This is a genomic window from Afipia sp. P52-10, from assembly GCF_000516555.1.
Lineage (GTDB): Bacteria > Pseudomonadota > Alphaproteobacteria > Rhizobiales > Xanthobacteraceae > P52-10.
This window is the reverse complement of sequence record NZ_AZSJ01000003.1, coordinates 634,388-747,502: the sequence shown is the minus strand read 5'-3', so window position 1 is coordinate 747,502 and position 113,115 is coordinate 634,388. Positions and strand designations below refer to the sequence as shown.

Sequence of the window (113,115 nt, the reverse complement as noted above, 5' to 3'; positions counted from 1 at the left end):
CATCGACTTTTCCAGATATTATCTGCGTTTTCGGCGGTGTCGCAAAATCATCAAAAAGATCGCTTCTGGCCCTTTCCAAAGCGGATCATGATTGCTACACACGCGCCGCAACGCGAACTGCGGTTCGCAAACGCCATTGGCGCGGGGTGGAGCAGCCCGGTAGCTCGTCAGGCTCATAACCTGAAGGTCATAGGTTCAAATCCTATCCCCGCAACCAACGTTCTCGATAATCCCGTGGCCGGCGCTGCGGGATTTTTGATTTCTGTAGTCTTTTCAGAGCCTTCAATCTTGCAGCGGCTGGACCGTGGTCCTGCGACGATCCATCTGCAATCGCCGCAGGCTGAGCGAGGTCACGTACAGGTTGCGCGTCAGGTCGGCGTCAAGCCGAGGCCTGCGGTCAATTCGGTCCACACCGGTCCTTCCTCGCGCACCCAGCGTTTGAATTCGGCGCGGCCGATCGATCGTTGCTCCGCGCCGGCGGTCATGAACTTCTGCCAGGTGGCTTCATCCTGGCCGGCCTCGACCGACAGCGTGGAGATGGTGTCGAGGATCTGATCCGGCACACCGACCGGTGCCAGGATTCCGGTGACGCTCATCAGCGACAGCCCCGGATCCGTTCCGCCGAGTTCGAGGAACGTCGGCACATCCGGAAAATTGAGGAGACGGTTGCGGCCCTGGATGGCGACGGCCTTTCCCTTGCCCATGTTGACGACGTTCAAGCCGCCGGCGCCGCCGCCGAGCCCGCCATGCAGCGAGCCCGCGGCGAGATCGGCCCACATCAAGCCGCTGCCGCGATAATGGACCGGCGTGAACGGCACCTTGTAGAATTTCTCCATCGCGGCGATGCCGACATGCGCCAGCGATCCCGCGCCATAGGTGCCGATGTTGGTGGGATTCTTGCGGGCGTAATCGATGAACTGCTCGAGAGTTTTGGCGCCGACCGACGGATTGGTGACGAGCGGCAAGCCGGCGACCGGCTGCGCCGCCACCGGCTCGAAGTCCTTCACCGGATCGTAGGGCAGGTTCTTGTGCAGAAGCTTCTGCGTCATCAGCGCAGAGCCCACCATGTAAAGGAAGGTGTAGCCGTCTGGCGCTGCATTCTTGAGTTCGGTGGCTGCGACCACACCGTTGGCGCCCGGCCGGTTGTCGGCCACCACCGTCTGTCCAAGTTTCTTCGTCAGATACTCGACAAACACGCGGCTCACCTGGTCGGTGCCGCCGCCGGCTGCGTCGCCGATGATCATGCGGATCGGTTTCGAGGGCCAGCTCTGCGCAATCGCCGGCGCCGCAAGCAGCGAGGCGCTGGCCGCGCCCGCGGCTGAGACAAGAAGATCGCGACGGGTGAGGCGATGGTGCATCCGTGTATCCTCCCAAACTTCGTTGGTATTTTATTCTTATGGCGCGAGCCTATCTGAAGTTTGCGGAATGTACACGCCGTTTGAAAGCCGCCTTGCCGACAACGGGCTTGGCTTGCGCGGGGAGAATTGCATCGCAAGCAGCACCGTCGCGGAAAGGAACGTCGCGACACGGAACGCACCGCCAACAGGGCTTCAGATCGTCTGTTCGGTGCGGTGGCGCACCACGCTTGGTCTTCGCTTCACAGATGCGCTGAACGGCGCCTGCGCGCTCGGCTGGTCAACCCACGAGAATGCGAGGCGACGATCGGTGCTTGAACGTCTGCTTGCCGACGAAAAAAACGCCTGCCTGCCCACGAAGAAGCCGCCGAACCGGCTGGTTCGGCGGCTGCGCGGTCATCGATGATTGCTTACCCGATGATCGCTCACCAATAGGGGCGGAAGTGGAAGGGCGGCCAGGCGAGATCGCCCGGATCGGGGCCCCATCCGAAGTCCGGTCCGTAGCCGTACCGGTAACGCGGGCCATAGCCGTAATGATAGCCGTAACTGCGCCGATAGGGACGCTCCTCATAATAACGATAGGGCCGAGCGTGCCGGTGGCGGTAGTGGCGATGGTGTCTGGCGGCCTTGCGCTGACTTGTGTGCGCCTTGCGTGCTGAATTCGATTTGGCGCTCTTTGCCGTGGTGGAGGCTGCCTTCGCGTTGCCGCTCTTGGCGCCAGCGCTCTTGCTATCAGCGCTCTTGGCATCGGTACCCTTGGCATCTGTGCTCGGCGCAGCCGGGTTTTTCGCATCAGTGCCCTTGGCAGCGGACTCTGCAGGCGTGGGTGCCGCCTTCGAGTCGGTGCTCTCGCTCTTGGCGTCAGGGCCTTTCTTGGCATCGGTCCCGGCCTTGGTGTCCGGGGTCGCTGGCGTCGGTGCTGCGGCTGGCGGCTGGGGCGTGGTCGCAGGCTGCTGTGCCCCGGCCTGCCCTACGGTGAAAAGGATCGCGGCACTTGCGAGCGCCACTGCGAACGGTCTCATGATCAAAGTCTCCTGCGCACATAATACTGCGGCAGTTTAATCCTCGGCTGCGCGAAACGTTCCGCAACGTGGGCGCCAATGGCGCTCACTTTTCCGTAGGCGAGAGCGTGCTTTTGCGTCGGCGATGGCAAGCTGATAAGGCGTTTGCCGCATGCGCTAGAGCATCTTGATGGAGAGAAACGTGGCCGAGGGGATTGAAACAGGACTTGAGCTTCGCTCGTTGGTGACGAAGGGAGGGCAGCTCCAGGTGTCCTTGGAGCCGGTGCCGGTGCCGGAGCCTGCCGCCGACGAGGTGATCGTCCGCATCGAGGCCTCACCGATCAATCCGTCCGATCTCGGGCTGCTGCTCGGCGGCGCCGACATGACCGCGGCGTCCGTTTCCGGACCGCAGGATCGACCGGTGCTGACGGCACCGGTGTCGCAGGCCGCGCTGCAGGCGATGGCGGGCCGTCTCGACCGATCGATGCCGGTCGGCAACGAGGGCGCGGGCACGGTCATCAAGGCCGGGAGCTCCGAGGCCGCGCAGGCGCTGCTCGGCAAGATGGTGGGCATGTTTGGCGGCGCGATGTACGCGCAGTATCGCCGCATCAAGGCCGCCGACTGCCTGGCGCTGCCGGCGGGCACCACGGCTGCGGAAGGCGCGTCCTGCTTCGTCAATCCGCTGACGGCGCTCGGCATGACCGAGACCATGCGCCGGGAGGGGCACACGGCGCTGGTGCATACCGCAGCCGCCTCCAACCTCGGCCAGATGCTGAACCGGATCTGCCTCAAGGATGGCATCGGCCTCGTCAACATCGTGCGCAGCCCGCAGCAGGTGGAGCTGTTGCGCAAGGCCGGCGCCAAACACGTCTGCGACTCGTCGTCGGCGACCTTCCTGGCCGATTTGACCAAGGCGCTGGAAGCGACCGGCGCCACGATCGCGTTCGATGCGGTGGGCGGCGGCAACCTCGCCGACCAGATCCTCACCTGCATGGAGCGGGTCGCCAGCGCCAGTGCCGCGAACTACAGCCGCTACGGCTCGACCGTGTTCAAGCAGGTCTATTCCTATGGGCGGCTGAACACCGCGCCGACGGTGCTGAACCGCAGCAACTACGGCAGTGCCTGGAGTCTCAGCGGTTGGCTGCTGATGCCGTTTCTCGACAAGATCGGCCCCGCCGACGCCCAGCGGCTGCGCGACCGCGTGGCGGCGGAGATCAAGACCACGTTCGCGAGCCACTACACGCAGGTCGTCTCACTGTCCGAAATGCTGCAGCTCGACGTGGTGGCCGCCTACAACAAGCGCGCGACCGGCGAGAAATTCCTGATCGCTCCTCACAAGGCCTGAGGCTCGCGCTGCGGGCGGCGATCAACATCGCCGCCCGCCACGCCGCGCGCTGATTGTCGGCGGTGGTCTCGTCGTCAGTCCTGGAAGCGTGTTTCCGGCAGGCCCGTGACCCCCAGGCCGGTGAGGGCGAACACCTTGCCGGCGTTCTCGTGCTTGGACACCATCCGCCCGGTGCCGGAGTCGCGGATCGAGGTGACGAACAGCGTATCCATGTTCGCGCCGCCGAACGCCGGGCAGGAGGGATAATCGACCGGCAGGTCGATGATCGCCGCCACCTTGCCGTCCGGAGCGACGCGCGCGATCTGCCCGGTCCGCACCAGCGCCACCCAGAGATTGCCGTCGCTATCCACCGTAGCGCCGTCCGGTGCCGAGTTCAGCGGCTTGATGTCGAGGAACAGGCGTGGCTCGCCGACCGCCGTTCCGTCGCCATCGTAGTCGCGCACCACGATCGCCTGCGCCATGCTGTCGGCGAAGTACAGGCGGTCGCCCTTCGGGCTGAAGCAGATCGCATTGGAAATGCGAATGCCGTCGGCGAGCGGCTCGAGTGCGGCCGGTGCGGTCAGGCGATACAGCACGCCGATCGGATCGGCATGCAGACCCATGCTGCCGCAGATGTAGCGGCCCTGGCGATCCATCTTGCCGTCATTCAGCCGGGCGCGCGGATCGACCGTCGGCAGCCGCGCGATCAGTTCGATCGCCGACGATGGCAGGTGCAGCCGGTAGAAGCCATCCTGCAGCGCGAGGATCAGGCTGTCGTTCGGCGCGAGCCCGATCGAGCCGATGTGGCTCGGCGCCGTCCACGCCTGCTCCTTGCCGGTGGCGGGATCGAGCGCCCGCACGGTGCTGTTGACCACGTCGACCCAGAACAGCCGCTGGCTCTGCGCATCCCACAGCGGGCTCTCACCGAGCATGTCGGGGATGGTGTCAAGGATATCGATCTTCACGGGCTATCCCTTGTCGTTGGGCATTGTCGGTCGGGCCGCAGTGTGCGGGCTGCACTCGCGTTTCGCAACCGGCGAACCTTGCGCGTCGGCCGCGCCGACGAGATTTACGGATGTAAAATGCGCGCGGACGAGGCGGCAAGCCGCGCGCCCGGAGATTGCGTTGCAGGAGGCGCGAGCCGCCTGAATCGTTTCCAGCCGCGCCATTTCTCGCGATCGCCATGCGTGCATCGGCGTTGTCGGCATGATGGAGGCTGACTAATGTGCCGGCAAAATCGAACAACCCAAGGAGCAGGTTCATGTCGTCGCGGTTCAGGCGTTCTATTCTCGGAGCGATGGCGGGTCTGCTGCCGTTGTGCGGTACAGTACCGTCCAGCCCGGTGTTGGCACAGGATTTTCCGGCTCGCCCGGTCACGCTGATCGTGCCCTGGCCCGCGGGCGGGCCGACCGATGTGGCGATGCGCGCCATCGCCGAAGCGGCGCAGAAGCATCTCGGCCAGCCGATCATCATCGACAACAAGGCCGGTGGCTCGGGCACCGTCGGCATCGCGGTGATGGGCGCGAGCGCCAAGCCGGATGGCTACACCATCGGCCAGATCACGGTGCCGATCTTCCGGCTGCCCTACATGCAGAAGACCTCGTGGAGCGCCGACGACTTCACCTACATCGTGCATCTGACCGGCTACGTGTTCGGCATGTACGCAAGCACGGCGGCGCCGTTCAAGACCTGGCAGGAGTTCATCGATTACGCCAAGGCCAATCCCGGCAAGGTGACATATGGTTCGCCGGGTGCGGGCGGCTCGCTGCATCTCGGCGTCGAGCAGATCGCCGAGAAGATCGGCGTCAAGCTGACGCACGTTCCCTTCAAGGGCACGGCCGAGGTGGTGGCTGCGGTCGCCGGCGGGCATGTGATGCTCGGGGCGGGCAGCATCGCCGCCGCCAAGCCGTTGGTCGACACCGGCAAGGCACGCTACCTCAACGTCTGGACGTCGGAGCCGCGCAAGGCGTTCCCCGGCGTGCCGACGCTGAAGGAGCTTGGCTACGGTCTCGTGATCGAATCGCCATGGGGTGTCGGCGGGCCGAAGGGGATGGACCCCAAGGTCGTCGCCAAGATCCACGACGCCTTCGCCAAGGCGATCCATGAGCCTGCGGTGCTGGAAGCGCTCGACCGCTACGAGATGACGCCGAACTATCTGAACACGGCGGATTATGGAAAGTTCGTCGCCGAGCAGATGAAGGTCGAGAAGGCGCTGATCGAGCGGCTGGGGCTCGCCAGGAAAGACTGAGGGCGCGATCGCGCCGCGCGGCCGTGCAGGGCCGCGCGCCACCAGTTGCCTTCGCCGGAAAATCGTTCGGCCTCCGCCGGGAAGAGGCGTTGCGGCGGAGGCGGATCAGGAAACGGGTGGCTGCTTGCGCCAGTCCTGCGTTAGGTCTCGTGTCTTGATCACGGGACTTCAGGCATGGGCGCGACAGCAAGCAGCAAACAGGCCGCACCGGAGCGCATGCTCCGCGCGGACGCGATCGACTGGACGCAGGTGACTGCGCATCTCGATCAATCCGGCTGGGCGCCGCTCGGGCGGCTGCTGTCGGTGCAGGCGTGCCGCGATCTCGCCGGGCTCTACGACCGGGATGGGCTCTTCCGCAGCACCGTCATCATGGCGCGCCATGGGTTCGGCAAAGGCGAGTACAAGTACTTCGCCTATCCGCTGCCGGAGCTGATCGCGGCGCTGCGTCCTGCGCTCTATGCGGGGCTCGCGCCCGCCGCCAATGCCTGGAACGAAACCATGGGAATTGCGGCGCGCTATCCGGCGGCCCATGCCGACTACATCCGACAGTGCCACAAGGCCGGCCAGGCGCGGCCGACGCCGCTGCTGCTGCGCTATCGCGAAGGCGATTACAATTGCCTGCATCAGGACATCTATGGCGAACATGTGTTTCCGCTGCAGGTGGTGATCCTGCTGTCGGAGCCGGGCCGCGATTTCGAAGGCGGGGAATTCGTGCTCACCGAGCAGCGGCCGCGTATGCAGTCACGCGCCGAGGTGGTGCCGCTGCGTCAGGGGGAGGCGGCGGTGTTCGCCGTGCATCATCGCCCTGTGCGGGGCACGCGCGGCAGCTATCGCGTCAACCTGCGCCACGGCGTCAGCCGGGTGCGCGCCGGACAGCGCCACACCCTCGGCATCATCTTTCATGACGCGATGTAAGCTGATGCCCGTGTGGCGATGCGCAGCAATCCAAGATGCGCAGCTATCACGCAGGAAGCAGCGCGTTATTTCGCGCTCTTCTTCTTGGCACCGGGGGCATCGGAGACTTTCCGCCACGTCTCGGCGCCGCACAGGGCGCCCATGCAGCCTTGCACCTCGAGCACGTTTGCCGACTGCAGCGTCAGATTGGCGGCGTAAGTCTGACCATCGTCGGCGTTGTAGATGCGGCCGCTCCAGCGGTTGGCTGCGGTCGGCTGCATGGTCGAGAAGATGGTCATGCCCATCACCGGGCGGCGGGCGAGGGCCGGGTTGGGATTCTTGTCGTCGATCTGCGGCCGGCCGGTATTTTTGTCGATCGGATCACGCAGCCAGACGATCTTACCGCAAATGCCGCCGCCACACTGATGCACATGCACCTGTGCGTCACCCGCTTGCGTGAGCCAGATGCCTGACGGATCGCTCTGGCTTCGCGCGGTGGATGTTCCCAGCACCATCGCCGCAACCAACGTCATTGCGAAACCTGTAAGTGCAGGCAGTCTCACCGGAGCCCCCATCTGTTTTCAGCTAAGCCGGACATCCTGCCGGCAGCATTCGCGCGACGGCGCGTGCTCGTTCTCTTCGCATCAACAAGGTGACGGTTCTAGGGCGACGCGCGGCTCGATTCAGGTTTGCTGAATCAAATCTCTCGCTGTGTTGCAAACTTGTCTATTCATCGCTCAGGCGGCCGTAACGTCTGCCTCTTTCTGCGTGGCGCTCAGCATGATGGTCGGCACATTGCCGGTCCGCTCGCGCACCGTCAGCACCTGGCTGCCTGGCCTACGGCCGGCCTTGGCCTCCGACGTGTTGATGCCGGCCTGCTGCAAGCGCTGCTGTGTCCGCGCCGCATCGTCGACACGCCAGGCAAGCCCCCACAGCGAGTCCGGCTTGTCGGAGACGCCCTTCGCGAGCGCATGGCCGATCTCCACCCGCACGCCGCCCGACCAGAAGAACAGCAGCCGCGAACCCCAATCCGCATTGGTGCGGTCGAGCGCGAAGTCGAGGCCGAGCCGTCCGCCGTAGAGTGCGACCGCGCGCTCGGGATTAGGACTGCGGATCACCACATGGTCGAGGCCGCTGACGCTGGATGTCATGTGAGGGGTCGGTTCGCTCAGCGTCTCGACCAGCGAGAAGCGCACGCCGTGCGTCGAGGCCGGATCGATCTCCGCGTGGTGCCGGGCGATGGCGTGGGACGGGCTCTTGAAGGTCTGGTCGGTGATCGCTCCGATCGCGAGACCGCGGCGCTGCAGCTTGTGCACGGTGCTCTTGATGTCACCGACTTCGAAGCCGAGTCCGGTCAGGCCTTCGGCGCGACCGTTTGCCGCGGATATCTCCAGAGCGACGTTGGCGAGTTGAAAGCGGCAGAACGGCGAGCCGTCGGCGGCATGGTAACGCTCGGCCTTGCGATCCAGCACGATCTCGTAGTCGGAGGCGACCGCCTCGACATCGTGTGCGGCAAAGGCGAGGTGGTTGACGGCGGTGATCATCGCAAGGGACTCCGACGGGCGAGAAAAGCGAAAAGCCAGGTGAGCATCAGGCTTGAGCACCAGGCTCGAGGATCAGGCTTCGGTGCAGCGGCCAATTTGCAGCGCGGCTGCGACGGCGGCGTCGAGCACGGTCTGCGACGTGGCGCTGTCGCTGATGGCGCGGGAAATCTGCAGGGCGCCGACCAGGATCGAGAAGATCGCACAGGCGCGCTCCTTGCGGTTCGGTACGCGGTCCGGCAGCGTGCCGGCGATGATGCCGAACGTCTTCTCCAGCCCTTCGGTGAAGGCTTCACGGGTCTTGCGCGGATGGCGGGCAATCTCGGAGCCCAGCGCGGCGACGCAGCAGCCGCGCTCGGGGCGGTCGCGATGGCCGATCGTCAGGTAGGAGCGCACGATCGCCTCCAGCGGATCGCGGCCTGTGGCCCGCGCTTCGTCGATCTGCATCTGCAGATGCGCGCGGCTCTTGATCGAGGCCGCCACCAGCGCTTCCTTGACCAGGGTCTCCTTCGAGGCGAAGTGCGCATAGAAGCCGCCATGGGTGAGACCGGCGTCCGCCATCAGATCGACCACGCCGGTCGAGCCGATGCCATCCTTGCGAAAGCGCCGCGCCGCCGCTTCCACCACACGCTTATGCGTTTCTTCCTTGTGATCCTTGCCGTAACGCATCGCCAAGCTCTCTCCCGAAGCTCGCTCTCCTCAAGGCTACGCCGGTTTCGATACCGGACGGGCCGGTCCCCATGACGTGAGCCAGACTGACAGGGCTGCGAGGCCACCGTACACCACCATCGACGCTGCCGCGAGCAGGAACAGGCACCAGCCCGGCGCGTCGAGGGCCAGCAGCGCGAGCCCGCCGACGACGACAACCACCAGCCGTCCGCTCTGCGCCAGCACCGGGCCGACGATCTTGCCGGAGCCCTGCGAGGCGAAATAGAGGCTCAGCGCGAGGCCGAGGAAGCCGAAGCCGGGACCGGCCATGTGGAAGTATTGCCGCGCCGAGGCGAGCACCTCGGTGTTGTCGGTGAAGCGCGCCGCCCACAGGTCCGGCGCGATCGCCAGCACGAGGCCGATCGCGCCGATGATGCCGCCGGAGAGCAGGCCTGCGGCCCAGGCGACCTTGCGTGCGCGCTCGACGTTGCCGGCGCCGACATTCATGCCGACGATCGGCAGCGAGGCTTGTCCGATCGAGGCGGCGATCGGCACCAGCATGAATTCAAGCCGCGCGCCGATGCCATAACCGGCGAGCGTGATCGTTCCGTAGCGTGAGAGCAGGCGGGTGAAGATCAGCACCGTCGCCACCGATTGCAGCGGCGACAGGCAGGCCACCGCGCCGACCTTCAGGATGTCGGCAAACATCGCGCGGTCGGGGCGGAAGGCGCGCCAATTCAGCTTCAGCCGGCTGCGGCCGCTGAACAGCATGAACAACAGGAACGCCGCGCCGCCGGTGTAGGCGATCAAATGGCCGGACGCGACGCCGGGCATGCCGAGCTGCGGCAGACCGAACAGGCCGAGGCCGAACGTGCCGCCGATGGCGATCTGGCAGGCGGCAATCGTCAGCAGCGTTGCCGACGGCAGCCGCATGTTGCCGGTGCCGCGCAGGATCGACGCGCAGGTGTTCGACAGCCACATGCCGATGGCGCCGATGAACAGCACGTTGGCATAGGCGGTCGCTTCGTCGAGCACGCGGCCCTTGCCGCCGAGGGCGGCAAAGAATGTCGGTCCGAACACGAGCATCACGGTCAAGAACAGCAGGCCGCCACCCAGGCCGATGATCAGCGCATGCAGCGCGAGCGTCGAGGCGCGCGTCAGGTCGCCGGCACCAAGCGCGCGGCTGACCGCGGACGACACGCCGCCACCCATCGCGCCCCCCGACATCATTCCCATCAGGATGACGAACGGAAACACCAAGGCGATCGCGGCCAGCGGCTCGAGGCCGAGGAGGCCGATGTAGCTCGTCTCAGCGATGACAACGAGGGTTGCTGCGCTCACCGATGCCATGTTCGGCAGTGCGAACCGCAGCAGGATCGACAAGATCGGTCCTTCGAACACCGGGTTGGGCTTCGTCGGCTCGTTGGCGTTCGCAGCGATCCCCTTGGTTGGGGCGGGCTGGCGCGGCGCGGTGGCCAGGCGGGACGTCGCGTCGATCGTATCGTCGGTCATTTTTGTTGTTCCTGCGCCCCGGGTGGCGACGTCCGAAATATTATTATCATCATATCAAAAAAGAAGGCGGCCGCGGCTCATGATTTGTCATGGCTGCGATGCGGCGTACCCTCGCGGGCGCCGATGGGTGGGTTCAGGGCTTGCGCGGCGGGTGCCGTGGCGTCCACGGCGTCAGCCAGACCACCAGCGCGCAGAAGCCGCCGAGCAGCACCATCGAACTCGCGGTCAGGATGAAATAGGTGGTGGGCGATGCATCGATGGTGGCGAGCCACAGGCCGCCGAGGCCGATGAAGGCGAGCCGCAGCGTCTGCGAGAACACCGGGCCGATGATCTTCGCCGCGCCTTGCGATGAGAAATAGAGCGACATGTTGAGGCCGATGAAGGCGAACATCGGGCCCGCGATCGACAGGTAGCGATGGCTCGCCGCGCGCACGCCAGGATCGTCGGTGAACAGGTTCACCCACAGATGCGGGAAGATCGAGATGAAGGTGCCGACCGAGCCGACCGCGATGAAGGAAACGAGACCGGCGGTCCAGGCGACGCGGCGGGCACGGGTGACGTTGCCGGCGCCGATCGCCATGCCGACCATCGGCGTCGATGCCGCGCCGACTGCAAACGCGATCGAGGTCAGCATGAATTCGAGCCTTGTGCCGATGCCGTAGCCGGCGAGGACCTCGGTGCCGAAGCGCGCCAGCAGGTGGGTGAAGATGGTCGCGGCCAGCACCACCTGCAGCGGCGAGAACATCGCCACCGCACCGACTTTCAGGATGTCGAAGAACATCTCGCGCTGGAAGCGGAACGCCTTGACGCGCAGCTTCACCCGGCTGCGGCCGGACAAAAGATAGAGCGCCATGCTGGTGACGGCGACGGAAAACGCGATCAGCGTTCCGGTGGCGACGCCGCGCATGCCGAGCTGCGGAAACGGGCCGAGGCCGAGCGCGAGCGAGCCGCCGAGCACGATCTGGATCGCCGCCGAACTCAGTTGCATCGCCGACGGCAGCTTCATGTTGCCGGTGCCGCGCAGGATCGACGACAGCGTCTGCATCAGCCAGGGGATCACCACGCCGGCGAAGAAGATGCGGACATAGCTCACCGCCTCTTCCAGCACCCGGCCACGGCCGCCGAGCAGCGCCAGCAGGTCGCGCCCGAACACCTGCATGACGATGGTGAAGGTCAGGCCGAAGCAGACTGCGATGAGCAGCGCGTGCAACGCGAGCGCGGACGCGCGGTCATCGTCATCGGCGCCGAGCGCACGGGCGACCGCCGAGGACACGCCGCCGCCGACCGCGCCGCCGGACATGGTCATGGTCAGGATGACGAACGGGAACACCAACGCCATCGCCGCTAGCGGCTCGGTGCCGAGCCGGCCGATGTAGGAGGTTTCCGCCACCACCACGCCGATGCCGGCGGTGAGGGCGAGCACGTTCGGTCCCGCGAGCTTCAACAGCCGCGGCAGGATCGGATCGTCGAGCAGCGGATTGGGCAGCGGCGCGCGCGGCGGCGGCGGTTCGCTCGGGCTTGTGGTGCGCGCAACGTGGGCGTTTGCCATCAGTCTTCCGGATGCGGCCATGGACGTTCTCGCATCCCCGCACCGGCCTTTAGGGCACGTCGGCGGGTGGGTGGGAAGCGAGTTTTCGGAATGGACCTGGGCGCGGCGCACATGAGGCGCAGACGCCTTGCGCCGCGCGCGGTGCACCCATGCAACTCAAGCCTCATGAGGCTTGAGGGGTGGGCCGCAATTCGGTGCCCCAGGAGGTGAGGCGGACGGTTGCGGCGGTGAACAGTCCGAACGAAGCCATCGCCGCACCCGCCAGCACGAAGAACCAGATGTAGCCCGCGTCGGTCTTCATCAGCCACAGTCCGCCGAGGATCACCACCGCGAGCCGCACCGACTGCGCCAGCACCGAGCCCAGCACCTTCGCCGCGCCCTGCGAGGAGAAGTAGAGCGAGATGCCGACGCCGAGCAGCGAGAACATCGGGCCGGCGATCAGCAGGTATTGGCCGGCCGCCTTGCGCACGGTCGGGTTTTCGGTGAACAGGCCGGTCCATAGATCCGGGAACAGCGCCAGCGGGGCGACCAGCGCGCCGACGCCGACAGCGGAGATCACGGCGCCGGTCCAGGCGACCCGGCGGGCGCGGCGAATCCGTCCGGCGCCCACCGCCATGCCGACCATCGGCACCGAGGCGACGCCGCAGGAGAACGCGATCGAGGTGAGGAAGAATTCCAGCCGCGCGCCGATGCCGTAGGCCGCCAGCACTTCGGGGCCGAAATGCGCGAGCATCGAGGTCAGCACACCGGCGGTCAGCACCGACTGCACCGGATAGAAGCAGGCGAGGGCGCCGACCTTGAGGATGTCGGTGAACATCTCGCGATGAAACTGAAAATTGGGCACGCGCAGCGAGACGCGGCTGCGGCCGGAGAGAATGTACCAGCCCATCACCGCGACACCGATGGCGACGCCGGAGAGCTGGCCGACGGCGATGCCGCGGATGCCGAATTGCGGCACGCCGAACAGGCCGAGGCTTAGCGTGCCGCCGAGAATGATCTGGCAGGCGGCCGACGAGAACACGATCATCGACGGCAGCGCCATGTTGCCGGTGCCGCGCAGGATCGCCACCAGCGTATTCATCACCCAGATCAGCACCACACCGGAAAAGTAGATCTGCGAGAACGCCTTCGCCTCGCGCAGCACATCGTTGCGGCCGCCCATCCAGATCAGCAGTTGCTCGCCGAACACCAAGAGCAGCACGCTGAAGGTGGCGCCGACGGCGATGCCGATGGTCAGCGCGTGCAGCGCCAGCGTCGAGGCGCGATGGGTGTCGCCGGCGCCCATTGCGCGCGCGATCGCCGAGGCGACGCCGCCGCCCATTGCCCCGCCGGACATGGTCATCATCAGGATGATCAGCGGAAACATCAGCGCGATGGCGGCGAGCGGCGCGATGCCGAGCAGGCCGATATAGGTGGTTTCGGCGATCAGCACGCTGATGCCGGCCCCCATCGCCAGGATGTTCGGTGTCGCGAGACGGAGCAGCGTCGACGTGATCGGCCCTTCGAGGATGTAGTTCTGCGGCCGGCCGGTGGCAGGTGCCGCGGGCGGCTCAGGCTGAGTCGCAGCAACCTCCGTCTGTCCGAGATCGGCCATGGTTTCCCCCGGGAATGCGCTGCGTTTTGGTGTGCAGCGCTCTGGTTCTGGCCGTCAAACAGGGCAGTCGGCGCAAGACGTCAAATATAGCATTTTGCCGCCGCCGCTCGCGCGCGAAACGCGCATGTCACCATGGCAGTCCGCGCAGGTCGATTGTGCCGTCGCGCGGGGCAAGCTGCAGACCATAGACGAAAGTCGCCATCACCGCGAAGCGAATGCGTCCCTGCGGCTGCTCGCAGAACACCGCGCCGCCGAATTCATGCCAGCCGAGGTTGCGATAGAAGGCATGGTTGTGCGGTTCGCAGAACAGAACGGCGAAATCCTTTCCCTCGCGCGCAAAGCAGGCGGTCGCCTGCTTCATGGCCGCCGATGCGAGGCCCGATCTCTGCCGGTCCGGCCGGGTGGCGACGCCGCCGATGCCGCCGAGCGTCACCGGCCTGTCATTCCACAGCGCCTGACGTTCGAACAGACCGACATGACACACCACGTCATGCGGCGGAGCATCGTCCCGGATGAGGACACGCCGGCTCGCGTGCGACCAAACGACATCCTTCCAGGCAAGGATTTCCCGGACGTGCGGCGGTTTCGAGAAGCGGTTCCACCGCTTCCCATGTCGGGTCTCCGGGGCTAATGTCGATCCGCATGCTGACCTACGATGTGTGGCGAAACCAGTTCCGCGATGCAGCGTTAGTCAGGACCTCCCACCAGAGCGGACTATATCCATGACCTTCACGCTTCCGAATTTGCCCTACGCTTATGAAGCGCTCCAGCCCTATATGTCGAAGGAAACGCTGGAATATCACCACGACAAGCATCACCAGGCCTATGTCACCAATGGCAACAACCTGCTGAAAGGCACGGAATTCGAGGGCAAGTCGCTGGAGGAAATCGTCAAGGGCTCGTTCGGCAAGAACGCCGCGCTCTTCAACAATGCTGGCCAGCACTACAACCACCTGCATTTCTGGAACTGGATGAAGCCGAATGGCGGCGGCGACAAGCTGCCGGGCAAGCTCGCCAAGAAGATCGACGAGGATCTCGGCGGCTTTGCCAAGTTCAAGGAAGACTTCATCGCCGCAGGCGTCGGTCAGTTCGGCTCGGGCTGGTGCTGGCTCGCCGTGAAGAACGGCAAGCTCGAAATCTCCAAGACCGCGAACGGCGAGAGCCCGCTGGTGCATGGCGCGACGCCGATCCTTGGCTGCGACGTGTGGGAGCACTCCTACTACATCGACTATCGCAACCGTCGCCCGGATTATCTGAAGGCGTTCGTCGAGAACCTGGTGAACTGGGAATACGTCGAGGGCCTGTTCTCGAAGGCGGCGTGATTGCCGCGCACACGCATCTGAAACGAACGGGGGCCGCAGCGATGCGGCCCCCGTTTTCGTGATGCGCAGGATCGTCGTGCCCGTCATGCACATCGTTATGCACATAGCCGCGACACGCGTGGTCGCCACCATGGCATGACGCTTGATTGCATGACGCTTGAGTTGCGGTCGTTTTTCACCATCATCAGGGCCTCGGTTGGGATTCCTCACGGTCTCGGGACGTCATGAACTATCTTCTGGTGTTTCTGGGCGGCGGCATCGGTTCGATGCTGCGCCACATGGTGAACGTGCTGTGTGCGCGCGCGTTCGGCATCGGCTTTCCGTTCGGCACGCTGACCGTGAACATCACCGGCTCGATCGTGATGGGGCTGTTCGCCGGCTACTTCGCCTTCAAGGGCGATGCGGCGCAGAGCTGGCGGCTGTTCCTGATGACCGGCATCCTCGGCGGCTACACCACCTTCTCCGCCTTCTCGCTGGACACCATGTTGCTGTATGAGCGCGGCGAGCTCGGCCTGGCGCTCGGCTATGTCGCGGTGTCGGTGGCGGTGTCCGTGCTCGGCCTGTTCGCGGGCCTGATGCTGATGCGCCAGTTCGCCTGACCGTCCGACGCTTGGTAAACGCCGGTTAACCGACAAAGCCCTTGATCGCCAAAGGTTTGAAGTTCTGGACAGTGTAGATGTTATATTATAACATTAAGTCCATGTCCTCGCACGACCATTCCCACGCGCACGATCACTATGGTCATGACCATGCGCAAGGCCACCATCACGGCCACGCGCATCACGCCCATGCGGACACCGCGCCGCATCCGCCGGCGGCGCTGTCGCTGTCGTTCATGCGGCTGTCGGTCGGGGTTCGGCTGCTGGTGGCAGCCCTTGCCAGCGCCGCCCTGTGGGGCGCCGTCGTCCTGTCGATGACATGAGGCGGCCCATGAGCATGCTCGCATTTCGCGACGTCACCCTCGGCTACGATCGGCATCCGGCCGTGCATCATCTCAGCGGCGACGTGCAGCCCGGTGCGCTGGTCGCCGTCGTCGGGCCGAACGGCGCCGGCAAATCCACCCTGTTCCGCGGCGTCGTCGGCATGCTGAAGCCGCTGTCGGGCAGCATCGCGCTCGGCGGCTTACGCCCGCGCGAGGTCGCCTACCTGCCGCAGATCGCCGACATCGACCGCACGTTTCCGATTGCGGTGTTCGATTTCGTCAGCATGGGCCTATGGCGCCAGACCGGCCTGTTCGGCAGCATCGGGCGGCGCGAGCACGACCGGATCGAGCATGCGCTGCAGATGGTGGGATTGACGGGATTCGAGGCGCGCGCCATCGGCACGCTGTCGGGCGGGCAGATGCAGCGCATGCTGTTCGCGCGGCTGCTCTTGCAGGATGCGCGGCTGATCGTCCTCGACGAGCCGTTCAACGCCATCGATGCGAAGACCTCCGCCGACCTGCTGGCGCTGGTGCAGCGCTGGCATGGCGAGGGCCGCACGGTGCTGGCGGCGCTGCACGACATCGACCTGGTGCGGGCGAGTTTTCCGGAGACGCTGCTGTTGGCGCGCGAGCCGGTGGCCTGGGGCAACACCGCCGAGGTGCTGACCGCAGACAATCTCGCGATCGCGCGGCGCATGTGCGAAGCATTCGACGAGCATGCGGCGGCGTGCGCGGCCGATGCGCCGTCACCGGCCCGGGCAGCCTGATCGTCCATGCTGTACGACGTCCTGATCGGTCCCTTCGTCGAGTTCGAGTTCATGCGCCGGGCGCTGGCCGGCATGCTGACGCTGGCGCTGGGCGGCGCGCCGATCGGCGTATTCCTGATGCTTCGGCGGATGAGCCTGGTCGGCGATGCGATGGCCCATGCGATCCTGCCGGGGGCTGCGATCGGCTTCCTGCTGTCGGGGCTCAACCTGATCGCGATGACTGTCGGCGGGCTGATCGCGGGCTTCACGGTGGCGTTGCTGGCGGGCCTCGTCGCCCGCGTCACCGAATTGAAGGAAGACGCGTCGCTCGCGGCGTTCTATCTGTTCTCGCTCGCGCTCGGCGTTGCCATCGTCTCGATTCGCGGCACCAACATCGATCTGCTGCACGTTCTGTTCGGCAACGTGCTGGCGCTGGACGACCAGACGCTGCTCGCCATCGCCATCAATGCCACGGTGACGCTGGTCGTTCTGGCGCTGATCTGGCGGCCGCTGGTGATGGAGTGCGTCGATCCCCTGTTCCTGCGCTCGGTCAGCCGCGCCGGGGCGCCGGCGCATCTCGCCTTTCTCGCGCTGGTGGTGATCAACCTCGTCAACGGCTTCCACGCGCTCGGCACGCTGCTCGCGGTCGGGCTGATGGTGCTGCCCGCGGGCATCGCCCGCTTCTGGGCGCGCGATCTGTCGATGATGATCGTGATCGCGGTCGCGTCCGCGATCGTCTCCGGTTATGCCGGGCTGGTGCTGTCGTTCTTTACCAAGGTGCCGCCGGGACCGGCGATTATTCTCGTCACGGCGCTGGTCTATCTTGTGTCGCTGCTGTTCGGCCCGGTCAGCGGCCTGTTGCGGCAGCTGTTTCCGGGGCGCCATCTCGAAGCATGAGGCTGTCATGATCCGTCGTGCGTTGCTGCAAGCCTGCTGTCTCGCCGTGATGGCTGCGCTGGGTGTGAAAGCCGCGCCCGCGCAGGAGACGCAGGACAAGCTGAAGGTGATCGCCAGCTTCTCGATCCTGGCGGACTTCGCCAGGAACGTCGGCGGCGATCGCGTCGAGGTGTCGATGCTGGTGGGGCCCGGTGGCGATGCCCATGTCTACACGCCGACGCCGGCGGATGCGCGCAATGTGGCTGCGTCCAAGCTCGTCATCGTCAACGGGCTCGGCTTCGAGGGCTGGCTCGCGCGGCTGGTCAAGGCGGCTGGCAACAAGGCTGCGGTCGTCGTTGCGACCAAGGGCATCACGCCGCGCAAGGCCAAGGCCGACGACCATACCCATGCGCACGGGCATCACCACGACGACGAGACCGATCCGCATGCGTGGCAGTCGGTGCCCAATGCCAAGATCTACGTCGCCAACATCCGCGATGCGTTGATCGGTGCCGACGCGGCGGGGGCGGAGACCTATCGCGCCAACGCCGAACGCTACCTCAAGGCGCTCGACGACCTGGAACGCGAGGTGCGGCAGGCCGTCGAGACCATCCCGGCCGACCGGCGCAAGCTGATCGCCACCCACGACGCGTTCGGCTATCTGGCCGACACCTACGGCATCGCCTTCATCGCTCCGCAGGGCGTGTCCACGGAATCGGAGGCCACCGCGAAGGATGTCGCCCGCATCGTCACCCAGATCAAGGCGCAGAAGATTCCGGCCGTGTTTCTGGAAAATGTGAGCGATCCTCGGCTGATGCGGCGGATCGCGCAGGAATCCGGCGCCAAGCTCGGCGGCACGCTGTTCTCCGACAGCCTGACCAATGAAAAGGGCGATGCGGCCACTTACATTGACATGATCAGACACAATATAAGGACCCTGGCTAACGCGCTGGCGGGCTGACGCCATCCTTTTCCCATCGCCATGAGCAGGGCAGGGGTCGCCTCGAACGCCGGAGTGCGCTAGACAGCCGTCCGTTCTCCGCTGTCCGGGGAGCCATCCAAGCAGTTCGAGCGTCTTGCCATGTCCGATGCGAAATCCGCGACCTCCGAGAAAATCCCCGTCACCGTGCTCACCGGCTATCTCGGCGCCGGCAAGACCACGCTGTTGAACCGCATCCTGTCGGAACAGCACGGCAAGAAGTACGCGGTGATCGTCAACGAGTTCGGCGAGATCGGCATCGACAACGACCTCGTGATCGGTGCCGACGAGGAAGTGTTCGAGATGAACAACGGCTGCATCTGCTGCACCGTGCGCGGCGATCTGGTGCGCATCCTCGACGGGCTGATGAAGCGCAAGGGCAAGTTCGACGCGATCATCGTCGAGACCACCGGGCTTGCCGATCCGGCGCCGGTGGCGCAGACCTTCTTCGTCGACGAGGATGTGCAGAGCAATGCCCGGCTCGACGCGGTGGTGACGGTGGCCGACGCGAAGTGGCTGAGCGAGCGGCTGAAGGATGCGCCGGAGGCGAAGAACCAGATCGCGTTCGCCGACGTGATCGTGCTGAACAAGACCGACCTCGTCTCGAAGCCGGAACTCGCCGAGGTCGAGGCGCGGATCCGCGCCATCAATCCCTACGCCAAGCTGCATCGCACCGAACGCTGCCAGGTCAAGCTGGAGGACGTGCTGGAGCGCGGCGCGTTCGATCTCGACCGGATTCTGGAAATCGAGCCCGAGTTCCTCGAAGCTGGCGACGACCACGATCACGATCATCACCATCATGATCATGGCCACGATCATCACCACCATCACGATCATGCGCATGGCGGGCTGAAGCATTATCACGACGAGGATATGCAATCGATTTCGATCCGCACTGCCAAGCCGCTCGATCCGGACAAGTTCATGCCCTGGCTGCAGACGCTGGTGCAGCGCGACGGCCAGAAGATTCTCCGCTCCAAGGGCATCCTCGCCTTCAAGGACGATGACGACCGCTACGTCTTCCAGGGCGTGCACATGATGCTGGAAGGCGATCATCAGCGGAAATGGAAGGACGGCGAGCCGCGCGAGAGCCGCGTCGTCTTCATCGGTCGCGAGTTGCCGGAACAGGCGATCCGCGACGGCTTCGAGAGCTGCATCGCATCGTGAGCGCCGGTTTCGATTCCTCGGGCCCGCAGGCCTCCGTCACCTCGATCACCGATCGCGCCCGCAAGATCGATCTCGGCGGTCCGGTGTCGGCCGCCTACTTTCTCGGCCAGCATGCGGTGTTCGTCGGCGCGGAGGAGCAGGTCGCGCTGGTCGGAGCCGATGACGCGGTCTCTCGCGTCGCTGTGGGTGCTGGCGGCATCCTCTGCTCGGCGTCGGATGGCAAGCGTACCGTGCTCGGCTGCGACGACGGCAAGCTGGTGTCGGTTGATGCCAAGGGCGAGGTCAAGGTGCTCGCCACCGATGCGAAGCGGCGCTGGATCGATAACGTTGCGCTGCATACGGATGGCACGGTCGCCTGGTCCGCGGGCAAGACCGCGTTCGTGCAGCCGCCGAAGGGTGAATTACGCTCGCATGATGTGAGCTCGACCGTCGGCGGGTTGGCGTTCGCGCCGAAGGGCTTTCGCCTGGCGATCGCGCACTACAACGGCGTCACCCTGTGGTTCCCGAACATGGCGCAGGCGGCGCCGGAATTCCTGGAGTGGAAGGGCTCACATCTCGGCGTTACCTTCAGTCCGGATGGCCGCTTCCTCGTCACCACCATGCACGAGTCGGCGCTGCACGGATGGCGCCTGGCCGATGCCAAGCATATGCGCATGACCGGCTATCCGAGCCGCGTGCGTTCGATGTCGTGGAGCGTCGGCGGCAAGGGGCTTGCAACCTCGGGAGCGGACTGCGTCATCATCTGGCCTTTCGTCGCCAAGGACGGGCCAATGGGCAAGGAGCCCGGCATGCTGGCGCCGCTGCCCGGCAAGGTCACCATGGTCGCCTGTCATCCGAAGAGCGACATCATGGCGGCGGGCTATAGCGACGGCACGGTGATGCTGGTGCGCCTCAACGATGGTGCGGAGATTCTCGCGCGCGCCAAGGATGGCGCCGCGGTATCGGCGCTGGCGTGGGATGCCAAGGGTGCGACGCTTGCGTTCGCGACCGAACACGGCGCTGCCGGCCTGCTGACGCTCTGATCCTTCCTGCACAGCCGGTTCGCTACCGGCTGGTTCCGCTACAACACTCCCAGAGAAACGCTGTCGAAGGCGGCCTCGCGTTCGCAACAGGTGTTGCGCGTGGGAACCCTGCTGCCTCTTGAATCGTTATCGCTGAGTTGAAGTGTGCAACGGCTGGGAATCTTGGCATGACGGAGCAGGTCAACGAGCAGAAGCGGCGAGCGTTCTGGCAGGACGGCCTGTTCGGCAGCGCGATGCTGGTGGCGGGTTTGCTGCTGATCGGCGGTGCGCTGTATCAAATGCGGCCGCAACCGACATTGCAGGCGCAAGCCCCGCAGAGTGAAAGCGCACCGGCTGCGCCGGCCGAATCCACCCCAGGCGGAACGCGTCCGACCACGCCGCCGCCAGAGCCGGCGCGGCCGCAAGGCCGCGACGACAATGATGGCCGCGCGCCGACCACCGGCGCGTCGCCGCCGGCGTCATCGGATCGGCCCCCGGTCACCGGCACGCCGTTGCCGCAGGCTCCGGCTGAAAAGAGCGCGCCGCCGATCGACCGCAAATAGCGCAACGCAATTGAACAAAAATCCCTCCCCGCCGGAAGGCGGGGAGGGATTTCCTTTTCATTCGCAAGAATACGGAGCGATCACCGCACCAGGATGTTCCTGAACTGCCATGGATCGCTGGTGTCGATATCCTCCGGGAACAGGCCGGGGCGATTTTCCAGCGGGGTCCAGTCGGTGTAGTAGCCCTTCACCGGACCGAGATACGGCGACTGGATTTCCAGGCAGCGGCGGAAGTCGAGCTCATCGGCCTCGACGATGCCGGCGGTCGGATTCTCCAGCGCCCACACCATGCCGGCGAGCACCGCCGAGGACACCTGCAGGCCGGTGGCGTTCTGATACGGCGCGATGCGGCGCGTCTCTTCGATCGAGAGCTGCGAGCCGTACCAGTAGGCGTTCTTGGCATGGCCGTAGAGCAGCACGCCGAGCTCGTCGATGCCGTCCTCGATCTCGTTCTCGTCGAGGATGTGCCACGCGGGCTGCATCTTGCCTTCGGCGCCGAACATCTCGTGCAGCGACAGCACCGCGTCGTTGGCCGGATGATAGGCGTAATGGCAGGTCGGGCGATAGACGACGCGCTGGCCGTCATGCACCGTCAGGTAATCGGCGATCGAGATCGACTCGTTGTGGGTGACGAGAAAGCCGTATTGCGGCCCCGGCGTTGGACACCACGAGCGGACGCGCGTGTTGGCGCCGGGCTGCAGCAGATAGATCGCGGCCTTGCAGCCGAAGTCGTGCTCGCGGCCGTTCTCCGGCATCCATTTTTCGTGCGTGCCCCAGCCGAGTTCGGCAGGCTGCAAGCCTTCCGAAACGAAGCCCTCCACCGACCAGGTGTTGACGAAGACCTCGCGCGGCTTCGGCTTCTTCGAGCGCTGCGTGTCGCGCTCGGCGATGTGGATGCCCTTGACGCCGAGCTTCATCGCCAGTTCGCCCCAGCCTTCGCGGCTCTTCGGCTCGTTGACGCTGAGGCCGGTGTCCTTCGCGAGATTGATCAGCGCCTGCTTGACGAACCACGACACCATGCCGGGATTCGCGCCGCAGGTGGACACCGCGGTCGGGCCACCCGGGCTCTTGTGCTTGGCGGCGAGCAGCGTCTCACGCAGCGCGTAGTTGGAGCGCTTCTCGGGGCCTGCGTTCTTGTCGAAGTAGAAGCCGAGCCACGGCTCGACCACCGTGTCGACGTAGAGCGCGCCGATCTCGCGGCACAGCGTCATGATGTCGACCGACCCGGTATCGACCGAGAGATTGACGCAGAAGCCCTGGCCGCCGCCCTGCGTGAGCAGCGGAACCAGCAGCTCGCGATAATTGTCCTTCGTCACGCCCTGTTTGATGAAGCGCACACCATGCTTCTTGGCGAGCTCGCCGTCTTCGTGCGGATCGACGATGACAAAACGCGACTTGTCGTAGTCGAAGTGCTTTTCGATCAGCGGCAGGGTGCCTTTGCCGATCGAACCAAAGCCGATCATCACGATGGGGCCGGTAATTTTCGCATGGATCTGCGAGGCGGACGTGGTCATCTGCACAGTACTCCGGAAAAACGGCGGAAGTGGCGGATCTTTGCCGCGCGAATGCCGTCGCGCGGCTTCAAAGCCGAAACGGCCGGTGAAATCAAGCGGAACTATTGCGTACGCAACCGCGCGTGCGCGGCGACACGGCTAAAAATCCCAGTGACGCGTCGCCAGCGCAAGATCGACGAAGGTTCGGACTTTCGCAGACAACAAGCGCGATGCCGGATAGACGAATTGGATCGGCTGGGCCGGCCGTTCGTAGTTCTGCAGGACGATGGTCAATCGCTTCTCCCTGATCGCATCCGCGGCTTGATAGGCGAGCACCTGCGCAAGGCCGCCGCCATCGGCCGCGTACCGGATCGCGCTGTCCGCACTGTTGGTGGCGTACCGTGACGCCACTGTGACACGGTGATCGATACCATTCGCGGCGAAACGCCAGCCGGTGCTGTCGCCGAGCCCGCGGAAGCTGATCGTATCAAAAGCGTGCAGATCGTCCGGCGTTTGCGGCGTGCCACGGCGCTTCAGGTAGGATGGAGCAGCGACGACGATGCGTCGCGTTGCGCCGATGCGGCGGGCGACCAGGCTCGAGTCCGCGAGAAAGCCGATCCGCAGCGCGAGATCGTAGCCTTCCTCCACCAGGTTGACGAAGCGATCCGACAGCATCAGTTCGCCCGACACGTCCGGATGCTGCTTCAGATAATCCGCCATCAGCGGCGCGACATGCATGCGGCCGAAGCTCACCGGCGCCGAAACGATCAGCCGCCCGGAGGGCGCAAGCCTTTCGGCCTGCGCCGAGCTTTCCGCTTCGGCGACTTCGCTCAAAATTCTTCGCGCCCGTTCGAGGTAGCGCGCGCCTGCGTCCGTCAGCGTCATCGAGCGCGTGGTTCGTCGCAGCAGCGTGATGCCGAGGTGCTCCTCCAGCGCGGCCACCAGCCGCGTCACGCCGGATGGCGACAAGCCGAGCCGCCGCGCGGCTGGCGCGAAGCCGTTGTGATCGACCACCGCCACGAAGGCGGACATGGCTTCGAACCGGTCCATGAATTATTCTATGAATTGCAATAATAAATTGTCAAATAGCGTGATTATCCCGGAATTCGGGACGCCCTATCTTTGGCGGGTCGTCGCGAGGATTTGCCGCCATGGAGAGCCAGAACGCAGCCGGGCCGGAGGCTGGAGACAAGAAGACCTATGCCAGCGACGTGGCCTTTACGCCGTCGGTGAAAGCCGTGCAGGCGCGCAAGGGATCGCGCGCCGCCTATCACAAGGCTGAAGAGCGGGGCTGGCGCACCACCGTCACCGAGGATCTTGCCGCCTTCATCGCCGCGCAGACGAGTTTTCTTCTCGCCACAGCCACAGCCGACGGCCAGCCCTACATCCAGCATCGCGGCGGCCCGCCGGGCTTCCTGCATGTGCTGGACGAGCGGACGCTCGCCTTCGCCGACTTCACCGGCAATCGCCAGTACATCACCGCCGGAAACCTCGCCGAGAATCCGAAGGCGTATCTGTTCCTGATCGATTATCTCAATCGCCGCCGGATCAAGATCTGGGGCACGGCGCGCCTGATCGAGGACGATCCGGCGCTGCTGCAAAGCCTGATGCCGAAGGACTATGCAGCGCGGCCCGAGCAGGTGATCGTATTCACGATCGCCGCATGGGATTCCAACTGTCCGCAGCATATTCCGCAGAAGCTCGACATCGCCGATGTCATTCCCGTCGTCGCCGAGCGCGACCGGCGCATTGCCGAACTGGAAGCCCAAGTCGCGCGGCTGAAGGCCGGACGCTAACCGCGCAACCAAGGCAGGCGTGGTGCCGCATCAGCCGACGGCGGCGACCGACGGCGGCGCAGTGGCCGGCTCGGTGCTGCCGATGTCGTTGTCCCCCATGCGTCGCCCGCGCGCGGTCATCGTCCGCACCGCCTGTTCGGCGACGCGGGCGATGTCCTTGCGGTCGGCGTTCATGTCGTAGGAGACCGGCTCGCCCCAGGTGACGGTGACATCGATCGCGCCGCTGGCGCAGACGCCGAGCAGATGCGGAATAAGGTCGGCATCGCCGTACCAGGCGACGCGGTTGCGCAGCGTGCGGCCCATCGGCAGGCCGTTGAGATTGACATAGGCGAGCGACAGCGGCTGCACGGTGACGCGCTCGTGGTGCGTCGAGGTGCCGATCGCATGATGCACCGCGCCGATCAGGGCGGAACGGAAGGGGAGGATGCGGTTGCCGTCGCTGGAGGTGCCTTCCGCGAACAGCACCACCGCGTCGCCGCCGAGCAGCCGCTCGGCGATCTCCTGGGTCGCGGCGCCGGTCCGATGTCGCCGCTCGCGATCGATGAACACGGTGCGCTGCAGCCTGGCGAGCCAGCCGAACACCGGCCAGCTTGCGACCTCCTTCTTGGCGACGAACACCGCCGGCGTCAGCGCGGTGATGACGACGATGTCGAGCCAGGAGGCATGGTTGGCGAGGATCAGCAGCGGGAAGTCCGGCGAGCGCTTGCCGATCTCGCGAATCCGCACGCCCATCAGCGCGCACAGCATGCGATGATAGAAATAGGGGATGCTCCGCTGGATCGGCAGCTTGAAGACCATGCCGATCAGCTGGAACGGCAGCAGCACCAGCGTCAGGGCCACGAAGCTGAGGGCAACGAAAAAGCAGCGGATCATCGGCTCAAAAGTTTGCGGGGCATCGGCGCGGGCGGCAGGCTCTGGATTCAGCTTTGTGGAATCAGAGTCAAGCATCTGCATGGCGTGGACATTGCATGAAATATCCGCACGCAGCGGTTCTGTCGGCTGCGAGTGGCGCCGATCGGCGGTTCCGCGGTCAGGGGAAAAAAATGCGATCCCTGTCAGACGCGGCGACTGACAGGGACCGCTTTGGGGGTGCCGGATCTGGACGGGGATCGATCCGCGCACGCTACGGTTAGGGCCGCCGTGTTACATGGCGATGACGCGAAAGTTATCCACAGCCGCTCCTGGCGCTCGCCAAGCGGCGTTTTGTCGCCGAAAAGCTGTGTGCAAGGACCGTAACCGTACAAGGATCGCCATGCCCGCGTCGCTTCCCGCATCTGTCACGCCATTCCTCTTGCCGGTTTTGATGCTGCTGGCCTCCAACGTGTTCATGACCTTCGCCTGGTATGGCCACCTCAAGTTCAAGCAGTCCTGGCTGCCGCTCGTCATTCTGGTGAGCTGGGGCATCGCCCTCGTCGAATATTGCCTGGCGGTGCCGGCCAATCGCTGGGGCAGCGAGGTCTATTCGGCGGCGCAGTTGAAGACGATCCAGGAGGTGGTGACGCTGCTCGTGTTCGCCGCCTTCTCGGTGCTGTACCTGAAGGAGCCGCTCGGCTGGAATCATGCCGCGGGCTTTGCGCTGATCGCTGCGGGCGCGTTCTTCATCTTCCACAAGTGGTGAGGCTGCCGGCTGCGTCGGCTACTTCTTGGCCGGTGAGACGCGCAGGACGCGCCCGGCCGGGCTGTCGGTCAGCAGCCAGAGCGCGCCGTCCGGCCCCTGTCGCACGTCGCGGATGCGCTCGCTCAGGTTCTGCAGCAGCCGCTCCTCGCCGGTGACCTTTTCCCCGTCGAGGGAGAGCCGCACCAGCATGGCGCCGGCGAGCGCGCCGGTGAACAGGCTGCCGCGCCAGGCCGGGAACAGGTTGCCGGTGTAGAAAGCCATGCCCGACGGGGCGATCGAGGGCACCCAGTATTTGACCGGCTGCTCCATGCCGTCCTTGGCCGTGCCCTGGTGGATCTTCGCGCCCGAGTAATCGACGCCGTAGCCGATCACCGGCCAGCCGTAGTTCTTGCCCTTCTCGACCACGTTGACCTCGTCACCGCCGCGCGGACCATGCTCGATCTCCCACAGCCTGCCGGTGACGGGATGCAGCGCCAGCGCCTGCACGTTGCGATGGCCGTAGCTCCAGATCTCCGGCTTCGCGTCATTGCGTCCGACGAACGGATTGTCCTTCGGCACGGCGCCGTCGGGGGCGATGCGGACGATCTTGCCGAGGTGGTTGGCGAGGTTCTGCGCCTCGTCGCGCGGGCCGAAGTGATCGCCGAGCGCGACGAACAGGTTGCCGTCCGCGCCTTGCGCGAAGCGGCAGCCGAAGTGGTTGCCCGAGGAGAGCGGGCCCTCCTGGCGGAAGATCACCTTCGTATTGGTCAGCCGCGGCTGGGCCTCGTCGTTGAAGGTCGCGCGCGTCACCGCGGTCCGGCCGCCGCCGGAGGTGCGCTCCGCATAGCAGAGATAGATCGCCGCGTTGCCCGCGAAATCCTTGTCGAGCGCGACGTCGAGCAGGCCGCCTTGGCCCGAAGCCCAGACCCCGGGCACGCCCGCGACCGGCGGCGAGATCTGGCCGTTGCGGGCGACGACGCGCAGCCGGCCCGGCCGTTCCGTCACCAGCATGCGGCCGTCGGGCAGGAAGGCGAGGCCCCAGGGATGGACGAGGCCGCTTGCCGCCGTCTCTACCTCGAGCGGACCTGCCGAGGATTCGAACGTCGCGTTGGCGCCGCGCGTGGCGGTGACGATCAGCAGCGATGCCGTCACGGCGATCGCCGCGCTCAGCGTCGCGGTTACGATGACGAGAGGCGTCTTCATGGCGTCCGACTCCGGTCGGTCGTCGTTGCTATTAAGTGCTGTGGATTAAAGCGTCGCAGCCTTCACGACTTCCAGCGATACGGTTGCGACAACGATCAGCGTCGCCAGCGTCAGCGCGCCGGCCATCAATACGGTGGCCAGGGCGTTCGCATACCGCCGTGCGGAGGCGTGCGGCACACTGGTCTGAAAGCCCTTTGCCTCGAGGGCGGGCCGGTTCATGGGTCAAAGTCCTTGATGAATTCAATGCGCGCGAATCAGCGCGTCTTGAAACATGGCCAAGAATCCTGTCGCTCCGTTGTCGGGATTTCTCGCGCGCCGCGTCGAAACGATGGCGGGATTGTGGCACACCCGCCGATGCCTCCGGGACGGTTCTGCCTGCGGGTGGGCGAAGGCTCGCGCGCAGATGTCAGCCGGCGACGGCCTGCTTGTGGCGCTCGTCCGCCTGATCGGGCTGCCAGTCCATCGCCACGTAGCCCGGCTGCCGCGCCACCCGGTCGAGCCAGCGGCGGATGGCGGGAAACGCGCCGAGGTCGAAATCGCATTGTTCGGCGACATGGGTGTAGGCGTAGAGCGCGATGTCGGCCACGGTCAGCCGGCCGGCGGCAAAGTAGTCGTGGGTCTTCAGGTGATTGTCCATCACCTGCAGCGCGCGATAGCCGCGCTCCATCCAGTCCTCCAGCGAATGCGAGTGCAACTCGCGGCCGCCGCGCACCAGCGCGAGCCAGAAGTAGGCGGCGCCGATGTTCGGCTCCAGCGCATGCTGCTCGAAGAACATCCACTGCAGCGCCTCGGCCCGATCGATGCGGTCGTCGGGCGCGAGCGGCGAGCCGCCGGCGAGATACCACAGGATGGCGTTGGATTCGGCGAGGTAGCGGTTGGGGGCGACCTCGAGCAGCGGCACCTGGCCGCTCGGATTCTTTTTCAGGAAATCGGGCGTGCGGCTTTCGCCGCGCAGGATGTCGACCTCGACCAGTTGGTACGGTGTCGAGAGCAACGCCAATGCCAGCCGGGCCTTGTAGCTGTTGCCCGACCGTTGCATCGAATAAAGCGTATACATCCCGACGACCCTTCAACGCATGCGTCCGCGAGGCTCCACGCCTCGGTCCGCGTCCCCCGCGGTCATAGGATGGGGGGCGCTGTGCCGCGTTGCAAGGGCGCGCAGTTGGAATGGATTGAAATCACCGCGCTTTGCTGCTTCGCAGCATAACGCACCTCTCACGCGGGCTTGAAAGCGATCAAGCGTTTGCGAGTTGGGCGGCCTGATGTGTACTCATGCGCACATCCTGCAAGGCCCGACGCAGCGTCAGTCCATAGAGCGTCAGCAGCACGATCAAGCCGAGCGGCACGCCGGTCGCGCTCATCACCGTGCGGGCGATCAGCGGCATGATCCAGGCGAGCGCGAGCAGCGTGATCTCGTAGCCACGGAAGCCATGAGCGGCGCCATGCCGGACCAGGAAGGCGATCGCCACCGCCATCGCTGCAAAGTCGTAGTCGAGCACGTAGGGCGTGGCGAGCAGGCAGGCGAGCGCGAGTGCGGCCGCCTTCAGCTCATAGGCTGCACGGCTGCGCCAGAGCCAGACGAGGCTCGCCGCGAGCGCGAGCATCAGCATGCCCTGGGCCGCATAGGCGATATGAACGGAGCCGCCGAGCGCGCGCACGGCGGAGAACAACGACTGGATTTTCTCCCAGCCGGTCGCGCCGGCTTCCAGCACGACGACGCGGCTGTACTCGGCGGAAGCAGCGAAGGCGTGCCACACGCCCATGCCGAGCAGCGCAGTGCTGACGAGCGCGAGCGCTGCGATGGTCGCCGTCGCCGCTGCGATCACGCGCCAGCGCCACGTCACCAGCAGCACCAGCGGGATCAGCACGCCGAATTGCGGCTTGTAGGCGAGCAGACCGATCAGCACGCCGGCGATGATCGGCCTGCGATCCAGCAGCACCAGCGCGCCGCCGAGCAGAGCGGTGGTGAGGAAACCGTTCTGGCCGTGACCGAGATTGACGAACACGGCGGGAAACGCCGCGGCGACGAGCAGGATGTCGCGCAGGCGGAACGAGGAGGGAAAGGTTGTGCCGGTACAGATCGCGCGGAGGCTCGCGAGGTAGAGCGGAATGGTCAGCGCCATCCAGGCGAACAGCGCGAGCGCATAGGGCAGCGTCGCCAGTGCTGCGGCGGCGAGCAGGAAGAACGGCGGATAGTGCCAGCCGAAGAAGGGGACGTCGTCGCGGCCGAACACCTGCTTCTCGGCCGCGTGCTGCAGCTGCGGGTCGTAGGCGCCGGCGGCCTTGCCATCCAGCGTCAGCACGCCTGCGGCGTAGACGTTGGAGAAGTCGGTGCCGATCGGCTTGCCGTTGCGGTCGATCAGCCCGTCCGCCATCGCGATCCAGCCGGTCAGGCCGAGGGTGCCGATGACCAGCAGGATGATGCTGTAGCCGCGGATGCGCTCGGCGGTCAGCCAGTCGCCGCTGCGGAGATGCTGAAGGAAGCCGGCCATTGCGCGTGCCACGGTTGCGATCGTCGACGGCCACCGTAACGGCGCGATTTTAACGTTTCGTTATGAATCGGGTGATGCACAACACTTGGCGGCAACGTCCGCCACCGGGCCGCAGCAGGCCTGCACCTGCTGTTGTTCGAGCCAGCGGTCGCGCGGCTTGCAGCTTGCCGGCCGCCGCGACAGCGCGATGCGGATATGTGTGTCGTCGGCAGCGATGCTGTCTGCGCGGAAAAGCTGGATCGCGCCAATCCCGTCGCTGACCTCGAACGTCAGCCGCGCATCGCTATCGAACGGCACATGCTCCTGCACCTTATGCATGATCGCGGAGAACTTGGCTGCCGGCATGTGTGTGCGGCCGTCTTCAGACGGCACATCCCAGAGCTGGATGAAGGTCTCGCGCCAAGCCTCCGGATTGGCGCCGCAATCGAGGCCGGAGAACTGTCCGTCCTTGACCTCGGTGACATGATAGCCGGGCAGAACGTCCCGTCCGTCATAGGAAAAGATCAGACGCTTGGCGTTGTGGCGGGCGAGTTCCGCCAGCAATGCGCGGGTGGAAATTTCGCCCTCGGGCGGCGGCGAAAGCGGAATGGCCTTGGCGGGGACGGACATCGGCGCTATACCTCGTTTCAACGATTCTATATTTCAAGGATTATTGAATCATGCGAGAGAGTCAAGCGCGCGAGTGCTTCGCGGCGCTGTCGCAGGAGACACGGCTCGGCATCGTCCGGCTTCTGGTCAGGGCAGGCACAGAGGGTATGGCGGCGGGGGCTGTCGCCGAGCAGGTCGGCGTATCGGCGTCCAATGTGTCGTTTCATCTGAAGGAGCTGGAACGGGCAGGCTTGATCACGCAGCGGCGTGAGTCGCGCTCGATCATCTACGCTGCCGACTATGCTGTGCTGGGCGATCTGATCGGCTTCCTGATGAAGGACTGCTGCGCTGGTAAGCCGGAGATTTGCGAGCCGGTTTTAGCGTCGGCAACTTGCAAGCCTGTAACGACAAGGAAGCGTGCTCATGCCTGAGATCGCCGCTGTTCGTGTCTACAACGTTCTGTTCTTGTGCACCGGCAATTCGGCGCGCTCGATTCTGGCCGAGTCGATTTTGCGCAAGGACGGTGCGGGGCGGTTTCACTCCTTCTCCGCCGGCAGTGCGCCGAGGGGCGAGGTCAATCCGCTCGCACTGAAGACGTTGCGCGATCTTGGCTATCCGGCCGATGGCTTCCGTTCCAAGAGCTGGCTGGAATTCGCGCAGGCTGGCGCTCCATCGATGGATTTCGTCTTCACGGTCTGCGACAGCGCGGCGGGGGAAGCCTGTCCCGTCTGGCCGGGCCGGCCGATGACGGCGCACTGGGGTATCGAGGATCCCGCGACGGTCGAGGGCAGCAACCTCGCAAAGGAGGCAGCCTTTGTCGAAGCGTTCCGTTACCTGGAGAACCGGATTGCGGCGTTCACGGCTCTGCCGCTTGCCGGGATCGATGCCATGGCGCTCGGCATCCGGTTGCGTGAGATAGGCCGCCTCGAGGGGGCGACGCGACAGCGGCCGGAAGCGGGATGACCGCGATGGCCGATCTGCCGCGCAGGCTCGCCGCGGAAGCCATCGGCACCATGCTGCTGGTCGTAACGGTGGTCGGTTCCGGCATCATGGCCGAGCGGCTGACAGGCGATGCTGCGCTCATGTTGCTTGCGAATACGCTGGCGACGGCGGCGATCCTCGTCGTGCTGATCACGATCCTCGGCCCCGTCTCCGGCGCGCATTTCAACCCGTCAGTCTCGCTGGTCCTTGCGATGCGGCGCAGGATGTCATGGCGCGACGCATGTCTTTACGGCGTTGCGCAGATCGCAGCCGGTGTGTTCGGCACCATGCTGGCGCATGCGATGTTCGCGCTGCCATGGCTCCAGACGTCGCTCAAGGCGCGCAGCGGTGACGGGCAGTACCTGTCGGAGGGCGTTGCGACCTTCGGCCTCTTGCTGACGGTGATGGCCGGCAGGCGCGTTGCATCGGCGTCGGTCGGGTGGCTGGTCGGGCTCTACATGGCCGCCGCCTATTGGTTCACGGCATCCACGTCGTTCGCCAACCCTGCCGTTTCGATCGCGCGAGCGTTCACGAATACGTTCGCCGGGATCAGGCCGGCCGATCTCGGCGGGTTCATTGCTGCGCAGGTTGTGGGCGCGCTGGCTGCTCTGGCCCTGGCGCAGTGGCTGCTTGAGGGGCGGCGTATTGCGGTTCCGGCGGTCCCGGAGGCCGGCGCGGCGTCGAGGCCACAGACCAACCCCTAATTGCGGAATTCATGGAAAGCAGGCCGGCTCTGCGGCCTTATTTCTTGCAGTGCAGCGCGACGGCCCTTAGTGTGCGGCCGCCTCTGAAAGCGGCAGAATCGCCGTTTTCGTGGCAAATCGTCCCAATCGACGAACCCATTCCCAATCAGGCCGTTCAGGAGACCATGATGCCGTTCCTTGCTGCTTCGCTCGCCCGCGTGAAGCCGTCCGCGACGATCGCGGTGACGGACAAAGCGCGCATGCTGAAAGCGGAAGGCCGCAACGTGATCGGCCTTGGCGCCGGCGAGCCGGACTTCGATACCCCCGCCAACATCAAGCTGGCGGCGATCCATGCGATCGAGGCCGGCAAGACCAAGTACACCAACGTCGATGGCATCCCGGAACTGAAGGATGCCATCATCGCCAAGTTCAAGCGCGAGAACGGGCTCGACTACAAGCCGAACCAGATCATCATCTGCACCGGCGGCAAGCAGGTCCTGTACAACGCGCTGATGGCGACCATCAACCCCGGCGACGAGGTGATCATCCCGGCGCCGTATTGGGTCAGCTATCCGGAGATGGTGGCGCTCGCCGGCGGCGAGTCGGTGCCGATCGTCTGCCCGGCGGAGAACGGCTTCAAGCTGCGCGCCGCCGATCTCGAAAAGGCGATCACGCCGAAGACCAAGTGGATCATCCTCAACTCGCCGTCGAACCCGACCGGTGCGGCCTATACCGAGGCCGAGCTGCGGGCGATCACCGACGTCTTGGTGAAGCATCCGCAGGTCTGGGTGATGACCGACGACATGTACGAGCATCTCGTCTATGATGACTTCAAGTTCACGACGCCGGCGCAGATCGAGCCGAAGCTGTACGACCGCACGCTGACGGTGAACGGCGTGTCGAAAGCCTACTGCATGACCGGCTGGCGCATCGGCTATGCCGGCGGTCCGGTGGAATTGATCAAGGCGATGACCACGATCCAGTCGCAGTCGACTTCGAACCCGTCGTCGATCGCGCAGTGGGCGGCGGTCGAGGCGCTGAACGGTCCGCAGGCGTTCATCCCGGAGCATAACAAGGTGTTCAAGGAGCGGCGCGATCTCGTGGTGGCGATGCTGAACCAGGCGAGCGGCATCACCTGCCCGCGGCCGGAAGGCGCGTTCTACGTCTATCCGTCCTGTGCCGGCACCATCGGCAAGACCACGCCGTCGGGCAAAAAGATCACCAACGACGAGGATTTCGTCACCGAGCTGCTCGAGGCCGAGGGCGTTGCCGTCGTGCAGGGCTCGGCGTTCGGGCTCGGGCCTGCATTCCGCATCTCCTATGCGACCAAGACCGCCGACCTCGAGGACGCCTGCCGCCGCATCCAGCGCTTCTGCGGCAGTTTGAAATAGCGGCGCTGCCGCGAACTGGCGGCTCGCGTCGTTCTGTGCGATGATTCGGGCGTACATGCTGCAAGGCATGTGCGCCCGTGCTGTTCTTGCCTGCGTCTTCTCTCGCCTGCATCACGTCGTTTGCACCGTCTGCCGGAGAACCCCATGCGCCGCTTGATCGCTTCGTTCGTTCGTCGCCGTCTGCACGGCATTGCTCTGCTCGCCACGGCCGCTCTGGTCGCGACCGCCATCCCGTCGCTGGTGGCGGCGCAGTCGCGGGTGAAGACCGGCGTGCTCGAATGCCGGGGCGGTCCGAGCGTCGGTCTCGTGGTCGGTTCGGCGACGACGATGGACTGCGTCTATCGCGGCGACGACCGGTTCGAGGACCGCTACATCGGCACGATCCGCAAGGTCGGGCTCGACATCGGCATCACCCAGGAGACCGGCCTCGCCTGGGCAGTGTTCGCGCCGACCGGCCGGATCGGACCGGGCGATCTGTCGGGCAATTATGGCGGCGTCTCCGGCAGCGCGGCGGTTGGCGTCGGCCTCGGCGCCAATGCGCTGGTCGGCGGCTCGAACAATTCGCTCGCGTTGCAGCCGCTGAGCCTGCAGGGCCAGGTCGGCCTCAATGTGCAGGCCGGCTTACAGGGACTTGAGCTGCGGCCGGCGCGCTGACGACGGCCGCTACGGCCCCTACGGACTGCTCCCGTGGTTTCTTCCGGCCTGTCCGCTGAGGAGCTTGCGAAGAAGCTCGCCCTAGCGCGATGTGCCGTGCATGGGCTGCGCCTGCGTTCGGTACCGGTCGGAGCGTGACGCGCTCCGGTTGTGAACCGCCCGTCCCGCGCTGCTGTGGGGCGCGCGCGTGAGCGGTGACTGCAACTTATCATCCCGCACGGCGTTCTATCGGCGACTGCACTTGAGAGTGCTGCCGCCGGTCGAGTGCAGGTCAGCATTGTTCATGGAGACCAACCGCGCGGCACAATTCATTCGGAGATCAAGATCATGCGTTGTGTTTCCGCCCTGTTGACCGCAACCGTCCTTGCCGCAGCGACACCGGCCGCCGCGCAAGAGCCGCTGGGGCCTGGTGTTCGCATCGGCATCCTCGAATGCACCGGCGGTCCGAGCCCGGGCCTGATCGTCGGTTCGGTGACGGAGTTGAACTGCATGCTGACGACGCGCAACGGCCGCAGGGCCGAGCCGTATGCGGCGCGGATCAACCGGCTCGGCGTTGACCTCGGCGTCACCGAACGCTGGGCGCTGGCGTGGGATGTGTACGGCCCATCGCGGCGGCTGCCGCGCGGCGCTCTGGCCGGCGAGTATGCCGGCGCCGGCGCCAGCGCATCGATCGGTCCGGGTGCGGCATCGAACCAGCTCCTCGGCGGCCCTGGTGACTCGATCGCGCTGATCCCGCGGGAGGTTGCCGGCCAGCAGGGGCTCAACCTCGCCTTCGGGTTCGAAGGGATGGAAATCCGCCCCGGTCCGCTGTGATTGTTTCGCAGTTTTATCTCAATTGAGCGGCGGCCCGGTTCCAAAACCGGGCTTTCGCTTGTTGTCCAAAGTGTTGATCACGCGCGGCGTGATCAACAAGACCGATCGCGAGATGAGTCCTGGCGTGATTGTTGCGAAGCGCAAACGATCTTGCTTGCCAAAGCGAGAGGACGCTGAGACGATGGTCGTCGCCGACCCGCAGGAGCGCATCTCGCAAGACGTGGGTGGAGCATGGTCCCGAAAGGCGGCGTCCGGTTTTCGGATCATCATGCTCAACAGGGACGCATGATCGAAGCGGATCATGCTGCGCGGCTTGATGAACGGAACATGCGCTCCGGATCTTGAAAGCGCGGGCCGAGCTCCAGATGGAGGCGGCAGATGGGACACGATGCCAGAAGTCCCCGCGGTCCACGGTGCATAGCGCTGGTTGGACCATTCCAAAGCGGCAAGACCACCCTACTCGAAGCGATCCTCGCGCGCACAGGCGCAATCCCCAAACAAGGCACGGTTGAAGACGGCACTACGATCGGCGACGCCGGTGCCGAGGCGCGCGCTCACAAGATGAGCACCGGGCTCACCGCGGTCACCACCAGTTTCATGGGCGAGAGCTACACCTTCCTGGATTGTCCGGGTTCGGTCGAGTTCATTCACGACATGCGTGCGGCACTGCCAGCGGTGGACGCTGCCGTCGTCGTCTGCGAGGCGGATGAGCGCAAGCTGCCGCAGCTGCAATTGATCCTGCGCGAGCTGGAAGACCTGCGCATTCCGCGCATCCTGTTTCTGAACAAGATCGACAAGGCCGAGGAGCGCGTGCGCGACACGCTCGCGACGTTGCAGCCGGCCTCGCGCGTGCCGCTGGTGCTGCGCCAGATCCCGATCTGGAAGGGCGACCTGATCGCCGGCTTCGTCGATCTGGCGCTGGAGCGCGCCTTCGTCTACCGCGAGCATCTGCCGTCGGAAGTGGTCGATATCGACAGCGGCGACCTGCAGCGCGAGAAGGATGCGCGCTTCTCGATGCTGGAAAAGCTCGCCGACCACGACGATGCGTTGATGGAGCAGTTGCTGGAGGACATCCCGCCGCCGCGTGACGCGGTGTTCGACGATCTCGCGCGCGAATTACGCGAGGGCGTGATCTGCCCGGTGCTGCTCGGCTCGGCGACCCGTGCGAACGGCGTGCTGCGGCTGATGAAGGCGTTGCGGCACGAGGTGCCGGATATCGGCGATACGGCGAAGCGGCTCGGCATCGAGGAGGGCGCGGGCACGCTCGCCTATGTGATGAAGACCATGCATGTGCCGCACGGCGGCAAGATCTCGCTGGTGCGGGTGCTGACCGGCCAGATCATGGACGGCGCGACGCTGCTGTCGCACCGCGGTGACGGCGATCGCTTCTCCAGCATCGCAGCGCTCGGCGTCGGCCAGGACAACAAGCGCGGTGTGGCGAAAGCCGGCGAGGTGATCGCACTCGGCAAGCTCGATCATGCGCGCACCGGCGATACGCTCACCGCGGCGAAGGTGCCGCATCGCGCACTGACGGACGTTCCGGTGCGTCCGCCGGTGCTGGCCTTGGCGATCGCCGCCAACGATCGCAAGGACGACGTTAAGCTCGGCCAGTCGCTGCTGCGGCTCGGCGAGGAAGATCCGTCGCTCTCGATCGTGCATCATCCGGAAACCCATGAAGTGGTGCTGAGCGGGCAGGGCGAGATGCATCTGCGCGTCGTGCTCGAGCGCCTGCGGGGACGCTTCGGCGTGGCCGTCAACCAGCGCAATCCGGCGGTGGGCTACCGCGAGACCATCCGCAAGCCCACAACCCAGCGCGGCCGCCACAAGAAGCAGTCCGGTGGGCACGGCCAGTTCGGCGATGTCGTGCTGGATATCAAGCCGCTGCAGCGCGGCGACGGCTTCAAGTTCGACGAGCAGGTGGTCGGCGGCGCGGTACCGCGCAACTACATCCCAGCGGTGGAGGAAGGCGTGCGCGACGCCCTGCTGCATGGGCCGCTCGGCTTTCCCGTCGTCGATATTGCGGTGACGCTGACCGACGGCTCCTACCACACGGTGGATTCGTCCGATCTCGCCTTCCGCACGGCCGCGCGCATCGGCGTCAGCGAGGCGCTGCCCGGGTGCCAGCCGGTGCTGCTGGAGCCGATCCACACCGTCGAGATCGTCTGTCCGACGGACGCGACCGCGCGCATCAACGCGATTCTGTCCGGCCGGCGCGGCCAGATTCTGTCGTTCGACACGCGCGAGGGCTGGGACGGCTGGGACGTGGTGCGGGCGATGCTGCCGGAGGCGGAGATCGGCGATCTGATCGTCGAGGTCCGCTCGGCGACCACCGGCGCCGGCAGCTTCACCACCGCGTTCGATCATATGGCGGAGGTCACGGGGCGGACGGCGGACCAGATCGTCGCGGCACACAGCGCGGCCGCGTGATCGTGGTCCGGCAGCGGCGCCCTTGTCGCTGTCGGTCACGTACGGCCGCAGGGCGTGTGTCGCTGTCGGCATGTGTTGCCGTCGCTCATGTGTCGTGCCTGTAAGAAAAGTTGAAGCTTGGGCCCGGTTCAGTCTTGCTGAATCGGGCTCGCGCCTGCCCGCGATCGCCTTGCCAATATGGCGTCCGAGTTCCTATCAATAGGCCCGCCGGACTCACGCCGATACGGGCACGTTGATGGCTGACACAGAATGACAAGCTTGAGCGATGCCTCCCTCTCTGCACGATCGGTTTCGTTCGGTGCGCTGTTCACGCCGAAGCTCGTCACCATCCTGCGCGAAGGCTATGGCCTCGCCGACCTGAAGGCCGACGCATTTGCCGGGCTGACGGTTGCGATCGTCGCGCTGCCGTTGTCGATGGCGATCGCGATCGCCTCGGGCGCGGCCCCGGTGCAAGGTCTCTACACCGCGATCGTCGCCGGCTTCCTGATTTCGGCGCTCGGCGGCAGCCGCTTCCAGATCGGCGGCCCGGCCGGGGCGTTCATCGTGCTGGTTGCGGCAACGGTGCAGCGGCACGGCATGGACGGGCTGTTCCTCGCGACCATCATCTCCGGCGTGCTGATGATGATCGCCGGGCTCCTGCGGCTCGGCACCTACATCAAGTTCATTCCGTTTCCGGTCACAGTCGGCTTTACGGCGGGCATCGCCGTCATCATCGCCGCGAGCCAGATCAAAGATCTGTTCGGGCTCACCCTGTCTGGGCACGAGCCGGGCGAGTTTCTGCCGAAACTGCGGGCGCTCGCCGGCGCGATCGACACCATCAATCCGGTCGCGCTCGCCATCGCGGTGCTGACCGTCGGCATCATCGTCGTGTTCCGTATCTATCGCCCGACCTGGCCCGGCTTCCTGATTGCCGTTGCCGTGGCCGCCGCGCTGACGTGGCTGTTCGGCCTGCCGGTGGAGACGATCGGCAGCCGCTTCGGCGAGCTGCCGCGGACCTTGCCGTGGCCAACGCTGCCGCCGCTGAGCTTGGAAAAGGTGCAGGCGGTGCTGCCGGATGCGTTTGCCTTCGCGCTGCTCGGCGCGATCGAGTCGCTGTTGTCCGCGGTCGTCGCCGACGGCATGACCGGCCGCCGCCATCGTTCCAACTGCGAACTGGTCGCACAGGGTGTCGCCAATATCGCCTCCGGCCTGTTCGGCGGCATCTGCGCCACCGGCACCATCGCCCGCACCGCGACCAACGTCCGCGCCGGTGCGCGGGGGCCCGTGTCGGGCATGCTGCACGCGCTGTTCGTGCTCTTGATGCTGGTGTTCGCCGCGCCGCTCGCCAGCATGATCCCGCTCGCGGCGCTCGCCGGCATCCTGATCGTCGTCGCCTGGAACATGGCGGAGAAGCACGCGCTGATGTCGCTGCTGCGCTCGTCGTGGGGCGATGCGATCGTGCTGCTCGTCACGCTGCTGCTGACGATCTTCCGCGACTTGACCGAAGGCATTCTGGTCGGCTTCGGTCTCGGCACGCTGTTGTTCCTGCATCGCATGTCGGAGGCGATCCGGATCGAGGGCGGCACGCCGCTGGCGAGCGAGGACAAGGCCGACACCGCCAACGGCCAGCGCAAGCCCTATGATGTGTCGCTCGCCACCAATCCCGACATCCTGGTGTACCGGATCGCCGGGGCGTTCTTCTTCGGTGCGGCGGCGACCGTGGGTGCGGCCCTCGACGGCATCGTCGGACGGCCGAAGCTGCTGGTGTTGGATTTCGCCGACGTGCCGCTCCTGGATTCCACCGCCGCGCATGCGATTGAGGCTGCGGTCGCCAAGGCGCGGCACAACGGCGTGCGGGTGGTCCTCACCGGCACCTCCCATGCGGTCCGGCGCGTGTTGTGGGCGAGCGGCGTGCATCCGCCAGACGTCCGCTTTAAGCGTTCGGTCGAGGATGTGCTTGCGTCGAGCGCCAACGCGCATTGACAGCCCTGCCGCCGCCGTGATTGTGAGGCGGGAGCGGCTGTCGCGGCTGCTGCATCCCTCGAACGCTTTGGGCCATGACCACACATTTGCGCGCTGCATGTCTGATCGGGTGGCCGGCGGCGCATTCGCGCTCGCCGATCATCCACAAATACTGGCTGAAGTCGTTCGGCATTGACGGCGATTACCGCATCGAGGCGGTGCAGCCGGAGGATTTTGCCACCTTCATCGCCAGTCTCGCTGCGCGCGGCTATACCGGCGCCAACGTCACGATCCCGCACAAGGAGCAGGCGCTGGCGTTGAGCGATGCCGATGCGCGCGCGCGCGCCGTCGGCGCCGCCAACACGCTCTGGCTCGATGGTGGCACGCTGCGCGCGACCAACACCGACGTCGAGGGTTTCATCAACAATCTCGACGCGGCCGCGCCCGGCTGGGACGCGCGGACGAATGAGGCGCTGGTGCTGGGCGCGGGCGGTTCCGCGCGCGCGGTCCTGTTCGGTCTGATCGAGCGCGGTGTGAAGACGATCCATCTCGTCAACCGCACGCTGCCGCGCGCGCAAGACCTCGCGCAGCAGTTCGGTGCGTGCATCAAGCCCGCGACCTGGGACGCGGTGGCCGGCCTGCTGCCGCGCGCGAAGCTGCTGGTGAACACCACCTCGCTCGGCATGAAGGGCCAGCCGCCGTTGACGCTCGACGTCGGCCGGTTGCCGGCGGGCGCGGTGGTCGCGGACAACGTTTATGTTCCGTTCGATACGGATCTGCTGAACGCGGCGCGCCAGCGTGGTCTCGTCACCGCCGATGGCCTTGGCATGCTGCTGCATCAGGCGGTGCGGGGATTCGCGCTCTGGTTCGGCCGGACGCCGCAGGTGACGGACGAGCTCCGCGCGCTGGTCGTGGCTGATCTGACGGCGTAGTCCTCACGCGATCCTGATTGGAATAGCGGCGCAGGAGGCGAGATTGATGCGGGGCCTCAACCGCGTTCGGAGTTCGTCATGCCTGCATCGGCCCGTCTGTCTTCCCTTGTGCTTGCCGCCGGCCTCGTCGGGGTCTTCGCCGTCCACGCGGTCGCGCAACCGGCGCAGAACCGCCGCATCCGCGGCATCATCGAGAAGCTCGACGGCCATGTGCTGACGGTGAAGGCGCGCGACGGTGCCGATGTGACGATCAAGCTCGCGGACAATTACGCAGTGACCGCCTACACCAAGGCGCAGCTCGCCGACATCAAAGTGGGTTCGTATATCGGCGTCGCCGGCACGCCGCAGCCGGACGGCCGCCAGAAGGCGATTTCGATCACCATTTTCCCGGAAAGCGCGCGCGGGCTTGGCGATGGGTTCCGTCCGTGGGATCTGCCGAACAGCACCATGACCAATGCCGCGGTGGCCGAGGCGGTGGCGAGCCCGGACGGGCAGACGTTGAAGGTCAAGTACAAGGACGGCGAGAAGACCATTCTGGTGCCGCCGGCAACGCCGATCGGTCAGTTCAGTCCGGGTGAGCGCACGGAACTGAAGGTCGGTGCGGCGGTTGCCGTGCCCGCGGTGACCAAGCCCGACGGCTCGCTGGAATCGAGCCGCGTCGGCGTCGGCCGTGACGGGTTCGTGCCGAATTGAGGCGGCCGGTCCACGTCCGGTGAGGCCTCATGGTGTGAGGAGCGGTGCGCGCATGATCCCGAAAGGCGCGCAGCGGTTTTCGTATCGGACCATGCTCAATAAGCATCGCGCTCGAACCATGAGGACGTGGATGTGGGCACAACCGGGCCTCATCCTTCGAGACGCGCGTGCCGCGCTCCTCAGGATGAGGAGCTGACGTTGTGTCATATCGACGATGGGTTGTGTCGATTAGGGCGCCGTCGGCAAGCGGGGCGGGATCACGTCCTTGAAGCGGTCGGACTGCTTCCACGTCGGCTCGATCGGCGGCTTGCCCTTCGCCGGCGTGTAGGGAGAAGGCTCAGTCAGCGTCAGCGTCGGAATGTAGCGCGGGCAGTTCGGAAAGATCGCCCGCGCCTGGAGACGGACGATCAACTGGGCGCCGGGAATCTCCTGCAGCAGCGGATCACCGCGCACGATGCGCGCCTCGCCGTTGATGCGCAACCGCCGTGGCGTGCCGTGCATGGCGATGAACAAGAGCCCGACATGCGGGTTCACGTCGAGGTTGCCGAGGCTCTTGTACATGCCGTTGCCGTCGTAGTCCGGGAACGCCAGCTCCGCCGGTCCGGTGACGCGAACGAAGCCTTCGGGGCTGCCCTTGAACGAACAGTCGGGACGGCCTTGGGCGTCGGCGGTCGCGAGAAAGAAGTAGATCGCGCTCTCGATGAACGTCTTGTCGTCCGGCGTGAACGCCGTGCGCACGATCTTTTCTTCCATCCGCTCGGCCAGCGCCGTGGAGCCGAACTCATCCTGCAGCGCGCGATTGCCGTCGTGATAGAGCAGGCTGGTCATCGCCGCCTCCGCCGTTCGCGTCAGATCGTCAGATCACTGATAGCCCTGCAGCACATGCGGGCCGATGTCGTCGATCTTGTTGACGCCGCACAGGCCCATGGTGACGCTGAGTTCGCTGCCGATCAAGTCCAGCGCCTTGGTGACGCCCGCCTGGCCGCCGGCGCCGAGACCATAGATGTACGAGCGGCCGATCATGCAGGCCTTGGCGCCGAGCGCCAGCGCCCGCATCACGTCCTGGCCGGAGCGGATGCCGCCGTCGAACAGGATTTCCGTCTGCGTGCCGACCGCATCGACGATCTTCGGCAGCATTGAGATCGACGACGGCGCGCCGTCGAGCTGGCGGCCGCCGTGGTTGGAGACGACCATCGCCTCGGCGCCGATCTTCACCGCCTCGCGCGCGTCCTCCACGTCGAGGATGCCCTTCAGCACCAGCTTGCCGGGCCAGATCGAGCGGATCCACTCGATGTCCTTCCAGTTCAGCGTCGGATCGAACTGGGAGGATACCCGCGTCGCCGTGGAGTTGAGGTCCTTGGCGCCCTTCAGATGGCCGACGATGTTGCCGAAGTCGCGCCGCTTGGCGCGGGCGATGCCGTAGAGCCAGCGCGGCTTGCTGGCGAAGTCGAGGATGTTTTTCAGCCGCATCAGGTTCGGCGGCACCGACAGGCCGTTCTTGATGTCCATGTGCCGCTGGCCGAGAATCTGCAGATCGACCGTCAGCACCAGCGCCGAGCACTTCGCGGCGACGGCGCGCTCGATCAGCTCCTTGCAGAAGCCGCGGTCGCGCATCACGTAGAGCTGAAACCAGAACGGCTTGTCGACATTGGCCGCGACGTCCTCGATCGAGCAGATCGACATGGTGGAGAGCGTGTAGGGCACGCCGGCGGCCTGAGCCGCGCGGCAGGCATGAATTTCGCCGTCGCCATACTGCATGCCGGTGGAGCCGACCGGCGCGAGGATCAGCGGCATCTTCGCCGGCTCGCCGAGGATTTTTGTGGTCTGATCGCGCACCGAGATGTCGACCAGGATGCGCTGGCGGAATTTCAGCGCTTCGAGGTCGGCGCGGTTGGCGCGCAGCGTCTGCTCGGCATAGGAGCCGTGATCGACATAGTCGAAGAACGCTTTCGGCACCTTGCGCCGGTGCAGCTCGCGCAGGTCTTCGATGCAGGTGATGTCTTTCACGTTTCCTCTCCGCCGCGTCCGTTGTCTCGGAAGTCGGTTCCGCTTCCGCTGTTCTGCTGTAGCACGCCCGATTGTTCCGCCAAACGGCGAGGCCGATCGCCGCTGCCGGGCATGGAACCGGTCCGTGATCGCCGCCGTTATCCTCCGACACTCAGGCAGAGGACGGTCATCATGAGCAAGTTTGATCCGGCGCCCAAAGATGTCCACAAGGAGGATGTCCACAAGGCTACCCACAAGCCGGCGCCGGCTGGCGAGGACAGCCGCGCCGCGCGCGAGAAGAAGCGGCGAGCCGAAGAATCCCTGGAATCCGGCCTGGAAGGCACATTTCCGGCCTCCGATCCGGTTAATGTGACCCAACCCCCGCCCACCAAATACGACCGGGCCAAGGGCAAAAAGGGTGATGCCGAGGCCTCCCGTTGAGGGAGGCCTTTTTCACGGACCCTACCTAATTCGTTAACCGCCTGATCCTTTTAGAGAATATTGCCCCCGGGCGCGATCGGCGGTAACTTTCTTTCATATATTTTGAGTTCAAGTGCGAAGCCTAGCGATTATAAGCCCCTGACGTATCAAGGGGAGCCTGCGTCGTTCTGCCAGGCGCAGGTATTGGGGTTCGTCAATGGTTCGAAAACATTTTGGAACGGATGGAATTCGTGGCCGCGCCAATGGCGTCATCACGCCGGAACTGGCGCTGCGCGTCGGTCAGGCCGCGGGGCTCGTGTTTCTGCGTGGCGATCATCGCCACCGCGTCGTCATCGGCAAGGATACGCGCCTGTCCGGCTACATGATCGAAGCCGCATTGCAGGCAGGCTTCACCTCGGTCGGCATGGACGTGCTGCAGCTCGGGCCGATGCCGACGCCTGCGGTGGCGATGCTCACGCGCTCGATGCGCGCCGATCTCGGCGTGATGATCTCCGCCTCGCACAATCCGTTCGACGACAACGGCATCAAGCTGTTCGGCCCGGACGGCTTCAAGCTTTCCGACGAGGTCGAGATGAAGATCGAGCAACTGCTCGACGAGGATCTGACCCGCAAGCTCGCCGGCTCGACCAGCATCGGCCGCGCCCGCCGCATCGACGGCGTCCATGATCGCTACATCGAATTCGCCAAGCGCACCCTGCCGCGCACGCTGAGCCTGGAAGGTCTGCGCATCGTCGTCGATTGCGCCCACGGCGCCGCCTACAAGGTCGTGCCGGAAGCGCTCTGGGAGCTCGGCGCCGACGTGATCGCGATGGGCGTCGAGCCGGACGGCTTCAACATCAACAAGGAATGCGGCTCGACCTCGCCGGAGGCGTTGAGCCGCAAGGTGCGCGAGATGCGCGCGGACATCGGCATCGCGCTGGACGGCGACGCCGATCGCGTCATCATCACCGACGAGCGCGGACATATCGTCGACGGCGACCAGCTGCTGGCGGTGATCGCCGAGAGCTGGAAGGACGACGGCCGGCTGTCGCAGCCGGCGGTGGTGGCGACGGTGATGTCCAATCTCGGCCTCGAGCGCTATCTCGCGGATATCGGCCTGAAGCTGATCCGCACCCAGGTCGGCGACCGTTACGTGCTGGAGCAGATGCTCGCCAACGGCTGCAATGTCGGCGGCGAGTCCTCCGGCCACATCATCCTCTCCGACTACAACACCACCGGCGACGGCTTCGTCGCCGCGCTGCAGGTGCTCTCAGTGGTGCGCAAGCTCAATCGGCCGGTCTCGGAGGTCTGCCACAGGTTCGATCCGCTGCCGCAGATCCTGAAGAATGTCCGCTACCGCAACGGCCGTCCGCTCGACGATCCGTCGGTGAAGTCGGTGATCGCCGCCTGCGAGGGCAAGCTGAATGGCCACGGCCGGCTCTTGATCCGCGCCTCCGGCACCAAGCCGGTGATCCGCGTGATGGGCGAGGGCGACGATCGCGATCTCGTCGAGGATGTCGTTGATACGATCGTCGGAGCGCTCAGCCAGGCGGCGGCTGCCGCGTAGTGGAGCGGATTTGACATTCGCATCCCGCCTAGCCGCGGGTGCGCCATGCGAATGTCAAATTCAAAGCTCCACTAAGCTTTTATGTTTGCTAGTGGTTCTTTGATTCCAACATTTGCAAAGATCGTTGCCGCAGCGAGATGCAAATGTTGGAATCGAACCACGAGTGGAGCGGATTTGACATTCGCATCCCGCCTAGCCGCGGGTGCGCCATGCGAATGTCAAATTCAAAGCTCCACTAAGCTTTTATGTTTGCTAGTGGTTCTTTGATTCCAACCTTTGCAAGGATCGTTGCCGCAACGGGATGCGAATGTTGGAATCGAACCACGAGTCTTCAACAGAGTGCAGCATTCAAATGAACAAGATGGGCGGAACGTTCGATCCGCGCGCGCACCGGATGGTGGGCGAGCAGCGCTGGTTCGAGGACTTCAAGCTCGGCGAGCGCTTCGTCTTGCCGAGCCGCACCATGACGGACGCGATCTTCCTCGCGTTTCAGGCGGCGAGCGGCGATAACCATCCGATCCACTACGATGCCGAATACTGCCGGCGCCACGGCATGCCGCACATGCTGGCGCATGGATTTCAGGTGGTGATCCAGACGGCGGCCGGCGCGGGCCTGTTTCCGCACATGGTGGAAGACTCGCTGAAGGCGTTCATCGAGCAGTCGAGCAAGTTCTTGGGACCGGTCTATGTCGGCGACACGGTGTATCCGGCGCTTGAGGTGGACGAGCTGACGCCGAACCGGAGCACCGGCGTCGTCGGCCTGCGCAGCACAGTTCATAACCAGAAGGGCGAGCTGGTGCTTGAAGGGCGCCACCGTTACCTGCTGCGCAAGCGCACGCCGCAGACGACATAACGCATCGTTGAAACGCCAGCCGCGGCCGGGCGTGGGACGCAGCGTCAGCGTCGTCCGCCCCACAAGGCTGCCATCGCCAATTGCTGCTGGCCAAATCGTCGCACCCCGACTACCACTGCGCCATGCGCAAAGCGGTGGATCGAGGTCGCTTGTGAATAAGCCAGTCGTCGTCACGGAAGAAACCCTTGCCGCTCCGGTGGTGTCGCCGGAGCTGCCGCAGGCGGCTGCGGACAAGGCTGCGGCCAGCGGCCCGGCCTATGCGGTGATCGGCGGCTTGAGCGTGTCGCACTTCCTCAACGACACCATGCAGTCGCTGATTCCGTCGGTGTATCCGATCCTGAAGGCGAACTATGCGCTGGATTTCGCCCAGATCGGCCTGATTACGATGGCGTTCCAGTTCACCACCTCGCTGCTGCAGCCGGTGGTCGGCATCGTCACCGATCGCAAGCCGCAGCCCTATTCGCTCGCGATCGGCATGGGCTTCACCTTCGCCGGCCTGATCATGCTGAGCGTCGCCAACACCTTTGCGCTGATCCTGATTGCGGCGGCGACGGTCGGCTTCGGCTCGGCCGTGTTCCATCCCGAGTCGTCGCGGATCGCCCGCCTCGCCTCCGGCGGGCGCTACGGTTTCGCGCAGGCCGTGTTCCAGGTCGGCGGCAACATGGGAACTGCGGTCGGGCCGCTGCTGGCCGCTGCGGTGATCGTGCCGTTCGGCCAGCCGAGCATCGCCTGGTTCTCCTCGATCGCCTTCATCGCCATCGTCGTGCTGTGGAACATCGGCCGCTGGTACAAGCCGCGGATCGTCACCAAGAAGCAAGCGATGGCGGCGATGCCCGAAGGCATGCCGACCTCGCGCAAGATCATGATCGGTCTCGTCGTGCTCGCGCTGCTGTCGTTCTCGAAGGCGCTCTACACCGTCAGCCTGTCGAGCTACTACACCTTCTACCTGATGCATAAGTTCGGCGTGTCGACCCAGGCCGCGCAGGTCTACCTGTTCGTGTTCCTGGCCGCCAACGCCGCCGGCGTGTTCTTCGGCGGGCCGATCGGCGATCGCATCGGCCGCCGCTACGTGATCTGGCTGTCGATCCTCGGCGCGCTGCCGTTCGCGTTGGCGATGCCTTATGCCGGGCTCGTCAGCGGCACGATCCTGGTGGCGATCGCGGGCTTCATCATCTCGTCGGCGACCGCGGCGATCATCGTGTTCGCGCAGGAATTGATGCCGCATCGGGTCGGCATGATTTCCGGCATCTTCTTCGGCTTCTCGTTCGGCGTCGGCGGCCTCGGTGCTGCGGCGCTCGGCGAAGTCGCCGACGCGCGCGGCATCGAGTTCGTGTTCACGGTCTGCTCGTTCCTGCCGGCGATGGGACTGATCGGCTTCCTGCTGCCGAGCCTGCCGAAAAACGTCGGCGGCAAGGCGTAAGACCAAAGCGTTGTCGAGCGACGTTGGCATGAAGAAGCCGCGTCACACGAAGCGCCAGAGCTTGCGGCTCTGATATTCCCCTAGATCCGAAACGCGCCAGCATCCGCGGTCGTCTGCGCCGTCGGAGGGGCGGCGAGGCGATTCGCCGCGCTGCATTCGTTGATGCTTCGCTGCTGATCGCAGCCTGCCGGGGTCTTGGGGCGGCTTCCGCTCGCAACACTTCATTAGCATCTGTGGCAGCGGCCGCCGTCGCGCGCCACAATCGGCGGTACGAGCATGCGCGCGTGTGCGTGCATCTCCCGATGAAGCGGTTTCCCGTTACCAAAATCACGCCGCGATGATTAAAAGTCACGGTTAAGAATTAGGGTTAAGTGCCGCTTAAGACTTTGGTGCCATCGTCCGCTTGGGTTTCAGAAAAGTGAGCCGCGCAACATTTTTTGGCTCACGCGACAAAGGGACGAAGCCAATGCGTAGCGTACACTCTCTCGTCGTCGCTGGAGCGATGGCGCTGCTCTCCACCGTAGCTCAAGCGGCCGACGTGCCGATCGCGCCGCCTCCGCCGCAGATGTATGCGCCGGTGCCGCCGCCGATCGTCGACGACTTCGGCGGCTGGTATCTGCGCGGCGATATCGGCATGACCAATCAGCGCGTGAAGAGCCTGAACAACGTGCTGTACGATCTGCCCGGCTACTCGATCTCGCCGCAGGGCATGGCCTTCGACGGCGGCATGCTGTTCGGCGTCGGTGTCGGTTACCAGTTCAATTCCTGGCTGCGCGCCGACGTGACGGCGGAGTATCGCAACAAGGCGAACTTCCACGGGCTCGACATCATCAGCGTGAACGGGCTCGCGAGCTTCACCGACGAGTATCGCGCCAGCAAGTCGGAAATCCTCGCCTTGGTAAACCTGTATGCCGATCTCGGCACATGGTGGTGCATCACGCCGTTCATCGGCGTCGGCGTCGGCGGTGCGCGGACGACGATCGCGAGCTTCATCGACGTCAACACGCCGTTCAATTCTGTCGCCTATGCGAAGGACGAATCGAAGTACACCTTCGCCTGGGCGCTGCATGCCGGTCTTGCGTACAAGCTCAGCAACAGCCTGACGATGGAGTTGGCGTACCGCTACGTCAATCTCGGCAGCGCGCGGTCCGGCGACATCATGCAGTTCGACGGCGTCAACAACGTCTACAACCCGATGCACTTTCGCGACATCACCTCGCACGACCTGAAGCTCGGCGTGCGCTGGAGCTGCTGCGAGCCGCCGCCGCCGGCAGAACCGGTGTTGATGCGCCGCGGCTGAGCGCAAAGCACGATCGATCTCAAACGGCGCGGTCTTCCGCGCCGTTTTCTTTTGCGGCGGAAGTGTGCCGACAACGATTGATTAAGGTTAACAGGCGATGATCGGCCTGCGTGCAGTTCGGGGTTCGAGGAGTTGGCCGATGCGTCGGTTTGGTGTTGCAGCGATCCTGGTCGCGATGGTGCAGAGCGCCTCCGCCGCCGATCTTCCCATCCTTCGCGGGTCGTATACGGAGCCGACGTTCCGCTCGTCGAGAAACTGGGAAGGTTTCTATGTCGGCGGTCAGGCTGGCTATGGCTCCAGCAACATGCAGTTCGGGAATTACAACAAGGACATAAGCTCGCAGCTCGTCTCGAACACGATCATAGGTCAGCTGTTCGATGTGCCGGCTTGGCCGACGCTGCAGTCAGTTTCGCACCGCAATTCAAGCTTCGGCGGTTTCGTCGGCTATAACATGCAGTGGGAAAATGCCGTCGTGGGCTTCGAGGGCAATTACTCGCATGGGACGTTCAGCGGCAGCTCGGCCGGCGAAAATCTGAGTATGTACAACCAAGGCAATATCGTTGCGGGTGTGAGGACGATCTCTGCGGCATCGATGACGATCAAAGACTTCGGATCGTTGCGCGTGCGCGGCGGCTATGTTGTCGACAATTTCATGCCCTACGCATTTGCCGGCATGGCCATGGGGCTTGCCGACGTGAACCGCTCCGTTGCGGTGGATGCTACGACTTTCACGGCGCCAGGTGTGGTGCAGTACCATTTTAACTGGCCTCTCAGCAGCAGCAACAAGAACCAGTTCATTTACGGCTTCGCGCTTGGCGGCGGCGTCGACGTTATGCTGTTCGGTGGTCTGTTCGTGCGCGCCGAGTACGAGTATTTGCAGTTCACCTCGAGTGTGAATGCCAACATTCACACCGTTCGCGGTGGCGTCGGCTACAAGTTCTGATCCAGCGTCTCCAGCAAGTGCTTTGCGGCCGCGCCATGCCCTGGTGGCGGCCGTTGGCTTGACGGATGCAGCAGCGAGCGCCTGCCGGCGCAGCTGTCGCAACTTGGCTATCGCCACCTGACGACGCACCTGGCTATCGTACGCTGGACAGAGCAACCTGCGGATCGCGCCCCTGGATATCGCAATCATGGACATCTACGGCGACACCAAGTCCGGCAATTGCCTGAAGGTGAAATGGGTGTGCGACCATCTCGCTCTGCGCTACCGCTGGGTCGCCATCGACATCATGACGGGGCAGTCGCGCACGGCGGAGTTCCTGAAGCTCAATCCCGCGGGCCAGGTGCCGGTGCTCGTTTTCGATGACGGCCGCACGCTCGCGCAGTCCAACGCGATCATCCGCTATCTCGCCCGCGACAGCGATCTCATCCCGCGCGATCCGTTCGATGCCGCCAAGATGGACGAGTGGCTGTTCTGGGAACAATACAGCCACGAGCCGTACATCGCAGTCTGCCGTTTCCAGATGGTCTATCTCGGCAAGGCTGCCTCCGAGCGCGATCCCGACAGGGTCAAGCGCGGCGATGCGGCGCTCCAGCGGATGGAGCATCGGCTGGCCGAGACGCGCTTTCTGGTCGGTGCGGCGTTTTCGCTCGCCGACGTGGCGCTGCTTGCCTACACGCGCGTCGCCCATGAAGGTGGCTTCGACCTTGAAGCCTTTCCGGCGCTGCGGCGCTGGATCGGCGATGCCGAGAAGCGGCTCGGCCTCTGACGCGCGTCAAGGCGAGGAAGCGGTCAGACGAGCCGAGGCGCCGGCCATCCTGTGCGTATCGTCGTGCGCGGGCGCGGCCGTTCTTTCTTTCGCCCGATTTGAACTGACGTGTGTGTCCCGACGCAGAGTGGGGACGATGGTCAGGGCACTTTTGATCGCAGTTTTGGTCGTGGCCGGAGCGCTTTGGCTCGGCAATTCGTCCATGCTGCTCGCCCCGCAACTCGAAACCCAGCCGCGGGTGCTGGCCCATCGCGGCATTTTCCAATCCTATCCGGTGGACGAGGTCGGGCGCGACACCTGCACAGCCTCGCTGATCAACCCGCCGCAGCACGATCTGCTGGAGAACACCATCGCCTCGATGCGGGCGGCGTTCGAGGCGGGCGCGGACGTGGTGGAGCTCGACGTCCATCTCACGCCGGACGGCAAGTTCGCGGTGTTCCACGATTGGACGCTGGAGTGCCGGACCGACGGCAAGGGTGTGACCGAGCAGACGCCGTATGCGGTGCTGAAGACGCTCGACATCGGCTACGGCTACACCGCCGACGGCGGCAAGACATTCCCGTTTCGCGGCAAGGGCAAGGGGCTGATGCCCGAACTGACCGAGGTGTTCGAGGCGCTGCCCAATGGCCGCTTCCTGATCAACTTCAAGAGTCGACGGGCGGAGGAGGGGACTGCGCTCGCCGACCTCGTCAGGGCGCGCCCCGAGTTCTGGAAACGCATCTTCGGCGTCTATGGCGGAGCGCAGCCGACCCGCGCGGCGGTGGCGGGAATTCCCGGCTTGCGCGGTTTCGATCCGCAATCGGTGAAGACATGTCTGTTGCGCTATGCCGCGTTCGGCTGGAGTGGCCGTGTGCCGGCCGCTTGCCGCAACACCATCGTCGCTATTCCCGCCAACGCGGCGCCGTGGCTGTGGGGCTGGCCCTACAAATTCGTCGCGCGCATGCAGGCGGCGGGGACCGACGTGATCCTGCTTGGGCCGTGGAGCGGTGGCGCCACCGCCGGCATCGATCGTCCGGATGAACTCGCGCTGGTGCCGGAGATGTTCGGCGGGCTGGTGTGGACCAACCGCACCGAGACGATGGCGAAGCCGATTCGCGCGCGCTGACGACGCGCGACAGAGCTCCTCACATTCGCGTTAGCGTTCCTGCGCCGTTCTGCCCAAACGGCTGCGGGCAGGCCGAAGTGGGATTCAAAGAACCTTGCGCAACCGCAGGCGTTTCTATAAATCCGGCTGCGGGAAACCTCTCCCCACCGAGAGGCAGCTATCTGGAAGGATAGAGCAATGGCGACGAAGCCCACCGTGCGGCCGGCAGTGCCGCATTTTTCTTCTGGCCCCTGCGCGAAGCGCCCCGGCTGGTCTCCCGAAAAACTGAAAGACGCAGCGCTCGGCCGCTCGCACCGCGCCAAGATCGGCAAGGCGAAGCTGAAGCTTGCGATCGAGTTGACGCGCGAAGTCCTCGAGGTGCCGAAGGACTATCGGATCGGCATCGTGCCGGCGTCGGACACCGGGGCCGTCGAGATGGCGCTGTGGTCGCTGCTCGGTCCGCGCAAGATCACCATGCTGGCGTGGGAATCGTTCGGCGAAGGCTGGGTCAGCGATGTCGCCAAGGAATTGAAGCTGAAGGATGTGACGACGCTGAAGGCGGGCTACGGCGAATTGCCGGACCTGGCGAAGGTCGATCCGGCCTCCGACGTGGTGTTCACCTGGAACGGCACGACCTCCGGCGTGCGCGTGCCGAACGCCGACTGGATCAAGGCCGACCGTGAAGGTCTGACGATCTGCGACGCCACGTCGGCGGCGTTTGCGCAGCCGCTCGCGTGGGACAAGCTCGATGTGGTGACGTTCTCCTGGCAGAAGGCGCTGGGCGGCGAGGCCGCGCACGGCATGCTGATCCTGTCGCCGCGCGCCGTGGCCCGGCTCGAGAGCTACACGCCGCCGTGGCCGCTGCCGAAGATCTTCCGCATGACCAAGAGCGGCAAGATCAACGAGGGCATCTTCGAGGGCGAGACCATCAACACGCCGTCGATGCTCTGCGTCGAGGATTACATCGATACGCTCAGCTGGGCGAAGTCGGTCGGCGGCCTGAAGGGGCTGATGGCGCGTGCCGATGCCTCGACCAAGGTGTTGAGCGACTGGGCGGCGAAGACCCCGTGGGTGGATTTCCTGGCGAAGGACCCGGCGATCCGCTCCAACACATCGGTCTGCATGAAGGTGGTCGATCCGCAGGTCACGGCGCTTCCCGCCGACAAGCAGGCGGACTTCGCCAAGACGCTGGTCAACGCGATCGAGAAGGAAGGCGCGGGCTACGACCTCGGCGCGTACCGCGATGCGCCTCCGGGCTTGCGGATCTGGTGCGGCGCCACCGTCGAGGCCAAGGATGTCGAAATCCTGACCCAGTGGCTCGATTGGGCGTTCGCCGAAGCCAAGGCGCAGCTCGCCAAGGCGGCTTGATGAATAAGGCGGCTTGATGAAAAGGCTGCTCGATCACGGCGCCTGACGCAGGTGGCGTGATCGGGACGACTTGTTTCTCTGCCGCTTCCTCACGGGAGCGGTCTCTCGCGAGATCCGGGCGTAAGGCGGTTCGGACGTCTCCAACCGGGCAGCCTTTCGCCCCGGCCCTCTCCCCGCAAATGGGGAGAGGGAGCCTCGCGCGGTTTCGTTTCTCCACTCTTTGAAAAACCTGTCTGGAACATGGACATGTCCAAACCCAAAGTTCTCATTTCCGATGCGCTGTCTCCGGCTGCCGTGCAGATCTTCAAGGATCGCGGCGTCGAGGTCGATTTCCAGCCGAATCTCGGCAAGGACAAGGACAAGCTCGCCGAGATCATCGGCAATTATGACGGTCTCGCCATCCGCTCGGCGACCAAGGCGACCGCCAAGATTCTCGAAAAGGCAAAGCGGCTGAAGGTAATCGGCCGCGCCGGCATCGGCGTCGACAATGTCGAGATTCCGGCGGCAACGGCGAAGGGCATCATCGTGATGAACACGCCGTTCGGCAACTCGATCACCACCGCCGAGCACGCGATCACGCTGATGCTGTCGCTGGCGCGCGAGATTCCGCAGGCCGATGCCTCGACCCAGGCCGGCAAGTGGGAAAAGAATCGCTTCATGGGCGTCGAGATCACCGGCAAGACGCTGGGCGTGATCGGCTGCGGCAACATCGGCGCGATCGTCGCCGATCGCGCGCTCGGCCTGCGCATGAAGGTGATCGCGTTCGATCCGTTCCTGTCGCCGGAGCGCGCCAAGGACATCGGCGTCGAGAAGGTGGAGCTGGACGAGCTGTTCAAGCGGGCGGACTTCATCACCCTGCATACGCCGCTCACCGACAAGACCCGCAACATCATCGACGCGGCGGCGCTGGCGAAGACCAAGAAGGGCGTGCGTATCATCAATTGCGCGCGCGGCGGTCTGGTGGACGAGGCGGCGCTGCGGGCGGCGCTCGATTCCGGCCATGTCGCGGGCGCGGCGTTCGACGTATTCGTCGAGGAGCCTGCGACCAGCAACGTTCTGTTCGGCCATCCGAACGTGATCTGCACGCCGCACCTCGGCGCCTCCACCAGCGAGGCGCAGGAGAATGTCGCGCTGCAGGTCGCCGAGCAGATGTCCGACTATCTGCTCAACGGTGCGATCTCGAACGCGGTCAACTTCCCCTCCATCACTGCGGAAGAGGCGCCGAAGCTGAAGCCGTTCGTCGAACTCGCCGAAAAGCTCGGCTCGTTCGCAGGCCAGCTCACCGACAGCGACATCGCCAAGGTGACGATCACCTATGAGGGCCATGTCGCCGAGATGAAGATCAAGGCGCTGACCTCGGCGGCCCTGACCGGCCTGTTGCGGCCGATGCTGGGCGACATCAACGTCGTGTCGGCGCCGGTGATCGCCAAGGAGCGCGGCATGGTGGTGGATGAGATCACCCGCGCCGCGCAGAGCGACTATGAAAGCCTGATCACCGTCACCGTCGCCACCGAGAAGCAGGAGCGCTCGGTGTCCGGCACGGTCTATACCGACGGCAAGCCGCGGCTGGTCGACATCAAGGGCATCCGTGTCGATGCCGAGTTCGGCAAGTCGATGATCTACGTGACCAACGAGGACAAGCCCGGCTTCATCGGCAAGTTTGCCTCGCTGCTCGGCGATGCCAAGGTCAACATCGCGACCTTCCATCTCGGCCGCAACAAGCCTGGCGGCGACGCCATCGCGCTGGTCGAAGTCGATGGTGAGGTGCCGGCCGAGGTGCTGTCGACGACCCTCACCTTGCCGCATGTGAAGCAGGCGAAGGCGCTGCGCTTCTGAGCGCGCCGCGTATGGCGGCGGCGCGGCCGTCGATGCGGCCACGGTGCTCACAAGCAGGGCCTCACAAGCAGGCCCCACAAGCGCCACAACGGTAGACGTCGTTCCCGCGCAGGCGGGGACCCAGTCATCCGAGAGGCCGGCGATTCAGCCGGGCTCTCTCGGGTGGCAACGTGTTTGGAAGCGCGGCCTCAGTTGAACTCGATGATGCTGCGGACCACCTTGCCCGCCTTCATGTTGGCGAAGCCCTCGTTGATCTCCGATAGCTTGATGCGGGCGGAGACCCAGTCGTCGAGGTGCAGCAGGCCCCTGAGATAGAAGTCCACCAGGCGGGGCATATCGACCCGGAAATGGTTCGAGCCCATGTTCGAGCCCTGCATGCGGCGTTCGCGCAGGAAGTCGGCGCCGTGCAGTTCGATCTTGGTGCCGAACGGGATCATGCCGACCACGGTGGCGGTGCCGCCCGGCGCCAGCATACCGAACGCCTGCTCGGCGGTCACCTTGGCGCCGAGGCATTCGATCGCGTGCTCGACGCCGATGCCGCCGGTCTTGTCCTTGATCTGCTGGATCGGATCGCCATCCTTCGGGTTGATCAGGTCAGTGGCGCCGAGCTTGGTGGCGAGCTGCAGCTTGGCCGGGTTGGTATCGACCGCGAACACGCGGCCAGCGCCGGCGATCTTCGCACCGTTGATCGCCGCCATGCCGACGCCGCCGCAGCCGATCACCGCGACGCTTTCGCCGGCGCGGATCTTGGCGGTGTTCACCGCCGCGCCATAGCCGGTCATCACGCCGCAGCCGATCAGGGCGGCGAGGTCGAGCGGCATCTCCTTCCTGATTTTCACGATCGCGTTCTCGTGCACCAGCATCTGTTCGGCAAACGATGAAAGGTTGGCGAACTGATTGAGCTTCTCCTTGCGGCCCCAGGAGAAGCGCTTGTCGGTGCCCGCGACCAGCTTGACGTCGGTGCCGGTGCAGAGCACGGGACGGCCGGTGGTGCACATGTCGCAGGTGCCGCAGAACACCGACAGGCAGGTGACGACATGGTCGCCCGGCTTCACATAGGTCACGTCGGAGCCGACCTGCTCGACGACGCCGGACGATTCGTGGCCGAGGATCACCGGCATCGGATAGGGATAGAGCCCCTCCATGAAGTGCAGGTCGGAGTGGCAGAGGCCCGCGACCTTGGTACGGATCAGGACCTCACGCGGCCCCGGCTTGTTGACGCTGACCTCTTCGATCGCCAGCGGCGTGTGAGGTTCGAACAGAACGGCGGCCTTCATGGCGTTTCCCTTGTCCTTGGTGTTTCCGATCCCGGCGCTTCAGCGCGTCTTGGTCTTGTTTGTGTCTTGTTGGATGTGGTCTTGTCGATCGCCCCGCGTCTGCCGCGCAGGTTTTGTCGTCGATGGTGCCGCTCGTCCGCCGATCCCGGTAGCTCCCGTTTTCGCAGGGATCGCGCGGCGGCAAGAAAAAACCTCCCCCGGTGTCTCGGGGGAGGTTTCGGTCGCTTAGTTGAACTCGATGATGCTGCGGACCACCTTGCCCGCCTTCATGGCGGCGAAGCCGTCGTTGATCTCCGACAGCTTGATGCGGGCGGAAACCCAGTCGTCGAGGTGCAGCAGCCCTTTCAGGTAGAAGTCGACGAGGCGCGGCATGTCGACCCGGAAGTGGTTGGAGCCCATCGACGACCCCTGAATGCGCTTCTCGCGCAGGAAGTCGGCGCCGTGCAGCTCGATCTTGGTGCCGAACGGGATCATGCCGACCACGGTGGCGGTGCCACCCGGCGCCAGCATGCCGAACGCCTGCTCGGCGGTGATCTTCGCGCCGAGGCATTCGATCGCGTGCTCGACGCCGACGCCGTTGGTCTTGTCCTTGATCTGCTTGATCGGATCGCCGTCGTTCGGGTTGATCAGGTCGGTGGCGCCGAGCTTGGTCGCAAGCTGCAGCTTAGCCGGATTGGTGTCGATGGCGAACACGCGGCCCGCACCGGCGATCTTCGCGCCGTTGATCGCCGCCATGCCGACGCCGCCGCAGCCGAGCACCGCAACCGTCTCGCCGGCCCGCACGCCGGCGGTGTTCACCACGGCGCCATAGCCGGTCATCACGCCGCAGCCGATCAGCGCGGCGAGGTCGAGCGGCATCTCCTTCTTGATCTTCACGATCGCGTTCTCGTGCACGAGCATCTGCTCACCGAACGAGGACAGGTTCAGGAACTGGTTCAGCTTCTCCTTGCGGCCCCAGGAGAAGCGGTTGGCGACGCCCGGCATCATCTTCACGTCGGTTCCGGTGCAGAGCACGGGGCGTCCGGTGGTGCACATGTCGCAGGTGCCGCAGAACACCGACAGGCAGGTGACGACGTGGTCGCCCGGCTTCACATAGGTCACGTCGGAGCCGACCTGCTCGACGATGCCGGAGGATTCATGGCCGGGAATGGTCGGCAGCGGCCAGGGATAAAGGCCTTCCATGAAGTGCAGGTCGGAATGGCAGAGGCCCGCGACCTTGGTCCGGATCAAGACCTCCCGCGGCCCCGGCTTGTTGACGCTGACCTCCTCGATCACCAGCGGCTTGTTGACTTCATACAGAACGGCGGCCTTCATCGGCGTACTTCCCTTGCGGTTGGTTCTCTTGACGGAGCGACAGGATTTGCGTTCGCTGCAGGCAGTGTAGCGCAAATTCGGCTGGTCGGGTCAATCGCCCAACTCAGGCAAAAACGGCAAACGGACGCAGTCTTTGCGCATGGGTCCGGTTGATTCCGGGCGGCTCGGACCAGGCGTCAAGAAAAAGGGAAGGAATCAATGACCGCGTACACGCATATTCTCGTTGACGAGCCACGGCCGCGCGTGCGGCGCATCACCCTCAACCGGCCCGAGAAGCGCAACGCGCTGAGCAATCTGCTGCGCAAGGAGATTCTCGAGGCGCTGCAGGCCGCCGACCGCGATCCGGACGTCTCGGTGATGATCGTGCGCGGCGCGGGCCCGGCATTCTCGGCCGGCTACGATCTGTCCGCTGACAACCGGTCCGGCCAGCCCTATCACACCGCCGGCGGCGCCGGGCAGTGGTCGCGCCATGTGGTCGATGGCTGGTTCACGATCTGGGATCTGGCCAAGCCCGTGATCGCCCAGGTGCATGGCTATTGCCTCGCCGGCGGTTCGGAGCTCGCCACCGCCTGCGACGTGGTGTTCGTGGCTGAGGATGCGCAGATCGGCTATCCGCCGGTGCGGCTGATGAGCCCGCCCGACATGCAGTTTCACCCATGGCTGGTCGGCATGCGCCGCGCCATGGAGTTGATGCTGACGGGCGATGCAATGAGCGGCGTCGAGGCCGCCGAATCCGGGTTCGCGACGCGGGCGTTCCCGCTTGCCGAGCTGGAGGAGGCGACGCTGGCGTTTGCCGAACGGGCGGCGAAGATTCCGGTCGATCTGCAGCAGCTGAACAAGCGCTCGGTTCATCGGGCGATGGAGATCATGGGCGCGCGGGCGGCGATGCGCGCCGGCACCGAGATCCAGGCCTTGGCCTTCACCACGGAATCCTCGCTGGCCTACCGGCAGAATTTCAAGCGCGACGGCGGCAGCGTGCGCGATCAGCTCGACAAGCGCGACACCACCTTCGGCGATTATCGCACGCGGAAGTAGATTGGCCATGCGGAGGGTTGCCGATGCGCTCTCTTGCCCCGGCTTTCCATTGGTGGTGCCTGGACCCTCATGGCGAGGCGCCGCAAAAGCGGCGTCTCGAACCATGAGGCCGAAGGAGCCATACCATCTTTCTCAGTCATCCTTCGAGACGGCCGCTTTGCGGCCTCCTCAGGATGAGGCTGAGCTCTGAAATCAGCGCCAAACCTCTTTCAGCGCCAAGCTTCTTTCAACGCAAAGCCTCTTTCAACGCAGAGCCAAAAGGACCATCCATGCTGTTTCTCGTCATCTCCAATCCGCGGCCGGAGCGGCCGTCCGACATGGCCGCCACGCGGCAATCGTTCTGGCCCTGGATCGCCCGCTACCAGGAGCAGGGCATCTGCAGGCACATTTACCCGCGGGTCGGGCGCGGCGCGGTGGCGGTGTTCGCGGTGGAGAGCAACCTCGTCCTGCACCGCATCCTGAACGAGTGGGCGGACATCGTGCCGGCCGAATTCGAGACCTATCCGTTGGTGGACGTCGCGGAGACGAAGCACCTGCTCGCCGCGCAGGTCGCCGCGAAGACGTGAGCTGCGCGGGCGGATCGCGCGTCGGCCGATCGTTGCGTTCTGACGAATGACAGCCATTCGCCTTGCCGCGGCTTGACCGGCCCGCCGGCAGGGCCGAACAATGCATGCAAACAACAGGAGAAACGCGATGAGCGGCACCGCAACGCTGGACGTCGTGACCACGACATCGGGCCGCGTCAGCGGCATCACCCGCGACCGTCATACGGCCTTTCTCGGCATTCCGTACGCGAAGGCGAAGCGGTTCGCGGCGCCCGAGCCCGCCGAGCCGTGGAGCGGCATCCGCGAGGCGACGGCAATCGGTTTCGCCGCGCCGCAGACCCGCCACATGATCGTCGGCTTCGCCGCCAGCGGTCCGCAGGCCGAGGACTGCCTGAACCTGAACGTGTTCACGCCCGCCTGCGACGGCGCGAAGCGGCCGGTGATGGTGTGGATCCACGGCGGCGGCTTCACCCACGGCGCGGGCTATGAGACGCTGTATGACGGCGGCCCGCTGGCGGTGCGCGGCGACGTGGTGGTGGTAACGCTGAACTATCGTCTCGGCGCGCTCGGTTTCCTGCACCTGCCGGAGATCGGCGCGCATGGCAACCAGGGGCTGCTCGATCAGATCGCGGCGTTGCGCTGGGTGCGCGACAACATCGCGGCCTTCGGCGGCGATCCCGCCGCGGTGACGATCTTCGGCGAGTCGGCGGGCTCGGCGTCGGTCGGGTGCCTGACGACGATGCCGGCGGCGCGCGGATTGTTCACGCGCGCGATCCAGCAGAGCGGCGTCGGCCGCGCCGCGACGCCGCAAATGGCGGATCGCATTGCCGGCGGCATGCTGGCGCTGTTGCGGCTGGAGCGAGCGCGCGCCACCGAGATGCTGACACGGCCGGTGGAGGCGATCCTGCAGGCCCAGAGCGGCATCGCGCAGGCGCTCGGCGCCGACGCGCGGTTCGGCCCGGTCGCCGATGGCGAGACCATGCCCGAGCTGCCGATGCAGGCGATCGCCCATGGCGCGGCCAAGGCGATCGACATCATCATCGGCACCAACCGCGACGAGGTGAAGCTGTTCGATGCGGCGCTGCCGCGCGATCCGATCGACGATGCGGCGTTGATCAAGGCGGTGCGCGCCGTGCTGCCGAGGGCGGACGAGGCGGCGGCGCGCGACCTGATCGGCGTCTATCGCGCCTCGCGCCGGGCGCGCGGGCTGCCGGACGGCAATCTCGATCTGCTCGACGCGATCAACAGCGACATCCGCTTCCGGATTCCCTCGCTGCGATGGGCGCTGAACCAGCGCGCGGCCGGCGGCAATGCCCGGGTGTATCTCTTCACCCACGTCTCGCCCGCGCGACGTGGCGCGTTCGGCGCCTGCCACGCGCTGGAGATGGCGTTCGTGTTCGGCACGCTCGGCGCGCCGACCCAGGACAAGTTCGCCGGCACCGGTGCGGAGGTGGAGCGGCTGTCGGGCGAGATGATGGACGCCTGGCTCGGCTTTGCGACGCAGGGCGAGCCTGCGACGGCGGCGACCGGGCCCTGGCCGCACTACGATGCGGCCACCCGGCCGACCATGATCTTCGGCACGAAACAGTCGGGCCTCGACAGCGATCCGCTGGCCGAGGAGCGGATCGCGATCGAAGCGCTGGTTTGAAGCGCTGGTTTAAAGCATGATCCGGAAAANTGTGAAGCGGTTTTTCGGAAAGATCACGCTTTGACAATGAGCCAAAGCGCGAGGATGATTGATCCAAATCTCATCGCGCTTTAGCCGCAGCCGAAGGACATCGTCATGCCCGCGGCGCTGCGCGCCGAGCCGTTGGCGGCGATGTCCCATCATGGCGAGAGGCCACTCTCTCACTCTGGCTCGATGCCGGCGTCCTTGATCAGGCGGGTCCAGTAGGCAAGCTGGTCGACGACGAAGCGCTCGAATTCCTGCGGCGGGCCGGTGATGACTTCCATGCCGCGCGCATTCAGCTGTTTCTTGATTTCGGGCGTCTGCATGATCGTGCCGAGTTCGGCATTCAGCCGGTCGACGATGCCCTTCGGCATGTTGGCAGGCCCGAACCATCCGACCCACGAGTTGATGTCGAAATCCGCCACGCCGGCCTCCTGCATGGTCGGAAGCTCCGGCAGTGCCGAGGATCGGTGCCCGGTCGCCACGGCCAGCGGGCGCACCTTGCCCGCCTCGATCTGCGGCAACGCCGTGAGCACGTCGATGAACATCATGCTGACGCGGCCGCCGATCACGTCGGCGAGGGCGGTCGGCGCGCTCTTGTAGGGAACGTGCAGGAGGTCGATGCCGGCGCGGCGCGCATAGGTCGCGCCCATCACGATCGCGCTCGAGTTGCCGCTGCCATAGGAAAGCTTGCCCGGATTCGCCTTCGCATGCGCGGTCAGCTCGCTGACCGTCTTGGCGGGGATATCGGGATTGATCACCAGCAGGAACGGCAGGTTGCCGGCCCGGGCGACCGGGGTGAAATCCTTGATCGGATCATAGGTGAGATTCTTCATCAGGCTCGGCGCGGCCGAGTGCGACGTGTTGCTGGTGACGAACAACGTGTAGCCGTCCGGGGCTGAGCGGGCGACGTAGGTCGCCGCGATCATGCCGTTGGCGCCCGGCTTGTTGTCCACCAGCACCGGCTGGCCGAGTGCGGTGGACAGGTGCTGGCCGACCAGCCGCGTCGTCGTATCGGTGCCGCTGCCGGGACCGAACTGCAGGACGACCGTGATTGGCTTCTGGGGATATGGCTTCTGCGTGTCCGCTGCGGCGCGCTGCAGCGCTGCCGTCCAGAGACTTGTTGCCAGCAAACAGGCCGTCAGCAAAGAGGCTGCGGGCAGGGCGGTGCGGCGGCGGCCGCAGGTGCGTGTCCATCGCATGCTCATGGCGTTTCCTCCGATGGCTCGTTCGTTGTGGGCCATCATGTTGGCGTCAAGCTAAGCGTTTTCGAGCGACGTGGATACTGGTTGCGTGATGAACCACGTCAAACAAGGGCCAGCAAAGCTTTCCGGCCGCTGCCGGAGGCGCAATTGGACCTGCGCTACCGGCAGCAGCGATCACCCAAATCAGCGTACGGCTGCGGCACTCACTCCGGCTCGATGCCGGCGTCCTTGATCAGGCGGGTCCAGACCACGAGCTGCTCTTCGACGAACTTGCCGAATTCCTCCGGCGTTCCCGAAAAAGCATCCATGCCGCGCTCGGCGAGCTGCTTCTTGATCTCCGGATTGTCGATGATCTTGCGAATCTCGGTGTTCAGCCGCGTCACCACGTCCTTCGGCATGTTGGCCGGGCCGAACCAGCCCTGCCATGAATTGATGTCGAAGTCCTGCACGCCGGCTTCCTGCATCGACGGCATGTCCGGCAGCAGCGCCGAGCGCTCCTTCGTCGACATCGCCAGCGCGCGCAGCTTGCCGGCCTGCACATGCGGCAAGCCGGCGAGCACGTCGATGAACATCATGCTGACGCGCCCGGCCATCAGATCGGTGAGGGCCGGCGGCGAACTCTTGTAGGGCACATGCAGCACGTCGATGCCGGCGCGGCGGGCGTAGGTCGCGCCCATCACGATCGCTCCGGAAGAACCGCTCGCATAGGTCAGCTTGCCGGGATTGGCCTTGGCGTAAGCGGTGAGTTCGGCCACGGACTTCGCCGGGACGTCCGGATGCACCACCAGCATGAACGGAATGTTGCCGGTGCGGGCGAGCGGCGTGAAATCCTTGATCGGATCGTAGTTGATGGTCTTCATCAGGCTCGGCGCGGCCGAGTGCGAGGTGTTGGTGGTGACGAACAGGGTGTAGCCGTCCGGCGCCGAGCGCGCGACGTAGCTTGCGGCGATCATGCCGTTGGCGCCGGGCTTGTTCTCGATCACCACCGGCTGGCCGAGCGCGGCCGAGAGCTGCTGGGCGATGATGCGGGTGGAGGTGTCGGTCGCGCTGCCGGCGCCGAACGGCAGCACCAGCGTCACGGTCTTGGATGGATAGGTGTCGGCGCGGGCGAGGCCTGCGAACAGCGCGCTCGTCAGCAGCAGGATCATGAGATGGGCGAGCGATGAACGGGTTGCGCGCGACAGCATCGACGTCATGTCGGGTTTTTCCTCCGGGATGATGATTGTGACGGCGCTTTCGGGCGCTCTTTGCTGGTTTGTGGCACGATAGCGTGATCCTTCCGCATCCGCGAGAGCCTTGGCGGCACTTTCGGCGCGCCGGTGCGGGTCTTTGTCTTGCGCCGCACAACATCTTGCGTGCGTTTCGCCTTGACGCGGCTCATGCGCCTGCGCCACCTTTTCCGGAAAGCCTGCCGCCGTCGAATGCGCCGCGTCTTGTCTTGTCCGTCGCCTTCGCGCGCGAAAAGGAACGCAAGCCCGTCAGGGCTGCGGCAAGAACCATGCGGAGGAGGACGTCGATGACGGGTTGTCTGTCCGTGAAGGCGCTTGGTTTGGCGGGATTGGTATTGGTGGGCACGTCGCTCGCCGCGGCGGCGCAGAAGGCCTACGATCCGGGCGCCAGCGCGACCGAAATCAAAATCGGCAACACCATCCCCTACAGCGGGCCGGCATCGGCCTACGGCATCATCGGCAAGACGATGACCGCCTATTTTCGGATGATCAACGACAAGGGCGGGATCAACGGCCGCAAGATCAATTTCATCACCTATGACGACGCCTATAGCCCGCCGAAGACGGTGGAGCAGGTGCGCAAGCTGGTGGAGAGCGACGAGGTCTTTCTGATGTTCGGCCCGCTCGGCACCGCGAGCAACGCGGCGATCCAGAAATATCTCAACACCAAGAAGGTGCCGCAGCTGTTCGTCGCCACCGGCGCCTCGCGCTGGGGTGATCCGAAGCACTTCCCCTGGACCATGGGCTGGGCGCCGACCTATCGCAGCGAGGCGCGCATCTACGCCCATTACATCCTGCAGAACCATCCGAACGCGACGATCGGCGTGCTCTATCAGAACGACGACTTCGGCAAGGATTACGTCGCCGGGTTGAAGGACGTCTTGGGCGACAAGTATCAGAAGATGGTGATCTCCGAGGTGCCGTACGAAATCACGGTGCCGACCATCGAGTCCCAGGTGGTGGCGATCAAGTCCGCCAATCCGGATGTTTTCGTCAACATCGCCACGCCGAAGTTCGCAGCGCAGGCGATCAAGAAGGTCGCCGAGCTCGACTGGCATCCGGTGCACATCATGGCGAATGTCTCGCTCTCGGTCGGTGCGGTGATGCGGCCGGCGGGACTGGAGAACTCCAAGGGCGTGCTGAGCGCGGGCTACCAGATGGACGTCACCGATCCGCAATGGGCCAGCACGCCGGGCATGCTCGCGTTCCGCGCCTTCATGGACAAGTACTATCCGGAAGCCGACAAGGCCGAGAGCGGGCCGATGACCGCCTACAACATGTCTACCGGCCTCGTGAAGCTGCTGGAGGCGTGCGGCGACAATCTCACCCGCGAGAATGTGATGAAGCAGGCCGCCAGCATGGACTTCGAGCTGCCGACGCTGGTGCCCGGCATTCGCGTCAAGACCTCGGCCACCGACTTCTATCCGATCGAGCAGCTGCGGATGATGCGTTTCACTGGCGAGAAATGGGAGCTGTTCGGCCCGGTGATCGACAGCCACGTCGATTAGCGCGCGGCCGGCGCGAATGCCGCTCGGCGAGACCTGAGAGGACACGGTTCAGAGGCAACGACAACAACGACGGTGCGGAGGACTTGAATGATCGCTCATACGCGGACGCTGGCTTCGCTGGCCCTGGCCGGACTGCTGCTTGCTGTGTCGCCGCTCTCGGCTGCGGCGCAGAAGAAATACGATCCGGGCGCCTCCGACACCGAGATCAAGATCGGCAACACCATCCCCTACAGCGGCCCGGCCTCGGCCTACGGCATCATCGGCAAGACGCTCTCGGCCTATTTCCGCATGATCAACGACAATGGCGGGATCAACGGCCGCAAGATCAACTTCATCTCCTATGACGATGCCTACAGTCCGCCGAAGACGGTGGAGCAGATCCGCAAGCTGGTGGAGGGCGACGAGGTGCTGTTCACCTTCGCCACGCTCGGCACTGCCAGCAATGCGGCGATCCAGAAATACATGAACACGAAGAAGGTGCCGCAGCTGTTCGTCGCCACCGGCGCCTCGCGCTGGGGCGATCCGAAGAACTTCCCCTGGACCATGGGCTGGCAGCCGACTTACCGCAGCGAGGCGCGCATCTACGCGACCTACATCCTGCAGAACCATCCGAACGCGAAGATCGGTGTGCTCTACCAGAACGACGACTTCGGCAAGGACTACATCGCCGGGCTGAAGGACGTGCTGCGCGACAAGTACCAGAGCCTGGTGGTGAAGGAGGCGGCGTTCGAGGTCACCGCGCCGACGGTGGATTCGGAGATCGTCGCGATCAAGGCGGCGAATCCGGACATCTTCATCAATATCGCCACGCCGAAGTTCGCGGCGCAGGCGATCAAGAAGGTCGCCGAGCTCGGCTGGAAGCCGATCCAGATCATGACCAACGTCTCGGTCTCGGTCGGCGCGGTCATGCATCCGGCCGGCCTCGAAGCCTCGAAGGGCGTGCTCAGCGCCGGCTATCAGATGGACGTCACCGATCCGCAATGGGACAAGGCGCCTGGCATGATCGCCTATCGCGAGTTCATGGCGAAGTACTTCCCCGAGGCTGACAAGGCGGACGCCGCTCCGCTCGCCGGCTACAACCAGGCGATCGGCCTCGTGCAGGTGTTGAAGCAGTGCGGCGACGATCTCACCCGCGAGAACGTGATGAAACAGGCGGCCAATCTCGATTTCGAGATTTCGACGCAGCTGCCGGGCATCCGCATCAAGACCTCGCCGACCGATTTCTTCCCGATGGAGCAGTTGCAGATGATGCGCTTCACCGGCGAGAGGTGGGAGTTCTTCGGGCCGGTGCTCGACAGCCACGTCGATTGACGGTTCGTCGATTGATGGCACGTTGATTCACGGCTCGGGCTTGCACGGCTTCGGCCTTCGGGCCGGGGTCGAGGCCATCGGGACCGTCGCATCAGCGCGGTAGCGTGGGACGGAAGCGAGCGGAGGCTCGCGCAATCGCCGGGTCATCGCCGCGCGTCGCACTCGGTGCGCTTCAAGTGAGGAAGGCGATGGGCCGCGCGCTCAGCAGCCGCGGCAGATCTTCAGCTTGCGTTCGAGGTCGGCCTGCGCGCGCTCCTCCTGGATTTCGGCGGCGCTCTTTTCCGTCGGCTTGATGTCGGCGGCACGGGGTTGGCGATGGCCGACCGGCGCGGGCGCCACCTTCGGGCCGAGCGAGCCCGCGGCCGGTGGCGTGGGCTGATTTTGCTGGGCCTCGGAGGCCACCGCAGCAAGGCTCAACAGCGCTGCGATCGCGAAAACGTGTGCGGAATGGCGGACGACGGAGCGCGTGGCTGGGAAGCGCGTGGTTTGTAAACGCGTGATGTGTAAGCGCGTGGCTTGCATGACGTTCACCCCTTTGAGCCGACCCGCTCTGCGGCGTTGAGGTCGCCTGTCAGGTCGAATCGCGCTCGTGCAAACGAAGTCTAACCGGGATTAACGCGCCGGTCCGCATTCGGTTGCAACCGGGAGGTCGGCAGCCTTGGAGTGGGGCTGCGCCTTGACGGTTGCGCAGGCCGCGCCGGCGTTATTTCCGCGCTGCGATGAACACGCCGAGCAGCACCAGCCCATAGCCCGCCAGGTGATACAGCCGCGGCTCCTCGCCGAGGAAGCCGATCGCCAGCACCGAGCCGAACACCGGGATCAGGTGATAGAACGGCGCCGAGCGGTTGGCGCCGATCAGCTCGACGCCGCGGTTGTAGCAGAGATAGGCGATGGTCGAGGGGAAGACGACCACGTAACCGAGCGCGAGCAGCGTCTCGGTGTCGAAGCTCAGCGTGTAGCCGGTGGAGATTTCCCAGCCGACGAACGGGATCAGCATCGCCGCGCCGCAGCCGGTGGTGAAGGCGAGGAAGGCCAGCGGGTGGATCTTCGGCCGATGCGGCATGATCGCCGAATAGATGCAGAAGATCATCAGCGCGCCGGCGAAGATGAGATCGCCCTTGTTGAAATCGATCGCGCCCAGCGCCTCGATCTCGCCGCGGGCGATGATGGTGAGCACGCCGGCGAGCGAGATGGCGATGCCGAACGCCTGCGCCCAGGTCAGCCGCGTGCGGAACAGCACCAGCGACCAGAACGCGACGAACAGCGGTCCTGCGGATTGGATCAGCAGCGCGGTCAGCGCCTGGGTGTACTGCAGGCCGATATAGGCGAGCGTGTTGTAGGCGCCGATGCCGGTCAGCGACAGCACCAGCAGGATCGGCAGGTGTGAGCGGATCTTCGGCCATTCGCGTTTCAAGTGCGGCAGCGCGAACGGGAGGATCAGGAGGAACGCGCCGCTCCAGCGGATGAACGAGAGCGCGATCGGCGGCACATGGCCGGCGATGAACCGGCCGAGCACGACATTGCCGGCCCAGAACAACGAGGTCAGGCTGAGCAGCAGGTAAGGCTGGTTGGCGAGCCAGCCGATCACGGGAATCGTCCGTTGCGCGGGGTCTTGCGTGGTCATGGCAGCGTGGAAACAAAAGGGGCGCCGCTTGTAGCATTCCGCCGAGACACTGTCCCGACAGCTCTGCCATGCGTCGGCGCGATCCCGCGCGCCGCCGCAGCTTGACATATCAAAATGATGATCATCATATTAAAACCTGGAATGGGTGATCCGAACGCGTGCGAAGACCTTGACGGGAGGTGCTGGCGCCATGACCGAACCGCTTGCGTTTTATTTCGACTACCGCAGCCCATATTCCTATCTCGCCAGCACGCAGCTCACAGACCTTGCCGCCGCGCATGGCCGGACGATCCGCTATGTGCCGTTCGACGTGCTGGCGCTGATGAAGATCGTCGGCAACCGGCCGACCACGGTGGAGTGCGAGGCCAAGGGCCGCTACGCGCGCAACGATCTCGCGCGCTGGGCACAGCGCTATGGCGTCGGCTTCGCGCGCAATCCTGGGCTACGGCGGTTCGATTTCGGTCAGCTCGGCTGCGTGACGCTGGCGGCGATCGCGCAAGGGACGGGCGAGGCCTGTGTGTTGGCGTTGTTCACGGCGGCGTGGAACGGCGATGACGATCTGTCGGATCGGGCCACGCTGGCCGGCGTGCTCGATCGTGCCGGCCTGGATGGCGCAGCGCTGCTGCAGCAGGCGGAGGCGGAAGGCGAGCGTTTCGCCGCGTGTACGCAGGAGGCGGCCGCGCGCGGTGTGTTCGGCGCGCCGACGGTGTTCGTCGGCGATGACATGTTCTTCGGCAATGACCGGCTCGACTTCGTGCGCGAGGCGCTGGCGGCGGCGCCGCAGGCGATGTGATCCGGCGGGCGGTTGAGCGCGGTATCCATCAGGCAACGATAAGGCAACATGACGATGAGCAGGCCGGTGTGTGTGGTGACGGGTGTCGGTCCCGGGACAGGCGCGGCGCTGGTGCGCCGCTTCGTGGCCGGGGGCTACCGGGTGGCGATGCTGGCGCGCAATGCGGAGCGGCTGGCGGGGCTCGCCGCCGAGATGGCGGACGCGCATCCGTTCGTCTGCGATGTCTCCGATCCGGCCCAGGTGGATGCCGCGGTCGCGGCGGTCCGGGCACAGCTCGGGCCGGTGGATGTGCTGGTGCATAACGCCGTCGGCGGTGCCTTCGGCAGTTTCCTGCAGATCGATCCGCAGGTGCTGAACCAGAATTTCCAGGTCAACACCATGGGCCTGCTGTATCTCGCCCGGGCGATCGCGCCGGAGATGACCGCGCGGGGCCAGGGCGCCATCGTCGTCACCGGCAACACCTCCGCATTGCGTGGCCGGCCGAATTTCGCAGGCTTCGCTCCGACCAAGGCGGCGCAGCGCATCCTGTCCGAGGCGCTGGCGCGCGAAATGGGGCCGCAGGGCGTCCACGTCGCCTATGTGGTGATCGATGCCGTGATCGATACGCCGCGCCAGCGCGAGCGCTTCAAGGACCGGCCGGACGCGTTCTACATCAAGCCGGCGGCGATCGCCGAGGAATGCTTCCATGTGGCCCACCAGGACCGCTCGGCCTGGTCGTTCCTGGTCGAGGTCAGGCCGTTCGGCGAGGTCTGGTAACGCCGCAGGCTGCAGGCGTGTGGCCGGCCGGATCGATGTCCGCGTCCGGACACAGGAGACCGGCGAATCCAGGCTGAGCGGGGCCTGCTGCCGCAGGGCCTGCCGCCGGGTTGCGGCAGAGGCTGCCGCCCCGTCGTGCACGGCTTTAAAACTTCCGGGCGAATCAATGGTTTGGCCCACTTAAATCCGCCCCAATCGCCCGTCTTTAACTTGCGCGAGAGGGCAGCATCCTTTATCCGATGGGCAAGCCTTGCTGGGAGCCGTTCCCGCCGCTGGGCGGTGTCACTCCCACGGACGACGGGCCGTTGAGCATGATCCGAATACGTGGACTCCGATTGGACCCCGACCGGCTGGGGACGATGCGCCCGATCGAGGAGAGAAGGCCATGATGCGGTCCGGTGCGATCGCGTCATGATCTAGAGGATTGTCTTAGAACATGGCGAATGTGGTGGTCGTCGGCGCCCAGTGGGGCGACGAGGGAAAAGGCAAGATTGTCGATTGGCTGTCCGAGCAGGCGGACATCGTGGTCCGCTTCCAGGGCGGTCACAATGCCGGCCATACGCTCGTGATCGACGGCAACACCTACAAGCTGGCGCTGCTGCCGTCCGGCGTGCTGCGCCCGTCCAAGCTGTCGGTGATCGGCAACGGCGTCGTGTTCGACGCCAAGGCCTTCCTCGACGAGGTGACGCGGCTGAAGGGGCAGGGCGTGGCGGTCGGCCCGGACAACCTGCGCGTCGCCGAGAATGTGACGCTGATTCTCGAATTGCACCGCGAGCTCGATGCGCTGCGCGAATCCTCCAACACGGGAACCGCGATCGGCACCACCCGCCGCGGCATCGGCCCGGCCTATGAGGACAAGGTCGGCCGCCGTGCCATCCGCCTGATGGACCTGGCCGATCTGGACAGCCTGCCGCGCAAGATCGACCGGCTGCTGGCGCATCATAACGCGCTCCGCCGCGGCATGGGCCTCAGCGAATTCGACGGCAAGGCGCTGTTCAACGATCTCAAGGCGCTGGCGCCGCAGGTGCTGCCCTATGCCGAGACGGTGTGGAGCCTGCTCGACCACAAGCGGCGGGAAGGCAAGCGCATCCTGTTCGAAGGCGCACAGGGCGCGCTGCTCGACGTCGATCACGGCACCTATCCTTACGTGACCTCGTCCAACACGGTGGCGGCGCAGGCGGCGACCGGCACCGGCCTCGGCCCCAGCGGGGTCGGCTACGTGCTCGGCATCTGCAAGGCCTACACCACCCGCGTCGGCCTCGGTCCGTTCCCGACCGAGCAGGACAACGCCATCGGCAACCTGATCGGCGAGCGCGGCCGCGAATTCGGCACCAACACCGGACGCCGGCGCCGCTGCGGCTGGTTCGATTCGGTGCTGGTGCGCCAGACGGCGCGCACCTCCGGCATCAACGGCCTGGCGCTGACCAAGCTCGACATCCTCGACGGCTTCGACGAGATCCAGGTCTGCGTCGGCTACAAGCTCGACGGCAAGGAGATCGACCATCTGCCCGCGGGCGAGGGCGCGCAGGCACGGGTGGAACCGGTCTACGAGACCATCGAGGGCTGGAAGGAGCCAACCGCCAATGCCCGCTCCTGGGCCGACCTGCCGGCGCAGGCGATCAAGTATGTGCGCCGGGTCGAGGAGCTGGTCGGCTGTCCGATCGCGCTGCTATCCACAAGCCCAGAGCGTGAAGATACAATTCTCGTGCAGAACCCGTTCGAAGCGTAACGCGTAACAGGAAGAAAGCGGCTACACTGGATTGGAATGGCTGATTACTACCCGCTGATTGCCCGTGCCGTCGCTGGACTGGATGCGAATTCCACCGGCGAGCAGCGCCGCGCGCTATACGAGCGCGCACGTTCGGCCCTGATTGCGCAACTGCGCGGCGTGCAGCCGCCGCTGACCGAGAGCGAGATCACCCGCGAGCGGCTGACGCTGGAGGAGGCGATCCGCAAAGTCGAGCAGGAGGCGGCGCAGCGTTCGCGCGCGGCGTCCCGCGAGGCGATCGGGCGGGGCCGTGGCGACCTGCTGCGGGCGAGCCAGCCTTCGATCAATCCGGCCGCGCCGGGTCCGGATGCGCCCGCCGGCGACAAGCGCACGGAGCGTCCGGCGCCGCCGCCGCGCGACACCGGTCGTCCGCCGGAGCCGCGCGAGCCGCGCAGCACCGACCGCGACAGCCTGCTGTCGCGGTCGTCCCGCGCTCCCGATCCGCGCCCGGCCACCCGTCCCGACCGGCCGACCCTGGCCCAGCGTCGCGAGCGCGAGCGCGCCGAACGCAACGGCGCGCCTGCGGCCAATGGCGGCGAGGGGGTGCGCGGCTTCCGCGACGTGATGGCCGATGCCAATGAGCTCGGCGGTGCTGCGGCCCAGGCCAACCGCTCGGCGCGGCGCACCTTCGCCAATGTGCCGTCGCCCTCGCCGGAGTTCGACCGGATCGAGCCCAGCATGGAGGACCGCAGCGGCGCAGGCGAATTCGCGCCGCCGCCGCAAGGTGGCCGCCAGGAGCCGCCCTATTCGTTCGACGAATCGCCCGACGAGGCGGAACGCTACCGCGACCGCTCCCAGTACGACCGGCCGCCGCCGCGTCCCGAACCGGCCTCGCGCGGCCGCCAGCGGTCGCCGCTCAACACCGGCTTCTTGCCGGTCAAGCGGGCCGCCGCCGTCGGCCTGGTGCTGATTCTGATCGGTGCGGTGATCGCCTACTGGCCGTCGCTGCGCGGCTTCTACAGCGAATTCACCGGCGCCAAGCAGGTGGAGGCGCCGAAGAAGGGCACCACGCCGGCCGACCGGCCGAAGATCACCGATCGCGTCGGCCAGCCGTCGGATTCGCCGGTGGCGCCGGTGGCGCAGCGGGTGGTGTTGTACGACGAGGACCCGGCCGAGCCGCAGGGCAAGCAGTATGTCGGCCAGGTGGTCTGGCGCACCGAGAATGTCGCCGGGCCCAACGGTACCACCGATCTCGCAATCCGCGCCGACATCGACATTCCCGAGCGCAAGTTCAAGGCGACGCTGTCGATCCGGCGTAACAACGACACCACGCTGCCGGCCTCGCACACGGTGGAGATGACCTTCCAGCTGCCGCCTGATTTCGTCGGCGGTGGCGTGTCGAACGTGCCGGGTGTGCTGATGAAGTCAAACGAGCAGACGCGCGGCACGCCGCTTGCGGGGCTCGCGGTGAAGGTGACGGACAACTTCTTCCTGATAGGCCTGTCGAACGTCGAAGCCGACCGCAGCCGCAACATGCAGCTCCTGAAGGAGCGCTCCTGGTTCGACATTCCGCTGGTGTATTCGAACCAGCGCCGCGCCATCGTCGCGCTGGAGAAGGGCGCTCCGGGCGATCGCGCCTTCGAGGACGCCTTCGCCGCCTGGGGGCAATGAGCGCTGTGGGTCGCGGCGGCGCGGCGTGCGCCGCCGGTGCGGATTTACTCAGCGCTTGTTGACTCAGAGCTTGCGGAAGACCAGCCCGCTGACCTTGTCGTTGCGGGACATCGCCAGGCTCCATTCCAGGCAGCCGTGCTCGAAGTAGACGTCGTAGACGTCCCAGCCGCCGGCCTCGACGCCCTTGAAGTCGAGGGTGGTGATCGCGCCGAGTTCGGCCAACAGTTCGAATACGATCGGCTGCTGCACGCGCACGACGGCGGCGAGGCCCTCGGTCATCTGCTCGTAGGCGGGGTCGCCCTGCTGCTGGCGCTGGATCAGCCCGCGCAGCACCGCCGCGCCGTTCGGGTAGGCGATCTTCTCCCGGACGCGCCGCTCCGCCTGTGCGTTCAGGGTCTGCATCGTTGCGGCGTCGATCCGTTCGGCGTCCATGTCCAATCCGTTCTGATGAAGCACCAGCTTGTTCACCGCGCCGGTGCGGTCGCGGACGAAGGTGATCTGAGCCTGGACCGCCTTGTAGAAGAACTGGGTCTCGCTCTCCGCGAAGATGTCGAGCGCCGGCTGCGTCGAGAGCTGTGCCCGCAGGCCGGTGGCGGTGCGGGTGACCGTCATCACCGCCTCGAAGTCGAAGCGGTAGTGGCCGGCATAGTCGTCCAGCAGCGCGGGATCGATGCGGCACTCGATGCGCGGGCGTGCCTGCTCGTAGCGCCGCCAGGAGATGGTGTCCTGCTTCGACTGCGCGGTGCTGGTCTCCTTCACGAGGTCGATCAGTTCGCTGGTCGAGATGGTTTCGCCGCGGCTCATCTTGGCTTGCGCCGCGGCGATCAGCGACAGGCCGCGTTCGGCCCGTTCGCGGGCTTCGATCAGCGCCGCCTTTTGCAGGTCGAGGGTCTGGGCGAGGTCGGAGCTGCGCCCCGCGAGCAATTGGGTGATGCGGGCGAGGCTGAGGCCGAGCCGCTTCAGCGCCATGATCTCGTGCAGCCGCTCGATATCCCGCGCGCCGTAGAGGCGCCAGTTCTTGCCGGTGCGCCTCGGTGCGATCAGGCCGTGCCCTTCATAGACGCGCAGCGCCCGCACCGTCAGCCCGGTCCGGTTCGCGCATTCCGCCGCCGTCAGCCAGCGCTCCTGAGACAATCCGTTGGTCATCGCCTACCCCTTGGTGCCGCCGTCCTTAGGGTATGACCCAAGGTGCGGCTCAAGCCGGAGTATGACGAATTTTCTATTTTATCCTACCAAAGCATGACCCGGAAACGGGTGAAGCGGCTTTCCGAAAGGGCTGTCCTTGGGTTCGACTCCAGGATCGGGCCCAAACAATGAAGCACGGCGCGAGGATCCAAATCTCATCGCACTTGAGCGGAGACCCCGCTCGCCGGCGGTGCACCCGGCCGGTTCCGGCCATACTGCTCGGACCACTTGAACAGCTCCTCGAACACCGGCCGGAGCGCCCGCGCCGCCTCGGTGATCTCGTATTCGACCCGCGGCGGCACCTCCGGATAGACGGTGCGCTTGACGAGGCCATCCGCCTCGAGTTCCCGGAGCTGAGCCGTCAGCATGTGCTGGCTGACGCCGGGGATCAGCCGGCGCAGCGCACCGAACCGCTCCTTGCCCTGGGCGAGCTGCCACAGGATCTCGCCTTTCCATTTTCCGGTCAGGATGCCCAGCGCCCAGTGGAACTCGGCTAGCGCGGCGCGGCGGACGGCGTCGCTCGGCTCGAATTCGTCGGGATTTTCGCCATTAGTCATGTTTTTCATACTACATCAGAAAAAGCATCCTACTTGTCTTTTCCACCCTACAGCGAGATCAAGACTGACGAAAGCGCGCGGACCGCGCGCGGCGGGAGTCGGTGGGATGTCGCGGGTGATGGAGCAGCGTCGGGCCGAAATCGCCCGCTGGGGTGTCCGGTTGATGCTGGCGCTGGTCTTCCTGTCGGCGGGCGGCTTCAAGCTGCTCGGCCATCCGATGATGGTCGAGAACTTCGCCCGGCTCGGGCTCGGGCAATGGCTTCGCTACTTGAGCGGCGTCGCTGAGGTCGCGGGCGCGACGGGCGTCCTGCTGCCGGCGATAACTCCGTTCGCCGGCGTAGTGCTCGTCTGCCTGCTGTTCGGGGCGATCGCGACGCATCTGTCGATCTTCGGCAGCGCGGCGTGGCCCTCCCTCGTGCTGCTGACGGCGGCGATGGCGGTGGCCTGCCGCGCGCAGCTCGCGGCGTTGATCGACGACGTCGGCGAGGAAGGCCACTGACGCCGCCCAGCGATATCGCGGTTCGGGGGCGGAGACGCGCTCTTGACAATATTCCTATAAGGCTTAACCACGGCCAAAATTCGTCAAATACTGGCGGACAAAGTAGGGTTGTGAGTAACGGGGGCGAACCGGGAACGGACTCGACTCTTGGTTGCGAATCTCATCCAAATGGAACCTTGATTCGGAAAAGGCCGCCCTTGGCGGGGCGGCCCTCCGAACCCGCACCAACAGCTTAGGGGCTGCTAGCGGGCAATAAGGTAGTCTAACAACCAGACAGTGATTCTAGAATCACCTTTAGTCAATAGCGGCCCCGACTTAGAAAGGGCCATACATGGCTAAATTTATCGCAAGCTACGATCTCCACAAACAACGGAACTACGAACCCGTTTGGGAAGCGCTCGAAAATTTAGGGGCAACCCGTTTGCTGGAATCTTTATGGGTCTTAAGTGCCCAGCTCACTGCCTCTCAAGTCCGAGACATAATAAAAGCGGCGGCTGACGACGACGATTCAGTGGCTGTAGTCGAACTGCAACAAGGCGCAGATTGGGCGTGCGTTAAAGCGAAACAAGATGGCGTTGCTTGGCTTCGCCAGAACATTCGAGCTTAGCGTGTAACCAAAAGTCTTCGCGTACCTTTATTGGCACGCGGAGACACTTGGCAAAAAGTGTCACTAAGAGCTGACGAATGATCTTCATTTCGCAGCCTTCTTCTTCGCTTTCGGCCTTTTAGCCGGCGGTTTCTCTTTCAATGGCTTGTGCGGCGTCTTGAGCGCGCCTTTCAGCGCAGCGTCAAAACGCTTTTGAGATTCCCTATCATCATATTTATCGGACGTATCTGCCATGCACCCTGTCCTCAAAAATTACGGGCCGTCTCTCAATTACCAAATCTTCCCACAGGAGGAGATCAACGCGACGAGCGACGTTATTCATTTGGTCGATGAATTGCGATCCTATTGCAAAGACTTTTTAGCGGCTCTCATTTTGTTCGAGAACTTCCAAGTGTTGAAAAGCGAAGACAATGCAGTATCAGATGCCTTAAGGCGGCTGCCCTTCTTAGCAGCACGCGACGGCGCGATGACGATCTACCACTTCGGTAAAGTTCTGCACATCATCAGAAGCTCTTTTAGAGCCACGCCCACACTGCTGGAGTTGGTCGATACGGACCTTCTGAAGCAGGTGGAAAAAGACTTTGACCGTTACTTTCCGCTTTATTTTAAGATGCGCCAAGCAGTCGCGCACGCAGGAGAAAATCTGGCCCCCTCAATGGACCATGGTATTAAAGGTCCAGTGGACATCCCAGGTTTTGTCAAATCCGACGCCGGAACCACGGTAATTCGGTCTGCGATAAACGGTCGAGAATTTATATACACATTTGAAGGCGAGGCAGTCTCTTATTCGATCAGCGGCGACTCTTTGAACCAGCTCTGCGTAACGACAGAGAAAGTATACACCGCTTTCGCTAAGGCCTACCGCCCCGAAAATTGATCAAAAAGTTTGCAGAAGCCGACAATTTTGAAGGTGCCATCAATGGCGATTTCGCCATTGATGTCTGCAACGTAGCAATTTGGATCGAGCGCTCTAAGCCTGCGCTTGATTTCATCATATCCAATCTCGGGCCCGCCAGCATCAGGCGCTACGCCTTCCGCATGTTTATCATGCATTTTGTAGCCTGTGGTTTAAAGTATATAATTGGGCTTATAATCCTAACATCCGTTCTCACGGAGGGGCGTTTCCTGGGACGCCTCGAAATGCGGGGACGGAGCGGCGCCTGCGGGCGGTCGGGGCGACGGCCCTGCCGCACTCGGGAGGCCCTGGGTAGCCGTCCGGGTCCACTAAGGGACTCTGCCTTCAATGGCTGGACGGGATCGGATGAAGGCGGGCGAAAGCCTGCCGGATCAGCTCGCGCGGTGCGCGGCTCCGATGCCGGAAGTATGGCCCCGGGGACAGAAATCGCCGCGGTGGAGCGTCGAAAGACGAACGCGGCGCAGCGGTTCTGCGACGCGGCTCTGATCATGGATGCGTCTTTCGGCGCTCCGCCCCCTCCAAGGAGGGGTGTTTGCAACCCATGCACGGCCGAGGTGGCCGTGCCCATCGGTGCGCGGCGACCGTGCGCCTGGCGCGGCGGCGATCCGCCGTGGCCAGCGGAGATCGGTATGAGCAGGATGGATGGTGACGGATACGACAGCAACGGTCGGGATGAACGCCAAGGACGTCGTGGTGTCGGCGCAGCACGCGCCGGTGGGCGTGACGGTGAAGTGCCCGCGCGGCCGCGCACGAAGGTGTTGCGAACCGGTGCTGGTCGAACACGACCCGGCCAGAGGGATGAAGGCAACGCTGATGCGGCGACAGAGAGGGCATCGGCGCATGCGCAGCCGTACGATCCCGTCGTGGCGCAGGCGGAGCTCGCGGTGAAGCTGTTCGGGCTGATCGCGGAGGTCAAGCGGCTGTGGCGGCGTTGCAGCCGGCCGGCCTGCCGCCGTGCGCAAGCCTGTCGCGGCGCGCCGGAGTTTCCCTGCATCGCGGCGTCCCGGCGGCCGCAAACGCCGGAGCAAAGCGCGCGCACCGCAGCCGAGCTGTGGTCCATGCTGCAGGAACGCCGGCGCCAGCTCGCAGCCGAGGGTTCCGGGGAATGACGCAAGGTCCGCGCGCTGCAGAAGTCCCGCGCGCATGAGCGGGCAGACACCGAGCGCTGCAAAACGCGGCGGAGCCTTGCGGAATCCTCCCGCTTTCGCCCGGTTCTGTCCATGTTGCAGCCGGCTTTGCGCTTTATTGGCGCCGGCTGCTGCTCGACGCCGCAGGCACATTGGGCTACCTGTAGCGCTCTGCAGGCCCTGCGGCGCAGGGGCGGACGATCGTTCGGGGGATTTTCAGGTTGACCGAGATGACGAACCAGACGCTGCTGGTGCAATCCCGTTTGGCGCCGCCGGAGGGATCGCAGCCGGTGCGGATCGATCGGCTCAACGCCGGCGCGCTGGTGTTCTACCATGCGGTCGCGGCGCTGGCGTTTCTGCCCTGGCTGTTCTCGTGGACCGGCGCGGTGCTCTGCATCGTCGGCATCTATCTGTTCGGCACGCTCGGCATCAACCTCTGCTATCACCGGCTGCTGACCCATCGTGGTCTCGTCTGTCCGAAATGGCTCGAGCATACCTTCGCGGTCCTCGGCGTCTGCTCGTTCCAGGATACGCCGGCGCGCTGGGTCGCGGTGCATCGCAAGCATCATCAGCATGCGGACGAGCAGGCCGATCCGCATTCGCCGCTGGTGAGCTTCTTCTGGGCGCACATGCACTGGATCTATGTCGAGAACCGCGAGCTGAATCGCCTCGGCATCTTCGATCGCTATGCCAAGGATATTCTGCGCGACCGCTTCTATGTCTGGCTGGAGCGCAGGGGCTCGTGGCTCTGGGTGATCCTCGGCTCGTGGGTCGTGTTCTTCCTGATCGGCGTCGGCGTTGCGCTGGTCGGCGGCGCGGATTCGGCGGAGGTGCTGCGGATGGGCCTCAGCGTGCTGGTCTGGGGTGTGTTCGTGCGCACCGTGATCGTCTGGCACATCACCTGGTCGGTGAATTCGGTGACGCATCTGTGGGGCTATCGCAATTACGGCACCGAGGATTGCAGCCGCAACAACGTCTTCGTCGGCCTCCTCTCCAACGGCGAGGGCTGGCACAACAATCACCATGCCGATCCGCGTTCGGCGCGGCACGGCCATACGGCCTGGGAGATCGACGTCACCTGGATCACCATTCGTGCGCTGGAAGCGGTGGGGCTTGCGACGCGGGTGGTGCGGCCGTCGCCGCATGTGCGGGCCACCGCTGGCGAACACGGAACGGCATCCTAAATACTGACGAGAGTTGCAGGCCCGATCGGGGGATGGGCCGGGGTTTTGGGGGCGGAAGTCGGTTATCGTGAGTGAGACCAGTCGCGACGTTTGGATCACGGGTGTCGGCATCGTGTCCTGCCTCGGCGAGGGCAGTGATGTGCATGGGCTCGGCCTGAGTGCGCAAGGGGTGAAGGCGAACACCGCCGAGTACGCGCCCTACGCTTTCTTTCCGCTTCCCGCCGGCATGTCGTTCGATGCGCAGATTCCGAAGAAGAGCGATCAGCGGCAGATGGCGCTGTGCCAGCGTATCGGCACCTATGCCGCCGGCCTCGCGCTGCAGTCCGCCGCGCTGAAGGACGACAAGGAGCGGCTCGCGCGCATGGACATGGTGACCACCACCACCGGCGGCGAGCGCGACGTTGCGGTGGACAGCGCGGTGCTGAGCGGCATCCGCAGCGCCGACGATCCGGCGCAGTTTCTCAACCAGCGTCTGACGAGCGATCTGCGGCCGACATTCTTTCTCGGGCAGCTGCCGAACCTGCTCGCTGGCAACATCGCCATCGTCCATGGCGTGACCGGCTCGGCGCGCACGCTGGTCGGCGAGGAGGCCGCCGGTGTCGATGCGGTGAAGATCGCGGCCGCCCGCGTCGCCAGCGGCCAGGGCGATCTCGTGCTGGTCGGCGCGTCCTGCAACGGCAGCCGCAAGGATCTTCTCCTGCACATCGTGATGTCTGGCCATGCGCGGTCGGGTGAATTGCGCCCGGTGTTCGATCGTGCCAGCTCCGGTGGCGGCATGGCGCTGGGATCGATCGGCGCATTCCTGGTGCTGGAGGCGGCCGAGCATGCGCGCGCGCGGGGCGTGCGGCCTGTCGCCAGGCTGGCGCGCGTCGTCTCCGATGCGGCGGCGGATGATACGCAGCGGCAGGCGGTTTTGCAGGCATTGTGGTCGGAGCTGCAGCCGGCGCTCGGGGCCCGTGTCGGCATCATCTCCGGCGCATCGGGCGCGGAGCCCGCGACCGCCATCGAGCGCGGCTTTCTGAGCAGCGTCGGCGACCGGCCGCTGCGAGCGACCGGCACGTTCACCGGTCATGGCTTGCAGGCGCAGTTTCCGATGAATATCGGCATCGCCGCGCTGCTGTTGCAGCAGGGCCGTCTCTATCCGGCCTCGGACGGCATCGAGCAGCGTGTCGCAGGCGATGCGATCAGCCAGATTGTCGTCACCGGCGTCGGCCGCCACTACGGCGAAGGCCTCGCTTTGCTGGAGGCCGTGGCATGAGCATGTCGGGCGTCAAAAATCAGCCGGTGGCGATCACCGGCATCGGTATCGTCACCGCGCTCGGCGTCGGCAAGGAGGACAACTGGGCCAAGCTGACCGCCGGCCAATCCGGCATCCGCAGGATCACCCGTTTTCCGACCACGGACTTGAAGACGCAGATTGCTGCGGCGATCGTCTGGCCGGGCGGCGAGGCTTTCTATGGGCCGGACTATTGCGAGGCGTTTGCCGATTCAGCGATCCGCGAAGCGCTGGCGCAATCGGGAATCGGCGCGAAGGGACGCTTTCCCGGGCCGCTGTTTCTGGCGCTGCCGCCGCTGGAGATGGAATGGCCGCAACGGCAGCGGCTGGCGGCCGCAGCGAATGCGAACGACGCCGTCGGCTATGACGACCTGTTGCGCGCGGCGGCGAGCGGGCAATTCCGCGAGCTCGATCGCTGGTGTCAGCATGGTGCCGTCGCGCTGAAGCTGCAGGCTGCGTTCGGCACCCGTGGCTCGCCGATCTCGTTGAACACCGCCTGTGCCTCCGGCGCGACCGCGCTGCAGCTCGGTGTCGAGGCGATCCGCCGTGGCGAGACTGAGGCTGCGCTGTGCGTCGGCACCGACAGTCCGGTCAGCCCGGAATCGCTGATCCGCTTCTCGCTGCTGTCGGCACTGTCGACCGAGAACGATCCGCCGGAGCAGGCCTCGAAGCCGTTCTCGAAGGATCGCGATGGCTTTGTCATGGGCGAGGGAGCGGCAGCGCTGGTGCTCGAAAGCCTCGCCTCGGCGCGGGCGCGCGGCGCGCGCATTCTCGGTGTGATTTCGGGAATCGGCGAGTCGGTAGACCCGTTCCACCGCACGCGCGCGAGCCCGGACGGCAAGCCGGTCGCCGCCTGCATCCAGAATGCGATCGCCGATGCGGGGCTCGCGCCGCGCGAGATCGATTACGTCAACGCGCACGGCACCTCGACGCCGGAGAACGACAAGACCGAATATCTGGCGCTTTCAACCGTGATGGGGGAGCATGTGAAGCGCGTCGCGGTGTCATCGAACAAATCGATGATCGGCCACACGCTGTCGGCGGCGGGGGCGATCGAGGCCGTCTTCACGCTGCTGACGCTTCTGCACCAGCGGCTGCCGCCGACCATCAACTATCGCGAACCGGATCCGGATATTCCGCTCGATGTGGTGCCGAACATCGCGCGCGATGCGCAAGTCCGCCGCGCCTTGTCGAACTCGTTCGGCTTCGGCGGCCAGAACGTGTCGCTGGTGCTGGAGACTTACGGTTGAGCGCAGGATCGATCCGAACCCGCGAGCGCAGGCGCATTGCGCCCCCGCAGACACAAGAAAGCCGGCCCGAAGGCCGGCTTTCGACGTTCTTTGAGGCGCTGCGATCAGCGCGCGGCGAGGTGAGCCGCAGCGGTCTTCGCCGTCGCCGCGGCTTGCGCCGCGACCTGCGCCTTCGCGGCCGCCTGCACCTTCTCGAACGCGCGCACCTCGATCTGGCGCACCCGCTCGCGCGAGACGCCGAACTCGGCGGCGAGGTCTTCCAGCGTCATCGGCTCTTCAGCCAGACGGCGGGCCTCGAAGATGCGCCGCTCGCGCGCATTCAGCACCTTCATCGCACCGCTCAGCGCATCGCGGCGGTGATCGTATTCCTCGCTTTCCGCCAGCATCGCTTCGGCGTTCGGCGAGGTGTCGACCAGCCAATCCTGCCATTCGCCAGGATCGCCGTCGTCGCGGATCGGCGCGTTCAGCGAGGCGTCGCCGCCCAGCCGACGGTTCATGTCGATCACATCCTGCTCGGTCACCCCGAGGCGCTTGGCGATGATCTGCACCTGGTCGGGGCGGAGATCGCCGTCTTCCAGCGCAGAGATCTTGCTCTTCGCCTTACGCAGGTTGAAGAACAGCTTCTTCTGGTTCGCGGTGGTGCCCATCTTCACGAGCGACCACGAACGCAGGATGTACTCTTGAATCGACGCCTTGATCCACCACATGGCGTATGTGGCGAGGCGGAACCCCTTCTCGGGTTCGAAGCGCTTCACCGCCTGCATCAGGCCGACATTGCCTTCGGAGACGACCTCGGCAATCGGCAGGCCGTAGCCGCGATAGCCCATGGCGATCTTGGCCACGAGACGCAGGTGGCTTGTCACGAGTTTGTGGGCCGCATCGCGATCCTCGTGCTCGCGGTAGCGTTGCGCGAGCATGTATTCTTCCTGCGGTTCCAGCATCGGGAACTTGCGGATGTCAGCGAGGTAGCGAGCCAGGCCGGATTCAGTCGAAAGGACCGGCAGAGCAAGAGCACGGGCCATAGTGTGAGCCCTCCAGTTTGTTCAGGCTCCCGATAGCGGCGAGCCAGGCAGACCCTCGCTTGATAAGAGCCGAGGGCGCTGCGATGTTCCGCGCCGAGGACATCCCCGACGCACCTGCAACATACACGATAAGATACGCAAAAGGGAAGGATTCGGGTGCGTCACGTTGCCGTGACGGTGGGTTAAATTGTTGTAATCTTGCTCCTTTTTCGAAAGTTCTGCTTTCGTCTAGTTCCATGCAAAAGCATGAAATTTCCAGGTCCCGCGGCTCCCGGAACTTAAATTTCGCGCCGCAGCGCTTCGGCGAGCCGTTTCATATCCTCCGGCCAGTCGGCGTCGAAGGCGAGGACTTCGCCAGTGACCGGATGCTCGATGGTCAGATGCCAGGCATGCAGCGCTTGGCGGCCGAGGCCGGCGAGCAGCGCGCGCGCCTCGGCATTCAGGCGGCTCGCCTTGGTCTTGAAGCCGGAGCCATAGGTCTCGTCGCCGAGCAGCGGATGGCCGGCATGGGCGAGATGCACGCGGATCTGATGGGTGCGGCCGGTCTCCAGCTCCAAAGCCAGCGCCGAGGCGATCGCCGCGCTGCCATTGCCGCCGAACCGCTCCAGCACCTGCCAGTGGGTGATGGCCTCGCGGCCGCCCATGCGCACCGCCATCTTCTCCCGCACCGTGCGGTGGCGGTCGATCGGCAGGTTGATGGTGCCGGTCGGCAGCGTCGGTGCGCCCCAGGCGAGCGCGACGTAGCCGCGCCGCAGTTCGCCGGTGCGGCCGTGATCGGCGAACTGCTCGGTGAGGGACTTGTGCGCCTTGTCGGTCTTGGCGGCGACCATCAGACCGGTCGTGTCCTTGTCGAGCCGGTGCACGATGCCGGGCCGCTTGACGCCGCCGATGCCGGAGAGACTGGCGCCGCAATGGGCGATCAGCGCGTTGACCAGCGTGCCGGATGCATGGCCCGCGGCCGGATGCACCACGAGGCCGGCCGGCTTGTTGATGACGATGATCGCGTCGTCCTCGTAGACGACGTCGAGCGGGATGTTTTCCGCCTCGGGTTCGGCAGGTGCGGCAGGCGGCACGTCGACGACAATCTCGTCACCCGGCTTGACGCGATAGGCGGGATCGCGCACCGCCTGGCCGGCGATGCTGACCTGGCCGTCGATGATCAGCGCCTTCAGCCGCGAGCGCGACAACTCGGCGATGCCTGCGCTGAGCACGCGATCGAGCCTGGCGCCCGCGTCTTCGGCGGCGACGGCGATTGTTTCGAGGCGGCCATCACGGCTCATACGGCACTCCAACAGCTCTCATTCCGGCCCTGCGAAGTCTGCGGCGTCGCCCGAGGCCTCGAGCAAGGACAACATTCTGCGAAGGACGACGCCACGAACCATGGGATGACCGATGTGACATCACGGCGTCTACGGCAGCCGGCGCGATGCTGTCGCGATAGCCCGCTTCTGCCGCCGATGGCAACCTCCGCAAGTTGGCTACCTCCGCAACGCCGCGCTTTATATACATGCGGCCGCTGGTCGAAGATGTCCGGTGCTATGCGGTCGCCGGTTCACGGGCTCTGGTCGTCCGCGCTTGTGGCCGTTTACCGTGATGCGCCGCGCCTATTTGCCGCGCAGAGCCCGGCTGAGCGGCAGTTATCGCTTGCCGCGGGTCGCGCCTGCGGGCTAAAGCGGCGCAGCCGGCGTGCCGTCGCAAGATGGCCGGACGCCTCCTCGAGGGGCCCCGGCACCTCGCGCGGGTGAAACCGCAAGCCCTGTCCCCACGCGGTTCCACGGAACGCTTCGATGACCGAACCTGCAGCCACCGAGATGACCCCGGAACAGACCGCGGCCATGATGGCGCGTATCCGCCGTATGATGCTCATCGCGGCGCTGACCACGGGTCTTGGCATGGCCGCCATCCTGGTCGTGATCGGCTATCGTATCTCCCGCAGCGAAGGAACGGCCGCACCCACTGATCTCACCGAAATGCTGCCGAAAGGCGCACGCATCGTCTCGACCTCGGTGGCGAACGACCGCCTGGTGGTAACAGTCGAGGCCGGCGGTGTGCTCGAGATCCGCACCTTCGACGCGCGGACGCTGAAGCCGACCGGGCGGCTGAAATTCGCCAACCAACCTTGAGGCGGCGGGGATACGGCGAGGCCGGAAAGCGGCGCAACACTGCTCGGCCCGGCCTGCCGGGCCATCTATAGACGCCACGGGGCACAATTCCGTCCAATCAGTGGTCAAACATGCATTCCCGCTTGCAGCGGCCGCGCCAAGCGGCTAATGGCTGGGGCGTGTTGCTCCCTTCGTCTAGCGGTTAGGACGCGGCCCTCTCAAGGCTGAAACAGGGGTTCGATTCCCCTAGGGAGCGCCAAGGCTTTCAGAAGCCTCGATAGATCAAGAACATCGCACAAATCAGTGGCTTGGCTGCCTTTTAGAGGTATCTTTGGCAGGTACACTGACGATGCGTGCGATGACTGGCGTTTTCAAACACGACAAAGGGATGTTTCACGTCCGCAAGAAGGTCCCCAAGGGACTGGAGGAGGCCGTGGCGCGAGTGCTTGGTCGGGGAAAACCAAAGCAGCTCTTTCTGCAGCAATCACTCGGCACCAAAGACCTTGCTTTAGCGAACAAGCTCGCCAAGCCGATACTGATCAAGTTTGACCGCATCATCGCGGACGCGCAGGCCCTCGTTGCAACGCGCCCCCTTCGAACGACACTGAGTTCATCGGAAATTAGAGCACTCGCGGACGCACATTACTTCGCCTTGTTAGAACAAGACGAGGAGGAGCGGAGAGAGGGGACTGGCTCTGAGCCGGTTTTCCAAGCAGTGGCGAAGCAGCTCACTGCCGAAGGCGTCGAATTTCGTACACCGTTCAAGGTTGGCGAAATGCCCTTGGCGGGTCTCTCAGATCGAGAAATCTACAAGAGAGCTGAGCAGCTTGAAGATAGCATGCACTTGTACTCAACGGCTCTTGCGAGGGGTGACTATACAGCGGTCGCTGTTGAGGTCGCTGACTTGTTGGACGTCTTTGGGTTGGCCGTTGACGCCAACGTTGAGGATTATCGTAAACTAGCTATGGCGGTGCTAAGCGCTCACGTACGGGCGCTGCAAGACATCGCAAGGCGGGACAAAGGCGAGCCGATAGCTACGCCTGCTGCTGCTCCGCAGTTAGCTTTGCGAGTTAACTCCGGAAATACGAGCGGGACGCTTCGCGACGCTCTAGATGGGTGGAAGAGGGAGCGTGCACGACCCGCAGGTACGGAGAATGAGTACGCACGCGCGGTAACACTGTTCGAGCAACTGCATGGCCCATTGCCGGTCGCTGCGATCCGCCGGTCACACGCGCGTGAATTCCGAGAGGCTCTGCAACTCGTGCCGAGAAAGCGTGCTGGCAGACTCTCGACTGCGACGCTTCCAGAACTAGTCGAGTTCAGCAGGGCTAATCCCGATGCTGAGAGGATTTCTGTAGGAACGGTCAACAAGAACCTCGGTGCGGTTCAGACTATTGCTCTATGGGCATATGACAAAGGCGTTGTTCCGGACGATGTCCAATGGTCTGATCCGTTCGCCAAGATGCGTCTTGATGAGGATGATTCTGCGCGAACATCCTTCGGAATGTCCGAGTTAAACTGCCTCTTTAATTCGGCGGTCTTTGTTGATCATGATATTCCGCTCGGCGGCCGGGGGATGGCTGCATACTGGCTTCCGTTGCTGGGCCTCTTCACCGGCGCGCGTCAAGGAGAGCTAGCCGCGCTACAGGCGAGCAACGTACAGACAGCTTCAAGTGGCCTTTCGTTGATCTATATCGTCGCTGACAAGATGGCGAACAAGACAGTTAAGACAAAGGCGTCGCAGCGCGTTGTGCCCGTTCATGCAGAGTTGGTTCGTCTTGGCTTCTTAAGGTTTGTCAGAGATGCCGCGCATAAGGGCGGCGCGGGTGCTTGGCTATTTCCTGCGATTGCGCCGTCTGGAGGCAAGCAGGCCGCATGGTCGAAATGGTTTGGTCGCTACTTGCGTGGGCAAGGTATCAACGATCCTGCCAAAGTGTTCCATTCATTTCGTCACAACATGAAAGACGCCCTGCGCCGAGGCGGCGTTGATGGCGAACTCCGCGAAGCACTTATCGGTCATGCCAACGACGCCACCGTGAGCGGCGGGTACGGCGCGAAGGAAATGCTTGATCGGTTCGGCCCCAGCGCACTCAAGAAGGCCATTACCCAGCTTGACTACAGTGGTCTGAGCTTGGCGCGCGTGAAGCCATACAAAGATAGTTCAATCAGTTAGCGTACAGACAGCGGGAGGAAGTAATGAAGGCAATTGTATCAGCGTGTAAGCGCGTGATCCTCACTAAGGCGATGGCCCTCGCATGGTATCTGATCTACAAGGGCCGTGCGGTCGGCAGAGCCATTAGTAACCCCGGAGAAGCGCTAGAGGCCGCCGTGGAGCGCAAGGCTGTTGAATGGCAAATCCCGATAGCCGACGTGCTGCACCCGTTGGAACAGGCGCGCTGAGCCAAGGGAATACATAGGGGCGCACGTGCCCTAACGAAAAAAAGCCAGCGCGAGAATCCCCGATCAAGAGGACAGTTCGTGCTGGCATAGGTTGGCTTAGATAGGCGCGTGTTTCACAAGGTAGCTTTTGGCACCGCGTCCGGCCCCGAGCGATACGTACTTCACGCCTTGCTCTGCAAGCTTTTGGAACAAGGTAGACTTGGGGTTACGAAGGCGCTCGCGTAGCGACTTAACGCCCTCTGCTTTCAAACTCAGCTCCCGTTGAATCTTGGAAAACGGAGTTTCGCCGGGGAGTTTGTTGCGCATGAACGCCACAAGCGCTTCGTCCGCTGATCCCGAGCGTAGCCCGCGCACCTTCGGTCCATCCAGTTCAAACGGCCAGTCCACAACGTTGAGATTGGGCATATCCGTGGTGATGTCGCCAAGAATGGCGTCACCTTCCTTGCCGTTGGGCAGGATCAGGAAAACATCAGCGGGAAGACAGCCGCCCTCAGCATCGATCACGCGTCGGCAGCGAATGCGGTTGATTGCCTGGATGATCGATACGGACATGTGCCGCTGCTCCATCACGCGGCGTACATCCTGATAATTTTTCCACGAAGGGCTTTGTAACCATTCATCGTCTTGCTCGCCCCGGATAGCAAAGAAGGTGTTGGTAGACCAAACCTGATCTCGATACGGGAGGCCGAAGATAAGCGCGGCGTCATGATCCGCCCATTCGTTGCGGCCATCGATAGCCCCCCAATGGCCGACGCTGAGGCCACCGCACGGACTTTCGAACTTCAAGGGGTGGTGCTCGGTGTCGCGGTGCATGCAGACAAATAGTCTGCGGCTCTGGTCTAGTCGTGTGGCGAGCGCTTTCGCAACACGGGGCCACCGTTCAGCAACTTTCTTGATCATGGTGTGCTTCCCCAATCCTTGGGCGCGGGCGACGTGTAGTGTTACTGCGCTGTAGTCGCGGACGCGCGCCGGGACCGGGATGATGATTGCGCGCTCTCCGAACAGGTCCCAGAAGAAATTTGCTCGGGCGGTGGCATCAAGCACTACGGGGCCCGGCGCATCGAGCGGGACTGCCAGCAGTGCCGAATTGATGGACGGCTCTGCGCCTTTCTGCGCGAAGTAGGCCCAGCTATCCATGATCGATTGCGCGGCTTGAAGTACGGCATCCACGCGGCGTGCGATGTGCATGCGTTGGGTTGGGCTGTCGTTCCTCAACGCTATTTGATCGAACGGGAGTGTTCTCATTTCGACGCGCAAGGGGTCGAGTTCGATGTCTATTGGGGCCTCAGCCGTCTTCCACGCCATTCTCGCTGCGTTGTCATCAGCCCGTGCGTAGCCCAGTAGCAGGTGTTGTAGTTGCTTTAGCGCCGCGACCTGCTTGGGAAATTTCAAATGTAAGTCCGTAGGGATGTATCCGAGGACTTGCCCAAGAGCCTCCACGGTGACTTTGCTGCTTTCGACGGCGTTTGTCAGAGCCTCGTCAATGATGGTCAGTAGTCGTGGTCCATGCTTCCATGAGGAAACGCGAGACCACGGGATCGTCTCCTGCGCACCGGAAAGACGCAAATAGGCCTGATGCGTGATCACGAGTACGTCGGCGGTGTCGAGTTGATCGCTTGTTGCACGGCGCTCGCTATGATGCGCAATAGCGACGTCAGCACCAGCAAGTTCGTTGATAGTGCTCACTAGGCGATCTGCGTCTTGAATGCGGCGCGTGACGATCAGTGGGGCTTTTACCTCGTGGTTGAGTTGAGCCTGCATGGCCGCATAGACGCAGGCTCCTTGGGTCTTCCCCGATCCTGTAGGAGGCTGGAGTATGCGCCACGGAGCGCAGGTGTTATCGATGGCGTCTCTTGTGGCGGCATTGAAGTTGTCAGCCATCACACGCCAGAGAGCGCATAGACTGTCGGAGACGCAGAGGCCAAGAGTTGAAGTCCAGTGGTCAGTCATCCGACGTACGAAATCGAGCGGCGGCACGAGCGCATGTGTCTCGTGCAGGCCGATGGGAGCATGCATGTTGGTTAGGGTATCTTTGTGCAAGAACTGCAGCACGAACCTAGCTGCAATTAGTTGATGTTTGGCGTCGAGAAAGAGGGGGCTGAAACTCCTAAAGAGAAACAAGAAATCTCCTTTAGAGCTGTCGACCCCCTATTCAGGACACGTGGTTAGAAAGGCTCAAAGGGGACTGCCGATGTAGCCCGCAAGGAAGCTGAGGAGAAACAACCTCCAATTACTAAATCACGGCTGGTCAGGAGGACTGGTGGTGATTGTTGCCTCAGGTCTGCTTGAGGTCCCCCGCAGGACACTGACGGAGCCCCGTGTGAACCTGCGAACTGGCATAGTCTGCGGGGTGCCCTAGAGAGAGCCTTAGGAGCCCCTTGGGTGCTGACCGGCGTAACCGCACGGATTGTCGTATCTGACGCCGGTGCCGCTGTGTGAGCTTTGCTGCGCGTTGGTGAGGTACATGCGGGAAAGCCAATAACCACCAGCGTTCCTCGCGTGCAATAGTTGCTAAGGGAATTGGGCCGCAAGCTTTCTCGGTCCGGCTAGGCTCCAGAGGGCCCCTAGGGATTCCTAGGGACTCTGCAGGCGCGTTCGTCTGGTCGTTCGGCTATCCACCTACCTGCTGCCCACGAAATGAATCTGCGGGCTCCTCTGGGCTTCCTAGTGCTCATTGCGTTTTTCGAGGCTTAACGGTTGCCAAACGCTCAAGAACGAGACGACCACGCAAGCTCAAATGGTGCCGCTTCTTCCTGTGGTCTCGAATGTCTATTGAGGACGCAACCAAAGCCGGGCCGGGCTTGCGATGGTGATTCAGCGCACTCAGATCAGCCAGTCGGATCGTGACTACATCGGAGGGCGTCCCTAAGCGCTGGGCGTACTCTTGTGCAGTGAGGCCGGGTTCGTTCGCCACGGCTTCAAACGTTTTGATGAGCTGCATTGACAGAGTCGGGTGTACGTCTAGGAACACGCGCAAAACTCTTGCCGCATAGTCAGCAGCCCATCGCATCTCTTCTTTGGTCGGGTCCATTGGTAGCTCCTCTGTGTTGAATGCAACTACAGTACGGAGCTTCTGCAGGTGTGCACTAAGGAGCGGTGAACACGCCAGCTGCAGTCGGTTTGTAAAACCGATGATCTTGTTGGTACATCAAATAGCTAAGCAGTTCGCCGTGGCACGAGGTGCAAGAATATTGATTCCCCGTGAGAGCGAAGGACACCAAAGTATTCCTACGCTTTCACGGGGATCGATGTTGTTAGTCCTGTGCCAGCCTCGGTAACGACGCGAGCGGAGGAAGGCGGATCAAGCGCTTTCCGTCCGCGCTAAGATGCACTTTGGGAAGCCGCGCGACTTCCTCAGGGCTCAGTGGACGCCGTAGTGCGCGAGCGAGCCTCCAGCCGCGTATGATGAGATAGAGTGGTGACCAGAGCCAGTACGCCATCCCCATTTGGAACCACCAGCGGTTAGGATTGCGGCGATAGCTGCGGATGAGCAGCACGAGCCAAATGAGCGCCATGACGACCAAAAGCGCACCGGAGATGGTTGGCGACAGCGAACCCCCGGCGAGCGTGAAGAACCAGTAGTCCTCATAGCTGTTCGTGAACCAACTTCCGAGCTGATACATCAGTAAGGCTCCTGTCAGGTTTTTATGCAGCGGAAGAAGGTGATTGCCGCTACATTCTTATGGGGTTCCCGCTCTTGTCCCGACCCCACCTGATGATCGGAGCGGATGTTTTCGGCGGCTCTGGAGTGGCCTTGTCGGCAGCGTCGTTCTCAGCCTTCCACTTGTCGGAAAGCATCTTGGTGAAACCGCTGTCGAGGCGCTTGTTCTGATTGACGTACTCAGCTCGCGACTGTTCGCGCTCGATAGCCCGAGCGTTCAGCTTGTCGAAGATGTCGAGAAGCTGCTGGTTGGCCGCAGGGTCTTTATCGAGCGTGATGCTCGCGTCCTTCAAGAAGGTTAGGTCCTTATCGGACAGCGATCCCGGCATGCCTCCAGCCATCTGACGCATTCGTAAAGTCATTTGGTTGCCAAGCGCACGCGCGGTGTCCGCATCTGCAACGTCAAAACCGAGACCGAAGAACTGGTTGCCCATCTTTTTCAGCCGCAGGAGTTCTTCTGCGCCGAACCCTTGTCGTACGTTAGGATTGGTCAACATCTGTCGTAGCGTCTGGGATTGAGCCGAAGCGTCCTGCGCAGTCTGTGCGTCGGCACTGATCTTCGAGTTCAGCTCCGAGTACTGTTTGGCTTGGTCCTTGTCATAGGCTTCGTCGAACGAGGACGGTGCGGCATTGCCCGCACGAACTGTTTCTACACGGCCCGTCCGCTTGTTGATGCGGTACAACATCCCCGTCCTTTCGTTGAAGTGTGTGCTGAACGCATCTTGACCACCGGGCTGCTGCGCGAGCTGCGCCAATGCCGCGCCCTGTTGAGGGCTGGTGATGGAGGCGAGTGCCGCTCCTGCATTGATGAGAGCGTTGCCCCACTGCGGTTGAGCGCTAGGATCGCTGGTGCCGGGAAACAGCACGCCGTCGCCCAACTGCGCACCCGTGCTAAGTGCGGGGCGGGGGGCCGTGTTCATCTGCTTGCTTCCTGTGATGTCCGCGATGCGCTTGCCCTGCAAGTCTGGATTAGCTTCCATGACTTCGGGGAAGACTGAGGCCACACTTGCGTTGGGGCTTGCGCTGAGAGCCTTCAGGGCCCCGCCCGCACCGAAGCGATGCGCCAGGTAAAGTGTGTCGTTGTTAATGGGCTGACCGTTATTGCGAAGGATCGCTGTGTTGTCTGCGGTGAAAGCATCAAACGCGCGCTGGGACTGATCGGCGTCAGTGCGTCCGTCCTGCGTGAGACCGAGTTCAGGATGCTTGCGCATCATGTCGGCCCATGTACCGTCGAGGAACTGATGTAGCCCCTGAGCTGTCGAGCGGGGATTTTTCGCGAACGGATTTCCTCCGCTCTCGCGGCTCCTAACGTAGCCGCTGTAGTTGCCGGGGATTTGGGGAGCTTGTCTGCTTGAATCGTCCATAAACTAAATCACTTGTGTGAGGGGATCGCCGAAGAGCACATCAGTGACGCGGGGCGAATTGAATTACTCGGCGCACATCGTGGTGCGCACCTTTTGTCTTGTAGTGGGTGTGACTTGCACCAAGCGTACGGAATCCCTGAGGAAAACACGGCTTTTGCGGCATGCGCTCCGCTGGTAGTGGGCCCAAACCGCGTTAAGCCGTAGGAATCCCTAAGCAAAACGTCGTTTCGTGCCATTCGGTCCGTGCGCAGCGCGCGGGATACGTGGGGATTTCTCGGGGACTACTGCGGTGACGTGAGCCGAGCAGCAGCAGCGGCTTTAGCGGAGTTTTTGAAGCCGCATCCGGGGGCCGTTAGCTGAGATGGGACCCGCTCAAAAGGGGACCCATTTGTTCGCGAGAGCGCAGCCAGTTGCTAGCCACGTTCGACCTTGACTAGAATCTAGCGGGAACGAAGGGGCGGAAGTCATGGCAGCAAGACTGGGAATAGCTCTCCACTGGGCCTGCGTGTTCATTGCCGGGCTGGCAATCGCGTTGGTCGTCTACATTCAGTTTGCCAATCAGAAGCTCACCGAGTTTCAACAGCTGGTGGTCTGGGCCGGATACGCCTTCGCATTTGTCGTCTGGCTGCTCGGGTATGGCCTGCGCTTCGTGCTTGCTGGTGACGTTCGCAGTCGCTCCAATCACGTCCACGAGTTTGTTGAGCGGTTCGCGTCTGAGGAGCCGAGAGAGCGCATGCCCGTTGCCACAAGCCGTCAGCGCTCGGAAGCCCGCAGTCGCCCCGGAGTAGCCTCTGTGCCTGCACATAGGGACAGCACGTCGGGCTCTCGTGCACGGGCTACCGCGCAGAGCATCCTGAGTAGCATCGGAGACCGCGAAGCGTTCGCGGAAGATGAGCGTCAGCTCTACGACTTCTTGGTCAGCGCCGCGACCGCAGTGGTCAAGGATCAGCGGACGGCTGAAATTGTGGGCGCGCATATGGTGTGGCGCTAGCCAAAGTAGGAACACGTAGCGATAGCGGCGAAGCAGAGGCAGGCGACTTCTTCGCATTCGAGAGCTATGGCGGTCGTCGCGATAAGCCCGAGCAGTGCAACGATGGGTGTGAACATTAGGCACGCTCCCGCAGGGCTTCCGACCGGGCAATGGTGTTCTTTACCGTAGTGGCGTGCCAAGTGGCTCCACGCGCCGTCACGATACCCCGGGCATTAAGAGCAGCGGCAATGTCCCTGAGGGTCCTCGCGCCCGCCTTCTGAACCTCGTGGATCACTGGCATCACTTGGGCTGCATGAGCGTCGGCAGCTCCGCAAATCTGCGCCAGCGCCCGCTCGCGAGCCTCGGGAAGCCTTGGATTTCCAAGGGTGACACCGCGAGCCTTAGCCGCAGCGAGGGCCGCACGGGTTCGTGTCTTGATCAGCGCCCGCTCTTTCTCTGCCAGCGCGGCAAACAAGTGAAGTACGAAGGGGTCTACGTCCGCGCCCAGTTCAGCGACCATGAACGGCACCCGGTGAGCCATTAGGCCGCTGATGAAATGAACGTCACGACTGAGGCGGTCCAGTTTGGCTACGACCACGTGACACTTGAGCTTCCTCGCGGCTGCCAAGGCGGCTTTTAGCTGGGTCCTACGCTCTAGCGCGTCGTGACCCTTTCCCGATTCGACCTCAACGAACTCGCGCGCGACCTCGAAGCCTTCCGCCTGTGCGAACTGTCGCAGCGCCGTCCGTTGGGCTTCGATCCCGAGGCCTGAGCGCCCCTGCTGGGAGGTTGAAACGCGGATGTAGGTGACCAAGGGGCGCTTAGGCTTCATCGGTGCGGGCTCCAGTGCGTGTCTGTATAGAATTATACCACCAATTAGAATTTATACAGCCGTTGTTTCGGAATCCCTGCGATTCGTTTTGCCGTGCGGGCCGTGCCACGTCGTCGTGCGCTATGCTGGCTGCATCGAATCGAAAGCCATTGCGAATAGTTGACTATCGATTTCTAGGCCGCTCCCGAATTAGCCGAGGATGTTATTGCCATGGATAAACAATTAGCCCCCGCGAAAGTAATGCAGTCCCTCGGAGAGGCCCTGATGGCGGAGGGGGCCGAGCGTCAAGCAAAGTTAGACGTTGTTGCCAACGAGCTTCGAGAGGAGCTCGAAAGGACCGCTGTGAAGATTGTCTCGCTTGTGCTTTTGCAGCCTCCAACAAGTTTGCTTGGCTACGTATGGGGGCAGGTGTTCTTAGGTTTGTTTCCCAAGAAGGGCGGCAAGCCTAGTAAGAAAGCAGCGGCCAAAAGCCGTGACTTTGGCTTCTATCAGTTCGTGTTAGAGTATCTTCACGCTGTTTGGAGCGCTAACGCTGGACCATTTCAAAGCGGGGCGCTCGACGAAGCGAAGGCCCACGAATTGCTCGCTGCATTTGATGAGTTTCGCACCCAGACGATGCAGTATTGCCTAGTGAGTGGCACGTCAGATCGAGCCGTAAACCTTGGTCCCGAATTTCGTGAACTGGGCATGCAGGCGACGACCACTTGGGTAAATATAAGGGGGCACCGTCATCAAGTTCTCGAACGAGAGTTTTTCAGCTTCGCATTCGCTCCGCACGATGAAGCTTTGAAAGCCGCTTACGGCGTCGGAGCGGATGAAATTGCAGACGGAGTTCAGCGTATTGCTGACGCATTTCGAACTGGCCACGCGCAAGCTGCGGAGTTGATGCACGGAAATTGGCAGGCTGTGCTTAAGCGAATGGCCGAAAAATCAATATCGATGGAAGCCGCTATTCAAGAGTTCAGAGCCGTGGACCCACAGTTTGCTGAGGCTATGGGCAATGCAATGGAAGACCTGTTCTACGGCGGCATTTGCAAAGTCTCAAAGCATTCCAAGCTGCCTCCGGTTCTGCTCGGAGATATGTCCTATGTGCCTGGAAATGAGACAAGCTTCTTTGAGGCGGGGCCGTTTGCGGGAACGCCGCTGCGAACGTTACCCGCGCGAATAAAGCCGTTGGTCAAGCTGGACGATCACTACTACGCGACCGATGGTCAGTTCGTTCGAGATTCTGCGTATCGCGCAATACAGTGGGGCCTCATCCGCAGAAACGCGGCCTACCGCGAACTGTGGAACAAGAAGCAGAAGGAACTCACCGAAGCGGCCTTCTCGACTATCCTCGACGCCCAACTCAGTGGGGCTACACTTCTTAGCGAGGTTTACTTCAAGGATGCATCGGGCCAATGGGCCGAAACCGATACCGTAGGATGGCTAGGCGACAACCTATTCATCGTCGAGGCGAAGGCTGGCGTTATGGCAATGCATTCGCCGGAGACAGATTTCGAAAAACACTTCCGCGCAGTGCAGGACTTGGTGGTGAAAGCCTACCGGCAGTGTCGGCGGTTTGTTGAATACTTAGCGAGCGCACCCGAGGTGCCGCTCTATCAGTTGGTCGATGGTCGGCACACTGAGGTTGTTAGATTGCGACTGGCTAATTTTCGCAATCTGTTCCCGATAGGACTAACCATCGAGGCATTCACGCCGTTCTCGGTAATGTGCAAGAGATTGCCAGAGGTGCAGCCGCTTCTCGGGAAGCATCCCTTCATTTCGATGTCGGCTGATGATCTTTTCGTCCTAAAGCGCTTTTTGCCTACGAGCGGTGCTCTATTTCACTATCTGAGCGTACGTCAGGCTGTTGCAGGCATTCCAGACGCAATGATGTTTGATGAACAGGATCACCTTGGCGCGTATATCGCGCGAAATCGCTTTGATCACGACATGCGCGAGCAACTCTTGAAGGCCGACTTCCTCTCGTGGGATGGTTTTAGCGACAAAATCGAGCAGCACTTTGGAAGTGTGGATTGGGAGAGTAAGCCCGCTCCCCAGCAACACTTCCCTCCTGAACTTGCGAAAGTGTTAGCAGTGCTGGACAATTTCCGTCCAAGCGGGTGGCTCAAGTGCGATAGTCAAATCCGCGATTTGAGCAGCAGCAGTCGCGAGAATCTTGCGGCTCTTATTCGTAAGCTATCGCCAACTTTGGCGCAGCATCCAGCTCGAAGCTTTGTTTTTGGCGGAGATTGGCCACTTCAAGTATTCCTGCATCGGGCCGCCTACACGCTGCCCGACGATGAAGTTGCGCATCGCGGCGAAGTCGCGTGTTTGATCACCAAGAAGCCCAGCGTGTCGGTGTTGTGTCTCGCATATGACGCGGGCGGCAACATTGTTAGTGTTGCCCTCTCGGAAGTTTCCTCACCGCCAGCAATACGGGCCGACTACGAAGCGCTAGTTCGAGAGGCGGATAGCAGGCGACCCAACGTGACGGAGTTTGGCGGGCCGCAGAAGGCCACAGAGCGTCTCTCGAAGCGAGCTCGCAGACGAGAGCGAGGCAAACAACGGAAGGGCGATTGAAAGTGGTAGCCACTGGTGGTATCACTCGCGCAGCAGACGTACTGATTTGTGCCTGTTTTATGCGAGTTTCTGCGATAGTCCGACGCGTCCCCTAGGGAGCGCCAAAGTTCTTACATCTCAAGAAGATGCAGTGTGGTTAGCCAGAGAGTTTAGTCACGCGGTTCGCCGCGCCGTTTAGCTGGCTTCGACAACTTTCTTCATGGCATCGGCAGCGCGCCGCCGATGCTCAGCTTCCTACGTGTACAGCTTGGCGTACGTCGTCGTGACCCAGATCGTCATGATCTGGCGAGTCGTGGTGCTCTTCTCAGCGAGCATCTTGCCCTGCGCGTATGCCCCGGCGCGAGACCTGCAGCAGCCGTCCATTCCTGCGTTCGTATGCCGATGCTTTTATGCTGAACGGTCTGCCGTGCTGCGTTAGCACCACGTATTCGTCCCGACGTCTGATGGCTTCAAAGCGCCTAGCAGTTCCGGGTGCATGGGAATGCGGAGAGCTTCTCTGGTTTTCTTGTGAACGACTTTACCCGCACCGATCTCGATATCCGCCCATTTACGCGCGCGACGTCCGATCGGCGGGTGTCTGAAATAAAGCGCGAGTGCATACACAGTGCGAGGGGCGGTCCGAACTCGCCATCTGCTGAACGGCACCCCGCAGCGCGCTATCGCGGCGCGTACACGCCGGCCCTTCGGTGGCGCGCAGCGCGTAGGCGATTGCTCCCACGAGAGTCGCGTTGGCGGCAATTTCTATAGTGCGCAACATTGTACGAAGAGGACGCGCGTCGTTATTTTCCTGGACGACTTGATAATGGTGAAGCGCTGATCCCATCATTTGCTGCTGACAGATTGTGCTGAGTGAAGCGGTTTGAACGGGAGATCAAAGTGAAGCGTCGTCAGTTTCTTGCGCTTTCCGCCGCCGCAGCGGGATTGGCCGGCGCCTCGTCATTGGCTTTGGCGCGAGAGGCAAACCGCAGTTTGAAGGAAATTCGGATCGGCTATCAGAAAACTGGCGTGCTGGTTATCGCCCGACAGCAGGCCACGCTGGAAAAATATTTCAACGACAAGGGCGTTCAGATCAAATGGATCGAGTTCACCTCCGGCCCGCCGATGCTGGAGGCGATGAGCGTCGGCAGTGTTGATTTCGGAGCCGTCGGTGATTCTCCGCCAGTTTTCGCGCAAGCCGCCAACGCGAACATCGTCTATGTGGCCGGTCAACGGATCAGCAACGGCCAGGGCATCCTCGTTCCACACGATTCGACGATCCAGTCCGTTGCTGGCCTGAAAGGCAAGCGTGTCGGCTTCACCAAGGGGTCGAGCGCGCACAACATCGTGGTTCAGGCGCTGGAAAAGGCCGGACTTGCCTACGAAGACATCACGCCGATTTATCTGACGCCGCCGGACGCCGGTCCTGCGTTCGCAAACGGCAGTATCGATGCGTGGGCGGTGTGGGATCCGTACTTTGCGATCGGTGAGAAGAAGCAGAATGGCCGCATTCTCATTAATGCGCATGAGGTCACCAAAACCAATTCATTCTTTATCGCCAATAAGGACTTCGCGCGCGAGCAGCCCGTTATACTTGCCGACGTGATCAGGAAGCTCGCGGAAGCTGCGGAATGGGCGGAGGCGAACCGCTCCAGCGTCGCCACGTCGCTCGCGGGCGTGACAGGCGTTCCGCTTGACATCCAGACGGTCGCAGCGGACCGGGCCAGTTTCCTGATCGGCCCGATCACCGACGATATCATCGAGACGCAGCAAGGTGTCGCGGATCGCTTTCACAAGCTTGGCCTCATTCCAAAGCCGGTCGCGATCCGCGACATCGTCTGGAAGCCACCGCAGAGCTGATCCATCCAACATCATGACAAGCAGGAAAGGACATCGCGCATGCATGCGCATCGGGTTGTGACGTTATCGGAGATCGTTGGATCGCCGCTGGCGAGCTTCGTTGGCCTGCTCTCAGTTGGTCTGCTGGCGGCTTTCGCCATGGTCGCGAGCACGAACGCCTCGATCGCGCAGGACAAGGTCGTGCGGATCGGCTTCCAGAAATACGGCAAGCTCGTGCTCCTCAAGGGCAAGGGGACGCTGGATGCAAAGCTGCAGTCGCTCGGCTACAAGGTGACATGGACCGAGTTTCCATCCGGGCCGCCGCTGCTCGAGGCGCTCAACGTCGGCGCAATCGATTTCGGCAACACCGGTGAGGCGCCGCCGATCTTCGCGCAGGCCGCGGGTGCGCCGCTCGTGTATGTGGCTTATGAGCCGCCAGCTCCGACGGGCGAGGCCATTCTTGTTCCGAAGACCAGCACGTTGCAAACGGTGGCGGATTTGAAAGGCAAGAAGGTCGCGCTCAATAAAGGGTCGAACGTGCATTACCTGCTCGTGAAGGCCCTCGAGAAGGCCGGCGTTCGGTATTCGGAGATCGAGCCGGTGTTTCTCGCGCCTGCCGATGCCCGCGCTGCGTTCGAGCGGGGGGCGGTCGATGCCTGGGTGATCTGGGATCCGTTCCAGGCGGCGGCGGAGGTGGCGACCGAAGCGCGCACGCTGGCGGACGGGACCGGTATCGTCGCCAACCATCAATTCTACTTCGCATCGCGCAAGCTGGCGGAACATGACAAGGCAGCAATCGACGTGGTGCTGAAAGAGCTGTCGGAGGTCGACGGCTGGGTCGAGAATAACATCAAGGCCGTTGCCGAACAGCTGAGCCCTTCGGTCGGTCTGCCGGTGCCGGTGCTTGAACTCGCACTGAAACGCCAGAGCTACGGCATCAAGCCGATCAACGACGGCGTCATCGCCGAGCAGCAGCGGATCGCCGACACGTTCTTTGCCCTCAATCTGCTGCCGAAGAGGATCGTCATTTCCGATGCGGTCAGGAAGTCCGGCTCATGAGCAATCGGCAGTCGTCTCCCGCCAACGTTCTCTGGTTCCTGCCCACTCATGGCGATGGCCGTTATCTCGGCACGACCAAGGGTGGTCGTCACGTCGATCTCGGCTATCTGAAGCAAATCGCACAGGCCACCGATGATCTCGGCTATTTCGGCGTGCTGCTGCCGACCGGGCGCAGCTGCGAGGACTCCTGGGTCGTTGCTTCTGCGCTTGCGCCCCTCACGCGACGACTGCGTTATCTGGTGGCCGTGCGGCCCGGCCTGCAATCGCCGAGTGTCGCTGCGCGGATGACGGCGACGCTGGACCGGATATCGGAAGGCCGCTTATTGGTGAACGTCGTGACCGGTGGCGATCCGGTCGAGAACAAGGGCGACGGCATCTTCCTTTCGCACGAGGAGCGTTACGCGGTGACGCGCGAGTTTTTGAGCGTTTATCGCGCGCTGCTCGCCGGAGATACCGTCACGATCTCCGGCAGGCATATCACCATCGAGGACGGCCGGTTGCTGTTTCCGCCGCATCAGCCGGGCGGGCCGCCGCTCTACTTCGGCGGATCGTCAGATGCGGGTATCGACGTCGCGGTCGATACCGTGGACAAGTATCTGACGTGGGGCGAACCGCCGGCGCAAGTCGCCGAGAAGATCAATCGCGTGAAGGCGATCGCCGCTCAACGCAAGCGCAGGCTGTCGTTCGGCATCCGCCTGCATGTGATCGTCCGCGAGACCAACGAGGAGGCCTGGAAGGCCGCAGACGAACTGATCTCCCATGTCAGCGACCAGACCATCGCGGACGCCCAGAAGGTCTTCGCTCGCATGGATTCGGTCGGCCAGCAGCGCATGGCGCAGCTGCATGGTGGCCGTCGCGACAACCTCGAGATCAGCCCGAACCTCTGGGCGGGCGTGGGTCTCGTTCGCGGCGGCGCCGGCACCGCGCTGGTTGGTGACGGGCCGACGGTGGCCGCGCGGATCAAGGAATATCAATCGCTCGGCATCGATACCTTCATCCTGTCGGGGTATCCGCATCTGGAGGAGGCGTATCGTTTTTCCGAACTCGTCTTCCCGCATCTGTCGTTGGTGTCGCCAAGCGCCGCCGTGCCGTTGCGCGTGAACACCGGGCCGTTCGGCGAAACCATCGCCAACGACTTCCGCCCTCTGGACAAGCAGATCGCCCGGTCATGAGCCTTGCCGACACGCTGCCGCGTATTTGCGCCTTCCGTCCGCCGAAGCTTGATGCGTTGGTCGGCTGGATTCTGCCGATTACGATTGTGATCGCCTGGCAGGCCGCCTCTGTCGCAGGATTGATTCCGGCTCGTGTTCTGCCGGCGCCGATCGAAGTGGCGCTTGCGGGGTGGAGGCTGCTCAAGAGCGGCGAGCTTCTGCACAATATATGGGTCAGCTTTGGTCGTGCCATTGCCGGCTTTGCGATCGGCGGTTCGATCGGCTTCTCGCTCGGGCTTGCCAATGGCCTGTCGAAGATCAGCGAGAGGGCAACGGATACGACGCTGCAGATGGTGCGCAATGTTCCGCATCTGGCAATGATCCCGCTGGTGATCCTCTGGTTCGGCATCGACGAGGCGGCCAAGCTGTTTCTGGTGGCGTTGGGCGTGTTCTTTCCGATCTACCTCAATACGCTGCACGGCATCCGCACCGTCGATCCGCAACTGATCGAGATGGGGCGCAGTTATGGGATGTCTCGGGGCGAGCTGTTTCGTCGTGTCATCTTTCCCGGCGCGCTGCCATCGATCTTTGTCGGCCTGCGCTTTGCGCTCGGCATCATGTGGCTCACCCTCATCGTCGCCGAAACCATCGCCGCTTCATCCGGTATCGGTTACATGGCGATGCAGGCGCGCGAGTTCATGCTGGTCGATGTGGTCATCCTCAGCATTCTCATCTATGCGCTGCTCGGCAAGCTGGCCGACAGCGTGTCGCGGCTGCTGGAGCGCCTGACGCTTGCCTGGCATCCAGCCTTCCAGAAACAGTGAGGCTCGGCATGGGATCGCGTCAGATCGCAACAGCATTGGCCCCGCACATACCTCTGCGCGAGGGGGCGACTAGGATCGCGGAGGCGCAGCCTCAATCGCGCGCTGATCTTCACGGTCTGACGCTGACGATCCGCGGTCTTCGCAAAGCGTTCGGCGACAATCAGGTGCTGCGAGGCGTGGACCTGCACATTCCCGCCGGTCAGTTCGTGGCGATTGTCGGCCGCAGCGGCTGTGGCAAGAGCACGCTGCTGCGCTTGATCGCAGGTCTGGACAATCCCCAATCCGGCAGCATCGCGTTCGGACAGGAGGCCGGTGCGCGAGCGAATGTGCGCGTGATGTTCCAGGAGCCGCGCCTGCTGCCTTGGGCGCGCGTGCTATCGAACGTTGAGGTAGGGCTTGGCGTCGCCCGCAAGCGGAGCGATGCGAAGGCGCGTGCCGAGCGTGCGCTCGCTGACGTCCGACTGACCGACAAGGCCGCCCATTGGCCTGCGACTCTGTCGGGCGGACAGAAGCAACGCGTTGCCTTGGCGCGCGCGCTGGTCAGCAATCCGCAGGTGCTGGCGTTCGACGAGCCGCTCGGTGCACTCGATGCATTGACGCGGATCACCATGCAGCAGCTGCTGGAAGGGGTTTGGCGCGATCAGGGTTTTACAGCAATCCTGGTGACCCATGATGTGGCCGAGGCGATCGCGTTGGCTGATCGCGTCATCGTGCTGGAGGAGGGGCGCATCTCTCTAGATGTTCCGGTCGATCTGCCGCGTCCGCGCCAACGAGGGTCTGCGGAAATCGCCGCCCTCGAAGGGCAGATTCTAGGTCGGTTGCTAATCTGAACTAACACTGATGGATGTGCTGAGATGCGCGGGTTGACGCTTGCCACCCTCTTCAGCACGAAGTTTAGCTCCTTACGCTCAGTTTCAAAGACGCATTGTACGGTTCAATCCCGATCCACAAGATCGTGAGTTCAAGGTCATTTCACGAGCTCTATTGGCAGCATTCACGATTCTGACGGAGATGGCTGCAGCTGGCAAAAGCGGGGCACTCGTGATGATCCTGTGCGATTCCGGCGATCGCTACCGGAGTCCGTTGGTCGACGATGTAGCGGGCCAGCATGACAATAGGAGGAGCGCCTTGACGGGGAACAGCGCACGGCATCAGCGTCTGGAACGCCGACGCTGACGCCGGAGGCGCGCTGCATGATCACGCGTCCAAGGCCGCCGGATCAACGATGGCCTCCGCGCCCGCGTTGAGTTTTGAGGCCCCGCGATTTTGAGCACGGCATGAATGTGTGGTGTCCTCCATTCTATGGTGGGAGGGTCAGCGGGTGTTGCTCGTGAGACGCTTGATATGAAGCAAAGGCGGTTAGGTCATTGGGCGGCTGCCCGTGCCGGTGGAAGGCCGCGTGTCGATTTCACGGCGCTGACGAGACGGTCGAGAATCTGATCGAGTATCGGCATTGACGTCGCAAAGTTGAAACGAACGAATTGGCTGCAGTCGGGATCGAAGGTTTCGCCGGCGCTGAAGCCGATCCGTGCCCGGTCGAGAAAGAACTGGAAGGCCGACGTTGGCATCGCGATGCCGCTGCAGTCGAGCCATGCCAGATAAGTGGCCTCCGGTACATGGACGTGAATGGCGGGCGCTTCCGTGGCGAGAACGTGCGCGACGCGATTGCGCGCCTTTAAGAGGTGAGCCATCGCTGCGTCGAGCCAGCCGTTGCACTCATTCCAGGCCGCGATCGTCGCGTCGATGCCGATAATGTTGCTCTGCCCAGTCAGTTTTTGTGGGATACGCCGATGAAAGCGGGCCTGTAACTCGTCGGAACCGAAGGCAACCAGGGCGCTGCGGAGTCCCGGAATGTTGAAGCTTTTGGTGGCCGAGTTCAGCGTCACTGTGCGGGCGGCGATGTCGGCGCCAAGCGTCGCAAATGGCGTGTGCCGGTGACCTGGATAGACGAGATCGGAGTGAATCTCGTCGGAGATCACGATCAAGTCGTGCTCGAGCGCGAAGCGCGCAATCGACTGCAATTCGGTGCGGTCGAAGACCCGACCTGTCGGGTTCTGCGGGTTGCAGAGCACGAATATGCGGGTGTTCTTGTCAACTTGCCGTTCGAGATCGGCGAGGTTGAACGCATATCGGCTTCCGTCGTCACGCATGCGCAGAGGAATGAGGCGACGTTTGGTCGACAGGATGGCTTCGCGGAATGGCGGGTAATTGGGGGTCTGCAGGATGACGCCGTCTCCCGGATCGGAAAAGGCGAGGATCGGCGCATAGGTCCCTTGGACGAGATCCGAGAGCGGCACCACCAGTTCCGGCGCGAGCTTCCAGCCGTACAGGTGCTCCATGCGCGCAGCGAAGGCGGCCGCAAGCGCCTGCCCGGCTCTCTGGCCATCACGCATCGGATAGCCATAGTCACCAGCTTGAACAATCCGCTCGATTGCGGCCTGGATGGGAGCTGCAACGGAAAAGTCCATCTCCGCGACGAAGGCCGGCAGGACGTCCCGATCGTATTGATTCCATTTCGCGCTGCGGCGCGATTGAAGCGTAGCCAGACTCATCTCAAACGGATTCGGATGGAGGCCTGCGAGTAGTTTGTTCATTGTCGATCCCGATCTGGTCGCTGTTATTGAATCTCATGCGAGATGGCAGGCCACGGCATGACCACCGGCGAGCTTGCGCAGGGCCGGATCGTCGGTGGCGCAACGTTCGACGGCGATCGGACAACGAGCGTGAAACCGGCAGCCGCCGGGTGCGATGCGTCCAACTTCGCCTTTGATCGCGGGAGTGTCTGATCCGGCTTTTCCGGCGGACGGAACGGAGGCCAGCAGCGCGCGCGTATAGGGATGTCGTGGATCGCGCCAGAGTGTGGCGTGATCCGCGCTTTCGACGATGCGGCCGAGATACATGACCAGCACGCGATCAGCGAAATAGCGGACCACCGAGAGGTCATGGGAAATAAAGAGATAGGAAAGGCCGAGGTCGCGCTTCAGGTCAACCAGCAGGTTGAGAATTTGTGCCTGAATTGAGAGATCGAGCGCAGATACAGGCTCGTCGCAAACGATCAGCTTCGGCCGCAATATCAGCGCACGAGCGATGCCGATACGCTGCCGCTGCCCGCCGGAGAATTCGTGCGGATAGCGGTTGAGTGCTTCCTGCGGGATGCTTATGCGGTTCGTAATGTCGAGGATGCGTCGCTTCCGCTCCTGCTTGTCGGTGATGCCATGCACTCTCAGCGGTGTGTCGAGAATGGTTGCGACCCGCTGCCGCGGGTTAAGTGAACCGAAGGGATCCTGAAACACCATCTGTATCGAGCGGCGGACGTTGCGAAGCGATCTGTCGTCAGCCGTGCTGATATCCTCGCCATTGAGGCGTATCGAGCCGCTGCTCGGTCGCAACAAGCGTACGATGGTTTTGCCAAGCGTCGATTTCCCGCAGCCGGATTCGCCGACGAGGCCGACCGTCTCGTCCTCGTTTACGTCCAATGAGACGCCGTCAACTGCATGCAGGGTGTGTCCGTGCGAGGTATAGCTGGTGCGGAGGTTTTCGACCGAAAGCAGCGACATGTCGTGCCTTTCAAACCGGGATCTGACTGCACGCGATCGACCAGCCGGTTCGGGTGGTGGCGCGGTCGAACGTTCTGAGCTCGGGTGGGGTGGCGCGGCAGGTGGGCACGACCTGCGGACAGCGTGGCGCGAAGGCGCAGCCGACCTCGCCGGCCGCGGAGGCGACCGATCCCTGAATCTCGTTCAACCGTACACGGGTATAATGTGCGTGATCGCTGACCGATGAGCTCAGCAGGCCGCGTGAATAAGGGTGCCTTGCGGCACGAAAGAAGTCCTTAACCGAGGCCTGTTCGACGATCCGCCCCGCATACATCACCGCTACGCGGTCGGCCCATTGCGCGACGGCGCCGAGATCATGCGTGATCAGCAGCATGGCCATCGAAAGCTGTCGGCGCAGGCGGTTCAGCAATTCCATCACCTGCGCCTGGATCGTCACATCCAGTGCCGTGGTGGGCTCGTCGGCGATCAGCAGGCGAGGATTGCAGGCGACCGCCATTGCTATCATCACGCGCTGGCGCATGCCGCCGGAAAAGTTGTGTGGAAACTGATCATAGCGTCGCTGCGGATCGGGAATGCCGACCAAGTCGAGCAGTTCGATAACCCGCGCTCTCGTCTTGCTGCGTGATAGGCGCTCATGGCGCCGGATGATCTCAGCAATTTGCGCGCCGATAGTCAGCACCGGATTGAGCGACGTCATCGGCTCCTGCAGGATCATCGAAATGCCTTTGCCCCGGATCTCACGCAGCTTGCGGCTGCTGACTGTCGCAAGGTCGATGCCGTCGAACACGACCTGCCCGCCGCTGATTGACGCGTTTGGTGGCAGCAATCGAAGGATCGAAAAGGCCGTCAGTGATTTGCCGCAACCGGATTCGCCGACCAGCGCGACCGTCTTTCCTTCCTCGATGGCGAACGTAATTCCTTTCACGGCCACATTGCCGGGAAAGGCGACCTGCAGGTCGAGCACTTCCAGAACCGGAAACGGTCGTTGTGGAAGGGAGGCGTGCTTGTTCATCGCGCACCTGATCGTGGATTGAGAATGTCGGTGAGCCTGTCGCCGATGATGTTGATCGACAGCACCGTGAGCACGATAGCGAGCCCGGGCAGTGCCGTGAGATACCATTCGGTCCGCAACATGGCGCGGCCATTGCCGATCAGGCTGCCCCAACTCACTTGATTTGGGTCGCCCAGGTTGAGGAACGATAAGCCCGCTTCGGCGAGGATGCCGTTGGCCACCAGTACAGAGGTCGCGACGATGATGGTCGGCAATGCGTTCGGTAGGATTTCGCGCAGGATAATGCGGGGGGTGCTATAGCCGAGACCGCGCGCGGCCATCACGAAGTCCGCCTCGCGCAGTGCCATGAATTGGGAACGCGTCAGTCGCGCAATCATCGGCCAGGAAGCGATGCCGATCGCAAACACGATCAACGGTACCGAGGGATTGCCAATGGCGAGAATTACGATCACCAGCAGCAATGTCGGAATCGTCTGGAACAGTTCGGTAAGGCGCACCAGTGCATTGTCAACGATCCCGCCGAAGTAACCGGCAAGCGATCCGACCGTCGTACCGATTACAAGGCCGAGCAGTGCTGCGCAGACGCCGACCATGAGAGATACGCGTGCGCCATGAACAATCCCAGCGGCAAGGTCGCGGCCGAGAGCGTCCGTTCCGAGGGGATAGGAAATGTCTTCGCCGGGCCAGAGCAGCGGCGGCCCCGCCATATCGAGCGGGTCGCCTGGATACAGCAAGCCTGCACACATCGCCAACGCGATTGCGATGGCAAGGATCGCCATTCCAATCCACAGGAATGGGTCGCGCATGGAGGCGGGCAAGGATCGCCTTCCTCTGCGCGTTGGTTCAGGTGCCGTTTCGATGACGGGCACGCCGGGGTTGTTGGCAACCATATCCGTCATGTTGGTCTAGACCTCAACGCGCGGATCGAGCCACATCACGATCAGGTCGATGACGATGTTGGTCACAATCACGATGATGGAGGAAAGGAAGAGGATACCGAGAAGCACGTTGAAGTCGCGAGCGATCAACGAGTTCATCGCCAGCCGGCCGAGACCCGGCCAGTTGAAAACTGTTTCGACGACAATGGCGCCGCTCAGCAGGTTCGCCAGATGCAGGCCGGCGACGGTGGTCACGGGAATCAGCGCATTGCGTAAAGCGTGACGGAATTGCAGGACGATCGGGTGAAGACCCTTCGCCGCCGCGGCGCGCATGAAATCCTGGCGGAGCACCTCGAGCATCGATGCGCGGGTGAGGCGGGCATATATCGCCACAAAGAAGGTCGCGAGTGCCGCCGCGGGCAGGATGAGATGCAGGACGCGGTCGCGGACCTTGGCAAAGCCGGTGAGTGAAGCGCCGATGGTCTCGCTGCCGCCGCTTGGCAGCCAGCCGAGATGCGCCGAGAACAGGACAATTGCCATCAGGCCGACCCAGAACCCGGGCGCAGAGTAGAGCAGCAATACGCCCGTCGTCAGCAGCCGATCGGGCCAGCGGTTGGCGTATACGGCCATCACCCAGCCAATGACGATGCCGAAAGTGAGCGCGAGTGCGAAGGCCGACAGCATCAGCATCAGCGTGTTCGGCAGCCGCTCCATGATCACGTTGATGACCGGAGCGCCGTAGTTCGATGAGACGCCGAGGTTAAAGGTCGCCATGTTGGTGAGGTAGGTGATGAGCTGCGTCAGCGTCGATTGATCGAGCCCAAGGCTCCGACGCAGCGCCTCCATGGTCTCTGCGGTTGCTGAACCCGATTGCCCGGCGATCGCGTCGGCCGCGTCGCCGGGCATTAGTTTCAACAACAGAAAGTTAAGCGCGATGATCCCGAAGATGGTCGGGATTGCCTGCAAGGCCACACGACGGACGATCTTTCTCGCACTTTGAGTCGAGACCAATTGATCGCACTCCTTGACGCCGCTGTCAGGTCGATGCATGCCGCCGTTCGGCGCGGAGCATCGTTTGCAATCGAAGGATGCGCAGATAACGACTGCGTGCGCCATCGCATTTGCCGTCAGTTTGGCGACGCCAATGCAACAGATCATTCCAAAAATGAAACTATTCAGGGCGCGTCGCGCGTGCAGAAATTGCAGTCGATAACGAGGCAACAGCGAGGTCATGCGCGTGCAGAGCGGAGCGAAGCTGAAACTGTCCGCCGATGTCGGCGGTACTTTCACTGACATTGTGCTGGAGGAGGGCGCTCAACGCTGGACCGGCAAGGTTCTGACGACACCTGCCTCGCCTGAAGAGGGCGTGTTGCGCGGCGCCTCTGAAGTGCTTGCGCGTGCCGGAAAGTCGGTGGCCGATGTGGACTTGTTCATTCACGGGACGACGCTGGCGACCAATGCGATTATCGAACGTCGTGGCGCCAAGGTGGCGCTGATTGCCACTGATGGGTTTCGCGATGTGCTCGAGATCGGCACCGAGAGCCGCTACGACCAGTATGAGCTTGCGTTGGTGCGGCCGAAGCCGCTGGTTGAGCGGCCATTGCGTTTCACCGTGCGCGAGCGCATGGATGCCCGTGGAATGGTGCGTCTGCCACTGAATGAGGCAGATATCCATGTCGTCGCCAAGACGTTGAGCGATCGTGGCATCGAGAGTGTCGCCATCGCGTTCATGCACTCCTACACCAATGCAGCGCACGAGCGGCAAGCGGCCGAGTTGCTGAAGGCATTGATGCCGTCACTGTATGTCACCGTCTCGGCGGAGGTGTGTCCAGAGATCCGCGAATACGAGCGCACATCGACAGCGGTGGCCAACGCCTATGTGCAGCCGTTGATGGACGGATATCTGCTGCGCATGCAGGATAAGCTCAAGCTGCTCGGCTTCAAAGGAGCGCTCTGCCTAATGACGTCGGGGGGCGGACTGACGTCGGTGGAAACCGCGCGGAAGTTTCCAGTCCGGCTTGTCGAGTCCGGTCCGGCGGGGGGCTCCGTGTTCGCAGCGCAGATCGCCGCCCGGCTTGGCGAACGTAAAGTGCTTGCGTTCGATATGGGGGGCACCACCGCAAAGGTTAGCCTGATTGAGGATTATCGATCGGAGACGTCGCGCGTATTCGAGGTCGACCGCGCCGCGCGCTTCCTGAAAGGAAGCGGTTTACCGGTTCGCATTCCTGTCATCGAGATGGTGGAAATCGGTGCGGGCGGTGGATCGCTGGCGCGTGTCGATGGACTGAAGCGGGTTACAGTCGGTCCGGAGAGCGCGTCGTCGGTGCCTGGACCGGCGTGTTACAATGGTGGTGGCACGAATCCGACCGTCACCGACGCGGACGTCGCGTTGGGGCTCGTCGATCCGGCGACATTCGCGGGCGGTACCATCCGGCTCTTCCCTGATCTTGCGAAGCAGGCTCTGACGGCGTCCGTCGGCGGACCACTTGAAATGAGCGCGGAAATGGCTGCGTACGCCGTTTATGAAATGGTCTGCGAGAATATGGCCAGCGCCGCCCGTGTGCATACGGTCGAGCGAGGGCAGGTGGCGAGCAACCATACGGTCATTGCTTTCGGTGGCGCGGCGCCGCTGCATGTTGCACGAGTGGCCGAAAAGATCGGTGCCAGTCGGGTGATCGTGCCGCCGAATGCTGGTGTCGGCTCTGCGGTCGGTTTTTTGGCAGCGCCCATTTCCTATGAAATGGTGAAGACCAAATACATGCGGCTCGATGCCTTCGATCCAGCGGAGGCGACGCAACTGCTGAGCGATATGTCAAAGGAGATCCGGGCTTGGGTCGAGCCCGCTGCAGACGGTGAGACGCTGATCGAGCGTCGCATCGCCTTTATGCGCTACGTCGGCCAAGGCCACGAGATTGCCGTTGAGCTTCCGGTGCGCGGGCTCACAGTCGCCGATGCCGCGACATTCCGCTCGCGCTACGAGGCGGACTACGAAGCCTTGTTCAAACGATCCATTCCGGCGGCTGCGATCGAGATCATGGCATGGTCGGTGAACGTGTCGACGGTCTCTGAAATGCCCGGAGTGGTCGCCCCAGTCACGCAACACGTGACTGGGATGCCAAACGATGTCGTTCGGGTTTTTGACGGACGTCGTGGCAAGCCGATCGACGTGTCGCGCTATCAGCGTGACGCGCTGCCTGCCGGCGCCCGGCTATCGGGGCCTGCCATTATCGTTGAGAAGGAGACCTCGACCTTCGTGACCGAGAACTTCAATGCATGGATCGATGGGCTTGGCTCGATCGTGATGGAGCGTAAGGAGATCGCGGCGTGAGTGATGGGACGCTTGGCCTTATCGATAAGCAGATCATGTGGAGCCGTCTGATTGCGGTGGTGGAGGAGCAGGCGCAAGCGTTGCAGCGCACGGCTTTTTCGACCATCGTACGCGAATCCGGTGACCTCGCCGCAGGCGTGTTCGATGGTCGGGGGCGTATGCTGGCTCAGGCCGTCACCGGTACGCCGGGTCACATCAATTCGATGGCGCTCGCGGTCGGTCATGTGATCGATCACTATCCTCTGCATACGATGCAGCCGGGTGACGTGTTCATCCATAACGATCCCTGGATGGGGACCGGACACACCAACGACATTTCGCTGACGACGCCATGCTTCGTGGACGACCAGTTGGTGGGATTCCTCGCCTGCAATAGCCATCTGATGGATATCGGCGGCCTGCGTGACCTGTCGGCATCGACCGACGTTTTCATGGAAGGTCTCTATCTGCCGATCCTCAAGATCGTTGATGGCGGGGTTTTGAATGAGTCGCTGATGGAGGTGATCCGCGCCAATACCCGCCAGCCGGTCGAGACGGTGGGCGACGTCTACTCGCTGATGAACTGCAACGATGTCGGTTGCAGGCGGCTGGTCGAGATGATGGACGAGTTCGGTCTCGATGAACTGGATGAACTCGCAGATCATATCATCGATACGTCGCGTGCTGCGGTGCAGGCTGAAATCGCAAAGCTGCCGCAGGGCACCTGGCACGCATCGCTGATGATCGACGGACAGGATGAGCCGGTTGAGCTCAAGGCAGCACTCACGATTGCCGAGGGCCGTATCCACGTCGATTACGCCGGATCGGCCAGTATGACGAAGCGCAATTTCAATGTGCCGATCTGCTACACGCTGGCCTACACGTCATACGCGCTCGGCTGCGTGGTCGCACGCGATATCCCCAATAATGCGGGCTCGCTGGAGCCGCGCACGGTGTCGGCGCCGGAGGGGTCGATCGTCAATGCAATCAAGCCCGCGGCTGTGGTGCAGCGGCATCTGATTGGATTGATGCTGCCGGACCTGGTGTTCGGCTGCCTCAGGCAGGCCATTCCGGACCTCGTACCGGCGGAAGGCGCGGGTGTGCTCTGGAACATACGTGCCAACGGACCGTGGTCGAGCCCGCCACGGTTCGGCGAGGAGTTCATGGTCGGCGTGGTGACGACCGGCGGCATGGGGGCGCTACCGTTCCGGGATGGTCTGTCGGCGACGGGTTTCCCAAGTGGTGTGCGCGGCGGCCCGATCGAGATCTTCGAGTCGATGTCAACCCTGATCGTCTGGCGCAAAGAGTATCGGCAGGATTCCGGCGGCGCTGGCTGCATGCGCGGCGGCCTCGGGCAAGTCATCGAGATGGCGAATGGGATCAATGAGCCGTTCTATTTCCACTGCGCCTTCGAGCGCATGACGTTCGCTGCGCGTGGCTTCGATGCCGGATTGTCCGGCGCGCCGGGGCGTCTCGCCCTTGCATCGGGAGGCCGCCTGGCGGGCAAGGGGCGTCATGATGTTCCATCGGGCGACCGCGTCATCATCATGTCGCCTGGCGGCGGCGGGATCGGAGATCCGAAGCGGCGCGATCGGATCCTGGTCGAGGCGGATCTCGCCAACGGCCTGATTTCGGCAGATGCCGCCGTAGAGGTTTACGGCATGGGAGCGGGCGCATGCGCCAGCCGGGTCCTTGAGGAGGTGCGGCATGGATAGGGCGACCGGCGCAGATCTGATTGGCAAGCAGATCATGTGGAGCCGCCTGATCGCGGTGGTGGAGGAGCAGGCGCAGGCATTGCAGCGCACGGCCTTCTCGACCATCGTCCGCGAGTCGGGAGACCTTGCCGCGGGCGTCTTCGATGCGCGTGGGCGTATGCTGGCGCAGGCTGTCACCGGAACGCCGGGCCATATCAATTCGATGGCGCTCGCCGTCGGTCACGTGATCGACCACTACCCTCTGCACACGATGCAGCCGGGGGACGTCTTCATCCACAATGATCCCTGGATGGGAACGGGACACACGAACGATATCTCGCTGACGACACCTTGCTTCTTCGGCGACAAGCTGGTCGGCTTTCTCGCTTGCAACAGCCATGTCATGGACATCGGCGGTCTCATTGATCGAGTCAGCTCGACGGATGTCTTCATGGAAGGGCTTTACCTGCCGATCCTGAAGATCGTCGATGGCGGCGTATTGAATGAGACGCTGATGGCGGTGATCCGCGCCAACACCCGCCAACCCGTCGAGACCGTTGGCGACGTCTATTCGCTGATGAACTGTAACGATGTCGGCTGCGTCCGCCTGCTCGACATGATGCATGAGTTCGGACTCAACGAGCTGGACGAACTCGCCGACCACATCATCGAAACATCGCGCGCGGCAGTGAAGGCGGAAATCGCGAAGTTACCGAAAGGGACCTGGCATGCGTCGCTGTCGCTCGACGGTCAGGGCGAAGCAGTCGAACTGAAGGCTGCGCTGACGATTTCCGACGGCTGCATCCACGTTGATTATACCGGCTCGGCGGGTATGACGAAGCGCAACTTCAATGTGCCGATCTGCTACACGCTGGCCTACACCTCCTATGCGCTCGGCTGCATCATTGCCCGCGACATTCCGAACAATGCCGGCTCGCTGGAGCCGCGCACGGTGTCGGCGCCAGAGGGTTGCATCCTCAACGCCATCAAGCCAGCGGCGGTGATCTCGAGGAGCCAGGTCGGCCTGATGCTGCCTGATCTGGTTTACGACTGTTTGCGTCAAGCGATTCCCGATCGTGTGCCCGCCGAAAGCACCTGTGCGTTGTGGGGCATCACCATTCTCGGCCCGAAGACGAGTCCGCCGAAGGTGAACGAGCGTTATCAGGTGCAGGTCATTACCACGGGCGGCATGGGCGCGCTGCCGTTCCGCGACGGCCTGTCCGCAACAGGCTTTCCGAGCGGCGTGCGCGGCGGGCCGATCGAGGTGTTCGAAGCGATGTCGACGGTGATCGTCTGGCGAAAGGAGTATCGCCAGGATTCCGGCGGTCCGGGACGCATGCGCGGCGGATTAGGTCAGGTCATCGAGATGGAGAACGGCATCCACGAAGCGTTTCTCTACAACACGACCTATGAGCGGGTTGATCATCCTGCGCGCGGCGTAAGCGGAGGCTGCCATGGCGCTGCGGGCATGATCCGTCTGCGCTCCGGGCAACGGCTTGCTGGGAAAGGTCAGCATCAGATTCCAGCAGGCGATCGGGTTCTGATCATGTCTCCCGGTGGCGGCGGCATCGGCGATCCGAGAGAACGCGATCGCTCCCTGATCGCGGCCGATCTCGCAAACGAACTGATCTCAAGCGAGACTGCACGGGACATCTACGGCTTCGACGCGTCCGCGAGCTGACGCAAAGCCCTAACAAAGGAGTTGGGAACGTGAATGATATCTGTCTGGATCGGCGCTCGCTGCTTGCAGGGCTTGGATCGTTGCCCGCGCTGGCGCTGGCTGGCCCTCGTTCGTTCGCCTCGACCACGACGGTTGACGTCAAGAAGGGCGGCGTTGTCACGATGATCGCGGCGAATGAACCTCCTGCGCTGCTCAGCTTCGTGAACTCTTCCAGCCTCGTATTTAGCGGCCGCACGACCGAGGGTTTGCTTGAATTCGGACATGACATGAAGCCGCAGCCCTTGCTCGCGACCGATTGGGAGGTTTCTCCGGACGGACTAACTTATAGTTTCAAGCTGCGCGAAGGTGTGAAATGGCACGACGGCGAGGATTTCACGTCGGCGGACGTTGCATTCTCAATTGGCGTTCTGAAGAAATTTCATCCGCGCGGCCGCACCACATTTGCTCAGGTCAGGGCGATCGAGACGCCCGACAGGCTGACTGTTATTCTCAAGCTTGAGAAACCG

108 protein-coding genes and 2 tRNA genes (1 of these 110 running past the window's edge) are annotated in these 113,115 nt (G+C 63.8%); 67 read left to right on the top strand and 43 right to left on the bottom strand.

Going from position 1 to position 113,115, the window contains the following annotated elements; genetic code table 11:
- Positions 1-140: 140 nt before the first annotated feature.
- A tRNA-Met gene (locus X566_RS04775) sits at positions 141-217 on the top strand.
- 151 nt (positions 218-368) lie between these two features.
- Here X566_RS04775 and X566_RS23845 read toward each other — a convergent pair.
- The gene (locus X566_RS23845) at positions 369-1,244 is read right to left on the bottom strand and encodes a tripartite tricarboxylate transporter substrate binding protein (protein WP_160170445.1); all 876 of its coding nucleotides are present in this window, start codon (positions 1,242-1,244) and stop codon (positions 369-371) included.
- On the opposite strand from X566_RS23845, the gene X566_RS24965 reads away from it, so the two are divergent.
- Positions 1,237-1,761, top strand: a complete 525-nt coding sequence (locus tag X566_RS24965; protein ID WP_160170444.1) for a hypothetical protein — start codon at positions 1,237-1,239, stop codon at positions 1,759-1,761. The genes X566_RS23845 and X566_RS24965 overlap by 8 nt on opposite strands.
- Before the next feature lie 19 nt (positions 1,762-1,780).
- Here the strand turns inward: X566_RS24965 and X566_RS04760 are convergent, their stop codons facing one another.
- The gene (locus X566_RS04760; RefSeq protein ID WP_152539799.1) at positions 1,781-2,377 is read right to left on the bottom strand and encodes a hypothetical protein; all 597 of its coding nucleotides are present in this window, start codon (positions 2,375-2,377) and stop codon (positions 1,781-1,783) included.
- Between the two features lie 169 nt (positions 2,378-2,546).
- Here X566_RS04760 and X566_RS04755 point away from each other — a divergent pair, with 169 nt between their 5' ends.
- Complete coding sequence (locus X566_RS04755) at positions 2,547-3,701, top strand: zinc-binding dehydrogenase (RefSeq protein WP_034463941.1); 1,155 nt, start codon at positions 2,547-2,549, stop codon at positions 3,699-3,701.
- 74 nt (positions 3,702-3,775) lie between these two features.
- On the opposite strand, the gene X566_RS04750 is transcribed toward X566_RS04755, so the two are convergent.
- The gene (locus tag X566_RS04750) at positions 3,776-4,645 is read right to left on the bottom strand and encodes an SMP-30/gluconolactonase/LRE family protein (protein WP_034463940.1); all 870 of its coding nucleotides are present in this window, start codon (positions 4,643-4,645) and stop codon (positions 3,776-3,778) included.
- A gap of 296 nt (positions 4,646-4,941) precedes the next feature.
- Between X566_RS04750 and X566_RS04745 the strand changes: the two genes are divergently transcribed.
- Together X566_RS04745 and X566_RS04740 are read left to right on the top strand one after the other, a co-directional pair.
- Positions 4,942-5,928, top strand: a complete 987-nt coding sequence (locus X566_RS04745) for a tripartite tricarboxylate transporter substrate binding protein (protein ID WP_034463937.1) — start codon at positions 4,942-4,944, stop codon at positions 5,926-5,928.
- A 174-nt stretch (positions 5,929-6,102) separates the two neighbouring features.
- On the top strand, positions 6,103-6,843 hold the full coding sequence (locus tag X566_RS04740; protein WP_034463935.1) for a 2OG-Fe(II) oxygenase: 741 nt from the start codon (positions 6,103-6,105) through the stop codon (positions 6,841-6,843).
- Positions 6,844-6,908: 65 nt separating this feature from the next.
- Here X566_RS04740 and X566_RS04735 read toward each other — a convergent pair whose 3' ends face one another.
- The 7 genes from X566_RS04735 to X566_RS04705 form a co-directional block, all read right to left on the bottom strand.
- The gene (locus X566_RS04735) at positions 6,909-7,355 is read right to left on the bottom strand and encodes a DUF2147 domain-containing protein (protein WP_081740056.1); all 447 of its coding nucleotides are present in this window, start codon (positions 7,353-7,355) and stop codon (positions 6,909-6,911) included.
- A gap of 204 nt (positions 7,356-7,559) precedes the next feature.
- Positions 7,560-8,366 carry a VOC family protein gene (locus X566_RS04730; RefSeq protein ID WP_051443878.1) on the bottom strand — a complete coding sequence of 269 codons (807 nt, stop codon included), beginning with the start codon at positions 8,364-8,366 and terminating at the stop codon, positions 7,560-7,562.
- A 72-nt stretch (positions 8,367-8,438) separates the two neighbouring features.
- Entirely contained in the window at positions 8,439-9,032 is a 594-nt protein-coding gene (locus X566_RS04725; protein ID WP_034463933.1) for a TetR/AcrR family transcriptional regulator, read from the bottom strand.
- 36 nt (positions 9,033-9,068) lie between these two features.
- A complete protein-coding gene (locus tag X566_RS04720) occupies positions 9,069-10,523 on the bottom strand; it encodes an MATE family efflux transporter (protein ID WP_081740055.1) in 1,455 nt (484 codons plus the stop codon).
- Positions 10,524-10,656: 133 nt separating this feature from the next.
- Complete coding sequence (locus X566_RS04715; RefSeq protein ID WP_034463932.1) at positions 10,657-12,072, bottom strand: MATE family efflux transporter; 1,416 nt, start codon at positions 12,070-12,072, stop codon at positions 10,657-10,659.
- A 163-nt stretch (positions 12,073-12,235) separates the two neighbouring features.
- Entirely contained in the window at positions 12,236-13,666 is a 1,431-nt protein-coding gene (locus X566_RS04710; RefSeq protein ID WP_034463931.1) for an MATE family efflux transporter, read from the bottom strand.
- A 127-nt stretch (positions 13,667-13,793) separates the two neighbouring features.
- Positions 13,794-14,180 carry a GNAT family N-acetyltransferase gene (locus X566_RS04705; protein ID WP_244434763.1) on the bottom strand — a complete coding sequence of 129 codons (387 nt, stop codon included), beginning with the start codon at positions 14,178-14,180 and terminating at the stop codon, positions 13,794-13,796.
- A gap of 208 nt (positions 14,181-14,388) precedes the next feature.
- Here X566_RS04705 and X566_RS04700 point away from each other — a divergent pair, with 208 nt between their 5' ends.
- The 9 genes from X566_RS04700 (at position 14,389) to X566_RS04660 (ending at position 21,242) form a co-directional block, all read left to right on the top strand.
- The gene (locus X566_RS04700; protein ID WP_034463928.1) at positions 14,389-14,988 is read left to right on the top strand and encodes a superoxide dismutase; all 600 of its coding nucleotides are present in this window, start codon (positions 14,389-14,391) and stop codon (positions 14,986-14,988) included.
- A 224-nt stretch (positions 14,989-15,212) separates the two neighbouring features.
- Positions 15,213-15,587: a fluoride efflux transporter CrcB gene (crcB, locus tag X566_RS04695; RefSeq protein WP_034463925.1), complete on the top strand. Its 375-nt coding sequence runs from the start codon at positions 15,213-15,215 to the stop codon at positions 15,585-15,587.
- A 101-nt stretch (positions 15,588-15,688) separates the two neighbouring features.
- Entirely contained in the window at positions 15,689-15,910 is a 222-nt protein-coding gene (locus tag X566_RS04690; protein WP_034463924.1) for a hypothetical protein, read from the top strand.
- Positions 15,911-15,918: 8 nt separating this feature from the next.
- Positions 15,919-16,677: a metal ABC transporter ATP-binding protein gene (locus X566_RS04685; RefSeq protein ID WP_034463923.1), complete on the top strand. Its 759-nt coding sequence runs from the start codon at positions 15,919-15,921 to the stop codon at positions 16,675-16,677.
- A 6-nt stretch (positions 16,678-16,683) separates the two neighbouring features.
- The gene (locus X566_RS04680) at positions 16,684-17,553 is read left to right on the top strand and encodes a metal ABC transporter permease (RefSeq protein WP_034463921.1); all 870 of its coding nucleotides are present in this window, start codon (positions 16,684-16,686) and stop codon (positions 17,551-17,553) included.
- A gap of 7 nt (positions 17,554-17,560) precedes the next feature.
- Entirely contained in the window at positions 17,561-18,493 is a 933-nt protein-coding gene (locus tag X566_RS04675) for a metal ABC transporter substrate-binding protein (RefSeq protein WP_034463919.1), read from the top strand.
- Between the two features lie 120 nt (positions 18,494-18,613).
- Positions 18,614-19,678 carry a GTP-binding protein gene (locus X566_RS04670; RefSeq protein ID WP_034463916.1) on the top strand — a complete coding sequence of 355 codons (1,065 nt, stop codon included), beginning with the start codon at positions 18,614-18,616 and terminating at the stop codon, positions 19,676-19,678.
- Entirely contained in the window at positions 19,675-20,700 is a 1,026-nt protein-coding gene (locus tag X566_RS04665) for a WD40 repeat domain-containing protein (RefSeq protein WP_034463914.1), read from the top strand. Before X566_RS04670 ends, X566_RS04665 begins: the two co-directional genes overlap by 4 nt.
- A gap of 167 nt (positions 20,701-20,867) precedes the next feature.
- Positions 20,868-21,242 carry a hypothetical protein gene (locus tag X566_RS04660; RefSeq protein ID WP_051443877.1) on the top strand — a complete coding sequence of 125 codons (375 nt, stop codon included), beginning with the start codon at positions 20,868-20,870 and terminating at the stop codon, positions 21,240-21,242.
- Positions 21,243-21,322: 80 nt separating this feature from the next.
- Here X566_RS04660 and X566_RS04655 read toward each other — a convergent pair whose 3' ends face one another.
- Both X566_RS04655 and X566_RS04650 read right to left on the bottom strand, forming a co-directional pair.
- Positions 21,323-22,756 carry a homospermidine synthase gene (locus tag X566_RS04655; RefSeq protein ID WP_034467892.1) on the bottom strand — a complete coding sequence of 478 codons (1,434 nt, stop codon included), beginning with the start codon at positions 22,754-22,756 and terminating at the stop codon, positions 21,323-21,325.
- 138 nt (positions 22,757-22,894) lie between these two features.
- The gene (locus X566_RS04650; protein WP_034463912.1) at positions 22,895-23,785 is read right to left on the bottom strand and encodes a LysR family transcriptional regulator; all 891 of its coding nucleotides are present in this window, start codon (positions 23,783-23,785) and stop codon (positions 22,895-22,897) included.
- Positions 23,786-23,886: 101 nt separating this feature from the next.
- On the opposite strand from X566_RS04650, the gene X566_RS04645 reads away from it, so the two are divergent.
- Complete coding sequence (locus X566_RS04645; protein ID WP_051443876.1) at positions 23,887-24,531, top strand: pyridoxamine 5'-phosphate oxidase family protein; 645 nt, start codon at positions 23,887-23,889, stop codon at positions 24,529-24,531.
- Positions 24,532-24,561: 30 nt separating this feature from the next.
- Here the strand turns inward: X566_RS04645 and X566_RS04640 are convergent, their stop codons facing one another.
- Positions 24,562-25,404 (bottom strand): lysophospholipid acyltransferase family protein, encoded by an 843-nt coding sequence (locus X566_RS04640; RefSeq protein WP_034467887.1) that lies wholly within the window; start codon positions 25,402-25,404, stop codon positions 24,562-24,564.
- 379 nt (positions 25,405-25,783) lie between these two features.
- On the opposite strand from X566_RS04640, the gene X566_RS04635 reads away from it, so the two are divergent.
- Entirely contained in the window at positions 25,784-26,149 is a 366-nt protein-coding gene (locus X566_RS04635) for a DMT family protein (RefSeq protein WP_034463904.1), read from the top strand.
- Between the two features lie 18 nt (positions 26,150-26,167).
- On the opposite strand, the gene X566_RS04630 is transcribed toward X566_RS04635, so the two are convergent.
- The 5 genes from X566_RS04630 to X566_RS04615 all read right to left on the bottom strand — a co-directional run bounded on the left by X566_RS04630 (position 26,168) and on the right by X566_RS04615 (position 30,432).
- On the bottom strand, positions 26,168-27,331 hold the full coding sequence (locus X566_RS04630) for a PQQ-dependent sugar dehydrogenase (RefSeq protein WP_034463901.1): 1,164 nt from the start codon (positions 27,329-27,331) through the stop codon (positions 26,168-26,170).
- Between the two features lie 45 nt (positions 27,332-27,376).
- A complete protein-coding gene (locus tag X566_RS24960; protein WP_160170443.1) occupies positions 27,377-27,550 on the bottom strand; it encodes a hypothetical protein in 174 nt (57 codons plus the stop codon).
- A 187-nt stretch (positions 27,551-27,737) separates the two neighbouring features.
- Positions 27,738-28,388, bottom strand: a complete 651-nt coding sequence (locus X566_RS04625; RefSeq protein ID WP_034463899.1) for a glutathione S-transferase family protein — start codon at positions 28,386-28,388, stop codon at positions 27,738-27,740.
- A gap of 178 nt (positions 28,389-28,566) precedes the next feature.
- The gene (locus tag X566_RS04620; protein WP_051443875.1) at positions 28,567-29,823 is read right to left on the bottom strand and encodes a glycosyltransferase family 87 protein; all 1,257 of its coding nucleotides are present in this window, start codon (positions 29,821-29,823) and stop codon (positions 28,567-28,569) included.
- 60 nt (positions 29,824-29,883) lie between these two features.
- A complete protein-coding gene (locus tag X566_RS04615) occupies positions 29,884-30,432 on the bottom strand; it encodes a DUF6428 family protein (protein ID WP_051443874.1) in 549 nt (182 codons plus the stop codon).
- Between the two features lie 50 nt (positions 30,433-30,482).
- Between X566_RS04615 and X566_RS04610 the strand changes: the two genes are divergently transcribed.
- The 6 genes from X566_RS04610 (at position 30,483) to X566_RS04585 (ending at position 34,933) form a co-directional block, all read left to right on the top strand.
- Positions 30,483-30,842 carry a helix-turn-helix transcriptional regulator gene (locus tag X566_RS04610; RefSeq protein ID WP_034463896.1) on the top strand — a complete coding sequence of 120 codons (360 nt, stop codon included), beginning with the start codon at positions 30,483-30,485 and terminating at the stop codon, positions 30,840-30,842.
- The gene (locus X566_RS04605; protein WP_034463894.1) at positions 30,835-31,374 is read left to right on the top strand and encodes an arsenate reductase ArsC; all 540 of its coding nucleotides are present in this window, start codon (positions 30,835-30,837) and stop codon (positions 31,372-31,374) included. The genes X566_RS04610 and X566_RS04605 overlap by 8 nt, the downstream gene beginning before the upstream one ends.
- A 5-nt stretch (positions 31,375-31,379) precedes the next feature.
- Positions 31,380-32,096: an MIP/aquaporin family protein gene (locus X566_RS04600; protein ID WP_051444153.1), complete on the top strand. Its 717-nt coding sequence runs from the start codon at positions 31,380-31,382 to the stop codon at positions 32,094-32,096.
- Between the two features lie 167 nt (positions 32,097-32,263).
- Complete coding sequence (locus tag X566_RS04595) at positions 32,264-33,466, top strand: pyridoxal phosphate-dependent aminotransferase (protein WP_034467876.1); 1,203 nt, start codon at positions 32,264-32,266, stop codon at positions 33,464-33,466.
- 144 nt (positions 33,467-33,610) lie between these two features.
- Positions 33,611-34,120 (top strand): DUF992 domain-containing protein, encoded by a 510-nt coding sequence (locus tag X566_RS04590; RefSeq protein WP_081740053.1) that lies wholly within the window; start codon positions 33,611-33,613, stop codon positions 34,118-34,120.
- A gap of 327 nt (positions 34,121-34,447) precedes the next feature.
- Positions 34,448-34,933, top strand: a complete 486-nt coding sequence (locus tag X566_RS04585) for a DUF992 domain-containing protein (RefSeq protein WP_034467870.1) — start codon at positions 34,448-34,450, stop codon at positions 34,931-34,933.
- Positions 34,934-34,951: 18 nt separating this feature from the next.
- On the opposite strand, the gene X566_RS04580 is transcribed toward X566_RS04585, so the two are convergent.
- Positions 34,952-35,236 (bottom strand): hypothetical protein, encoded by a 285-nt coding sequence (locus X566_RS04580; protein ID WP_034463893.1) that lies wholly within the window; start codon positions 35,234-35,236, stop codon positions 34,952-34,954.
- 75 nt (positions 35,237-35,311) lie between these two features.
- Between X566_RS04580 and X566_RS04575 the strand changes: the two genes are divergently transcribed.
- From X566_RS04575 to X566_RS04560, 4 genes are all read left to right on the top strand, one after another.
- Positions 35,312-37,360, top strand: a complete 2,049-nt coding sequence (locus X566_RS04575) for an elongation factor G (RefSeq protein ID WP_034463891.1) — start codon at positions 35,312-35,314, stop codon at positions 37,358-37,360.
- Positions 37,361-37,609: 249 nt separating this feature from the next.
- Positions 37,610-39,322: a SulP family inorganic anion transporter gene (locus X566_RS04570; protein ID WP_034463889.1), complete on the top strand. Its 1,713-nt coding sequence runs from the start codon at positions 37,610-37,612 to the stop codon at positions 39,320-39,322.
- Between the two features lie 74 nt (positions 39,323-39,396).
- Positions 39,397-40,233, top strand: a complete 837-nt coding sequence (locus X566_RS04565; RefSeq protein WP_034463886.1) for a shikimate dehydrogenase — start codon at positions 39,397-39,399, stop codon at positions 40,231-40,233.
- A 78-nt stretch (positions 40,234-40,311) separates the two neighbouring features.
- Entirely contained in the window at positions 40,312-40,926 is a 615-nt protein-coding gene (locus tag X566_RS04560) for a DUF5666 domain-containing protein (RefSeq protein ID WP_034463884.1), read from the top strand.
- A gap of 228 nt (positions 40,927-41,154) precedes the next feature.
- Here the strand turns inward: X566_RS04560 and X566_RS04555 are convergent, their stop codons facing one another.
- Complete coding sequence (locus tag X566_RS04555; protein WP_034463881.1) at positions 41,155-41,754, bottom strand: pyridoxamine 5'-phosphate oxidase family protein; 600 nt, start codon at positions 41,752-41,754, stop codon at positions 41,155-41,157.
- 33 nt (positions 41,755-41,787) lie between these two features.
- Positions 41,788-42,933 (bottom strand): alpha-hydroxy acid oxidase, encoded by a 1,146-nt coding sequence (locus tag X566_RS04550; RefSeq protein WP_034463880.1) that lies wholly within the window; start codon positions 42,931-42,933, stop codon positions 41,788-41,790.
- Positions 42,934-43,104: 171 nt separating this feature from the next.
- Here X566_RS04550 and X566_RS04545 point away from each other — a divergent pair, with 171 nt between their 5' ends.
- From X566_RS04545 to serA, 10 genes are all read left to right on the top strand, one after another.
- A complete protein-coding gene (locus X566_RS04545) occupies positions 43,105-43,353 on the top strand; it encodes a hypothetical protein (RefSeq protein ID WP_081740212.1) in 249 nt (82 codons plus the stop codon).
- Positions 43,354-43,549: 196 nt separating this feature from the next.
- Positions 43,550-44,899, top strand: coding sequence for a phosphoglucosamine mutase (glmM, locus tag X566_RS04540; RefSeq protein WP_034463877.1), 1,350 nt, complete (start codon positions 43,550-43,552; stop codon positions 44,897-44,899).
- 352 nt (positions 44,900-45,251) lie between these two features.
- Complete coding sequence (locus X566_RS04535; protein ID WP_034463875.1) at positions 45,252-45,752, top strand: MaoC family dehydratase; 501 nt, start codon at positions 45,252-45,254, stop codon at positions 45,750-45,752.
- A gap of 151 nt (positions 45,753-45,903) precedes the next feature.
- The gene (locus X566_RS04530) at positions 45,904-47,172 is read left to right on the top strand and encodes an MFS transporter (protein ID WP_034463873.1); all 1,269 of its coding nucleotides are present in this window, start codon (positions 45,904-45,906) and stop codon (positions 47,170-47,172) included.
- Positions 47,173-47,638: 466 nt separating this feature from the next.
- Positions 47,639-48,472 (top strand): outer membrane protein, encoded by an 834-nt coding sequence (locus tag X566_RS04525; RefSeq protein ID WP_034463870.1) that lies wholly within the window; start codon positions 47,639-47,641, stop codon positions 48,470-48,472.
- A 97-nt stretch (positions 48,473-48,569) separates the two neighbouring features.
- Positions 48,570-49,415, top strand: a complete 846-nt coding sequence (locus X566_RS04520) for an outer membrane protein (protein WP_081740052.1) — start codon at positions 48,570-48,572, stop codon at positions 49,413-49,415.
- 187 nt (positions 49,416-49,602) lie between these two features.
- Complete coding sequence (locus X566_RS04515) at positions 49,603-50,181, top strand: glutathione S-transferase family protein (protein ID WP_034463863.1); 579 nt, start codon at positions 49,603-49,605, stop codon at positions 50,179-50,181.
- A gap of 136 nt (positions 50,182-50,317) precedes the next feature.
- Positions 50,318-51,286, top strand: coding sequence for a glycerophosphodiester phosphodiesterase family protein (locus X566_RS04510; protein ID WP_034463860.1), 969 nt, complete (start codon positions 50,318-50,320; stop codon positions 51,284-51,286).
- 177 nt (positions 51,287-51,463) lie between these two features.
- The gene (locus X566_RS04505; protein ID WP_034463858.1) at positions 51,464-52,633 is read left to right on the top strand and encodes a phosphoserine transaminase; all 1,170 of its coding nucleotides are present in this window, start codon (positions 51,464-51,466) and stop codon (positions 52,631-52,633) included.
- A gap of 246 nt (positions 52,634-52,879) precedes the next feature.
- Positions 52,880-54,469, top strand: a complete 1,590-nt coding sequence (gene serA / locus X566_RS04500; protein ID WP_034467867.1) for a phosphoglycerate dehydrogenase — start codon at positions 52,880-52,882, stop codon at positions 54,467-54,469.
- A gap of 188 nt (positions 54,470-54,657) precedes the next feature.
- Here serA and X566_RS04495 read toward each other — a convergent pair whose 3' ends face one another.
- Positions 54,658-55,746 (bottom strand): Zn-dependent alcohol dehydrogenase, encoded by a 1,089-nt coding sequence (locus tag X566_RS04495; RefSeq protein WP_034463855.1) that lies wholly within the window; start codon positions 55,744-55,746, stop codon positions 54,658-54,660.
- Positions 55,747-55,971: 225 nt separating this feature from the next.
- On the bottom strand, positions 55,972-57,060 hold the full coding sequence (locus X566_RS04490; protein WP_034463853.1) for a Zn-dependent alcohol dehydrogenase: 1,089 nt from the start codon (positions 57,058-57,060) through the stop codon (positions 55,972-55,974).
- A 198-nt stretch (positions 57,061-57,258) separates the two neighbouring features.
- Between X566_RS04490 and X566_RS04485 the strand changes: the two genes are divergently transcribed.
- The 3 genes from X566_RS04485 to X566_RS04475 all read left to right on the top strand — a co-directional run bounded on the left by X566_RS04485 (position 57,259) and on the right by X566_RS04475 (position 60,288).
- Positions 57,259-58,095, top strand: coding sequence for an enoyl-CoA hydratase-related protein (locus X566_RS04485; protein WP_034463851.1), 837 nt, complete (start codon positions 57,259-57,261; stop codon positions 58,093-58,095).
- 269 nt (positions 58,096-58,364) lie between these two features.
- The gene (locus tag X566_RS04480) at positions 58,365-58,661 is read left to right on the top strand and encodes a DUF3303 family protein (protein ID WP_034463850.1); all 297 of its coding nucleotides are present in this window, start codon (positions 58,365-58,367) and stop codon (positions 58,659-58,661) included.
- Between the two features lie 127 nt (positions 58,662-58,788).
- Positions 58,789-60,288: a carboxylesterase/lipase family protein gene (locus X566_RS04475; RefSeq protein ID WP_034463848.1), complete on the top strand. Its 1,500-nt coding sequence runs from the start codon at positions 58,789-58,791 to the stop codon at positions 60,286-60,288.
- 200 nt (positions 60,289-60,488) lie between these two features.
- Here X566_RS04475 and X566_RS04470 read toward each other — a convergent pair whose 3' ends face one another.
- Both X566_RS04470 and X566_RS04465 read right to left on the bottom strand, forming a co-directional pair.
- Positions 60,489-61,517, bottom strand: a complete 1,029-nt coding sequence (locus tag X566_RS04470; protein ID WP_244434679.1) for a tripartite tricarboxylate transporter substrate binding protein — start codon at positions 61,515-61,517, stop codon at positions 60,489-60,491.
- A gap of 200 nt (positions 61,518-61,717) precedes the next feature.
- Positions 61,718-62,710, bottom strand: a complete 993-nt coding sequence (locus X566_RS04465; protein WP_034463846.1) for a tripartite tricarboxylate transporter substrate binding protein — start codon at positions 62,708-62,710, stop codon at positions 61,718-61,720.
- Positions 62,711-63,030: 320 nt separating this feature from the next.
- On the opposite strand from X566_RS04465, the gene X566_RS04460 reads away from it, so the two are divergent.
- Together X566_RS04460 and X566_RS04455 are read left to right on the top strand one after the other, a co-directional pair.
- Complete coding sequence (locus X566_RS04460) at positions 63,031-64,251, top strand: ABC transporter substrate-binding protein (protein ID WP_034463843.1); 1,221 nt, start codon at positions 63,031-63,033, stop codon at positions 64,249-64,251.
- 87 nt (positions 64,252-64,338) lie between these two features.
- On the top strand, positions 64,339-65,562 hold the full coding sequence (locus tag X566_RS04455) for an ABC transporter substrate-binding protein (protein WP_034463841.1): 1,224 nt from the start codon (positions 64,339-64,341) through the stop codon (positions 65,560-65,562).
- Between the two features lie 201 nt (positions 65,563-65,763).
- Here X566_RS04455 and X566_RS04450 read toward each other — a convergent pair whose 3' ends face one another.
- Complete coding sequence (locus X566_RS04450; protein ID WP_244434678.1) at positions 65,764-65,979, bottom strand: hypothetical protein; 216 nt, start codon at positions 65,977-65,979, stop codon at positions 65,764-65,766.
- A 286-nt stretch (positions 65,980-66,265) separates the two neighbouring features.
- Positions 66,266-67,186, bottom strand: coding sequence for a DMT family transporter (locus X566_RS04445; RefSeq protein WP_034463839.1), 921 nt, complete (start codon positions 67,184-67,186; stop codon positions 66,266-66,268).
- Positions 67,187-67,376: 190 nt separating this feature from the next.
- Between X566_RS04445 and X566_RS04440 the strand changes: the two genes are divergently transcribed.
- The 4 genes from X566_RS04440 (at position 67,377) to X566_RS04425 (ending at position 72,114) form a co-directional block, all read left to right on the top strand.
- On the top strand, positions 67,377-67,979 hold the full coding sequence (locus tag X566_RS04440) for a 2-hydroxychromene-2-carboxylate isomerase (RefSeq protein ID WP_034467858.1): 603 nt from the start codon (positions 67,377-67,379) through the stop codon (positions 67,977-67,979).
- 48 nt (positions 67,980-68,027) lie between these two features.
- Positions 68,028-68,735 carry an SDR family NAD(P)-dependent oxidoreductase gene (locus X566_RS04435; RefSeq protein WP_244434677.1) on the top strand — a complete coding sequence of 236 codons (708 nt, stop codon included), beginning with the start codon at positions 68,028-68,030 and terminating at the stop codon, positions 68,733-68,735.
- 436 nt (positions 68,736-69,171) lie between these two features.
- Positions 69,172-70,464 (top strand): adenylosuccinate synthase, encoded by a 1,293-nt coding sequence (locus tag X566_RS04430; protein WP_034463837.1) that lies wholly within the window; start codon positions 69,172-69,174, stop codon positions 70,462-70,464.
- Positions 70,465-70,500: 36 nt separating this feature from the next.
- Positions 70,501-72,114, top strand: coding sequence for a hypothetical protein (locus tag X566_RS04425; protein WP_034463834.1), 1,614 nt, complete (start codon positions 70,501-70,503; stop codon positions 72,112-72,114).
- Between the two features lie 63 nt (positions 72,115-72,177).
- Here X566_RS04425 and X566_RS04420 read toward each other — a convergent pair whose 3' ends face one another.
- Positions 72,178-73,260: a MerR family transcriptional regulator gene (locus X566_RS04420; protein WP_034463831.1), complete on the bottom strand. Its 1,083-nt coding sequence runs from the start codon at positions 73,258-73,260 to the stop codon at positions 72,178-72,180.
- Between the two features lie 194 nt (positions 73,261-73,454).
- Positions 73,455-73,856: a helix-turn-helix domain-containing protein gene (locus X566_RS04415; RefSeq protein ID WP_206538687.1), complete on the bottom strand. Its 402-nt coding sequence runs from the start codon at positions 73,854-73,856 to the stop codon at positions 73,455-73,457.
- Between the two features lie 106 nt (positions 73,857-73,962).
- On the opposite strand from X566_RS04415, the gene X566_RS24250 reads away from it, so the two are divergent.
- Both X566_RS24250 and X566_RS24600 read left to right on the top strand, forming a co-directional pair.
- Complete coding sequence (locus X566_RS24250) at positions 73,963-74,355, top strand: DoxX family protein (RefSeq protein WP_034463824.1); 393 nt, start codon at positions 73,963-73,965, stop codon at positions 74,353-74,355.
- A gap of 331 nt (positions 74,356-74,686) precedes the next feature.
- Positions 74,687-74,962: a SinR gene (locus tag X566_RS24600; RefSeq protein WP_152539797.1), complete on the top strand. Its 276-nt coding sequence runs from the start codon at positions 74,687-74,689 to the stop codon at positions 74,960-74,962.
- Between the two features lie 84 nt (positions 74,963-75,046).
- On the opposite strand, the gene X566_RS24955 is transcribed toward X566_RS24600, so the two are convergent.
- Positions 75,047-75,196, bottom strand: a complete 150-nt coding sequence (locus tag X566_RS24955) for a hypothetical protein (RefSeq protein ID WP_160170442.1) — start codon at positions 75,194-75,196, stop codon at positions 75,047-75,049.
- Between X566_RS24955 and X566_RS04405 the strand changes: the two genes are divergently transcribed.
- Positions 75,195-75,839, top strand: a complete 645-nt coding sequence (locus tag X566_RS04405) for a hypothetical protein (RefSeq protein WP_034463821.1) — start codon at positions 75,195-75,197, stop codon at positions 75,837-75,839. The two genes, X566_RS24955 and X566_RS04405, sit on opposite strands and share 2 nt — an antisense overlap.
- Here the strand turns inward: X566_RS04405 and X566_RS24595 are convergent.
- A complete protein-coding gene (locus X566_RS24595) occupies positions 75,821-76,015 on the bottom strand; it encodes a hypothetical protein (protein WP_152539796.1) in 195 nt (64 codons plus the stop codon). The two genes, X566_RS04405 and X566_RS24595, sit on opposite strands and share 19 nt — an antisense overlap.
- Positions 76,016-76,432: 417 nt before the next feature.
- On the opposite strand from X566_RS24595, the gene X566_RS04400 reads away from it, so the two are divergent.
- From X566_RS04400 to X566_RS04385, 4 genes are all read left to right on the top strand, one after another.
- Entirely contained in the window at positions 76,433-76,987 is a 555-nt protein-coding gene (locus X566_RS04400) for a hypothetical protein (RefSeq protein WP_152539795.1), read from the top strand.
- Between the two features lie 248 nt (positions 76,988-77,235).
- Positions 77,236-78,189, top strand: coding sequence for a fatty acid desaturase (locus X566_RS04395; protein ID WP_051444151.1), 954 nt, complete (start codon positions 77,236-77,238; stop codon positions 78,187-78,189).
- Positions 78,190-78,256: 67 nt separating this feature from the next.
- Positions 78,257-79,447, top strand: a complete 1,191-nt coding sequence (locus tag X566_RS04390; RefSeq protein ID WP_034463815.1) for a beta-ketoacyl-ACP synthase — start codon at positions 78,257-78,259, stop codon at positions 79,445-79,447.
- Positions 79,444-80,715: a beta-ketoacyl-ACP synthase gene (locus X566_RS04385; protein ID WP_034463813.1), complete on the top strand. Its 1,272-nt coding sequence runs from the start codon at positions 79,444-79,446 to the stop codon at positions 80,713-80,715. The genes X566_RS04390 and X566_RS04385 overlap by 4 nt, the downstream gene beginning before the upstream one ends.
- Before the next feature lie 104 nt (positions 80,716-80,819).
- On the opposite strand, the gene rpoH is transcribed toward X566_RS04385, so the two are convergent.
- Together rpoH and X566_RS04375 are read right to left on the bottom strand one after the other, a co-directional pair.
- Entirely contained in the window at positions 80,820-81,737 is a 918-nt protein-coding gene (rpoH, locus tag X566_RS04380) for an RNA polymerase sigma factor RpoH (RefSeq protein WP_034463811.1), read from the bottom strand.
- 278 nt (positions 81,738-82,015) lie between these two features.
- Positions 82,016-83,017, bottom strand: coding sequence for an RluA family pseudouridine synthase (locus tag X566_RS04375; RefSeq protein ID WP_152539794.1), 1,002 nt, complete (start codon positions 83,015-83,017; stop codon positions 82,016-82,018).
- A 507-nt stretch (positions 83,018-83,524) separates the two neighbouring features.
- Here X566_RS04375 and X566_RS04370 point away from each other — a divergent pair.
- The 4 genes from X566_RS04370 (at position 83,525) to X566_RS04355 (ending at position 86,239) form a co-directional block, all read left to right on the top strand.
- A complete protein-coding gene (locus X566_RS04370) occupies positions 83,525-83,860 on the top strand; it encodes a DUF6476 family protein (RefSeq protein WP_034463809.1) in 336 nt (111 codons plus the stop codon).
- Positions 83,861-84,023: 163 nt separating this feature from the next.
- Positions 84,024-84,098 (top strand) — tRNA-Glu (locus X566_RS04365).
- Positions 84,099-84,197: 99 nt separating this feature from the next.
- Positions 84,198-86,012 carry a site-specific integrase gene (locus X566_RS04360; RefSeq protein WP_034463807.1) on the top strand — a complete coding sequence of 605 codons (1,815 nt, stop codon included), beginning with the start codon at positions 84,198-84,200 and terminating at the stop codon, positions 86,010-86,012.
- 23 nt (positions 86,013-86,035) lie between these two features.
- Positions 86,036-86,239 carry a hypothetical protein gene (locus X566_RS04355; RefSeq protein ID WP_034463805.1) on the top strand — a complete coding sequence of 68 codons (204 nt, stop codon included), beginning with the start codon at positions 86,036-86,038 and terminating at the stop codon, positions 86,237-86,239.
- A gap of 96 nt (positions 86,240-86,335) precedes the next feature.
- Here the strand turns inward: X566_RS04355 and X566_RS04350 are convergent, their stop codons facing one another.
- The 4 genes from X566_RS04350 to X566_RS23840 form a co-directional block, all read right to left on the bottom strand.
- Entirely contained in the window at positions 86,336-88,360 is a 2,025-nt protein-coding gene (locus tag X566_RS04350) for a hypothetical protein (protein ID WP_051443870.1), read from the bottom strand.
- Between the two features lie 550 nt (positions 88,361-88,910).
- Positions 88,911-89,270 (bottom strand): hypothetical protein, encoded by a 360-nt coding sequence (locus tag X566_RS04345; protein ID WP_034463802.1) that lies wholly within the window; start codon positions 89,268-89,270, stop codon positions 88,911-88,913.
- Between the two features lie 223 nt (positions 89,271-89,493).
- A complete protein-coding gene (locus X566_RS04340) occupies positions 89,494-89,862 on the bottom strand; it encodes a hypothetical protein (RefSeq protein ID WP_034463799.1) in 369 nt (122 codons plus the stop codon).
- A gap of 49 nt (positions 89,863-89,911) precedes the next feature.
- Positions 89,912-91,264: a lytic transglycosylase domain-containing protein gene (locus X566_RS23840; protein WP_051443869.1), complete on the bottom strand. Its 1,353-nt coding sequence runs from the start codon at positions 91,262-91,264 to the stop codon at positions 89,912-89,914.
- A 466-nt stretch (positions 91,265-91,730) separates the two neighbouring features.
- Between X566_RS23840 and X566_RS04330 the strand changes: the two genes are divergently transcribed.
- On the top strand, positions 91,731-92,255 hold the full coding sequence (locus tag X566_RS04330; RefSeq protein ID WP_034463796.1) for a hypothetical protein: 525 nt from the start codon (positions 91,731-91,733) through the stop codon (positions 92,253-92,255).
- 115 nt (positions 92,256-92,370) lie between these two features.
- On the opposite strand, the gene X566_RS04325 is transcribed toward X566_RS04330, so the two are convergent.
- Positions 92,371-93,066: a recombinase family protein gene (locus tag X566_RS04325; protein WP_034463792.1), complete on the bottom strand. Its 696-nt coding sequence runs from the start codon at positions 93,064-93,066 to the stop codon at positions 92,371-92,373.
- Between the two features lie 210 nt (positions 93,067-93,276).
- On the opposite strand from X566_RS04325, the gene X566_RS04320 reads away from it, so the two are divergent.
- From X566_RS04320 to X566_RS04295, 6 genes are all read left to right on the top strand, one after another.
- Positions 93,277-95,631, top strand: coding sequence for a hypothetical protein (locus X566_RS04320; RefSeq protein ID WP_152539793.1), 2,355 nt, complete (start codon positions 93,277-93,279; stop codon positions 95,629-95,631).
- A gap of 876 nt (positions 95,632-96,507) precedes the next feature.
- Positions 96,508-97,467, top strand: coding sequence for an aliphatic sulfonate ABC transporter substrate-binding protein (locus tag X566_RS04315; protein WP_034467846.1), 960 nt, complete (start codon positions 96,508-96,510; stop codon positions 97,465-97,467).
- A gap of 138 nt (positions 97,468-97,605) precedes the next feature.
- Complete coding sequence (locus tag X566_RS04310; RefSeq protein ID WP_173402577.1) at positions 97,606-98,505, top strand: sulfonate ABC transporter substrate-binding protein; 900 nt, start codon at positions 97,606-97,608, stop codon at positions 98,503-98,505.
- Positions 98,502-99,677, top strand: coding sequence for an FMNH2-dependent alkanesulfonate monooxygenase (gene ssuD / locus X566_RS04305; protein ID WP_034463789.1), 1,176 nt, complete (start codon positions 98,502-98,504; stop codon positions 99,675-99,677). The genes X566_RS04310 and ssuD overlap by 4 nt, the downstream gene beginning before the upstream one ends.
- Entirely contained in the window at positions 99,674-100,480 is an 807-nt protein-coding gene (gene ssuC, locus X566_RS04300) for an aliphatic sulfonate ABC transporter permease SsuC (RefSeq protein WP_034463787.1), read from the top strand. Before ssuD ends, ssuC begins: the two co-directional genes overlap by 4 nt.
- Before the next feature lie 8 nt (positions 100,481-100,488).
- Entirely contained in the window at positions 100,489-101,310 is an 822-nt protein-coding gene (locus X566_RS04295; protein ID WP_173402564.1) for an ATP-binding cassette domain-containing protein, read from the top strand.
- Positions 101,311-101,844: 534 nt separating this feature from the next.
- Here X566_RS04295 and X566_RS04290 read toward each other — a convergent pair.
- The 5 genes from X566_RS04290 to X566_RS04270 all read right to left on the bottom strand — a co-directional run bounded on the left by X566_RS04290 (position 101,845) and on the right by X566_RS04270 (position 107,160).
- Positions 101,845-103,074 carry a MalY/PatB family protein gene (locus tag X566_RS04290; RefSeq protein ID WP_206538686.1) on the bottom strand — a complete coding sequence of 410 codons (1,230 nt, stop codon included), beginning with the start codon at positions 103,072-103,074 and terminating at the stop codon, positions 101,845-101,847.
- Positions 103,075-103,107: 33 nt separating this feature from the next.
- The gene (locus tag X566_RS04285) at positions 103,108-104,037 is read right to left on the bottom strand and encodes an ABC transporter ATP-binding protein (protein ID WP_034463785.1); all 930 of its coding nucleotides are present in this window, start codon (positions 104,035-104,037) and stop codon (positions 103,108-103,110) included.
- A 10-nt stretch (positions 104,038-104,047) separates the two neighbouring features.
- Entirely contained in the window at positions 104,048-105,157 is a 1,110-nt protein-coding gene (locus X566_RS04280; protein ID WP_244434676.1) for an ABC transporter ATP-binding protein, read from the bottom strand.
- Complete coding sequence (locus X566_RS04275; RefSeq protein WP_244434675.1) at positions 105,046-105,828, bottom strand: ABC transporter permease; 783 nt, start codon at positions 105,826-105,828, stop codon at positions 105,046-105,048. Before X566_RS04275 ends, X566_RS04280 begins: the two co-directional genes overlap by 112 nt.
- Before the next feature lie 126 nt (positions 105,829-105,954).
- On the bottom strand, positions 105,955-107,160 hold the full coding sequence (locus X566_RS04270; RefSeq protein ID WP_409337809.1) for an ABC transporter permease: 1,206 nt from the start codon (positions 107,158-107,160) through the stop codon (positions 105,955-105,957).
- A gap of 4 nt (positions 107,161-107,164) precedes the next feature.
- Here X566_RS04270 and X566_RS04265 point away from each other — a divergent pair, with 4 nt between their 5' ends.
- The 4 genes in view from X566_RS04265 to X566_RS04250 are tightly spaced (at most 35 nt apart) and all read left to right on the top strand, a layout consistent with a single transcriptional unit that may run on beyond the window.
- Entirely contained in the window at positions 107,165-109,255 is a 2,091-nt protein-coding gene (locus X566_RS04265) for a hydantoinase/oxoprolinase family protein (protein ID WP_173402576.1), read from the top strand.
- A 35-nt stretch (positions 109,256-109,290) separates the two neighbouring features.
- On the top strand, positions 109,291-110,949 hold the full coding sequence (locus X566_RS04260; protein WP_051444147.1) for a hydantoinase B/oxoprolinase family protein: 1,659 nt from the start codon (positions 109,291-109,293) through the stop codon (positions 110,947-110,949).
- Positions 110,942-112,609 carry a hydantoinase B/oxoprolinase family protein gene (locus X566_RS04255; RefSeq protein WP_034463781.1) on the top strand — a complete coding sequence of 556 codons (1,668 nt, stop codon included), beginning with the start codon at positions 110,942-110,944 and terminating at the stop codon, positions 112,607-112,609. The genes X566_RS04260 and X566_RS04255 overlap by 8 nt, the downstream gene beginning before the upstream one ends.
- 29 nt (positions 112,610-112,638) lie before the next feature.
- Positions 112,639-113,115, top strand: the 5' end (the start) of a protein-coding gene (locus X566_RS04250) for an ABC transporter substrate-binding protein (RefSeq protein WP_034463779.1). The gene runs 1,128 nt beyond the window's last position; 477 of the gene's 1,605 nt are visible here — the first part of the coding sequence; its start codon is at positions 112,639-112,641; the stop codon falls past the right edge of the window.

Bases quoted from the DNA above. Each gene is read 5' to 3' on its own strand.
- X566_RS24965 (WP_160170444.1), top strand. From the start codon at position 1,237: ATGATCATGCGGATCGGTTTCGAGGGCCAGCTCTGCGCAATCGCCGGC.
- X566_RS23845 (WP_160170445.1), bottom strand. From the start codon at position 1,244: ATGATCATCGGCGACGCAGCCGGCGGCGGCACCGACCAGGTGAGCCGC.
- X566_RS04760 (WP_152539799.1), bottom strand. From the start codon at position 2,377: ATGAGACCGTTCGCAGTGGCGCTCGCAAGTGCCGCGATCCTTTTCACC.
- X566_RS04755 (WP_034463941.1), top strand. From the start codon at position 2,547: ATGGAGAGAAACGTGGCCGAGGGGATTGAAACAGGACTTGAGCTTCGC.
- X566_RS04745 (WP_034463937.1), top strand. From the start codon at position 4,942: ATGTCGTCGCGGTTCAGGCGTTCTATTCTCGGAGCGATGGCGGGTCTG.
- X566_RS04740 (WP_034463935.1), top strand. From the start codon at position 6,103: ATGGGCGCGACAGCAAGCAGCAAACAGGCCGCACCGGAGCGCATGCTC.
- X566_RS04735 (WP_081740056.1), bottom strand. From the start codon at position 7,355: ATGACGTTGGTTGCGGCGATGGTGCTGGGAACATCCACCGCGCGAAGC.
- X566_RS04730 (WP_051443878.1), bottom strand. From the start codon at position 8,366: ATGATCACCGCCGTCAACCACCTCGCCTTTGCCGCACACGATGTCGAG.
- X566_RS04725 (WP_034463933.1), bottom strand. From the start codon at position 9,032: ATGCGTTACGGCAAGGATCACAAGGAAGAAACGCATAAGCGTGTGGTG.
- X566_RS04720 (WP_081740055.1), bottom strand. From the start codon at position 10,523: ATGACCGACGATACGATCGACGCGACGTCCCGCCTGGCCACCGCGCCG.
- X566_RS04715 (WP_034463932.1), bottom strand. From the start codon at position 12,072: ATGGCAAACGCCCACGTTGCGCGCACCACAAGCCCGAGCGAACCGCCG.
- X566_RS04710 (WP_034463931.1), bottom strand. From the start codon at position 13,666: ATGGCCGATCTCGGACAGACGGAGGTTGCTGCGACTCAGCCTGAGCCG.
- X566_RS04700 (WP_034463928.1), top strand. From the start codon at position 14,389: ATGACCTTCACGCTTCCGAATTTGCCCTACGCTTATGAAGCGCTCCAG.
- crcB (WP_034463925.1), top strand. From the start codon at position 15,213: ATGAACTATCTTCTGGTGTTTCTGGGCGGCGGCATCGGTTCGATGCTG.
- X566_RS04690 (WP_034463924.1), top strand. From the start codon at position 15,689: ATGTCCTCGCACGACCATTCCCACGCGCACGATCACTATGGTCATGAC.
- X566_RS04685 (WP_034463923.1), top strand. From the start codon at position 15,919: ATGAGCATGCTCGCATTTCGCGACGTCACCCTCGGCTACGATCGGCAT.
- X566_RS04680 (WP_034463921.1), top strand. From the start codon at position 16,684: ATGCTGTACGACGTCCTGATCGGTCCCTTCGTCGAGTTCGAGTTCATG.
- X566_RS04675 (WP_034463919.1), top strand. From the start codon at position 17,561: ATGATCCGTCGTGCGTTGCTGCAAGCCTGCTGTCTCGCCGTGATGGCT.
- X566_RS04670 (WP_034463916.1), top strand. From the start codon at position 18,614: ATGTCCGATGCGAAATCCGCGACCTCCGAGAAAATCCCCGTCACCGTG.
- X566_RS04660 (WP_051443877.1), top strand. From the start codon at position 20,868: ATGACGGAGCAGGTCAACGAGCAGAAGCGGCGAGCGTTCTGGCAGGAC.
- X566_RS04655 (WP_034467892.1), bottom strand. From the start codon at position 22,756: ATGACCACGTCCGCCTCGCAGATCCATGCGAAAATTACCGGCCCCATC.
- X566_RS04650 (WP_034463912.1), bottom strand. From the start codon at position 23,785: ATGGACCGGTTCGAAGCCATGTCCGCCTTCGTGGCGGTGGTCGATCAC.
- X566_RS04645 (WP_051443876.1), top strand. From the start codon at position 23,887: ATGGAGAGCCAGAACGCAGCCGGGCCGGAGGCTGGAGACAAGAAGACC.
- X566_RS04640 (WP_034467887.1), bottom strand. From the start codon at position 25,404: ATGATCCGCTGCTTTTTCGTTGCCCTCAGCTTCGTGGCCCTGACGCTG.
- X566_RS04635 (WP_034463904.1), top strand. From the start codon at position 25,784: ATGCCCGCGTCGCTTCCCGCATCTGTCACGCCATTCCTCTTGCCGGTT.
- X566_RS04630 (WP_034463901.1), bottom strand. From the start codon at position 27,331: ATGAAGACGCCTCTCGTCATCGTAACCGCGACGCTGAGCGCGGCGATC.
- X566_RS24960 (WP_160170443.1), bottom strand. From the start codon at position 27,550: ATGAACCGGCCCGCCCTCGAGGCAAAGGGCTTTCAGACCAGTGTGCCG.
- X566_RS04625 (WP_034463899.1), bottom strand. From the start codon at position 28,388: ATGTATACGCTTTATTCGATGCAACGGTCGGGCAACAGCTACAAGGCC.
- X566_RS04620 (WP_051443875.1), bottom strand. From the start codon at position 29,823: ATGGCCGGCTTCCTTCAGCATCTCCGCAGCGGCGACTGGCTGACCGCC.
- X566_RS04615 (WP_051443874.1), bottom strand. From the start codon at position 30,432: ATGTCCGTCCCCGCCAAGGCCATTCCGCTTTCGCCGCCGCCCGAGGGC.
- X566_RS04610 (WP_034463896.1), top strand. From the start codon at position 30,483: ATGCGAGAGAGTCAAGCGCGCGAGTGCTTCGCGGCGCTGTCGCAGGAG.
- X566_RS04605 (WP_034463894.1), top strand. From the start codon at position 30,835: ATGCCTGAGATCGCCGCTGTTCGTGTCTACAACGTTCTGTTCTTGTGC.
- X566_RS04600 (WP_051444153.1), top strand. From the start codon at position 31,380: ATGGCCGATCTGCCGCGCAGGCTCGCCGCGGAAGCCATCGGCACCATG.
- X566_RS04595 (WP_034467876.1), top strand. From the start codon at position 32,264: ATGCCGTTCCTTGCTGCTTCGCTCGCCCGCGTGAAGCCGTCCGCGACG.
- X566_RS04590 (WP_081740053.1), top strand. From the start codon at position 33,611: ATGCGCCGCTTGATCGCTTCGTTCGTTCGTCGCCGTCTGCACGGCATT.
- X566_RS04585 (WP_034467870.1), top strand. From the start codon at position 34,448: ATGCGTTGTGTTTCCGCCCTGTTGACCGCAACCGTCCTTGCCGCAGCG.
- X566_RS04580 (WP_034463893.1), bottom strand. From the start codon at position 35,236: ATGATCCGCTTCGATCATGCGTCCCTGTTGAGCATGATGATCCGAAAA.
- X566_RS04575 (WP_034463891.1), top strand. From the start codon at position 35,312: ATGGGACACGATGCCAGAAGTCCCCGCGGTCCACGGTGCATAGCGCTG.
- X566_RS04570 (WP_034463889.1), top strand. From the start codon at position 37,610: ATGACAAGCTTGAGCGATGCCTCCCTCTCTGCACGATCGGTTTCGTTC.
- X566_RS04565 (WP_034463886.1), top strand. From the start codon at position 39,397: ATGACCACACATTTGCGCGCTGCATGTCTGATCGGGTGGCCGGCGGCG.
- X566_RS04560 (WP_034463884.1), top strand. From the start codon at position 40,312: ATGCCTGCATCGGCCCGTCTGTCTTCCCTTGTGCTTGCCGCCGGCCTC.
- X566_RS04555 (WP_034463881.1), bottom strand. From the start codon at position 41,754: ATGACCAGCCTGCTCTATCACGACGGCAATCGCGCGCTGCAGGATGAG.
- X566_RS04545 (WP_081740212.1), top strand. From the start codon at position 43,105: ATGAGCAAGTTTGATCCGGCGCCCAAAGATGTCCACAAGGAGGATGTC.
- glmM (WP_034463877.1), top strand. From the start codon at position 43,550: ATGGTTCGAAAACATTTTGGAACGGATGGAATTCGTGGCCGCGCCAAT.
- X566_RS04535 (WP_034463875.1), top strand. From the start codon at position 45,252: ATGAACAAGATGGGCGGAACGTTCGATCCGCGCGCGCACCGGATGGTG.
- X566_RS04525 (WP_034463870.1), top strand. From the start codon at position 47,639: ATGCGTAGCGTACACTCTCTCGTCGTCGCTGGAGCGATGGCGCTGCTC.
- X566_RS04520 (WP_081740052.1), top strand. From the start codon at position 48,570: ATGATCGGCCTGCGTGCAGTTCGGGGTTCGAGGAGTTGGCCGATGCGT.
- X566_RS04515 (WP_034463863.1), top strand. From the start codon at position 49,603: ATGGACATCTACGGCGACACCAAGTCCGGCAATTGCCTGAAGGTGAAA.
- X566_RS04510 (WP_034463860.1), top strand. From the start codon at position 50,318: ATGGTCAGGGCACTTTTGATCGCAGTTTTGGTCGTGGCCGGAGCGCTT.
- X566_RS04505 (WP_034463858.1), top strand. From the start codon at position 51,464: ATGGCGACGAAGCCCACCGTGCGGCCGGCAGTGCCGCATTTTTCTTCT.
- serA (WP_034467867.1), top strand. From the start codon at position 52,880: ATGTCCAAACCCAAAGTTCTCATTTCCGATGCGCTGTCTCCGGCTGCC.
- X566_RS04495 (WP_034463855.1), bottom strand. From the start codon at position 55,746: ATGAAGGCCGCCGTTCTGTTCGAACCTCACACGCCGCTGGCGATCGAA.
- X566_RS04490 (WP_034463853.1), bottom strand. From the start codon at position 57,060: ATGAAGGCCGCCGTTCTGTATGAAGTCAACAAGCCGCTGGTGATCGAG.
- X566_RS04485 (WP_034463851.1), top strand. From the start codon at position 57,259: ATGACCGCGTACACGCATATTCTCGTTGACGAGCCACGGCCGCGCGTG.
- X566_RS04480 (WP_034463850.1), top strand. From the start codon at position 58,365: ATGCTGTTTCTCGTCATCTCCAATCCGCGGCCGGAGCGGCCGTCCGAC.
- X566_RS04475 (WP_034463848.1), top strand. From the start codon at position 58,789: ATGAGCGGCACCGCAACGCTGGACGTCGTGACCACGACATCGGGCCGC.
- X566_RS04470 (WP_244434679.1), bottom strand. From the start codon at position 61,517: ATGAGCATGCGATGGACACGCACCTGCGGCCGCCGCCGCACCGCCCTG.
- X566_RS04465 (WP_034463846.1), bottom strand. From the start codon at position 62,710: ATGACGTCGATGCTGTCGCGCGCAACCCGTTCATCGCTCGCCCATCTC.
- X566_RS04460 (WP_034463843.1), top strand. From the start codon at position 63,031: ATGACGGGTTGTCTGTCCGTGAAGGCGCTTGGTTTGGCGGGATTGGTA.
- X566_RS04455 (WP_034463841.1), top strand. From the start codon at position 64,339: ATGATCGCTCATACGCGGACGCTGGCTTCGCTGGCCCTGGCCGGACTG.
- X566_RS04445 (WP_034463839.1), bottom strand. From the start codon at position 67,186: ATGACCACGCAAGACCCCGCGCAACGGACGATTCCCGTGATCGGCTGG.
- X566_RS04440 (WP_034467858.1), top strand. From the start codon at position 67,377: ATGACCGAACCGCTTGCGTTTTATTTCGACTACCGCAGCCCATATTCC.
- X566_RS04435 (WP_244434677.1), top strand. From the start codon at position 68,028: ATGACGATGAGCAGGCCGGTGTGTGTGGTGACGGGTGTCGGTCCCGGG.
- X566_RS04430 (WP_034463837.1), top strand. From the start codon at position 69,172: ATGGCGAATGTGGTGGTCGTCGGCGCCCAGTGGGGCGACGAGGGAAAA.
- X566_RS04425 (WP_034463834.1), top strand. From the start codon at position 70,501: ATGGCTGATTACTACCCGCTGATTGCCCGTGCCGTCGCTGGACTGGAT.
- X566_RS04420 (WP_034463831.1), bottom strand. From the start codon at position 73,260: ATGACCAACGGATTGTCTCAGGAGCGCTGGCTGACGGCGGCGGAATGC.
- X566_RS04415 (WP_206538687.1), bottom strand. From the start codon at position 73,856: ATGACTAATGGCGAAAATCCCGACGAATTCGAGCCGAGCGACGCCGTC.
- X566_RS24250 (WP_034463824.1), top strand. From the start codon at position 73,963: ATGTCGCGGGTGATGGAGCAGCGTCGGGCCGAAATCGCCCGCTGGGGT.
- X566_RS24600 (WP_152539797.1), top strand. From the start codon at position 74,687: ATGGCTAAATTTATCGCAAGCTACGATCTCCACAAACAACGGAACTAC.
- X566_RS04405 (WP_034463821.1), top strand. From the start codon at position 75,195: ATGCACCCTGTCCTCAAAAATTACGGGCCGTCTCTCAATTACCAAATC.
- X566_RS24955 (WP_160170442.1), bottom strand. From the start codon at position 75,196: ATGGCAGATACGTCCGATAAATATGATGATAGGGAATCTCAAAAGCGT.
- X566_RS24595 (WP_152539796.1), bottom strand. From the start codon at position 76,015: ATGCATGATAAACATGCGGAAGGCGTAGCGCCTGATGCTGGCGGGCCC.
- X566_RS04395 (WP_051444151.1), top strand. From the start codon at position 77,236: ATGACGAACCAGACGCTGCTGGTGCAATCCCGTTTGGCGCCGCCGGAG.
- X566_RS04385 (WP_034463813.1), top strand. From the start codon at position 79,444: ATGAGCATGTCGGGCGTCAAAAATCAGCCGGTGGCGATCACCGGCATC.
- rpoH (WP_034463811.1), bottom strand. From the start codon at position 81,737: ATGGCCCGTGCTCTTGCTCTGCCGGTCCTTTCGACTGAATCCGGCCTG.
- X566_RS04375 (WP_152539794.1), bottom strand. From the start codon at position 83,017: ATGAGCCGTGATGGCCGCCTCGAAACAATCGCCGTCGCCGCCGAAGAC.
- X566_RS04370 (WP_034463809.1), top strand. From the start codon at position 83,525: ATGACCGAACCTGCAGCCACCGAGATGACCCCGGAACAGACCGCGGCC.
- X566_RS04360 (WP_034463807.1), top strand. From the start codon at position 84,198: ATGACTGGCGTTTTCAAACACGACAAAGGGATGTTTCACGTCCGCAAG.
- X566_RS04355 (WP_034463805.1), top strand. From the start codon at position 86,036: ATGAAGGCAATTGTATCAGCGTGTAAGCGCGTGATCCTCACTAAGGCG.
- X566_RS04345 (WP_034463802.1), bottom strand. From the start codon at position 89,270: ATGGACCCGACCAAAGAAGAGATGCGATGGGCTGCTGACTATGCGGCA.
- X566_RS04340 (WP_034463799.1), bottom strand. From the start codon at position 89,862: ATGTATCAGCTCGGAAGTTGGTTCACGAACAGCTATGAGGACTACTGG.
- X566_RS23840 (WP_051443869.1), bottom strand. From the start codon at position 91,264: ATGGACGATTCAAGCAGACAAGCTCCCCAAATCCCCGGCAACTACAGC.
- X566_RS04330 (WP_034463796.1), top strand. From the start codon at position 91,731: ATGGCAGCAAGACTGGGAATAGCTCTCCACTGGGCCTGCGTGTTCATT.
- X566_RS04325 (WP_034463792.1), bottom strand. From the start codon at position 93,066: ATGAAGCCTAAGCGCCCCTTGGTCACCTACATCCGCGTTTCAACCTCC.
- X566_RS04320 (WP_152539793.1), top strand. From the start codon at position 93,277: ATGGATAAACAATTAGCCCCCGCGAAAGTAATGCAGTCCCTCGGAGAG.
- X566_RS04310 (WP_173402577.1), top strand. From the start codon at position 97,606: ATGGTCGCGAGCACGAACGCCTCGATCGCGCAGGACAAGGTCGTGCGG.
- ssuD (WP_034463789.1), top strand. From the start codon at position 98,502: ATGAGCAATCGGCAGTCGTCTCCCGCCAACGTTCTCTGGTTCCTGCCC.
- ssuC (WP_034463787.1), top strand. From the start codon at position 99,674: ATGAGCCTTGCCGACACGCTGCCGCGTATTTGCGCCTTCCGTCCGCCG.
- X566_RS04295 (WP_173402564.1), top strand. From the start codon at position 100,489: ATGGGATCGCGTCAGATCGCAACAGCATTGGCCCCGCACATACCTCTG.
- X566_RS04290 (WP_206538686.1), bottom strand. From the start codon at position 103,074: ATGAACAAACTACTCGCAGGCCTCCATCCGAATCCGTTTGAGATGAGT.
- X566_RS04285 (WP_034463785.1), bottom strand. From the start codon at position 104,037: ATGTCGCTGCTTTCGGTCGAAAACCTCCGCACCAGCTATACCTCGCAC.
- X566_RS04280 (WP_244434676.1), bottom strand. From the start codon at position 105,157: ATGGTATCTCACGGCACTGCCCGGGCTCGCTATCGTGCTCACGGTGCT.
- X566_RS04275 (WP_244434675.1), bottom strand. From the start codon at position 105,828: ATGGCGATCCTTGCCATCGCAATCGCGTTGGCGATGTGTGCAGGCTTG.
- X566_RS04270 (WP_409337809.1), bottom strand. From the start codon at position 107,160: ATGACCTCGCTGTTGCCTCGTTATCGACTGCAATTTCTGCACGCGCGA.
- X566_RS04260 (WP_051444147.1), top strand. From the start codon at position 109,291: ATGTGGAGCCGTCTGATTGCGGTGGTGGAGGAGCAGGCGCAAGCGTTG.
- X566_RS04255 (WP_034463781.1), top strand. From the start codon at position 110,942: ATGGATAGGGCGACCGGCGCAGATCTGATTGGCAAGCAGATCATGTGG.